The sequence below is a fragment of the Enterococcus sp. NPDC086594 genome, assembly GCF_044746145.1.
Taxonomy (GTDB): Bacteria; Bacillota; Bacilli; order Lactobacillales; family Enterococcaceae; genus Enterococcus_D; species Enterococcus_D entomosocium.
On sequence record NZ_JBIVBP010000004.1, the window covers coordinates 57,672 to 173,014 of the forward strand.

Here is a 115,343-nt window from a genome sequence, read left to right on the forward strand (position 1 = left end):
ACGGGTGCCAAAAATGCCGATGTCACGACGTATCGCATCGCTACTGGCTTTGAATCGCTGATCGGGTATTTGCACCTCACGCAGCAAAAAGAACGCTTAGACGAGCTGGTAGACTGGTGTATAAAGAAAGTAGGAGAAGAAGATGCGAGAAAAACCGCAAAGAAAGCGTCCAAATAAAAAAACAGCTGGCCAATCAGAAGCCAGAAAAGAAAATAGACCGGATCGCCGCAAAGAAGCTGAGGGAGAAGCCATCGAAGATAATTTTGTCTTTGGCTATCATGCGGTTGCTGAAGCCTTGAAAGAAGGGCGAGGCAACAAGCTGTTTCTTTCTGAAGAGGCAAGGGGAGAAAAGATCGATCGTCTGAAAGAAATGGCACGGGAACAGGCAGTTCCTGTCAAATGGGTGCCAAAACAAAAGCTGGATACGATGAGTGACCAAGGGGTCCATCAAGGCATGATCTTGGCGATCACCCCTTACCAGTATTTGACCTTGGATGAATTGTTGGCCCAAACGAAAGAACAGCCGCTGTATCTGATTTTAGATAATCTAGAAGATCCCCATAATTTCGGCTCCATCATGCGAACCGCTGATGCCAGCGGCGTAGACGGGATCATCATTCCGAAACACCGTGCGGTGGGGATCACGCCGATCGTGGTGAAAACATCGACCGGCGCAGTGGAACATATCCCTGTGGCTCGAGTGACCAACTTGACCCAAGCAGTCCAGCAGCTGAAAAAAGCTGGTTTTTGGATCTTCGGTACTGATATGAGTGGCAGTGATTACCGCACATGGAATGCCCAAGGGGCGGTCGGTTTGATCATCGGTAACGAAGGTCGCGGCATGGGGGAAGGTTTGAAAAAAGAAGTGGATCAAATGCTGACGATCCCAATGACCGGGCACGTGCAGAGCTTGAACGCCAGTGTGGCGGCAGGCTTGTTGATGTATCAGGCCTTTACTAGCCGAAATGGGGCATCCCAATGAAAACCCCTTTGCTGATCGTGGATGGCTACAATATGATTGGCGCTTGGCCGGAGCTGGTTCTTTTGAAAAATCAGGACCGTTTAGAAGATGCGAGAGAAGCTTTGCTGAACCGGCTATCGAATTATGCAAAATATGAAGGCTTGAGAATCATCGTTGTTTTTGATGCCCAACTGGTGCCTGGTGTGACACAAAGTTACACCAAATATCAGCTGGAAGTTATTTTTACCGAAGAAGGAGAGACCGCCGACAGCTACATTGAACGAATCGCTGGTGAGTTAAACAATCGATTGACGCAAGTCACCGTCGCTACCAGCGATTTAGCCGAACAGTGGGTGATCTTCTCTCAAGGTGCCTTACGAACTTCGGCACGGGAATTGTACAAAAGCGTGGAAAAAACGGAAAAAGACATCTACGAGCATCAAACCGATTTGCGGTTTGAAAATTTCCGGCGCAATTCCCCTTGGTCACCGGAACAATTAGCTGAACTTGAAAAGAAATTGCACGACCTTAGTTAGGGACAAAGTTGGTCTGTTAAATTAGAAGATGTCCCAGCCATTTATGATACGCTCCTTTTGTAGCAAATGAAGCAAAAACAAAAGGAGTGATATCGATGCGCAGGGAAGAAGGACAAGTATCACACCCTTCTGATAGATTTGAAGAGTTGTTCAGAAAATATCGACCGATCGTTGAGATTTTGCATAAAAAATATTATCTGCGGGATTATGACTTAGATGATTGGCTGCAAGAAGGCCGGATCGTTTTTAATAAGTGTCTAAAGACTTACGATCAGGACAAAGGAACGACGCTGGGTATCTTGTTTAAGCGATCCTTTGAAAATCGTATCTGCAGCTTGTTGCGGGCGCAGCATGCCCAAAAACGCAAAGCCCAAGTCGATGCCTGCTCGCTGGAAGAAAAGCTTTCACAAGAAGGCAATCGGTTTTTGACCGATCATAATCGCTGTGCGGAAACTGCAGAGACCTATTTGTTTGTTAATGAATCGTTGGTAGAGTATCCGAAAAGTTTATCGTCTTTAGAAAGAATGGTTATAATGAATTATTTAAAAGGATTAGAACTTGATCAGATTGCGGCTCAAGAAAAGCTGTCTTACGAAAAAATAAAAAGCGCTTTCAGTCGTGGTAGGACAAAATTGATAGCGCTTATCAAAGACGTTTAACAAAAATCTTATTGAAAGTAGAATTATTTTATGGTAAACTTGAAATTTTCTGCATTTCGTGGTATAATGATGCTCGAGGTGAATGCGATGCCAACAACTTTAGCTACAATCAAGAAAGATTTAGAAGGCCGTATCGGTAGTGAGATTATGCTAGTTGCTCAGACTGGACGTAAGCGTCAAACTGAACGTCGCGGCGTTTTGACAGAAACTTATCCTTCAGTTTTTGTTGTAGATTTGGATCCAAACGAGAATTCATTCGAGCGGGTTTCTTATAGTTATTCAGATATTTTAACCAGAACTGTTGAGATTGAATTTTTATCGGAAGCTGTTTGAAACAAGAAGAGTTGACACTTTGTTGACTCTTTTTTGGTTCAACAAGATAAGGAGTGATGGGATGGCGTTTTTTCTAAAAGAGTTAGGGGAAATGACTGGGGTGGAGTTTTATCAACTTGCCCGTTTGCGCACAGCAGTTTTTGTGGTGGAACAAGCGTGTGCGTATCAGGAGATCGATGCGATCGATGCACAGGCCAAACATTTATGGGCCCTTGATGAGGACGGGCAGGTCGTTTCGTATGCCCGTATTTTCCAGCAGGAACAAACGGTGCATTTTGGTCGGGTCATTGTGGCACCGGCATACCGGGGGCAAAAAGAAGGCCATCGTCTGATCAAAGAAGTTTTGCATCGCATTGAGCAGTGTTATCCGGCTTTGCCTATTGAGATCGAAGCACAAGCCCACTTAGAAAAATTCTACGGCCAGTATGGCTTTAAAACTATTACACCGCCTTTTTATGAAGACGGGATCCTGCATGTCGGGATGAAAAAAGAAGCAAGCACAGCGACTCTCTAGAGAGGTTCGCCGTGCTTGCTTCTTTTAGTGCTATGATTGATGGATCGGATGAATCCGAATTGCTTCTTTTGTCCTTAATGACAAAGAGCCGGTTTCTTATCTGATCGTATCGTCCAATGATGTTGGACGTGGATCAACGGTGTTGGCAGTAGGCGTTTGCGCTTTTAAAAGATCACGAATCTCTTCTAAATAATCCTCTGCAGTGATTTCTGGTACTTCGTCTTCCTCAGGTTGTTGTTTCAGATTGCGTAATTTGTTCACTGCTTTGACAATCAAGAACAAGACAAATGCGGTAATCAAGAACGTAATAATGGCAGTGATGACGCGGCCAAAATCAAAGACTACATTTTTGGCGGGTTCAAAGACCAAGCCAGAAAAGGCATCGGCGTTACCGAAGAGTGATAAGATCCATGAAACCAATGGTGTCAGCAATCCTTCAACTAAACTAGTGACGATTGCGGTGAAGGCACTCCCGATTACGACCCCGATCGCCAAGTCAATGACGTTTCCTCGTAAAATAAATTCTTTAAATTCTTTAATCATCCTGTATCCTCCCTTCTAAATCTTACTGACAGTATAGCGAAAAATGCAAGATTTATAAAAAAAAACGCTCGCTGCAGCAGGTTTGATCAATGAGCCAAGGAGAAAGTTTGTCAGCTATGCTATAATTGAAGAGATAATTTTGCTTCTAGAAGGGGTGTCACATGTCTATTGAATTAAAAAAAGGTGTTCGGTTAACGGTGCTGCCGACCAAAAAGTATAAAACGATCCGTTTTTTCGTTCGGTTCACTGCACCATTGCAGGCCGAAATGACCGCCAAACGGACTTTATTGACTAGTTTATTAGAAACGACTAGTTTGGCTTATCCGACGCAGACCGCATTTAGCAGTCAACTGGCGGAGCTTTACGGTGCCAGCTTCGGAATGAATGTCAACAAACGGGGCAATCTGCATCAAATCAATGCAGCGATGTCCTTTGTCAACGGGAAGTATGTGTCAGATGAAGCAGTCTTGCCGCAAGCAGCCGCTTTTTTAGCAGAAGTTTTGTTCCATCCGAATGCCCACGAGGAGCAATTTGAGGAAAAGAACTTTACCATCGAAAAGCACAACTTGATCGCCTATATGAACAGCGTGGCAGAAGATAAGCAAGCATTGGCTTCTTTAGGGCTGCAAGAGTTGTATTTCGAAAACGATCAGAATCAGAAGTATCCGAGCTTTGGCCGTCCCCAAGACTTAGAAGCTGTGACCGCAAAAGAGCTTTACCAAACCTATCGCTCAATGATGGACAATGACCAAATCGATCTTTTTGTGATCGGCGATGTGGTTGAAGCAGAAGTCGCGGAGATTTTCCAGAACATGGCCTTTACCGATCGGCCAGACCAAGCAATACCGGTCTTTTATCAGCAAGCGGCGGAAAATATCATTCGCGAGAAAATCTTGCGGGAACCAATCATTCAAGCCAAATTGAACTTAGGCTATCATACTGGCGTGTATTATGACCAAGCCGAGCGGATCGCCTTTATGGTCTTCAACGGGTTGTTTGGCGGATTCCCTCATTCAAAACTGTTTATGAATGTCCGAGAGAAAGAAAGTTTGGCTTATTATGCTTCCAGCAGTATCGATACGTTTCGCGGGTACTTGTCGGTCCAAACAGGAATCGACGGCAAAAACCGCAACAAGGTCTTCAAATTGATCGAACAACAGCTGCAAAGCTTGCAGCGTGGCGAAGTCACAGCGGAAGAACTGGCACAAACAAAAGCGATGTTGAAAAACCAGTACTTGCTTTCGTTGGATAACCCACAAGCACTGATCGAAGCAGCCTATCTGAATCAGTGGGTACCGAATACGAAAATGACGGAAGATGAATTTATGCAGAAATTGGCTCAAGTGACCGTAGCAGATGTCCAAGCATTGGCCAAAAACGTGTCCTTGCAAGCTGTATTCTTCCTGGATAAGGAGACGACCCATGAATAAAAAAGTCTATCAGCAAATCAATGAGACCCTTTATGAAGAAGTATTGCCAAACGGCTTGAAAGTTTTTTTGCTGCCAAAAGCCGATTTCCATAAAACTTACGGACTTTTCAGTACGAACTATGGCTCTGTCGACAATCATTTCGGGTTTTCACCCGAAGCATTGCATCAAGTTCCAGATGGCATTGCCCATTTTCTAGAGCACAAACTATTTGAAAAAGAAGACGGCGATGTCTTTCAAACCTTTGGTCAGCAGGGGGCTTCTGCCAATGCCTTTACCAGTTTCACGAAAACCAGCTACCTTTTTTCGGCAACCGATCAAATCAAGCTGAACCTTGAAACGTTGATTGATTTCGTTCAAGCCCCGTATTTCACAGAAGAAACCGTTGAAAAAGAAAAAGGGATCATTGGCCAAGAAATCCAAATGTATGATGACGATCCGAACTGGCAGCAGTTTTTCGGCATCATCAAAAATTTGTATCCGAAGCACCCCCTGCATATCGATATCGCTGGTACGGTGGAAAGCATTGCGCAGATCACCGCAGAAGACTTGTATCTTTGCTACAATACCTTCTATCACCCAAGCAACATGACACTTTTTGTGGTAGGCAATATCGATCCGGAAGAAACGATGGCGTGGATTCGGACCAATCAAGCGGCCAAGACCTTTCCAGAAACGCAAGCGATCATTCGCCAGTTTCCTGAAGAAACCTTTGCCGATATTCAAGCAGAATCAAGTCTTACCATGCCAGTGACACGTGCTAAAGGCGTGTTAGGGATCAAAGGGGACTTGAACAAACTGCCGGAATCAGGAAGAGAGCTCTTACGCTTCAAAAATGCGTTGAACCTTTTCTGCCAATTGGTTTTAGGCAATACTTCCGCCAATTATTTACGTCTGTATGATCAAGGCATCATCGATGACACGTTTGGATTTGAAGTGAACTTGGATCGCGGCTTTTACTTTGCCGATTTCTCGGGGGATTCTGAAGAGCCAAAAGAAATGTTGGCAGAGATCGAAGCGATCTTAATGAATTTCCAGCACGACCCAGAGATTAATGAAGAAAACTTGACGTTATTGAAGAAGAAAATGCTAGGGAAATATTTCCAATCACTGAACTCATTGGAGTTTATTGCAAATCAGTTTACCCAAAGCTTATTCGGTGAAACGACGCTCTTTGATCTACCGGAGGTAATCCAATCGATCACTTTGGAAGATGTTCAGCAAGCGGCTCGTTCCTTTATCGATCCTAAAGCGTTTAGCCGTTTTTACATGTATCCAACGGAAAAAGCCTAAGCGAAGGCTGGTTTTGTCAAACAGCTGTCATTTAAGCGACACTGAATGATTCAAGGAGGAAGGCCCAACAGCTCAAGGGCTGCCCAACTCCTAGATCATTCAGTGTTTTCTTTTTGCGTCAAAGGGTGGTTTTTTCTTGCATTTTGATGCCAATTTGGCGAAAAGTATTAAAATTTGTTTGCGAGTTGTGGTTAGGCTATCCTCAGACTTTTTCTTTTATGGTATTCTTTAATTATTGAAGCAAAATCTTTTTTTGTTTTTTTGCAAAAAATCACGGAAAAAATGTTATATTTAGTAGACGACGCGCCCAGATGGAAATCGGCGTGACGGAGTTTTTTTTATTGACTGATACAGGGAACCCCTGTTTTAAAATGATAGAGCAGCTTTGCTGACCTTACGACAAGCAGCGAAGCGATTTTAGGGCTTTTTTTAAAGATGAATAAAAGACTGGAGTAGATGATCGAGTGGCCAACGAAACAACGATTGGAGCAAAATTACGGCAAGCCCGTTTAGATAAAAACATTTCATTGATTGAATTACAACAAATGACAAAGATCCAAAAACGCTATTTAGAAGCAATTGAAGCGGAGCGTTTTGATCAATTGCCAGGCACTTTTTATGTCCGCGCGTTTATTCGCCAATATGCAGCAGCGGTTGGAGAAGACGGCGACAAATTGGTGGCCGTTTTTGATGGCAAAGATACGTTAGACGCCCCCTTACCAAAAAGACCGCAGCCTGAAACCGTCAGCGGCTCACGAAAAGCACAGCACGTAGAAGAAAAAAGCGGCTCATTTGTCGTCCGCTATTTGCCGATGATTCTATTAGGCCTGGTTGCCATTACGATCGTGAGTATCGTGGGCTACATGGCTTGGCAAGACCGTAATACAACACCGATGATCCAAGGGAGTTCTTCTCTCGTGGTAGAAAATTCGGCGTCTACAGCTTCCACCACGACAAGTACGGAAGAAACCAGTACTTCGAGTGAAGCGACGGAGTCCTCAAGTACGACGGAATCCAGCGAAGCGAAAATGACGATGACTGCCAGTGATTCGACGCAATCGTCGATCACGATCACGATGAAAGATGCAGAAAACCCTATTGAATTGGCATTTACTGGGCTAGATGCTTCTTGTTGGGTCGGTGTACAAGTTGACAATGCTTATGTGTACCAATACACTCTACAAGCAGGGGAAACGCAATCAATGACGCTGCCAGAAGGCGCCACGAATGCGACTTTGACCCTGGGCGCAAGCCAAAATATCTCCATCAAGGCCAATGGACAGGAAGTGGACTTTTCTGATCCACAATTTGAATTGTTACAAAAGACGGTCCGTCTCGTGATTGAATACCAAGACGATGCGGCATAAATCTGACAAATGCGCCTTATTGAGGTATCATTAGCTAAAAGTTATCTGTTGCACCCGACTGGTGAAAAGCAGAAGTAGTGGCATGATTTGCCGTTATTTCGTACAATAGTCGGCAGAGAGGAGTCTATTTCGTGAATTTACCCAATCAATTAACTGTATTACGGATCATTATGATCCCCATCTTTATTTTGGTCTTGGTTTTGCCGATCGATCTTGGCACGATGACCGTTGGTACGACACAATTAGAAAACACCCACCTTATTGCAGCGATCCTTTTTGCGGCAGCCAGCATTACGGACTGGCTAGATGGCAAGATCGCTCGTTCCAGAGGCCTTGTTACCAACTTCGGGAAGTTTGCTGACCCGTTAGCAGATAAAATGCTCGTCATGACGGCTTTTATCATGCTGGTCGAATTAGACAAAGCCCCAGGCTGGGTAGTTTCGATCATCGTTTGCCGTGAGTTGGCAGTGACAGGTTTACGCTTGTTGTTAGTGGAACAAAGTGGCGAAGTCATGGCTGCTGCGTGGCCGGGGAAAATCAAAACCGCGACACAAATGGTTGCGATCATTTTCTTGTTCTTGAACAACATTCCCTTTTCAATGATCGGTTTACCTGTCGATCAAATCATGTTGTATCTATGCTTGATCTTTACGATCTATTCCGGGGTCGATTATTTCATAAAAAATACGAATGTTTTTAAAGATTCTATGTAAAATTTCTAGATTTAGATAAAGAAGCGATAAAAACAAGGATACAAGTCACGAAAGTTCAGAAGTTTTCTGGACTTTTTTTGTCAATATGAAAGACTTTTACGTATCTGATAAATGAAGGAGTAAAAGAATGAAAGCAGAAATTATTGCAGTCGGGACCGAATTACTTTTAGGACAGGTGGTGAATACGAACGCGACCTTCTTGTCAGAAGAACTTGCAAGTCTAGGGATCGATGTTTTTTATCATAGTGTTGTCGGGGACAACCCCAATCGCTTAGAGGAATTGCTGACGATCGCCGACAAACGCAGCGACTTGATCGTGCTGTGCGGCGGCTTAGGGCCCACCGACGATGACTTGACGAAACAAGTCACTGCGCGCCATGTGGGACAGGAATTAGTGCGAGATGAACCAGGTTATCACCAATTGAAAGCCTTCTTTGAAAACAGTCAACGGAGGATGACGGAAAACAATTTGCGGCAGACCTTAGTCTTCAAAGACGGTGTGTCTTTGCCAAATCCCAATGGACTAGCGATCGGGATTTTTTATCAGACAGCCGCTACCAGTTATTTGCTGCTGCCAGGACCGCCAAGTGAACTGCAGGCGATGTTTCTTACCCACGCAAAACCACTTCTGTTAGAGCAGTTTCCCCAAGAAGAAGTCTTGCTTTCTCGCGTTTTGCGCTATTACGGGATCGGGGAATCGGCGTTGGTCACAGAATTGGCCGATTTGATCGAGAACCAAGTCAATCCCACCATCGCCCCTTATGCCAAACCCAATGAGGTCACATTGCGTCTGACGGTCAAAACCGCAGATGAGGCGCAAGGAATCAAACAATTGGATGCATTAGAAGAAACCGTCCAAGCACGGGTCGGTGCGTATTTCTATGGATATGGGGAACAAAATTCGCTGGCAGAAACAGTCGTCGATCTACTAATCGAGAAAAAGAAAACCGTCACCGCAGCGGAAAGTTTGACCGCTGGTTTGTTTCAAGCGACCCTAGGAGGGATTCCTGGCGTCTCTGAGGTGTTTCCCGGTGGGTTCGTGACATATTCTGCTGGAACAAAAAGCAAGCTCTTAGGCATCGATTCAGCGCTTTTAGAAAGCTATGGGACTGTTAGTCAGGAGTGTGCGGAAGCAATGGCCGTCTATGCCCGCAAACAAGCAGAGACCGATTATGCGGTGGCCTTCACCGGTGTTGCTGGTCCAGACGAACTAGAAGGCCAGCCCAAAGGCACTGTTTGGATCGCCTTAGCTTCTGACAAAGGCGTCTCAAGCCAGCTGTATCACTTCAACCGCGACCGCGCCTACATTCGGCATAGTGCTGTCATGGCAGGCTTAAATCAAATACGTAAGGAATTATTAAATTAATGCGAATGTTTGTTCGTTTTTTCTTGCAATTTCCCTTCAGAAGGACTATTATTATCTTATGAACGACACACGAAAGTGATGAATATAAGGAGGATTATCCGTTTGGCAGATGATCGTAAAGCAGCCTTAGATGCTGCACTAAAGAAGATTGAAAAGAACTATGGTAAAGGTGCCATCATGAAGCTTGGCGAAAAAGTTGATCAACAAATTTCAACGATCCCAAGTGGTTCATTGGCCTTGGATGTTGCATTAGGTGTAGGTGGTTACCCACGAGGACGGATCGTAGAAGTTTACGGACCAGAAAGTTCTGGTAAAACGACAGTTGCTTTACATGCCATTGCGGAAGTCCAAAAAAATGGCGGTACAGCAGCATTTATCGATGCCGAACATGCGTTAGATCCTCAGTATGCGCAAAAATTAGGTGTAAATATCGATGATCTTTTGTTATCACAACCAGATACAGGGGAACAAGGATTAGAGATCGCTGACGCCTTAGTTTCAAGTGGTGCGGTTGATATCGTAGTTATTGACTCGGTAGCAGCTTTAGTCCCACGGGCGGAGATCGATGGTGAAATGGGTGATACCCACGTTGGTTTGCAAGCTCGTTTGATGTCACAAGCATTACGGAAACTTTCTGGTTCCATCAACAAAACGAAAACGATCGCGATCTTTATCAACCAAATTCGCGAAAAAGTTGGGATCATGTTTGGGAATCCAGAAACGACACCTGGTGGACGTGCGTTGAAATTCTATTCAACCATCCGTTTGGAAGTACGTCGTGCTGAGCAATTGAAATCCGGTACAGATATCATCGGGAACCGCACGAAGATCAAAGTAGTCAAAAACAAAGTAGCGCCACCATTTAAAGTAGCGGAAGTCGACATGATGTATGGTCTAGGTATTTCCCAAGAAGGTGAATTATTGGATATGGCCGTGGAACAAGACATCGTCGATAAAAGCGGTGCGTGGTATGCCTATAAAGGGGATCGTATCGGTCAAGGTCGTGAAAACGCCAAAAACTATATGCGTGAACACCAAGAAATGATGCTAGAAGTTTCTGCTCGCGTCCGCGATGCTTACGGGATTGGAACAGGAGAGACCGTAACCCTCGAGGAAGCGCAAGAAGAATTACCGTTAGACGAATAAGTCTTGAAAAAGCCAAACAACCTCGTTGTTTGGCTTTTTTGTGGCTTTTTGCTAGATTCATCTATTGTTGAAAAAACATCCGTAAAAAGGAAGGGTTGCGAAAGTTTACTTTATTATTTAAAGTTGACACTCTTGTGTTCAAACATTAGAATAAACGTATGTGGATTTCCACATAAGAAGTAGCGAATTGATAATTTTGTTATCCTTTGTTAATCAAAATTACAAAATATTTAAAAAGATAGTATGGAGGTGGATTCATTGGAACTACTTTACATTCTCCTCGCTATCATCGGTTTAATTGTCGGTCTTGGATTAGGAGTTTATGTGACGAAATCTCGTCATGAGAAAGAAATCAACGGCGCCCAAAATTCTGCAGCTGGAATTATCGAAAGCGCTAAGAAAGAAGCAGAAACTCTTAAAAAAGAAGCATTGTTAGAAGCTAAGGAAGAAAATCAGAAGTATCGGTCAGAGATTGAAAGTGAGTTGAAAGAAAGCAAACTTGATTTAAAATCACAAGAAAATCGTTTACTCCAAAGAGAACAAGTACTTGATCGTAAGGACGATTCTTTGGAAAAACGAGAACGCTCACTTGAAGATAAAGAAGGCAGACTTAGTGAGAAACAACAATTAATTGACGAGCGAGAAAAAGAAGTAGAAAACTTAATCGATGGACAACAGAAAGAATTAGAGCGCATCGCCGCGCTGTCTAGAGATGAAGCAAAAGAGTTGATCATGAAATCAACGGAAGAGGAATTGAACCATGAATTAACGATCATGGTCAAAGAATCTGAACAGCGTGCGAAGGAAGAAGCAGATCGAAAAGCAAAAAATCTCTTGTCCCTAGCAATCCAACGTTGTGCCGCAGACCAAGTGTCTGAAACCACGGTATCGGTCGTATCATTACCAAATGATGAGATGAAAGGTCGAATCATCGGAAGAGAAGGTCGGAACATTCGGACCCTTGAAACCTTGACAGGGATCGATTTGATCATCGATGACACGCCAGAAGCAGTCGTCTTATCAGGATTTGATCCGATTCGCCGTGAAATTGCTCGTATGACCCTTGAAAAACTGATTCAAGACGGCCGGATCCATCCAGCTCGAATTGAAGAAATGGTCGAAAAATCTCGGAAAGAAATGGATGAGCATATTCGTGAATATGGGGAACAAGCAGCCTTTGAAGTCGGTGCTCACACCCTTCATCCAGACTTGATCAAGATTTTAGGTCGTTTGCGTTTCCGTACCAGCTACGGACAAAACGTCTTGAACCACTCGATCGAAGTCGCAAAACTAACCGGTGTTCTTGCCGCAGAATTAGGCGAAGATATTCAGTTAGCCAAACGTGCCGGACTCTTGCATGATATCGGGAAAGCCCTTGACCATGAAATCGAAGGCTCTCACGTTGAGATCGGGGCTGAGTTAGCTGCCAAATACAAAGAAAATGGTGTGGTGATCAATGCGATCGCTTCTCACCATGGAGATGTTGAAGCAACATCGGTTATCTCTGTTTTAGTTGCAGCCGCAGATGCCTTGTCAGCAGCCCGTCCAGGTGCCCGCAGCGAATCATTGGAAAATTATATTCGCCGCTTGCAAAACCTAGAAAATATCGCCAACGGCTTCAAAGGTGTCGATTCCAGTTTTGCAGTCCAAGCCGGACGTGAAGTCCGTGTAATGGTCAAACCAGAAGAGATTTCTGATTTGGATGCTGTACGATTGGTTCGCGACATCCGCAAGAAGATCGAAGACGATTTGGATTACCCAGGTCATATCAAAGTAACCGTTATTCGCGAGACCCGCGCAACGGATTACGCCAAATAGCAAGCAAAAGCAGTATCCTCTCAGAGGGTACTGCTTTTTTTGTGTGGCTGACTGTTAATAAGGACGACTGAGTTGTTCAAAATCAACTGTGCTTCATCAGTCCCATAAATGATCGAGCCTTTTTTGTTCGTCGGCAGTCAAACGCCGGGAAAGCAAAAGGATGAATCGTTAGCGACAGAGGCGAAAAGAGGAAGGATCGATCCAGCATCATCTCGAGAGGGGGGATTGAAACATAAAACAGACCCAGACTTCTCGGTGAAGTCTAGGTCTGTTTTGTCTTTTTCACGTCTATACGTCCATCAAATCTTGCGTCGACGGGCAAAGTCCACAAAGCGGAATTTATCCAGTCGGTGGATCGATTCGGTGTATTCAAAACAGCGCGTGTCTTCTAGATACACGAGGCTGCGAACCGTAACGACATGCTGATCTTCAGGACGCAGATCCATTAGATCCCGCAATTCTTTGTTGACGGGGTCAACAGTGATTTCTTTTTGTGCATAAGCGATCTCAAGGCCAAGATCATTTTCAAAGTAATCAAAAATCGATACTTTCGCTCGGTTTTCTGGCAACTCTTCGATGATAGAAGCATCAAGGTAATCTTTATCCAAAATCACCACTTCTCCATCGATTCTCCGCTGACGGATCAGTTTCCATGCCTCAGAAGCGACAGGCCAACCAGTGGTCTCGTGCAGCTTTGGCGAAACGGCGATCTTACGGATCTCGACAACCTTTGTTTCACTAGGAATGCGTTGGGTATCTTGCAGCTCACGAAAACTCGTCAAGCCGGAAATCGGGAAATCAAAGCGATTCAAGTCTAGGACGATTGAACCTTTCCCTTGTTTCTTTTGGATATAACCAGCATCCCGCAATAAATTCAATGCCTTACGGACAGTCTCGCGGGAGACACCATAAGTTTTGATCAATTGGTTTTCGCTAGGCAGCAAAGAATGCGGAGGGTATTCGTTTGCTAGAATTTTTTGTTCTAAATCTAAAAATATCTCTTTGAACTTGTTCATCGGATTGCCCCCTCTTTGGCTATTATAGCGAGGCCAATTTGGAAATGCAATCGACTATTTCGCCAAAAGTTCGTCAATGTTTAGATCCGTCAATTTTTCAACGATCACATCTGCACCGTGTAGTTCTTCTCCTGAATAAACGCCTACCGCGTACATACCAGCAGCTTTGATGCCGTCGATCCCTGCTTGAGCATCTTCAAACCCAACTGCTTCTGCCGGTTCAATGCCTAGTGCTAGCGCTGCTTGGATAAAGATTTCTGGATCTGGTTTGCCTTTTTTCAAGGTTGCTGGGTCAACGATCGTATCAAAGTCTTGCATGACACCTAGTTTGTCCAAAATAAACGGCGCATTCTTGGATGCCGAAGCGATGGCACAAGGAATATTTTTTGCTTTGGCTTCATCAAGGAACGTCTTTACCGCCGGCAATAGATCATCAGGAGTCAAGCTTTGTAATAATTGTACATAGTGGGTATTTTTCTTTGTCGCTAAGGCTTCTTTTTCGACTTCTGTGTAGGCATCATTTTTGTTGCCTAGTGTTAAGATTCGCTCTAAAGAATCCATGCGGCTAATGCCTTTTAACTGCTCATTGAATTTCAAATCGATCTCGATCCCAATCTCCGCAGCTAATTCTTTCCATGCGATGTAGTGGTATTTAGCTGTATCCGTGATAACGCCGTCTAAATCAAAAACAAATCCTTTTTTCATGTGTAACACTCCTTTTAGTAAGTAATCGTTGCTTCTTTCTTTGCTTCTAGAGAAACTTGCTGCCCATTCACTAAGATCGTGACTGGCTGATCAGCGGTGATCGTCAATGTTTCATGTGTAACATTCAATGCAAAGCGGGTGCCGCGAACTTCTAGCTGAAAGGCTAAGCTGTCCCAAGCTTTTGGCAAGTTTGGTGTGATCTGCAGTTGCTCTTCTCGAATATCAATCCCAGCAAAAGTGGTTAACGGAATAAACAACGTAGCGGCCATGACACCGGCGTGAATGCCTTCTGCCGTGGTCCCGCCTTGGATATCACGATAATCAGAAGAGAGGGCTTCTTGGTATAACGACCAAGCCAATTCCTGATCATCCACCATTGCCGCTAACTGAGCGTGAACGATCCGCGACAAAGTCGAGCCGTGGGAGGTGCGAGCCAAATAATAATGGAGATTTTTTTCAATATAGTCTGTTGGCAGTTGGTAAGAAAGATCCGCCAAAATTTGATTGACTTGCTCTTTTGAGAAATTATAGAAAATCATCAAACTATCGGCTTGTTTCGCGACTTTGTAGCTGTCAGCACTCTTGCCTTCAGCGTTTAGGATGCGATCCATCCGATAAATGTTGCCATATTTCTCTTTATAATGGGCCCAATCCAGATCTTCCAACTGGAAGTACCCTTCAAACTGTGCGATGATGCCTTCGTGATCGATCTCTAAGCCTAATTTGGTACGAATATCTGTCATAGTAGCAATATCCGCTGGGGTTAAAGCCGTTTTCTCCAATACTGCTTGGAAGCTCTCTGCTGATAGTTGTTGTTGGAGGTTCTCGATCTCTTCAAACAACCATACTACCATCATATTGGTATAGGCGTTGTTTTTCAAGCCGCCTTGTTCACTATTTGGGTAGCTTTCATGAAATTCATCTGGTCCCATGACTTTATCGATAAAGTAACGTTGAGCAGTATCATCCCAGGTGGCAGCACTTTGCCAGAAATGGGCGACTTCTAACATCAATTCTAATCCATATTGTTCCATAAAGGGACGGTCTTGTGTGTTGTGCCAATATTGCCAAATGTTATAAGCGATCGCTAAGGAGACGTGGCGCTGCAAGCGACTGTGGTCTTCTTTCCATTCGCCGCTGATAGGATTCAAATGCAGTTCTTGGGATTGCTCACTGCCATCCAAGCCTGATTGCCATGGGAACATGGCGCCTTGGTAACCGGCTTTTTGGGCGTCTTTTTTGGCAGCAGCTAAGCGGCGGTAGCGATACAGCAAAATTTCTTTGGCGGTGTCAGGAAAATGTAGAATGTAAAAGGGTAAGATAAACAGTTCATCCCAGAAAATATGACCGCGATAGGCTTCACCATGTAGGCCACGGGCAGTGATACTGGCATCTAAGGACTCCTGATAAGCATTCGGTGCTGCGGAGACCAGCAGATGATACGTATGCAGATTCAGCATTTTTTGTGACATCAAGTCACCAGTGACTTCGATGGCCGCTTTCGCCCATAATTCAGCCCAGGCTTGTTTTGAGGCGGTATACATCGTCGCAAAATCAGGTAATGCTAAGGAAGAAAACGTAAATGCCGGTTGCGGATCCTCTTGGCGATAAGCGGTAGCAGTGACTGATTTTTCGACCCGATAAGTTTGTCCCTCCGTCACCTCAAGGGCTACTTGCTGACGGACGAGCTGGTCGTTTGTTTCAGCTTGTAGCTCAGCCAATGGCAGGTCCTGTGAAAACAGTTCAGAGGATTGGACAACGGTAATCTGTGATTGGTTAGTGGTGACCACTAAATGCGCTTTGTTTTGTTCAGCTGCTGTCTCTTTCACGGTCAAATGCTGGTTGGTTAAGCTACGGTAACGAGCGACGTTATAGTTATAGACCGATCCGTCGGCTTCACTGACGAAAGTAACGGTGCCGGAAAAGTTCAGCGGGGTAAACTGATAGACCAAGCTGTATTGGTGAACGTCTTGCATATTGGCGATTTTCTTCGTTTCGATTCGCAGACGCTTTTGTTTTTTTGTTTCAATTTCTGCCACTGATTGGAACAAGCCGGTCTTCAGATCTAATGTCCGTTTAAAGGAAAGAAGCTGATTGTTGGCGATGTCGATCACTTCATCATCGATCTTCACGTACATTTTTTGCAGATTCGGTGCATTGACGAAGTCTTCATTGCTGATGGTATGACCAGAAACATCAGATTCCACCGTATTGTAAAGACTTGCTAAATACAGCCCTGGATAGTTCGCTTCACAAATGGTCATCTCAGGCGTCGTGCCTCGCAGCCCTAGATAGCCGTTGCCGACGGTTAAAAGTGACTCCACCGAGTATTCATCTTTACCAGGGGTGTAGCCATAGTATTCGAGGTTCCAAGGAATTTCAGCACTTTTTTCTTCATACTGTTCTTTCGTGGTGCAAATAAAGGGACGATTCAATTTTTCTGTCAACCATTGGTCCAGTGAAAAAGTCCCTTCTTCATTCGTAAACACCAGAGATTCAGAGACGATCCCGCCACCTTCCATTTTCTGCAGCTGCGCGGTCAGTGCAGCAACTCGTTCACTGTCTGTCCCAGAAAACGGATAGGTCGTACCGGTTTGATCCGTTAACAGCCATTCTTCCTTAGACAATATAATCGTATTCACAATAGTTGTCCTCCTTTAAACTTGTCTATACATGCAAGATGATTATAACGTAATTTGTAAGCTATTTCAATTTATCTCACCTGTTTTTTTATTCTTTTTTGTTAAATAAACAGTAAATAAAGTCATTGGCAATATTATTTTATATTAATCAAATATTTTAAAAAACGTTTATTTATTAAGGTTTTAATACGGTACCTTTTCTATTCACTTGTATTGTTTGTAGAAAAAGTGAAAAAAATTGGTTTGAAACGCTTGCAATATCAAAACTATCAAGTTATGATTAGTGCGTAATTAAAACATATATATACAAGTGGATATGAAAGGGGTTTATTAATTATGGGAAAGTATCGTGATGATGCTGAGAAGCTGCTGAAATATGTTGGCGGCAAAGAAAATATCGCCGCAGTAACACATTGCGCGACACGGATGCGTTTTGTTTTGAACGATCAGACAAAAGCAAACGAAAAGGCAATTGAAGAAATTCCAAGTGTCAAAGGGATGTTTACGAATGCGGGACAATTCCAAGTCATTATCGGCAATGATGTCTCAACGTTTTACAATGATTTTACCGATGTATCAGGAATAGAAGGTGTTTCTAAAGAACAAAGCAAAGCGATTGCAAAAAACAATCAAAATATCGTGCAACGAGCGATTGCTACGTTAGCTGAGATCTTTACCCCGTTATTACCAGCGATTATTGTCGGTGGTTTGATGCTAGGGCTGAGAAATTTCTTAGAAGGTGTACCGTTAGAAGCTCTAGGTGGACAAACCATTACGCAAGCTTCTACTTTTTGGAACGGTGTCAACGGCTTTTTATGGCTGCCCTGTGAAGCGATCTTTCACTTTCTACCAGTAGGGATTACCTGGAGTATTACACGTAAGATGGGAACCACGCAAATATTAGGGATTGTTTTAGGGATTACATTGGTTTCACCGCAATTATTAAATGCTTATTCAGTAAGTTCAACTTCTGCTGCAGAAATTGCTCAAAATTATACGTGGGACTTCGGGTTCTTCACTATTGATAAAATTGGGTATCAAGCACAAGTGATCCCAGCAATGCTGGCAGGTTTCTTATTGGTTTATCTTGAAAGATTCTTCCGGAAATGGATTCCAGAAGCGGTTTCAATGATCTTCGTTCCATTGTTCTCATTGCTGCCAACTATTTTAGCAGCTCACATGGTATTAGGTCCAATCGGTTGGCAAATCGGATCAGGCATTTCTTGGGTCGTAAATGCTGGCTTGACCTCACCATTAAACTGGTTATTTGGTTTCATTTTCGGTGGCTTGTATGCGCCTTTGGTTATTACCGGATTGCATCATACAACGCTAGCGATCGACTCTCAATTAGTAGCGGATTTTGGGACAACAAACCTTTGGCCAATGATCATGCTGTCAAATATTGCGCAAGGTACGGCAGTATTGGCGATTTGGTTCCTTCACCGTGGCAATAAAAAAGAAGAACAAGTCTCTGTTCCAGCAACGATTTCTGCTTACATGGGGGTTACTGAACCAGCGATGTTCGGGATCAATTTGAAATATGTTTACCCATTTGTCGCAGCAATGGTAGGTTCTGCCTTCGGTGGAATGCTGATCACTGCAACGAATACCCGTGCATTAGGTATTGGTGTAGGGGGACTGCCTGGCTTCTTATCATTTAAAATTGAAAACTATCCAATGGTCTTCATCTCAATGGCGGTGACGATTGCGATCACTTTTGTTTGCACTATCGTCTTTAGAAAAGTTACCTTCTTAAATAAATTAGAACCGCAATTGGCTGCTGATACAGCTGCAGCAGCGGCTGTTGCACCAACGACTGTTGCACCAACGACTGCTGCACCGACAACTGCAGCCCCAGAAGCAACACAAGTTTCAGAAGAAACCCTTTATGCCCCAGCTGATGGGAAAGTAGTTGCCATCACTGAAGTTTCTGATCCTGTCTTTTCTCAAAAAATGATGGGTGACGGCTTTGCTGTTCAGCCAACGAACGGAACGATTTATGCTCCTGTTGCAGGTACGATCTCTAGCATTTTTGAAACGAAACATGCAATCGGGATTTTAACGCCTGGTGGCGCGGAAGTTCTCGTCCACATGGGCTTGGATACTGTAGAACTAAAAGGTGCGCCATTTGAGGTTCTTGTTTCTGAAGGTGATACGGTCACACCAGAAACGAAGCTTGCAGTGATGGATCTAGATGCCGTTATCGCAGCTGGCAAACAGACAGATGTTTTGACGGTCATCACGAATGCCGAAAAAGTGCGTCAGCTTTCATTGACGACTACAGGCACAGTGACAGCCAAAACAGCGGTTGGTTCAGCTGAATTAAACTAAAAAAATAATCCGTTTCCGAGAGCGCCCTTTGACTAAGAAGGGGAATCGGAAGCGGATTTTTTTATGGGCCGTCCTCAAGGGAGGGCGGCTTTTTTTCGTTGTTTTTCAATTGGCAAAGCCGCAGTTAGCTGACAGCTTTTTTGTCGGTGTTTTTGCGGAAGTAGTTGATCGTTAATAGGAAAGTCAGTAAGACCAGGGCCCACAAAAAGAATAAGGCGATTTGAGAGCCGATGACCGTCCCTTGGGTGTAATCGGTCGTCGCATTTTGTGCCAAATTGATAATGGTCGCCACCACAGCCGTCGCCACTGCACCAGAAAATTGCTGCAGCGTATTAAAGATCGCATTACCGTCCGCGTACAATGCAGGAGTCAGCTTGTTTAAGCCGGTGGTCATCATATTGCTGTAGGCTAAGCCGATCCCGATCATGTAAAAGACATGTCCGGCAACTAGGCTCCAAATGAAAGGCGAACGCAAAACAAGGGCTAAGGCAAGCCAACCAATGGCAATCAAAGTCAAACCAGACAGGATCGGTTTTTTCGGTCCAACTTTATCCAGCAACCGACCAGAGATCGGCGCAAGGACCGCCCCGATGGCCGCCCCAGGAAGCATAACTAATCCTGCAGTAAAGGCATCTTTTCCCAAGACGAGTTGGACAAAGTTCGGCAAGACAAAGGAAATGCCCAGTAAAAGGAACTGACAAACGAGAAAGCCGAAAAGAAACAAACTGAAACTGCGGTTTTTCAAAACAGCCAAACGAATCAAAGGGTTTGGACCTTTTGAACGTTGATAAAACAAGCCAGCACCAATGAAACCGAAAAGCAGCGGCAGTAGACTCGCTAAGGTGCCTACTTGATTCAAGAACAATAAGAAGCCGCTGAACATCAAGACGATTCCTAATACACTCAGTAAATCCAGGGAAGTGTCTTTTGCCCCAGCCGTCTTAGGGATCGAGTAAAGACCGAGTACTAGGGAGATCAGTAAGACTGGGATCAAGAAAAGAAAGATCGCATTCCAAGACCAATGGGCGGTCAATAATCCTCCATATGTCGGTCCGATCGCTGGAGCGATGGAAGTGGTCAAATTCCCTAAGCCGATCGCCGCTCCCCGCTTTTCAAAGGGGGAGTAAGTCAAAATGATGTGGAACATCAAAGGCAGTGCGATCCCTGTGCTGGCACCTTGGAAAAAGCGGCCAATCAGCAAAATGGCAAACGTCGGCGATAAAAAGTCGATCACCAAGCCAACAAGGAAGAAGGCGTTGGCAGCTAGAAACAAGGTTCTCAATGAGAAGCGTTTCAAAAGGTAGGTCGATATTGGGACAATGATGGAGATGACCAGTAAGTAGATGGTCGTCACCCATTGGACATCGGATGTTGAAAGCGTAAATTGATCGATCAATGTCGGAAACGTTACATTCATGGCTGTTTCAATCAGCACGCCTGCAAATGACATCAATCCGGTTGCGAGGATCGCCCCCACGAGTTTTTTGTTGTTTTCCATATTCTCACCTCTAAAAATTCGCAAAAAAAGAGACCGTTTCTATTCTCATAGAAACCGCCTCTCTCTCGACAAGCGAACCCGCTTGTTATCTGTACGATTTAATCTATCGCTATTCTACTGACTTCATAAGAAAGTGTCAAGAGAAGTGGATAAAAAAATAGCAAAAAACTTTTTTGAAAGTTTTCAAACTTTTACTTACACGAAAAATTTTCTTCTGCTAGAATAGTCGAGTACGAAAAAAAGAAAGGAAGTTGTAACATGCCCATCAACAAAAAAGAAAGTTTGATCTATACGACACTTATGTGTATTTTCATGGTGTATTTTATGAGTGTTTACAACCTCATGTTCCAAGTCGGTGTTTCTGCATTGGCATTCCAATTGGCGTGGAATGAATTGCCATTAGCCCTTTGTGTCGCCTTTATTTTGGATTGGTTCATTGTTTCGGGTCCAGCAAAAGGTTTGGCGTTTCGATTTTTGGACCATCAATCAGCTACTTGGAAAAAAATCGGTTTGATTTCTTCATTGATGATCGCCGGCATGGTGATCTGTATGTCACTCTTTGGTGCGTTGATGCATCCAAACCCTGATCACTCGGTGTTCGTCAATTGGCTAAGCAACATTGGGAAAAATGTGATCGTCGCATTGCCGTTGCAATTGTTCATTGCAGGCCCAATCGTTCGCCGGGTGTTTCGCGCCTTGTTTCCTATTGGCACTGTGCAAGAACAGCCAGTACTAGGGGAATAATCGATCAGTAGAAAAAACGTACTGCAGACAGGCTCTACCAAGGTTAGCTAAAAATAGCTGGCTTGGCGATAACTGGACTTGCGGCACGTTTTTTTGCTTTTATAAACAACAAAAAAACCCATAGGATGGTATGGGTTTTTCTGGTTACCCTATGAAATAGGATACAGGATGTACCTATATAGTAATATGGTGAGGTCAAAAAGGAAAGTTCAATTTTTTCATCAATACATGAAATTGATGAAAATCACTTGTTTTTCTGACGAAAAAAACAACTTATAATTGTTTTTGCCGATTAGTCTGTGTAGAAACCAATCAGTTGATACCAACGACGATGCTCAATATGGTAGGCATCAGGTGAGTACCCTGACATTGAAAAACCGATAAAGGTGATGACCAGTCCGAGAATAATAAACAACAGACTGAGAAAAACGAAAAAGCGCTTATTGATTTTGATCATAGGACTGCCTTCTTTCGATAGTTTTGAACAAATGATTTTGGCCAAACGACAAGGGAGTGGGTAAGACGTGAAAAAGGTCGGCTCATACTATAAGTGGCGATCAGACAAAGAAGCCCTAAACCAAATAAGAAAATCCCCACGCCTAACTGACTTAAAAAGAGATAGAAACCATCCGCCATCAGCATGGGACTTAAGACAACGCTAGCAATCCCACCGATAAACGTAGTGACACCAATCATGCCAGTGGTGAAAGGCACACACCAGATGATTATTAAAAAGCTTAGGATCAGCAAAGCGGCACTTAACAAGAGGCTGCCCCACAATGGGAAGCCTAGCACTAAGATCAAGAGCAAAAAGGGATGAAAGCGGCGGGGAATCTCTACCACGACCTCTTCTGTTTCTGTGACTGTTTGGATCAGTTCTTTTGGGGAGCCAAGGCGTGCCACGGCTTCTTCTTCGGTGTATCCTTCTTCCATCAAATCTTCGATCATCTCGTCATAATAGTTGATCAGCTGATGAATCTCGCTAGGTCTGACTTTTTCAGATAATTCTGCAGCCAATGCCTTGATAAAATCAACTCTGTTCATCTAGTGTTCCTCCTTTAATAAATCGCTGGATCAATGTCAATTGGGGCCAGTCGTTGGTTAAAAAATCGTCGATCCGCTGTTTGCCAAGTATGGTCAAGCGGTAATATTTTCGGGTCCGTCCTTGATGACTCTTGTTGTAAGTCTCAACCGCTCGGCTGGCTTCTAAGCGCTTCAAGATAGGGTAGAGGGTGGATTCTGAGATTGGTAGTAAAGGAGAAATATTTTTGACTAATTCATAGCCATAAGAGTCCCCGTGCTGCAAATAGGCTAAAACACAAATTTCCAATAATCCTTTTTTTAATTGGGCATCCAAAGGCTCTCCTCCTGTTCATATCCATACTATACATTACATAGTATCATTTCACAAGTAGTATCAAAAAAATCAGTCTTAAGACTTAGCCGAGGAAAACAGGAAGGTTTTTTAGAAAAATGGTCAAAAATATAAAACAAAATTAAGAAATTCGGCAGAAAGTATATGTTAACGTTCTCTTTTTTGTTAAAGTAGAAGTATGCAGATTACTTTCAGTAAGAAAATTGGGTGTTGGTGGCGTTTCACTGGAAGAAAGCAAGTGAGAGTAGAGGAGCGTTAGCGAGAGCTGATCGCCTCAAGAAAGGAAGGGGTATTATGAGAAAAGCAACGATTACGAAAAAATATTTGATCAACTGTTTAAAAAAATATCTGGTGGAATATCTTTATCGGCCAATCACTGTCCGCGACATTGCTAAATATGCACGAACATCGACCCAACCAATCTATTTGAATTTTTCAAACATGCAAAATTATAAACAGGCAATGGTCGATGATGTCTTCCATGACATTCATGAAGCAAAAAAAGAGACGGTGATGACACTGGATCCTCTATACTGTTTTTGGCATGACTATTACGTGTTCGCCAGTCGCAATCGAGCCCTCTTTTTTGCATTATTTTTAAATGATATTGGTTGTGGTCCCTACATAAAAGAGTGTTCTTTTGCATATTTTCAAGAAGCAATCGCTGAATCAGCTGTTTTTCAATGCGAGCAAGAAAACGATCTGAGGAAATATCATGAAGAAGCCTTGATTTTTTTTAGCGGTTTGGTATTGCTGTTTATTCGTGAAGGGTGTACTGACGGCAACAAGGATTTTATAAAAGATACCATGGAGTATTGGGAACGAATGTTAAAGAAAGCAAAAGGCGTGACGCGAGACCAGGGTCGGCAAGGATTATTAGAGGTCGGTACGTTTGCTGTAGAGGAATAGGTACTTGAAATCAAGCATTAAAATAAATATCTGAATATTTTGACACCAAAAAACCGTTAGTGATTAAACATTCTTCACTGACGGTTTTTATTGAGGAGGTAAGTCTTGCGGTATGAGTAGAACAATTGTGGTGTTTTCACCTTTTACTGATTGAATCGATAAGGAAGCTTGCGTGCCATAGTACAATGCTAGCCGTTGGCGTACATTGTTGATACCATAATGTTGATCAGAAGGTTCCTCCAGTTGTTTTAGCTGTTCAGGATCAATCCCGGGACCATTGTCTTGAATCTCAAACCGTAGCCATTGTCCTTCTTTGAGGCAGCGGATCGTCAATACCCCTCTGCGGTCATCTTCAATATGATCAAGCCCATGAAAGACGGCATTCTCGACAAACGGCTGCAAGAGCAGATGGATCATCGGATACTCATCGATATCTGAGTCAATTTCGAGGACTAAATCAAAGGAATGGTGATGCATTTTTTGCTGGATTTTAGCATAGGTGATTGTTAGATCGAGTTCTTTGGTGATGGATAGCCGGTTGGATCCTTGGTTTAGGCTGAGACGGTAGAATCGAGACAGCAGCTGAGCCATCTCACGGATCTCGTGATTGCCGTTTAGTGTGGCAGTATTGCTGATCAGTGCTAAGGAATTATAAAAGAAATGCGGATTGATCTGGGCTTGCAGAGCCCGCAATTCGTATTCTTTTTGTTTCAATTCGGCTTCATATACTTCATTGATCAGCTCAGCGATTTTATCTAGCATTTTTTGAAAATTGGTGTATAACTGTCCGACTTCATCTTTTGAAGAATATGTGTGCTGGATTTTGAATTGATCCATTGATAAAGAGGCCATTTGCTGGGTCAAAGAGTTGATCGGCTGTACCACGGTTTTAGCCAACCACCAGCTGGATAAAACCAATATCATTAATACAAAACCAAAGATAATAAGTGCCGCACCAACTAGATACAGTAAACTGCTGAAAAATGACTGTGCGGTTTTAACAAAAACGATTTGCCAATGATTATCCAGCAGTACAGGTGCCTCTTCAATAACTGCGTTTCCAACCAGCCACTGTTTTTGAGTACGTTGCTGCTTCGTCAAATAATCAATGCGGTAAAGCGTCTGCCCGGTCTCTGACTGAATCGTCAAATCATAAGGCTCCTCAGTGACTGCATCAAGATTCGTGAACAATGCTGCTCGATCGATGGTTAAAACGATGTAGTTTAAGGAATCTGCGGTATGGCCTTTTAAAAAAAGGTTGGTATAAAAAGAAAGTTCCTCCCGTTCTTTGTCAAAATACGTTCGAATCTCGGTCGAAGGTTTTTCTTTTAGAAAAGGCAGTGCTGTATCAGCCGTGATTTTTTTGACGTATTGCCCATGATCATAAAGATCGATCGTGGTGTATAGCGTGATGCCTTTAATATCTGCTTGCGGAAAACGAACACTGTGAAACAAAGGCACGATCGTATTTTGAAAGAGATTGTATTGATCAAAGTTTGAGAAGCGTTGACTAGAAAGCTCTTGCGTCAAGGCGGTATTGTTGGCTAAAAAGAGCAGGCTGTCCCGATAGGTGTGGATCTTGCTTTCTAACTGATAGCTGATACTTTTGAGATTATCGGAGTAAGCACTTTTTTCCTGCTGTTGGATAAAGGCTCGGATGATAGCTACCCCGACAAAGGTCAAAACGATCAGAGGAACAATGCTTGAAAGAATTGAAATAAGGGCGATCTTTTTTTGAAAACGAAAATTTTTAACACAATCGTGGACTTTTCTTAACAAGAGGGACCTCTCTTTCTATACGCATCCGGCGTCATTCCGACAATTTCTCGGAACGTTTTGCAAAAATAGGAATAATGATTAAAGCCAACTTGTTTGGAGATAGTTCGAATGCTGCAGTTCGAGTTCTTTAAACGCTTCTGAGCCTGTTTGATACGGTAAGACTTGATGTATTTGGTGATACCCATGCCTTCAGAAGTACTGAATAATTCGCTTAGGTAGTTAGGATTGATATTGACTTCCTTTGCTAACCGATCCAAGCTCAACTCTTGGTGAAAATGAGCGAATACATAGGATTTTACTTGGCGCACATAGTCATTTGACTGGCTCCCGTTGATTTGAAGCAATGCATCATGGATATAATGGAAGAGGGCATCAAAAATATCCGCAATTAGTTGCAGACTTGGCGCTTCCAGTATTTTTCCAATCTGATTAGCGCCACACTCCGCATCAAAAGTGATCGTGCACTGATCGAGGATTGTTTGATAAAAGGTCGCAAAATAAAACTTGGCATTGGTTGGTTCCTCACGTCCATTTGTTTCAAAGCAGTCGAAAACTGTTTTCACAAGCGCGTGGGCTTTTTTACTTTCGTATTGATTCACATACGAAACGGTTTTTTCGAAAAGCGCTTTCTTGACGATGTAGTGATCTCCCGGAAGCAGCTGGCAGATTTTCCCTTTGTTTTGCTGATAAAAAGACCGCTGACTGGTTCTCAGTAAGTCATGATAGGTGCCATACACCCCTGAATGGTGGGGAACTGGTCCGCTGTCAAAAAGTGTTATTTTTTGCTGAAACTGTTCGGAAAAATAGGTAGTTAAGTTGTTTTTTCGCTCTTCGATTTCCCTTTTTGGCAAAGGTTCGTTAAAAAAGAGCAGTTGTGCTGGAGCTAAAAACAAACTGAACATTTCAGGAAATGCAGCAGATAGCGAAGGGACAAAATCCGGCGCATTCCAAGAATCCAGCGGCCAAGTAACGAGAAAAAAAGAGGGATGAGTCTTAAAAAAATCTTGTGCAATCGATTGCTCTTCCTTCGGCAGTGAATGCCAAGGATAGCCATAAAAAAGTTTACTCAAAATCTCTTTCAAGTAATGGGTTTGTGCGATTGTTTTTGTGTAAGCGCGCTGCTTTTGTTGATCAATAAAAAGAATGATTTTATTTATTTGTTCATAAAAATCATCAGGGTCGATTGGTTTTAAGAGGTAGTCAACCGCTTGTAACTGTATGGCTTTTTTTACATAATGAAAATCTTCAAAGCCGCTGATAAACATCACAGGAATTTCAGGAACTGCTTCTTTGATTCTCGCTACGAGGGCATGTCCATCCATAAAGGGCATCTTTACGTCGGTAATTATCAAGTCAAAGGGCTGTTTCTGAAAAAGTTGCCAGGCTTCGCGGCCATTTTTGGCTTCTTCGATCAGCCATTCTTTTTCATGCTGACTCAAGAAGTATTTGATCACTTCTCTTTGATCGTAGCTGTCATCAGCAAGCAGCAGTCGGTACATGGTTTTCGCCGTCCTTTCGTATAGAGAAAATTACGCAGTCGCTTCTTCTTTCTATAGTAAGCGATAAACAAAAAAAGCAACAGAGCGAATTTGTAAACGTTTTATTTTTCTGGAAATCGTGCTATGAATCTGAAAAAAGTGCTATATTTTCTGTGGAAGCGATTGCGTATAATAAGGATATCAAAAAAGTTTGAGGAGGAAAACAATGAAATTTAGGCGGGGGACAGCAATGTTAACAGCAGTTGCTTCAGCACTTATTATGACAGGATGCAGTTCAGAAGAAGCAAAGACCAATGAAAATGGGGATACCGTGATTACGATCGGACGCCAGACCGCACCGAACTCGAAACTGCCTGAGGGGGATTCTTACAGCAATAACGCATATACTCGATTGATTCAAGAACGCTTGGGCATCGAGCTGGAGAGTGCCTTTGAAGCCCATGGGGAAGACTATGATCGTCAAGTATCGCTAGCGATCGCTTCAGGGGAACTACCGGATACGATGATCGTCGGATCAAGAGATGAATTGGAAGAATTAGTTAACAATGATTTAGTGGAAGACTTGACCGAAGTATTTGAGGAGCATGCCGACGATTTTCTAAAAGACATCTATGATTCGTTTGATGGGATTCAGTTAGAAGCAGCCACGTTTGATGATCGCTTGATGGCGATCCCATCTACTAGCGATGACTTCGGGCCCAATCTTGTCTGGTTGCGCCAGGACTGGCTAGATGAGCTAGGTATTGAACTGGATAAAGATGGCAATCGCTCAATTACATTGGATGAGTTGAAGGAAACAGCGATTGCTTTTCAAGAAAATGATTTAGCCAATACCGGAAAAGCAGTTGGTTTGCCATTGGCCTTCTGGTTGTCTTCGCCAAATCATGGCGGCACGGCATATACCGGAACAGCCATCATGAATGCGTTTGGAGCCTACCCAAAATCGTATCTCCAAGATGAGAATGGGCAGATGTTTTATGGATCCAATACGCCAGAAATGAAAGAAGCACTAACGTTACTGAAGGACTGGCAAGATGAAGGGTTCATGGATCCGCAATTTGGTACCCGCACGTATGACGATATCCATGCCATGATGGTTAATGGAGAAACGGGCATCGCTTTTGGTCCTTGGCACATGCCTGACTGGGGGTTAGTACAAGCCAAACAAAATGATCCAAATGCTGAATTTGTTCCTTATGCCCTTGAAAATGCTAACGGCGATGGAGGGGTCAATGCCGTGGCTAACCGCGGCACTGGGCAATACATCGTGGTGCGCAAAGGTTTTTCTGAGCCGGAAAAAATCATGGAGATGATCAATCTGATTTATGGTGAAGTTGCCAACTCGGAGGATATTGAAACTGAGTTTCCGGAAATTTATGACTATGCGAAAGTGGATGTCGATGGGACGGTTCGTCCATGGAATGTTGTTTTCTTAAAAGCCTATAGTGAGATTGATGATGCAGTAGAAGCTTCCAAGGCGGCGGTTGGCGAAACATCTATCGAGGATATCTCCAACTTCTTCATCAAAGAAAACGCCGAAAAAATCAAGCAATATCTGGATAGCCCTGAAGAAACTGATCCGGTGGACTGGACCCGCTATGCCTCTCGCTATTTAGCCGTCAATAATGTGATGGGCGGTATCAGAGAGCAAGGACGCTTGAATGAAGTGAAACCACCGCGTTTTGATTCGATCAAAGCCAATGAACGAAACGGCGCACAAGTAGGGAAACTGGAGGAAGAGACCTTCATTAAGTTTATCACTGGAGAAGAACCCCTGGAAAACTTCGACAACTATGTTGAAACCTGGAATAGCCAAGGTGGGACAGCCATACTTGAAGAAATGCAAGAAGTAGTAGATCAGCGAGCAGATAATTAAGCGGCCACTCCAGCGGTTCTGACACTCGTCTTTCGAACAAAGAAAAGCAAGGTTGTATGCAGGAAAACCGACTGCAGGTGCCTTTTCTTTGTTCGAATTTTTTCATCAAGCGGCTGGTGAGGCAAAAAATTTATGGAGGAGTAAGTAAATGGAACTTTCTGTTGAAAAAGAAAGCAAAAAAGAAAAGAAAAAGTGGTTTTCTCGAGATCAGCTTTTCTTTCTAGGGATGATTTTACCAGGCATCATTTTTATTTTGATTTTTTCTTATGGTCCTATGTTTGGGTTGTTGATGGCATTTCAAGATTATGTGCCAGCGAAAGGTGTATTTGGTTCTGAATTTGTGGGATTCGAGCACTTTCGCTATTTGTTCAGTTTACCGGATATTTTCTTAGTAACTAAAAACACGATTTTCATCGCTTTCTGGAAAATTGTCTTTAATACGATCGTACCGATTCTTTTTGCGATTCTATTAAATGAAGTACGTGTAAAGTGGATGAAACGCTCCATTCAGACCATCGTATATTTGCCCCATTTTCTTTCATGGGTCATATTGGCTTCAGTAGTGGTCAATTTATTCAGTCTTGATGGAACGGTGAATCAGATTTTACAAAACTTTGGTGTAGAACCATTAAACTTTTTGGGTAGTAATCAGCTGTTTCCTCGTTTGCTGATCGGGACCGATGTTTGGAAAAGTTTTGGTTACAGTTCAATCGTGTACCTTGCTGCCATTACCTCGATTGATCCGGGATTATATGAAGCAGCAACGATGGATGGTGCTTCTTGGTCAAAAAAAGTCTGGCACGTAACCCTGCCGGGGATGATGCCTTTTATTTTGCTGATGACGATTTTGTCGCTGCCTAATATCTTGAATGCCGGCTTCGACCAAATTTATAACCTGTATTCTCCGGTTGTGTATCAAAGCGGCGATATTATCGATACCTATGTCTACCGAATCGGTCTGATCGGTAGAGACTATAGCTTAGGAACCGCCGTTGGTCTGGTCAAATCGGTGATCGGTCTATTCTTGATTTGGTCTTCCAACAAAATTGCGGAGAAGAAGACTGACAGAGTGATGTTTTAAGGAAAGGAAAAAAGAGATGAAAGAAAAATTTAGTATACGGCATGCAGTAATTTATTTGATCGTCATTGTTTTGGCTCTTTCTTGTTTAGTACCGATGTTGAATGTCGTGGCACTTTCTTTAAGCAGCAGCAGTGCCGTCGCGGCAAATGCTGTGGGGCTATGGCCAGTAGATCTGACCTTAGCGGCTTATGAGCGCATCATGAGCGATCAGCAATTTTGGCGTTCTTTTGGTATTTCAGTCATTCGTGTGGTGATCTCTTTATTGCTGAATTTGGTGATGATCGTAACGATGGCTTACCCGCTATCTAAATCAAAAAAAGTATTTCGAACGAGAAAATTATTCATGAGTGTGATGGTTTTCGCTATGCTCTTCAGTGGCGGCATGATCCCAACGTATTTGGTCGTTCGCAATCTAGGGTTATTGAATACGATTTGGTCCCTGATTTTACCTAGTGCAGTCCCTATCGGCAGTGTGATCTTGGTGATGAATTTCTTTCGGGGAATTCCCAAATCATTGGAAGAATCTGCTCGGATCGATGGGGCCAACCCACTGCAGATTTTGGGACGAATCTATATTCCAATGTCTTTGCCGTGTTTGGCAACCGTTTCTCTATTCAGTATTGTCGGTAGTTGGAATGATTTTTTCAGTGGACTGATCTATATGACCAAGACTGAAAACTATCCTTTAATGACCTATATCCAAACACTATCAGTCAACATTGCTGAAACAATGCAACAAGCTGGGAATTTGACTTCCGAGCAGCTACAAAGTCTGCTAGCGGTCTCTGATCGAAACTTGAATGCAGCGAAGATCGTGGTGGCAGTGGTGCCGTTATTGATTATTTATCCGCTTCTACAAAAATATTTCGTTCAAGGAATCGTTGTCGGATCAGTAAAGGAGTAAACCCACATGATACACTTTTTTCATTCAGAAAACTTCTTCGCACGAATCGCTTGGAAATTCAGCCAGTTGCTCCTATTAAATGTACTACTCTTGTTTTTTAGTTTGCCGCTCTTCACGATCGGTGCAGCCATTACTGCGGGTTCTAAAGTGGCGACTGATCTGATAGAAGGAAAAGCACCGGCTGTTGTTCAGCAGTTTTGGTCGGTCTTTTGCCAAAGCTTTCGAAAGAGCACTCTTATCTGGATCAGTCTACTTTTTTCTTTGTGGCTTTTGACTGCTGATTGGTTGTATTATTTCCAACTAAAAGGGACGCCTGATCTTTTTACCGTAGGCTTAGTAATTTGTACGTTCATGTGGCTTCAATTTTTCCAAGTTTCGTTTTTCTTACTCGCACGTTACGATAGCGGAATCAAAACGATCCTTTTGAACAGCATAAAAGTCGCCGCAAAGCACCCTTTTAAAATACTTAGTCTTCATATTCTGACTGCAGCCCCTATTGTCATCATGCTTCTTTCACCCTATGCGCTGGTTTTCAGCATGTACATTGCCTGCTTTTTTGGTCTTAGCTGTTTTTTGTATGCACGCTGTCAGTTATTGTTGGCAATTTTCAAGAAATATGAGAAGGTAGAAATAGCAGAAAAGTAACTGGCTTTTATAGTTAGAAACGTTGAATGGAGGAATTTTGATGGGACAAAACACGCAGTATGGAGAAAAAAAGATTGCGATCGATCGCAGGATCGGTTTTTTAGAAGAACATACGTATCACGGGAATGATCTTGGTGTGACTTTTCAAGGACAGCAAACCACGTTCAAATGCTGGTCACCAGAGGCAGAGGCCGTTTCAGTATTGCTTTATCAAAGCGGTGTTGCTGGGACTGACGATCGTCTGCTGACGCTGCCGATGGTTCAAGAAGACAACTGTTGGCAAGTCACGACGGAAGAAAACGTCAAGGAGCTGTTTTATACCTTTGAGTTTCAACGAGATGGGCAGAAAATAGAAGCGATGGATCTTTATGCCAAGGCAGTAGGGATCAACGGAAACCGCGGTGCGATCATTGATTTAAAGGAAACAGATCCTGAAGGTTGGCAGGAAAGTCACGGCGTCGGTCAGCAGTCGATCACAGATGCCTATATTTGGGAATTACATGTCGAAGATTTCAGTGGTGCCGAAAACAGCGGTATTTCACCAGAAAATCGCGGAAAATATTTAGCCTTCACTGAAAAAAAGACCCATCTGGTGGGAGATGAAAGTCAACCAACTGGCATGGCCTATTTAAAAGAGCTGGGGATCAATTATGTTCATCTGCTGCCGATCTTCGATTTGGACAATGATGAAACTTCGTCTGCCTACAATTGGGGCTATGATCCGAAAAATTACAATGTACCTGAAGGACGATACGCTTCTGATCCTAGTGATCCCAAGGCGCGGATTCGTGAATGCAAGCAAATGATCCAATCGCTGCACGAAGAAGCCATCGGCGTTGTGATGGATGTGGTCTTTAATCACACTGCGATCACGGAAGAATCATGGTTTAATTTGACGGTGCCTGATTATTACTACCGTCAAGATGATGTAGGGAATTTTGCGGACGGTTCTGCTTGCGGCAATGAAGTGGCTTCTGAACGGAAAATGATGCGTAAATTTATCATTGATTCAGTTTTATATTGGGCGCAAGAATACAAAATCGACGGCTTTCGTTTTGATTTGATGGGCCTGATCGATGTGGAAACCATGAACCAGTTGCGGCAACGCCTAGATGATGCCGGCTTCAGCCATGTGATTTTATACGGCGAGCCATGGGATGCCGGCAGCAATCAAATTATTCAGCCGAATATCCCAGCAAATAAAAGTAATGTTTGGGCACTGTCAGAAGGCGTTGCTGTTTTTAGCAATGATTTAAGAGACAGTATCAAAGGCGATGTCTTTGAAGAAACAGACGGCGCGTTTATTCAAGGAATGAATGGTCAACCGCAAGTCAAGCAAACCTTTTATGCAGCAAATTTGGCAACGGCGATTCAAGGAAATACGAAAGTTGCCGCACAAGAAGGCGCCGAGCGCTGGGCAAAATCGCCCCGCCAAGTGATCGCCTATGCTTCAGTCCATGATAATTTGACCTTATGGGACAAGCTGGTGGCAACCATGCAGGCTTCAGTGAAGGAAAGAAATTATGAGTTTGATCCTGAGCTTTTAGCCCGCAATAAACTAGCAGCAGCCATTTTGTTTACTAGCCAAGGAGCAGTGCTGACTCAAGCTGGGGAAGAATTTGGCCGTACCAAAGAAGGCGATGAAAATTCCTTCCGTTCGCCACTGGCAGTCAATCAGCTGGATTGGTCACGTGCCAAAACCTTCAAAGAGTTGCGCGAGCTGTATCGGGGCTTGTGGGCATTGCGGCAGTCCTATGCACCATTGAGAGATGCCACGACCCAAACGGCTGAAAGCATGGTCTTTTATGAGACAAAGAATGAAAATCGCTTGGCGTATCAAGTACCCAATCGTGACAAACAGCATCCATGGCGTTCCTTGTTCGTTTTACTCAACAGCACGGAAGAAAGCTGGTCCTTTGGCTTACCGACGGCAACAGAAAATGCTTCTTGGCACATCATTGCTGACCCCAAAGGAGCTGGGATCACTTCTCGCGGCGTAGCAGCGCCAAGAATAACCATCGACCCCTTGTCCTTCTGCATTTTGGCGGAACAAAGTAACTAATCAAAGTAGAAGCTAAAACAAACTAAAAATTTTAGTTTGTTTTAGCTTTTTTGGTAGTAAAAAAACAATTCTTTTGCTATACTTTTAACAGAATGAGAAGCAGAAAGCGGTGAGCAAATGAAAGTTGTGATCTCTGATATTGCCCGAAAAGCTGGCGTTTCCAGCGGAACTGTCTCTAATGCAATCAACAATCGTAAGGGGATCAGTGAACAAAAACGGCAAGCGATCTTGAAGATCGCTCGTGAGATGGGGTATTTTGATCAGCGAGAAATTAAAAAAACGGAAAGCCAAAAAATCAAATTTGTCGTAATGAATAAACAAGGAAATGTCGTAGGGGATACGCCTTTCTTTTCTGAATTGATCCGGGGGATCGAAATGGAATGCAGCGCGTTAGGCTATGAATTGGTCATTTCCCATATCACATTGGCGCCAGAGGAAGACCCAATCGAAAAGATCCGCCCAGAATTAGTAGATGGTTTGCTATTGTTAGGAACGGAATTGGACAAACAAGATTTAGCAGTCTTCCGTCATTTGGAAGTACCCTTAGTGATTTTAGATACGATTTTTAATTCGCAGGACTTTGATTTTGTCGCCATCAATAATCGTGACAGCGCCTATGAGATCGTTGAAAAGATGATCGAAAAAGGCCACCGAGACATTGGCATCATCAACTCAACCTTTCAAATCAACAATTTCCGTGAACGCAAGCAAGGGTTTATTCAATCGATCCAAGAGCATGATCTGATCCATTATGAAGAGACGGAAGCCTTAGTAGAACCCACCTTGGAGGGCTCATATCAAGACATGAAAGTCTATTTGGAATCCTTGCGTGCCGATCAGCGGCCGTTACCAAGCGCCTTTTTTGCGGTCAATGACAATATCGCCATCGGTGCCATGAAAGCCATTCGCGAAGTGTTCCCCGATCATCCGTTGGCCATCGTTGGGTTCGATGATATTCCTTTGGCGGAATTTTGCAACCCACCGCTGACCACCGTCAAAGTAGATAAAGTGTACCTTGGTCGCCAAGCTGTGCGACGCTTGATCGAGAAAATCACCAGTGAAGATGAAAACCATCTGAAAATGCTGGTCGCCACGACGATCGTCGAACGCGAAAGCATCAAGTAAGAAAAAAATAAGAAGCAGGACAAAACGTTTAGCAAGCGTTTTGTCTTTTTTTAGTTATTAAACAAAAATATTTATCTAAAACTATTGCAAAATATTTAGCTTATGCTATATTTAAGGTGTAAAAAGTAAGGGATTACATTTTGAGGAAGTGAATAGATGACACAGATCGGTCTCTTTTGTGCAACTGGGCTCTCCAGCGCACTGCTCGTCAAAGCGCTCAAAGAACAACTAGCGGATGATCAGCATTACCAAGTGAATTCCGCGCCTTTTTCAGAAATATTTATGGTGGGAAATGACTATGATTTTTTGATTTTAGCTCCTCAAACCCGCTTCAATCAAGCGAAAGTCGCAGCAGCCTTTCCTAATAAAAAAATCGTTTTACTGACGGATGAGGAATTTCTGAGCAGAAATGTAGTACGAGTCGCCGAAGAAATAAAAATTTAGCTAAATATACTAAAACGCAAAGGGTGGTTTTATGGATAAAGTAACAATCGGGTTCGCCCCGACTAGAAGAAATTTATTTAGTGCAGAAGCAGCCGTTGAGTACGCCAATCTGACACGACAAAAAATGGACGAACTGGCCATTGATTATGTAGATATTTTAGATATCAACGAAGACGGCTTGCTATACGATGATGAAGGGGTTGAAAAAATCGCCGAAAAATTCAAAGCAGCAAAAATCGACGGTCTTTTTCTAGCCAATGAAAACTTTGGTACGGAATATGCCTGTGCTCGTCTAGCCAAAAAACTAGATGTTCCCGTCTTATTATGGGGACCCAAAGACGAGACACCAGCCGCCGACGGTTCACGTTTGCGGGATACGCAATGCGGTCTTTTCGCTATCGGGAAAGTCTTGCGCCGTTTCAAGGTACCTTTCACCTATGTCAAAAATTCTGATATTGATTCACCGGAATTTGCCCGCGGCTTGCAAGACTTTATCAAAGTCTGCAATGTCGTCAAGACCTTCAAACAAACACGAATCTTGCAAGTTGGCCCACGCCCCTTTGATTTTTGGACCGTGATCTGCAACGAAGGCGAACTATTGGAGCGTTTCAATATCTCGCTATCACCAGTACCGATCCAAGAAGTGGTGCAAGAAATCAAGAAAGTCAAAGAACAGCAGCCAGATAAATTGCAAGCAGTCATTGATTATTTCGAAACCAATACGGAAGTCCAAATTTCGGCGAAAGATTTGGAGATGGTGGCAGCCCTTAAAGTGGCCTTGCAAAACTTATGTGAAAGCTACGGCTGCAATGCAGGGGTCATCCAGTGTTGGACGGCTTTACAAGACGAAATCGGTATTTTACCGTATGCCTCCCTGTCGCTTTTACAAGAAGAAGGTCTGCCTTTTGTCTGTGAGACGGATGTTCATGGGGCGATCTCGGAACTGTTGGTCGAAGCCGCTTCGTTGGGGGAACACCGTGCGATCTTTGCGGATGTCAACTGCCGCCATCCAGAAAACGAGAATGGCGAATTGCTGCAGCACTTAGGGGTTTTTGCTTATTCCACCGCGGAGACCAAACCCATTTTGCCGCAACGGCATTTTGTTTTTGACTATCCGGGATCAGTCGCTTTTCGGGCAATCAAAGACGAGTATACGTTGTGTCGCTTTGATGGAGACAACGGCGAGTATTCGTTGCTGATGGGCACCGGCAAAGGGATCGATGGACCATACAATCAAGGGACCTATCTCTATCTAGAATTTGCGAATTTGAATCGCTTGGAATTCAAACTCGTTGAAGGACCTTATATTCATCATGTTGCGGCGGTCAGAAAAAATGTGGTGCCGATCTTGTACGAAGCGTGCAAATATATCGGCGTGCAGCCAGATTTTTATGATCCGATCGAAGAAGACGTCAAAGCATACTTGAGAGGGGATCAATCATGGAAATAAACGAGCTGGAAATGAAGGCTTTAACGATTCGAAAATCCGTGTTAGAGCTGATCTATCAAGCAAAAACGGGTCATACTGGTTCGGATCTTTCTTGTACCGATATTTTAGTGGCCCTGTATTATCAGATAATGAATGTGGATGCGAAAGATCCCCAAAAGCAAGATCGTGACCAGTATATCCAAAGTAAAGGACATGCTGCAGAAGTACTATGGGCCGTTTTAGCGGACAAAGGTTTTTTGCCGAAAGAAGAATTAGCCACCTTTTCGCAATTTGGTTCACGACTGATCGGTCATCCAAACAATAAAGTAGCTGGGGTTGAGATGAATACTGGTTCGCTAGGTCACGGCTTACCCGTCGCAGTAGGGATCGCCTTGGCAGGCAAACTGGATCACCGCACGTATCAAACCTATACGTTGTTGGGAGATGGCGAATTAGCAGAAGGCTCGGTATGGGAAGGAGCCATGGCGGCTGCCAACTACCAGCTGGACAATTTGACCGCCATCATTGATCGCAACGGCTTGCAGATCACTGGATCCTCGGAAGATGTGATGGCAGTGGAGCCGCTAGATGAAAAATGGCGTGCCTTTGGTTGGGATGTGCATATCGTTGATGGCAATGATATGGCTGCCTTGGTGGCTGCATTAGAAAAACCGCATCAGCCCAATCAACCGAAGCTGATCATTGCTAAAACCATCAAAGGCAAAGGCTATTCTGCAGCCGAAAATCAAGCGCAATGGCATCATAAAGTGCCAACGGCAGAAGAGCTTGCACAAGCTATTGCCGAACTTGATCAGCAAATGGAGGTTTTGACTCATGGGAAAAAATAATATTGCCAATCGCCAAGCGATGTGCGACGTATTGATTGAAGAAGGAAAAAAGAATCCTGCGATCACGGTGTTGACCAGTGATTCTCGTGGTTCCGCTTCGTTAGCACCTTTTGCCAAGGAATTACCGACACAATTGGTGGAAGTAGGGATCGCAGAGCAAAACATCGTCAGTATTGCGGCCGGCTTAGCCCATATGGGCAAACGCCCTTTCGTTGCATCCCCTGCTTGTTTTCTCAGCATGCGCAGTATCGAGCAGATCAAAGTCGATGTCGCGTATTCGAATAAAAATGTCAAACTCGTAGGCATCAGCGGCGGTGTCAGCTATGGGGCATTAGGCATGAGTCATCATTCCTTGCAAGACATCGCAGTGGCACGAGCGATCCCTAATTTGCAAGTGCTGTTGCCAGCAGATCGCTTTGAAACGATCCAAATGTTTAAAGCCTTAGCGGCATCAAATGAACCAGCCTATATCCGTCTCGGTCGCAATCCTGTTGAAGATTGTTATGATTCTGCAGATTATCCTTTTGAGATCGGCAAAGCCATTGAGCTGAGAAGCGGTCAAGATGTCGCATTGCTCGCCACTGGCGAAACCGTGCGCCAAGCGTTGGATGCTGCTGAGCTATTGGAAAGACAAGGTATCACTGCTACCGTTTTAAATGTTCATTCCTTGAAGCCCTTTGATTCAGAAACGGTCAAACGAGTGGCGAAAGAAACAGGCACCTTGATCACTGTGGAAGAACACAGCCGATACAACGGCTTAGGAGCTGCCGTGGCGGAAACGCTGGCAGAAGAAACGGACATTCGACAAAAAATCATTGCTTTTCCGGATGAAGCCTTGATTACTGGTTCTTCGTCAGAACTGTTTGCCCATTATGGATTAGACGGTGCCTCCATAGCGAAAACAGCGGTTGCGTTTCTAGGAGCTTAAGATGGACAAGACCTATCAGCTTGTTTTAGATCAGAGTACATCCGGTACCAAGCTCTTACTGTTTCAAGAAGGGAAAATCCTGCAGCGTTACGATAAAAAACATCGCCAAATTTATCCAAAAGTCGGGTGGGTCGAACATGATCCCCTCGAGATTTGGCAAAATGTCCAAGAATTGCTGGCACAAGTGTTTCAAGAACAAGCGATCACTGCAGATCAAATCGTTTCCTTGTCATTGACCAATCAGCGAGAAACGATCGTTGCTTGGGATCGATTGACCGGCAATCCCCTGTACAATGCGATCGTGTGGCAATGCAACCGCAGCGCTACGATTTGTGAAGAATTGACGGCACAAGGCTGGGAAAAGACGATCAATCAAAAGACCGGTTTGCGTTTAGATCCGTATTTTTCCGGCACCAAAGTGAAATGGTTGGCCCAAGAATTATCGGCCATCAAAGAAAAGTCGGGGACTGGCGAATTGGCGATCGGTACGATGGACAGCTGGCTGTTGTGGAATTTAACGCAAGGGACAGTATTTGCGACAGAAGCCAGCAACGCTTGCCGAACATTGTTTTACAATATTGAAGAGGGCCGTTGGGATGCAGAACTCGTCAAACTTTTTGGCATCCATTTAGCAGACTTGCCAGCGATCAAACCTGCTGATACGGTTTTCGGTAGCTATCACGGAATCCCTATCAAAGGGATCTTAGCCGATTCACAAGCGGCATTATTTGGGGAAGGTTGTCAAAGCCTTGGGGATGTAAAAATCACGATGGGCACCGGTTGTTCGATCATGATGCAAGTGCAGCAGGAGCAGACGTTGCGGGATCGCCGCATTTTGACGACGGTCGGCTGGCAAACTAGCCAGGAAACAGCGTTTGCGCTAGAAGGCATCATCCGTTCCTGTGGTGACGCCATCAACTGGTTCAGTGAGCAAGTGGCTCCGCTGCCAGATGTAGCTGAGATCTGTCAAGAAGTGCTGACCAGTGACAGTCAAGAAGACATCTATTTTATCCCAGCATTGCAAGGAATGGGTGCCCCTTTTTGGGATAATACGATGACTGCCAGCTTTGTCGGCATGAAACGCACAACGACGACTCATGAGCTGTTGAAAGCCGTTTTAGAAAGCATCATTTTTCAAATCAAAGCAGTGATCGATGTGATGGAAGAAGTCGCTGAACGACTGATCAATCAGGTAATGATCGATGGCGGTGTTTCGAAAAACCGTGCCTTGATGAGCTTATTGGCGACTTTGATCAATAAACCCGTCATCGTCAGCGAAGTCGAAGAATTTTCAGCCATCGGCACAATGCTTGTTGCCAAACCAACCATGAATGAACCAGCTATTCAGCAAACCACGATCGTTCCGCAAGCCGAACAGGCCGTGATCCGTTTGAAATATGAAAAATGGAAACGGTTCATTGAGAAGTCAGCTGCTTTTAGTGAAGGATAAAGGAGGAACTATATGGAGATTCAACGAATTCAACTGAATCAAACGGCTTACGTGGATACCTATTTATTGCACCAATCCAAAGAGTACAATGTCGGCAAGAAACGACCGCTAGTGATCGTCTGTCCAGGCGGCGGCTACGCCTTTACCAGTGATCGAGAGGCGGAAGTCATTGCCTTGAAATTCAATAGTATCGGGCTAAATAGCGTTGTTTTATGGTACACCACCGGTGATCAGGTGAAAAACGTTCCCCACAATGCCTTGATGGAAGCCGCCCAAACCGTCAAAATCATTCGTGAGCATGCTCAAGAATGGTTGGTGGATGAGGATCAAATCATCGTTTGCGGTTTTTCAGCAGGCGGACATCTAGCATTACAGTTAGCGACGCGCTGGCACGATGCTGAGCTGGCAGAAGTGTTGGGCGTCAGCAGTGACTTACTGAAAGTGAATTTGGCGATCGCTGGCTACCCATTGGTTTATCAAGAGCATGCTTTCCCAATCGATGAGCTAGGCTTTGCCGCTCGTCTAATCGAAACACCTTTAACTGCCAACGAGCGCTTTTTTGGGAGTAAACAACCGACGGAAGAAGCCATTCAATCCATGAACATTTTGCATCATGTCGATCAGTGGACACCTCCGATGTTTCTCTGGCATACGACGGAAGACGTCTTAGTCGATGTGGCGCACTCGTTGAAGTTGGCGGTCAAATTAAGAGAAGCAGAAATTCCATTCGAACTGCATATTTTTGAAAAAGGCGAACACGGACTGGCATTAGCGGATCGAACAACGGCACGCAAGTCAAGTCACCTCAATGCCCATGTCGCCAAATGGTTTGAGCTGTGCGAAGGCTGGCTCAGTAGTTATATTGATTAATAACCGCCAGTGCACAACTTGTGCCGATGAAAGGAGAGCACCACCGTGAAAATCACCGTAAGCCAAAATAACCGCACCTTATTGCGAGACGGACAGCATTTCTTTTATTTAGCCGATACTTGCTGGAGTGCCTTTACTAGTATTCAAGAAAATGACTGGATCACCTACTTAGACAAACGCAAAGAGCAGGGCTTCAATACCCTTCAAATCAATGTGTTACCGCAATGGGATCGCAGCCGTGGTCAATTTGACTGCTTGCCGTTTCCCCTTGATGCGGGCGTCTTTGATTTTACGGTTTGGGAGGATGCCTATTTCGAACGGGCTCAGCGTCTTTGTAAAATTGCCGATGAGAAAGGCTTTACTTTAGCATTGGTTGTCTTGTGGTCAAACTATGTCGCTGGCACTTGGGCTAGCCAGTTGGACAAAGAACGCAACGTGTTGCCGGAGGATTGCCGCCAGGCCTACTATCAAAAAGTGATTAAGACGTTTGATGCCTTCCATCCGATCTACTTTATTGGTGGCGATACGGACTTCCCAACACAGCCAACCATCGATACGTATCTAGAAGCCTTTGTTTTCTTTGAAAAGCATTCGCCCAATACCTTGAAAACGATTCATATCAAGGGACGTTTTGAAGAAATCCCTGAACCTATCGTCGAACATTTGAACTTATTTTTATACCAATCAGGTCATAACAGCGCCTTTTTGAATATGCCTTATTATTTGGCAGAGCGTTTTTATCAACGAGAACCGCAACTGCCGATCATCAACTCGGAACCTTGCTATGAACAAATGGGCTATGCCCGTCACGTATACGGTCGATTTGGTCAAAAAGATGTCCGCAAAGCAGCATGGCAATCATTGTTAGCCGGCGGCTCGGCTGGGATCACGTACGGTGCCCACGGCATCTGGAGTTGGCAAACCCCGACGGCAACCTTTGCGGAAGAAATCGGGGAAGCGTTTGACCGTCCGATGATTTGGCCAGAGGCTTTGTCTTTTCCTGGGGCAGATGATTATGGCTTTATCAAGCAATTATTTGAATTATTAAGTATTCAGGAGCTTGTGCCTTGCCTAGAGCGCTTGATCGATGCAGATGAACAGATTCGTATGGCAGCTATCGCAGGAAGGAAGGATGCCTTGCTTTACTTGCCAAGCAATACAACAGTTCGCCTGCAAGGAGATCTTTCTACAGCGACCGTCACATTGATCGATTTGAACACCAATCGTTTCTTGAAACCAAAACTGACAGTTACTGATGGTATCACTGTTTTCCATCCCCACAATTGTCACGAAGATGTATTGTTCGTCATCCAAATAAAGGAGTGAAAAGAAAATGGATAAATATATGGATAAGGTATTAGTATTTGCAGATAAAATCTCCAACAATCGGTATTTAAAGGCAATTTCGAACGGGTTGATGGCGACGCTGCCGATCAACATTATTGGCTCGATCGCCTTGTTGTTAGCAGTTTTGCCGATTCAAGGGTGGACAGATTTTATCAACTCGATCAATATTGGCGGTTATTTTTCCGTCGGTTACAGTATGACCGTTGGGGTTATCTCAGTGTACGCTTCCTTTCTTGTCGGTCACCGTTTAGCGACAGAATTTAAGCAGTCGGCAGTCCCTGCCGGCATCGTTTCGTTGTTTGCCTTTTTGATGATGACGCCAATGGTCACCTTGGAGGAAACAACGACCCTCGACATGAGCAAACTCGGCGCTCAAGGCTTGTTTACCGCTATGATCTGCGGCTTAGTTTTTGCTCGTTTGTACTGCTTTATTTTAGAAAAAAATATCGCCATCAAAATGCCAGCAGGCGTGCCGCAATTTGTGACGGATACCTTCGCCGGTTTGATTCCAGCAATTATTTCTGGGTTTACCGCGATCGTCATTAGCTGGGCATTCAGTTTTACTTCTTATGGCTCATTTTCAGATTTCATCTATCAAATCTTGGCAATGCCGCTGCAAAGCTTGTCTTCTAGTGTCGGTTCGTTGTTATTTATTGTACTGATCCAAATGGTGCTATGGTTCTTCGGTATCCATGGTTCGTTGGTGGTGGGTAGCTTTGTCACCGCTTTGTACTTACCAATGGATGTGGAAAATATGGATGCTTTAGCTAGCGGTGTTGCTCGTTCCGAGCTGCCAAATATTTTGAGCAAGTCGTTTTATGATTTGTTTGCTGGTATTGGTGGGGCTGGGGGAACATTGTCATTGATTATCGTTATTTTGCTGTTGGCGAAATCAAAACAATCACGGACAGTCGCTAACCTAAGTGCCGTTCCTGGATTGTTCACCATTAATGAGCCGGTGATTTTTGGCTTACCGCTGATTTTGAATCCAATCATGGCGATTCCGTTCATATTAACACCATTGGTTCAAGTGCTTGTGGCGTACCTAGCGATCTGGAGTGGGATCGTTCCACGACTTAGTGGCGTACAAGTTCCCTTTGGCACACCGATTTTTCTAAATGGGTTTCTAGCTGGAGGCTGGCAGGTCGCAGTTCTACAAGTCGTTTGCGTTTTGGCAGGCTGCTTGCTGTACATTCCTTTTGTCAAAATATTAGATAAAGGAAAATTAAAAACGGAAGCAGAAGCAGCGCAAGCGGAGGGTCACCCACAAACTGAAAGTATCGATGCAACGGGGGAAACGGTTTAAAAGAAACCGATTTTATGATGACAAGCCAATGAGTTAGTGCTATAGTTAAAGAAAGAAAACCCACGTGGATTGTTACTGACTCGATCAGGCAAGACCTAAATAAGAAAGCGCTATTCTCGTTTTAGCAGCGGCTCTTATTTAGGTTTTTTGTTTTTTATCGGAGATTTTTCAGTAACCAGCTAGGTAGGTTTATCAAAAGAAAACAAAAGGAGAACGAGCAAATGGCAAAATTTCCAGAAAATTTCTTATGGGGCGGCGCGACCGCAGCGAATCAATTAGAAGGGGCGTTCGATCGCGATGGCAAAGGATTGTCAGTGGCGGATGCAATGCCTGGCGGCAAACAGCGTTTAGCGATTTTAGGTAGTGATACGTTTGATTGGACGATCGATGAGGACAAATACACTTATCCAAATCATCGCGGGATCGACCATTATGACCGTTTCAAAGAAGACATTGCGTTGTTTGCAGAGATGGGCTTCAAGAGCTATCGTTTTTCTATCGCTTGGACACGTATCTTTCCAAAAGGCGATGAAACGACACCAAACGAAGCTGGGCTAGCATTTTACGATGCGCTGATCGATGAATGTTTGAAATACGGGATCGAGCCAGTGGTTACGATCTCCCACTATGAAATGCCTTTGCATTTAGCCAAAGAATACGGTGGCTGGAAAAATCGAGCATTGATCGATTTCTATGAGCGTTTTGCAAAAGTCGTCTTGGAACGGTTCCACAGCAAAGTCAAATACTGGATGACCTTCAATGAGATCAACTCTGCTTTCCATTTCTCTGCATTGAGTCAAGGAATGGTCAACAGCACGGGTGCCAGCGACTTTACAAACGTGATCCAAGCGTGGCACAACCAATTTGTTGCCAGCAGTAAAGCAGTCAAAATCGGCCATGAATTAAACCCAGAGTTACAGATCGGTTGTATGATCATTTATGCAACGACTTACAGCATTGATGCGAACCCAGTCAACCAAGTGGCGACGATGATCCATAATCAAGCCTTCAACTACTACTGTGCCGACGTGCAGGTACGTGGAAAATACCCATCCTTTACGGATCGTTTGTACAAAGAACACGGCGTCAATAAAGAGGATCTTGAGATTACCGAAGAAGACTTAGCCTTGATCGCTGAACATACTGTTGACTATGTTGGCTTCAGCTACTACATGTCTTCTGCCGTGGATATCACCACAGAAGAAGCCGATGAAGTGCAAGGAAACTTGTTAGGCGGCGTCCGCAATCCATTCTTAGAAGCAAGTGAATGGGGCTGGCAAATCGACCCAGAAGGGCTGCGCATCGCGTTGAATGAATTGTATGATCGTTATCAAAAACCGTTGTTTATCGTGGAAAACGGCTTAGGAGCCATTGATACCTTTAACGAAGAAGGTAAGATCGAAGATGACTATCGTATCGATTACTTGCGCCGCCACATTGAAGCAATGGGGGAAGCGATTGCTGATGGCGTAGACTTGATCGGCTACACGCCATGGGGCTGTATCGACCTTGTCAGTGCTTCAACAGGCGAAATGAGCAAACGCTATGGCTTTATCTATGTTGACTTTGATGACGAAGGCAACGGCACGATGGATCGTTCCAAGAAAAAATCCTTCGATTGGTACAAACAAGTTATTGCAACAAACGGAGAAGAGTTGGCCTGAGTGTTTCGTTAGACTCACGGATGACGCAGGATCCGTTATAAAAGAAAACCGATCAACGGTGCTCCTATACAGGCGCATCGTTGATCGGTTTTTTGTGATATTTGGGTTTAACGGGTATGTTCATAGCTGTCTCGTAACAAAGATTGGAGTTGTTTTTCTGATACAGAGCCATCTAGTAATGCGGTGAGCCAATGGTTTTTATTCATGTGATAAGCGGGTAAATAGCCGTGACTTTGATTGATGATCGAAACCATTTCGGGCGCTGCTTTGACATCTAAAATCTCGATCATTCCCGTTCCTTCCAGGCCTAATTTCTGCTTTTCTACAGTCATCAGCAAGCCAAACCATTTGCCGCTTTTACGGTGCCGCAAGACTTGGTACTCGGGAAACTTTGCAAATGGATGGTCGATCTGAACATCATTGAAGGTCTGAGCGAATGCGATCAGACGGTTTTTAAGATCCATGGGTATCCCTGCCTTTTGTAAATTTCAATAAATCCTATTATACCGTATATATTTGCTTAAAGCATTTTGGGCAATTCTTTTAGAAACGCTTTTCTTCTTTCGTCGGTTGTACGATTTACTTCAGAAAAATGTATCCATTTCATATGGTCTTTTGGAATACCCACCATATTGAGCGTGCTATTCATTAGGACTCCTTCAATAGCATCACCATATTTTGTCAATGATTCTTTAGAGTAAGTAGCGGTAGTAACTACTGTCGCTTTTTTTATATGTGTTAATAAGGGTTGCCAATTTCCTGAGTGATCTTCCTGATAAGCAAATTTTGGTAAGAATACTTTATCTAAAAAACCCTTTAAAATAGCGGGAACATCATACCACCAGATTGGAAAAATAAAAATCAACTCCGAAGATGCAGTTAATTTCGCTTGATATTCTTTTACGAGTGGATAGGATGTCTCTCCTTGACCAAACAAGCGTAACTCTTCTGGCGTATAGACTGGATCAAAATTCTCGCCATACAAGTCAATCACTTGAAAGGATTCGTTTCTTTCCTCTAAATGGGTGGTGAGACTTTTTAAAATAGCATGATTAAAACTGCCGTCCCATGGATGCGCATAGACAATCGTCTTCATTTTCATCTTCCTTTCGAGTTATATGAATATCATATGGTATACTATTTTTTGATACAAGTACGGTAAATAAAGTAAGGTACTAACCAAAAGGAGAGTATAATGGATACATGGGAATACCAGAACGTCGATTTAAAAGAAACGGGTTTCGGCTATACGTTAGGATTAGTAGGAGGAAAATATAAAATGATTATTTTATATGCTTTATCTATGAATAGGAAGCCTATTCGGTATAATGAATTAAAACGTAGAATCGGAAATATATCGTTTAAAACACTGACAAACACACTCAAAGAATTAGAGTATGACAATCTCATCATTCGAAAAGAATATCCACAAATCCCCCCAAAAGTTGAGTATCGTTTGTCAGACCTAGGTTTGTCGATTATCCCAGTGCTAGATGCGATCTGTTACTGGGGTGAAGAGCAATTAAGAAAATCTACTTCTGAATAAGTTCCTTCTATGTAATTAGAGGCCATCAGAAACTATTAACGGAGAAGTCCTCGATTAAAAAAAGCGGCAACGACGAAGCAGAAGCTTGATCGTTGCCGCTTTTTTATAAGAGAGTCAGAAAAGGGAGCCGGCGTCATTAGCGTAACCGTTTCTGATAAAGCATTCGTGCCAAGAACCAGCTCACGACTACGATACCGCCGCACCAGCTAAAGGCACTGATCAAGGTGGTATCTTTCAAGTTTAACAAAAGCCCTCGCAAAGAATGGATGATCGGCGACATTGGTTGGTATTCAGCAAAAATGGCTAACGGGCGCGGCATGGTTTCCGTAGGGACGAAACCAGAGCTTAAGTAGGGAAAAAGGGTGATCAAGACAGTAAACAAGGTAGCTGTCTCGGGGCTTTTGGCGATGAGACCAACCAGAACTGAGACCCAAGTAAAAGCGAAGGTGAAGCAAAAGATCAATAGGAAGGCGAGCCCCCAGCCAGCAACTGTGGCTTGAGGGCGAAAACCGATGACCATGGCAACGATCAATACGACCAAGGTACTGATCAAGCTCCGAAGGGTCGCGGCGAAGACATGGCCGTTTAAAAAGGCTGAGTTAGAAATATTCAAGGTCATCAGCCGTTCCACCATGCCGGATTTCAAATCTTCCGTCACCGTTACCCCAACGGAGGAAGCACTTTGGGCGATACATTGGACGAGGACACCGGGAACGACAAAATCGACATAAGAAGTATCGCCGACGTTCATAGCTCCACCAAAAACATAGACGAAGAGGATCATTAAAATCGCTGGGGTCAAAATTCCACTTAGCAGAGTCTCCATACTGCGAATCGATAGCAAGAGATTGCGCTTGAATAAGGTGTTGGTTTCTATAATTGCTTTCATTGGTTTCCTCCTTGGACAAGTGTTAGAAAAATATCCTCTAAAGAAGCATTCTTTTGATTAAAACTGGTGATGGTGATCGGTAGTTGATTGAGTTCCTGCAACAGCGTGAAGGAATGCTGGAAGTCTTGACTGACGGGAAATGCCAGAGAGAGACTGGACTCATTGACTTGCAGCGGAAAATCAGACAGATGCTGACGCACGGTTTGCAAGTGTTCTTTTGTCAATACGCTGATTTCCATCGTTTGCGAAGGGTGCAGTGCTTTGACTTCCGTTGGTGTTCCTTGCAAGATGATTTTCCCTTCATGCAAAATGGCGACTTGGTCTGCTAAAAATTCAGCTTCTTCTAGGTATTGGGTCGTCAGGAAAATCGTTCGTCCTTGAGCGGCGATCTCTTTGATCATGTGCCATGTGGCTAAGCGGTTTTGCGGGTCTAACCCGGTCGTCGGTTCATCTAAAAAGAGCAGGTCAGGTTCGCCGATAAAACTCATGGCGATGTCTAAGCGCCGTCGCATGCCACCAGAATAGTTTTTGACTAGTCTGTTGCTGGCATCCACCAAATCAAAACGCTCTAACAACTGTTGGACGATCAACTGTTTGTTTTTGACATGGCGCAAGGCAGCAATCATCAGCAAGTTTTCTCGTCCGGTTAGTTCTTGATCGACGGCGGAAAATTGCCCCGTCAGACTGATTTTCTCGCGAATCGCTGCTGGATCTTTGGTCAAGTCGATCCCATCGATCAGCGCGGTTCCTTGGTCAAAAGGCAGGATGGTAGACAAAATTTTGACTAGAGTGGTTTTTCCAGCGCCGTTTGATCCTAGTAAGACAAATACTTCGCCAGGAGTGACGTCAAAAGTGACCTCTTTCAAAACGGTTTTGTCTTTGAAACTTTTTTGCAAATGTTTCACGTGAAGCATTTTCTTTTTTACATGGGTATCCATAGCTTTTCCCTCGTTTCTATAAGATAATTCAACTATAAAGGCTCTTCGGGAAAAGCAACTGCTTATTTCAATATATTGAAAAAGAAGGTGAAAAAATGAACAATTATGGTGCGACAGTGAAAGAGCTTCGCAAAAGCAAAGGCTTACTATTGAAGGAATTAGTGGACGAACAATTGTCGATGTCTTTGTTATCGCAATTTGAAAATGGCAAAACGACGATTTCCTGCGAACGATTTCATCGTTTGCTAGATAAACTAGAAGTGAGTTTTGCCGAATTTCAACTGCTGCATACTGGGGAGCATCATTCGGAGGCTCAAAAGCTAATGGTCGACTATGTCCGTTCGATGGGGATCGAATCTATTGATGAAGTACCTAAACTAAAAAAGAAATATCAAAAGCTGACCGCCTACTTTCAACGACATTACTCCTTGGAGCTGGACCACTTCTTACAACTGATCCGTTTTGACTACTTGATGAAAGAGGAGCTTTTTAAAGGGGTGCCCATCCAGGAGGCGTACCCGAAACACAATTATTGTTTGGACTCTGCGAAACATTACTTGCTGAATACCGATACATGGGGTGTTTATGAGCTGCGGCTATTTGCCCGCGTAGCAGTTTCGATGGAGCCAGCTTTGCTTTGGCGCTGTTTGACGATCGCCATCAAAAAGAGTCAGCGCTTTGCAAAAATCCCCGGCAACAAAGATATTCTATACAACACGTTTGAGACGGTGTTTTCCGTCTTTGCTGTTTTTGATGAGGTGGATTATGCGGAAAAGACCTTTCATTTATGGCGAGATCATGTTTATGAAAAAGAACACATTGAGCAAGCGATCTTTATGCCGTTTTTTGAAGGCTGGACATGTCTATTAAAACAAAACAAGCCAAAAGCGGCGGACTTAATGCAACAAACGTTAGATCAATTGGAAAGATTAGGGATGAAGACCACGTTTTCCATGTATCAATCATTAAGCACGTTTGTTTTAAAGGAGGATTTCCCGGGAATTTTATTGAGTGATCCTTTGCTTTCTGAGGGAACTCGTTACGGGTGGGAAGAGCCCTAAAAAGCTATATTCCGCTGATGAAAGCGCCTTATGTTTAAGAATCGGAGAGGAAGTGATTAAAAATCAGTAAATGCAAGCAATTTGCTTCTTTTTTACTGATTAGAGGAGTATATTCGAAGTTGGAATTTTTCTTTCTTTAGAATTATTTTAATGCACTTTTTTATGAAATAGGAGGATGTAGGATGGATATTGTGACACTAGCGCGAATCCAGTTTGCGATGACGACGATTTTTCACTTTTTCTTTGTACCGTTTTCGATCGGAACTGGTGTCGTCGTTGCAATTATGGAGACACTTTATGTGATCAAAAAAGATGAAAAATATCGCCGGATGACGAAGTTTTGGGGAAATATTTTTCTATTAAGTTTTGCTGTCGGGGTCGTGACAGGGATCATTCAAGAATTTCAATTTGGGATGAACTGGTCAGACTATTCTCGTTTTGTCGGGGATATTTTTGGTGCGCCCTTGGCTTTGGAGGCTTTGTTGGCGTTCTTCTTAGAATCGACGTTCTTAGGACTGTGGATCTTTACATGGGATCGGGTCAGTCCGAAGCTGCACGCCACCTTTTTCTGGTTGGTGACGCTTGGTTCGATGCTATCGGCGTTTTGGATCTTAGCTGCCAATAGTTTTATGCAGCATCCAGTGGGGTATACCTTGAACAATGGCCGGGCAGAAATGACTGACTTCGGTGCTTTATTGGCAAATCCACAAGTGTGGTATGAGTTTTTACACGTGATCACCGCAGCCATCACGATGGGCGGAATCATTGTTGCTGGTTTATCAGCCTTTCGTCTATTGAAGAAAGACAAAGACATTGACCGCGATTTCTTCAAAAAATCAATGCGGATCGGTTTTGCGGTGGCATTGTTCGGTTCATTCACCGTCTTGCTAGCCGGGGATGAACAAATGAAATACTTGGTTGAAGAACAACCAATGAAATTTGCCGCAATGGAAGGAACTTATGAAGATACCGGGAGTCCTGCGGCTTGGACTGTCGTTGCTTGGGCGAATGAAGCGGAACATCACCAAGTCTTCGGTATTTCGATTCCATATATGTTGAGTATCTTAGCCTTCAATGAACCCTTCGGCTCAATCGATGGGATGGATACGGTCAATCAGCAATTGATTGAAACCTACGGCGACCGTAATTACTACCCGCCGGTCAACACACTCTTTTGGAGCTTTCGGATCATGGCTGGTTTTGGTGCCTTGATGCTGTTGGTTTCTGGTCTGGGGTTGTATTTTACGCGTAAGAAGAAACCATGGCTCTTTGAAAAACGCTGGTTACTTTGGGTAGTGGCAATCACTTTGTTCACCCCATTTATTGCCAATACAGCTGGTTGGCTGATCACGGAGTTAGGGCGTTACCCATGGACGGTTTACGGCTTGTTTACGATCGAAGATAGTGTGTCACCAAACGTTTCCGTGACCTCTCTCTTGATCTCAAATATCGTTTACTTCCTCTTATTCTCTGGCTTAGGCGGAACAATGGTCTATCTTGTGAAACGGGAAATGGATCATGGACCTGAAAAAGAAGCCTTTGGTGAAATCAGCCAAGGAGACAACCAAGATGGGTACGAAGACCCATTTGATAAGGAGGCGTTTGAAGGATGACCGGTCTGCAATTACTATGGTTCACGTTGATTGGGCTTTTATTTTCCGGATTCTTCTTCTTAGAAGGGTTTGACTTTGGTGTGGGGATGTCTGTGCAGACATTGGCTCACAATGAAGAGGAAAAAGACCAGATCGTTAAAACGATCGGGCCTGTCTGGGATGGCAATGAAGTGTGGCTATTGACCGCCGGCGGAGCGATGTTCGCCTCATTTCCATACTGGTATGCTTCTTTGTTCAGCGGGTTTTATTTGATTTTGCTGTTGATCTTAGTTGGGTTGATCATTCGTGGTGTCTCCTTTGAGTTTCGAGCGAACTTCCCGAAAGAGCACAAAAACATTTGGAACTGGACGTTGACGATCGGCAGTACGATCGTACCGTTTTTCTTCGGTCTGATGTTTGTCAGCATGATCCAAGGAATGCCTTTGGGTGAAGATGGCAACATGACCGCAACCTTTACGGATTACGTCAATCCCTTTTCAATCGTTGGCGGGATCGCGTTGACCTTGTTGTGCTACTTGCACGGATTAAACTATATCGCTTTGAAAACGGAAGGTCCGATTCGGGCACGGGCACGCAACTATGCAAGTATTTTTTATGGCATCCTATATGCAGGCTTAATCGTCTTTGCTGTGATGCTTTACTTCCAAACGGATTTCTTTGAGAATCATTTTGCGACAACGCTTGGTTTGTTGCTTGTGATCGTTGTACTGACACTGATTGCAAATATCGGCGTCTTTAAAGGCAAAGAAATGATGGCTTTCATTGCGAGCGGCTTGACGTTGATCGCTTTGGTGGCATTGATCTTCACAGGGTTATTCCCAAGAGTCTTGATCAGTTCGATCGATTCAAGCTATGACCTGTTGATCGCTGATGCGTCTTCAAGCCGCTACACATTGAAGATCATGAGTTATCTTTCACTGACGATCTTGCCTTTCGTCTTGGCCTATACGGCTTGGAGTTACTATATCTTCCGTAAGCGGATCAGTCATACGGAGGCGTTGGAGGGGTATAAATGATTGATAAACAAATCATGAAGCTCCCAGGAATGAAACAACTTTTAGGGCTGCTTGCGGGACTTTCGTTCCTGCAGGCGCTCTTCATTATTGGGCAGGCGTATGGATTGGCACGTGCCATCACTGGCTTATGGGAAGGACGACCATTAGAGGAACAGTGGGGCTGGATTCTGCTGTTCTTTTGTTCGTTTATCGCCCGGCAAGCCGTTATCTATTTCCGTTCCAAAAGACTCGATGATTACAGTTACCAGCAAGCTGCCGATCTGCGGGATCAATTATTGGAGAAATTGTTTCGTGTCGGTCCTCAGATCGCACAACAGCAAGGGACGGGAAATGTAACAACGATGGTCTTGGAAGGGATCAACCAAGTCGAAAACTACTTGAAATTGATTCTTGCCAAAATCATGAATATGTCGATCATTCCTTGGGTCATTTTGGCACTCGTTTTTTATCTGGATTGGGAATCCGGCTTGGTCTTGCTGTTGGTGTTCCCCTTGATCATCATTTTTATGATCATCTTGGGCTATGCCGCCCAAAGCAAAGCGGAAAAACAATACCGGACGTTTCAATTATTGTCCAATCATTTCATCGATTCTTTGCGAGGGATCGACACGCTGAAATTGTTTGGGGTCAGTAAAAAATATGGCAAAAGTATCTTTGCTTCCAGCGAACGGTTTCGGAAAGCGACGATGGCTTCATTAAAAGTCGGTATTTTATCGACCTTCGCCTTAGACTTTTTCACGACCTTATCGATTGCCGTCGTGGCAGTCTTGCTAGGCTTGCGGCTGATCAATGAAGGGATCTTGCTGTTTCCGGCGTTAACTATCTTGATTTTAGCACCAGAATATTTCTTGCCAATCCGCGACTTTTCCAGTGATTATCATGCAACCTTAGACGGGAAAAATGCGATGACTGCGGTGACGGAGATCTTGCATCAGCCGGAAGCCCAAGTACCGGCAGTAACGGTGCCTCGTTGGCAGGAAGACACCCAGTTAACGATTGATCAGCTGGCTTTTTCCTACGAGGAAAAAGCAGCTTTGAGGGATATCAACTTGAACGTGACTGGCTTCAAAAAGATCGGGATCATCGGTCTGAGCGGTTCTGGCAAGTCTACCTTGATCAATACTTTGAGTGGCTTTCTCGTGCCAGACAGTGGCGAGATCACTCTTGGAGGAGCCCAAACCACGGCCTTTCGCCAAGCAAGCTGGCAAGAACAGCTGATCTATATTCCGCAAAATCCTTATATCTATCGGTTGACCTTGCAGGAAAATGTCGCGTTTTATCAGCCGACAGCTACCAAAGAAGCCGTACTGAAAGCCATTGAAGTGGCAGGCTTGACTGAGCTTTTGGCAGAGCTGCCGCAAGGGTTGGACACGATGTTAGGAGAAGGGGAACGGCATCTAAGTGGTGGACAAGCCCAACGGATCGCTTTAGCCCGTGCCTTCTTAGATCAGCAACGAAAGATTCTTTTGTTTGATGAACCAACGGCACATTTGGATATTGAAACTGAAGTTGCCTTAAAGGAACGGATGCTGCCGCTGATGGAAAACCGGTTAGTCTTTTTTGCAACCCATCGCTTGCACTGGATGGAAGAAATGGATGAAATCATCGTGATGGATCAAGGAAGAATCGTGGAACAAGGCACCTTGACACAACTGCAGCAAAAGCAAGGTGCTTTTACAGAACTAGTCAATGGAATGAGGAGGGAACAGCTTGAATAAAATCGGCTTATTGCGCTCATTGAAAACCGATACCTGGGTCAAGCCTTTCTTGTCAAAATACAAAAACGTTTTGGCGTTGGCCTTATTCCTAGGCTTCTTGACCTTTTTCTGTGGCGGTGCACTGATGTTTAATTCGGGGTACCTGATCAGCCGCTCGGCGTCGATCCCGGAAAACATCTTATTGGTTTATATCCCGATCGTACTGACCCGAGCGTTTGGGATCGGCCGTCCAGTCTTTCGCTATTTGGAACGGTTGACCAGCCATAGCTGGGTCTTGCGCATGACTTCTAATTTACGATTGAAATTGTATAACGTAGTAGAAAAAGATGCGATCTTCTTTAAGCAAGCGCATCGCACGGGGGATATCTTGGGCTTATTGGCAGAAGATATCAACCATATTCAAAACCTGTATTTGCGGACGATCTTTCCTACTGTGATCGCTTGGATCTTGTATGCGTTCTTGATCATTGGACTCGGCTATTTTTCTTGGTGGTTTGCTTTGGTCATGCTGCTGCTATTAGGGATCATCGTCTTTGTCTTGCCTCTTTGGTCGGTGATTATCAACGGCGCGCGGCAAGAAAAGCAAAAACACATGAAAAACAACTTGTATACGACACTGACGGATAATGTATTAGGGGTTTCTGATTGGGTCTTCTCTCAAAGAGGCAGCGAGTACGTGGCTGCCCATAAGGAACTGGAAACGCAGTTGCGGGCGGTGGATGAACAGATGCTGTCCTTTGATCGCCGGCGTGATTTTCTTTTACAAAGCATCTTTGGGGTGATCGCTGTCGCATTGCTGCTTTGGACCAGCATTCGCTTTCCAGGTAACCACGGAGGAGCAGCCAACTGGATCGCTGCCTTTGTCCTGTGTGTCTTTCCTTTAGTTGATGCATTTGCGCCATTACCGTCAGCTGCTCAAGAAACCAATCGCTACAAAGACTCCATCGATCGCTTCAATGCATTGCCAGAAGAAAATCGCCAAGAGGTCTCCATGGAGCAACCGTCAGTACCTGAAGTGACGGGCCTTGTGTCGATCACAGTCAAGGACTTGCATTTTCAATATCCTGAAGGCAAAGAAGTGCTTCATGGGCTGGATCTAACGATTCCTGCGCATCAAAAACTAGCGATCCTTGGCCGCAGCGGTTCTGGGAAAAGTACCTTTGCCTCCTTGTTGCGAGGCGATCTGCAACCGACGCAAGGGGCGATCACCTTAAATGACGTGCCAGTGACGGTATTGAGTGAGTCAATCAGTGACTTGATCGGTGTCATCAATCAAAGTCCCTATCTTTTCCATACGACCGTCTTGAATAATATTCGGCTAGGCAATGAGTCGGCTTCGGAAGAAGAAGTCTGGCGCGTACTGGAGCAAGTCGGGTTGAAAGAAATGGTGGCAGCTTTGCCTAATGGCTTGGCGACGATGGTGGATGAAGCCGGCTTGCGTTTTTCTGGTGGAGAACGGCATCGTTTGGCATTGGCGCGAATCTTGCTAAAAGACACCCCAATCATCTTATTGGATGAGCCAACCGTCGGCTTAGACCCAATCACGGAGCAAGGCGTACTTGAAACCTTTTTCCAAGTGCTGGAGAACAAAACGATCATTTGGATCACCCACCACTTGCAAGGAATTTCGATGATGGATCGTGTGCTTTTTATTGAAGATGGTCAGTTGACCATGAGCGGAACACCTGCCGAATTGGCCGCAGAAAATAAACATTTTCAACACTTATTGGCCATTGACCAAGGACGACGATAAAAAAGAGCGTCCATCAATCAGTGATGGACGCTTTTCTTCTCATTGCGCTATGGCTCAGTAATTGCGCTGCAAGAGCAGTTCAGTTAATGAACGAATTTTGGCCTTGCTAGGTGCTTCTGGCAGCAGATCGATGTCGTCTAAGGCTTTTTGCGTGTAGGTGACCGCGAAAGCGCGCGCTTTTTCGACACCGCCGTAACGGACGACAAGATCCGCAACTTCTTGGGCTTCTGCCAAGGAGAGTGCTGCTTTTTTATTCAAATAAGGAGCGAATGCTGCAGGTGCCTGTTCTTTGGCAAATAGCAGCGGTAAGGTATAGACTCCTTGTACCAAATCTTCTAGAATCGGTTTTTTCAAGGTGCCACTATCAGAGGTGTAGTCGAGAATATCGTCGAATACTTGAAAGGCGATCCCGATGTTGCGACCGATCTCACCCGCCCGCTCTTGGTTTTCTGTGTCGAGGCCGCCAAAATGAGCGCCTTCGAGACAAGCGAGCCAAAACAGTTCAGCGGTTTTGCCGTTGATGCTTTGCAGATAGTCGTCAATCGATTCATGGATGTTGTAGCGAGTGTGCATTTGATCAAGTTCACCTAAAAGGAGTCGTTTCATGGCTTGTGCGTTGGTTTTTAAAAACGGGGAGCCATTCATACTTTCGATCAAAAGCTCAAAAAATTGGGTGAACAAAAGATCACCCGTGTAGACCGCGATATCCTTGCCGTATTTGGCTTGAACAGTGACTTGACTGCGCCGCAGCGGCGAATCGTCAATAATGTCGTCATGGATCAAAGTGGCCATGTGTAAAATTTCTAGAGAAGCAGCAATTTTTGTTAATTGGTCGGTTTTTTTATAATGGGGATCGCCTAAGTCAGCAAACAAAAAAAAGAGCGCTGGCCGCAGCATTTTTCCACCTGAATAAGTAAAGTCGATCAAAACATCTTGTATCTCTTTGTTACGAACAGTAACGTGTTCTTCAATGATGGAACATACGGTTTTCAATCGTTGTTCGATCGTCGGATAATCGATCCAAAAGTCAAACATAGTATAACCCTTTCTAACAGTCATTCAGCCCTTATTCTAGCGTAAAGGGGCGTGATTGACTAGTTTAATGCACTCACTAAAGGAGGTGAAGTTGTGACGCTACCTGTATTTTTAGAACTTGTCGAATTTAAAGCAAAAACCGCCAGTATTTTGCCATTTTTTATTGGTGTCTGCTACAGCTGGTACAATTATCAAACGATTCATCTTGGCTATGTCTTATTGTATTTCATTGCCATGCTGATCTTCAATATGGCGGTGGATATTTTAGATAACTACAACGATTACCATCATGCCACAGAAGGGCATGATTACAAAGAAAAAACCAATATCATTGGGCGGGAACAGTTGTCTGTCAAATTGGTTTTTTGGTTGATGGTCTCCATGATCATCCTTTCCGCTGCCATGGGGATCGCCTTGGCAATGGTGGTTGGCTGGCCGCTCTTTTGGATGGGGCTATATTGTTACCTAGTCGGGATCTTTTATTCCTCTGGTCCACGGCCGCTTTCTAGTTTGCCTTTAGGCGAGTTCTTTTCCGGCTTTACGATGGGCTTTATGATCTCATTGATCTGTGTCTATCTCAATGCCTATCAAACCTTTGAATGGAACGTTGCCACGATTGGTAGTATTTTCTTGATCTCATTACCCAACACATTATGGATCGCCAACTTGATGCTGGCAAACAACATTTGTGATCTGGAAGAGGATGAAAAAAATGAGCGCTATACGCTGGTGCATTACCTTGGTAAAGCCCGTGCGTTGAAATTATTTATCGCGATGAACGTCTTGGCGTTTGTTGCGATCATTGCCTCAGTTGCCCTCAACATTGCGCCTTGGTCACTGGTTCTGACCTTTTTCGCGGCGCCCTTTGTCTGGCAACAGACAAAACGATTTATGCAAAAACAAATCAAAAGAGAGACCTTCATTTGTGCCGTTCGGATCCTTGCGGTCGGAGCATGCGTACAAGTGCTGTGTTTTGCGATTGGTTTGATTTTATAATTTTTACAGCAAAGAAAGGAAGTAAGGAAACATGAAGGAAGTTGTCATTTTAGGAGCAGGGTATGCTGGATTGCGAGCATTGCACGTACTGCAAGGAGCAAAAGAAGCGTTTCACATCACATTGATCGACAAAAACGATTATCATTATGAGGCAACCGATCTTCATGAAGTTGCGGCTGGTACGCAACCAAGAGACCGCATTTGCTATCCCATCAATGATGTCGTTCGTCCCCAAAAGACGAGCTTTGTTCAAAAGGAAGTTGCGTCGATCGATCGTAACCAGCAAGTGATCGTTTTTAAAGATCAATCCACGTGCACGTATGATTATTTGATCGTGGCGTTAGGCTTTGAATCAGAATCATTTGGGATCCCTGGTGTCGAGGAGCATGCGTTGGAAATGGTGGATGTCGACTCCGCAGAAAACATCTATCATCATTTGTTGAAACAAATGAAGGCATACAAAGAAACACAAAATCCTGACTACCTAAAAATCGTTGTCTGCGGTGCTGGTTTTACCGGAATCGAATTGCTAGGTTCATTGGTGGAAAACCGTAAAACCTTTGCGAAAGCAGCAGGCGTCAAGCCAGAAGACATCAAACTGTATTGTGTCGAAGCAGTGACTCGTTTATTACCGATGTTTGATGAAAAACTATCGGATTATGGGATCAAAAATCTCGTTAAATGGGGCGTGAACTTCCTGACTGGTAAACCCATCAAATCAATCAAACCGGGTGTCGTTGTCTATCAAGATGATGCCGATACAGGAGCAACAGCTGAATTATCAGCCAAAACCATCGTTTGGACCACAGGCGTCAGCGGCAGCCATGTGATGGCTGAATCAGACTTTTCTGCTCGTCGTGGTCGCGTGATGGTCAATCAAGACCTAACAGACCCTGATCATAGTAACGTCTATGTTGTCGGTGATGTTTCAGCAGTCATGGACCCAGCGACCAATCGCCCGTATCCAACAACGGCTCAAATCGCTTTGAAGATGGGGCAGCATGCGGGTAAAAATATCTTACGTCAAATGAACGGGGAAAAACCAACAGATTTCCACTTTGAATCATTAGGTTCAGTGGCGTCTATCGGCAATACCCATGCCTTTGGCTTAGTAGGGAAAATGGGCATCAAAGGCTATCCCGCTTCCGTGGTGAAAAAAGCCATTATGGACCGTTCCTTGTACCAAACCGGTGGGGTCAAAGAAGTATTGGCGAAAGGCCGCTTCGACTTTTATCATTGAGCAATAGAGACAGCAGACTGCGAGGGTGACCTCGCAGTTTTTTTTTCAAAAAAAGCAGTGGCGGCATCCCGCAGACTACTTTTTTCTCCCAGAAACTGCTATGATAGCCAAAAGAAGAGGACAAAGGAGCAAGGACAATGGCAGAAGGTCAACGAGTGTTACAGGGAATGGGAACGGTGATCACGATTTGGGTGCAGCATGAAACCCCAGAAGTGATCTTAGAGGAAGCAGCGAAAAGAGCCGTGGCCTTTGAACAGCGTTTTAGTGCCAATGACCCGACGTCTGAGTTGATGCAGATCAATCAGCAGGCAGGACAAGGAGCGATCGCCGCCACACCGGAATTGGTTGAATTGATCGCACTAGGGAAAACCCATAGCTTGCCAAAAGATAGCTACTTAAATATTGCCATCGGTCCTTTAGTGCAGGAATGGCGAATCGGGTTTCAAGATGCCCATCTACCAACGCCTGAGAAAATCGCTGAACTGCTGCCAAAGACTGATCCCGCCAAGATCGTTTTGGATGAAACGCTGCAGACCGTTGGGTTAGCTGCCGGCATGAAGCTTGATCTAGGGGCCGTTGCGAAAGGGTATTTTGCTGATTTGTTGATGGCGTATTTCAAGCAGGTCGGTGTCACAGCCGCTTTGATCGATCTTGGGGGCAATGTGGTGACTTACGGCGATGCCCCGAGCCATGCTGATGGCTATTGGCGGATCGGGATCCAAAATCCTTTCTTGCCAAGAGGGAATTTTGTCGCCGCGTTGAAGGTACACAATCAGTCAGTCGTTACATCAGGGATCTATGAACGAACCTATCAGGTAGCGGGCAAGACCTATCATCATATCTTTGATCGAGAAACGGGCTATCCATTAGAGTCAGCCATTGCCAGTGTCACGATTCTATCCGACAAATCGGTTGATGGAGAGATTTGGACGACCCGCTTATTCGGCAAAGAGCCACCAGCCATCTTGCAGGAGCTGGCGCCGTTAGAAGGGATCACTGGATTAGTCATTACCAAACAAGGTGAATTGATCTATCCGCAAGAATTAGCACGTTTGCTCGAAACGCCAACAGCAGAATGAAAGCAAGCAGCGACTACCTAGGAATATAGGTGATCGCTGCTTGTTTTTTTTGTAAAAAAAGAAAGTTAGACGTGGTGCAAAAAGGTCTCGATCAAGGCGGCTTCGCTGTTTGACAATGCCCGTTCGGCTTGGTGGGCAATAAAATAGGTGAGGGACAAGAGTTCCTCTGGTATTGGATAAAGATTAAAAGGGGTCGCAGTAGCAGCTTGCAGCACGCTTTCTGGTACGATCGCAATCCCAAGGTTGTTTTCTGCCAATGCTGCAGCGGTATAAATATTGCTGCTTTCTATGAGAACGCTCGCCTCTACTTTGTATTTTTGCAGCAATTGATCGATTTGGCGCCGAATCGCCGAGCCGCTGGTGGTCAAAATCAACGGACTTTGCAGCAAGTCTTTGACGGCCAATGAATCAGGCGCTAAATACCGCTTCCCTGGTTGATACAGGGAAGAACAAGGCGGAATGATCGCTAGATACCGTTCTTGATTGGTACTGTGGACCGTTAGATTCGGTGCGATCGTCTCAGGGTTTTGTCCGATAAAAAAGTCCAGCTGCCCATTCAGCAGGCGTTTTTCATTGTGCTTCGGCAGGTCTTCCCGCAAGAAAAAGTGCACGTTGGGATAGTGTTCATAATACGCAGGCAAAAAGAGCGGCAGCAGGTAAGAACCAAGGCTTGGCAAGATGCCTAAGCGCAAAGAACGCTTCTCGGTCGCGGTATACCAAGACAGCCGGCTTTTCAATTTGGCAGATTCTGTTTCCAAGGTTTCTAGATATTGATAATAGATTTTACCAGCTTCCGTCAGTTGAAAATGTCCCGGCTGCCGATTGATGATGGGGGTCCCTAGCTCTTGCTCGGCTCGTTTCACGGTTTGCGTCAAGTAAGGCTGTGAAATGTAGAGATCTTTGGCGGCTTTGGTGTAGTTGCTATGCTTTAACAAGGTATCGAGGTATTGCAGCATCAGATGGGAATCTTTAAGTGCCATCGCGTTGTCCTCCTAGTCATTTTTCTCATTATAACAAATTTGTTATCGATGGATAATTAAATAAATATTTCACAAATAAAGAATTCAGCCGTACACTTAATGGGTACTTGGGGAAGATTTTTTTGTTTAGGAAGAAGCCTTTCATCTCAGTAGGTCGTAAAAAACAACTTGAGAAACGATTGAAAAAAGAAATCAAAGCCAATGGTCAAAAACTTTTTATTTTTTGTTAAATGTTAAATTATTCACAATTAGGAGAGATGATAATGAAATTGATTGGAATCGTAGGAACCAACTCGACGCGTTCGACCAACCGTCGCTTACTGCAATTTATTCAAAGCCATTTTAGTGACCAAGCGGAGATCGAACTTTGCGAAATCAGTGATCTGCCGGCATTTAATGAACCAGAAGATCGGACGGCACCAGCGGCAGTCCAAGCCTTGTCAGAGAAGATCGAAGCAGCAGATGGGGTAATCATCAGTACACCAGAATACGACCACTCGATCCCAGCGGTGTTAAAAAGCATGATCGAATGGCTTTCTTATACGACGCGGCCTTTGATCGATAAACCAGTGATGATCACGGGTGCTTCTCTTGGTGCATTAGGTTCATCGAGAGCCCAAGCCCACTTGCGTCAGATCTTAGATGCGCCTGAAGTAAAAGCCCGAATCATGCCGAGTGCGGAATTTTTGTTAGGGCATTCCATGCAAGCCTTCGATGAACAAGGAAACTTGATCGATAACGAAAAAGTTGCCGAACTAGAAGACTGTTTCAATGAATTTGTCTTGTTCGTCGAAATCACGAACCGTCTGGTCAGTGAATATTCAACGGCTAAAGAACGAGCAAAGAAATTTTCGTGGGAACAAGCATAAGAAAGAGAGGAACTAGTCATGAAATTTGTCGGCCTAATCGGAACGAACGCCAAAAAATCGACCAATCGCCAATTAGTAGCGTTTATGCAGCGAGAATTTGCTGCCCTAGCAGAAATTGAACTGCTGGAAATCAAAGATGTTCCAATGTTCAATGAAACACAAGATCAAACCAATAGCGAAGTGATCCAACAGTTAAATAGCAAGATTTTAGCAGCCGATGGAGTGATTATCGCAACACCAGAGCATAACCATTCGATTCCTTCCGCATTGAAAAGCGTCTTGGAATGGCTCTCCTTCAATCTCCATCCCTTTGATGGCAAACCAGTGATGATCGTCGGCGCATCCTACGATGTGCAAGGCTCCTCCCGAGCACAGCTTCATTTGCGCCAAATCCTTGACGCTCCAGGTGTCAATGCGACAGTCATGCCAGGAAATGAGTTCTTGCTGGGGCGTGCGCATCAAGCCTTTGATGAACAAGGCAATTTAAAAGATCAACGAACGATCGACTTTTTGGAAAGCTGTTTCCGCAAGTTCGTTCGGTTTACGGAAGTCGCTAATTTGTTGAACGTACCAGAAGAAGTCGTTTATGAGCCTGGTGAATACACCGTCACAGCACCAGGACATAACGGGGATCTACCAATGGTCGTCAAATTGAGCGAAGAACGGATCGAAGCCATCGATATCGATACGTCTGGTGAATCAGAAGGGATCGCTGATGTCGTTTTCGTACGGATCCCTCAAGAGATCATTGAAGGGCAAACCTTAAATGTCGATGCGATCTCTGGTGCTTCGGTTACTAGTAACGGTGTCGTCGATGGGGTAGCAAAAGCCGTGAAAATGGCTGGTGCGAACCCAGATGTCTTGCGCAAACGTCCAAAAGCCGCCAGTGCTTTGCAAACAGAAGATGAAACGTATACTACCGACGTCGTTGTCGTAGGTGGCGGCGGCGCAGGTCTGAGTGCAGCTGCCAGTGTGCTGCAAGCCAATAAAGACGTGATCTTAGTAGAAAAATTCCCAGCGATCGGCGGCAATACCGTACGTACTGGCGGACCGATGAATGCTGCGGATCCAAAATGGCAAAACGGCTTCTCCGCATTGCCTGGCGAACGCAGTGCTTTAGAAGAAGTGCTGACGATCGATGAACAAGACATCGATGCAGAATACTTGCCAGACTTCAAAGCTTTGAAGGCACAAATCACTGCGTATCTTTCAGAAACGACGCCAGAAAAAGAATACTTGTTTGATTCTGCTTTGTGGCATCGAATCCAAACTTATCTAGGCGGAAAACGCAAAGATTTGAATGGGCAACCGATCTATGGGAAGTACGAGCTAGTGAAAATCTTGACGGATCAAGCATTGGCCTCAGTGAAATGGTTAGAAGAAATCGGCGTAGAATTTGATATGAACAATGTCGATATGCCAGTAGGAGCGAAATGGCGCCGTGGGCATAAACCAGTCAAAAACGAAGGGTATGCCTTTGTATCGGCTTTGCATCAATTCGTGAAAGAACATGGCGGAACGATCTTAACCGATACGCCTGTCAAAGAATTATTGATCGAAGATGGTAAGGTTACTGGAATTATCGGGGAAGGCCGTAACGGTCAAAAAATCACAATCCATGCCAAAGCAGTGATTTTGGCTTCCGGCGGGTTCGGAGCGAACACCAAAATGTTGAAACAATACAATACCTATTGGACAGAGATCGAAGACGATATCAAAACGTCAAATTCACCAGCGATCACTGGTGACGGGATCAAACTAGGGGAAAGTGCTGGCGCGGACCTTGTTGGCATGGGCTTTTCACAAATGATGCCCGTATCTGATCCGAACACAGGGGCTTTATTCAGTGGGCTGCAAGTGCCGCCAGCTAACTTTGTGATGGTCAATCAAAAGGGTGAGCGCTTTGTTAATGAGTACGAAAGCCGCGATGTATTGACCCAAGCGGCGATCGATAATGGCGGATTGTTCTATTTGATCGCGGATGAAGAGATCAAGAAAACCGCTTATAACACGAGCCAAGAAAAAATCGATAAGCAAGTAGCTGCTGGTACGCTGTTCCGTAGTGAGACCTTGGCTGGCCTGGCAGAGCAGATCAATGTCGATCCAACCGTCTTAGAAGCGACCGTTGCGAAATACAACAGCTATGTGGATGCTGGGAAAGACCCAGAGTTTGGCAAAGATGTTTTCGACTTGAAAGTGGAAAAAGCGCCTTTCTATGCCACACCAAGAAAACCAGCGGTTCACCACACGATGGGAGGATTGAAGATCGATCCGCAAACCCATGTGTTGACGAAGGAAAATCAAATCATTGAAGGACTGTATGCAGCAGGAGAAGTTGCTGGGGGGATCCATGCCGGCAATCGCTTAGGCGGCAATTCGTTGACAGACATCTTCACTTTTGGCCGGATTGCTGGAAAGACAGCAGTCGCAGAACATCTCGAATAAAAAGCCTTGCGCGTTGTGACTCGTCACGCGCGCTAGCTTTTGAAAAAACATGTGAATAAAGTAACATGCTTAAAACAAAGGAGAGAAAAAATGGAAACAAAAATCAATCGCTGGCTGATTCTGATCGCTTCGACCGCAGTGTTACTGTGTACGGGCGCTGTTTACGCCTTTAGTGTTTTTGCAGGACCTCTTAGTCAATTAAAAGGTTGGTCCATGGAAGAAATCATGCTAGCCTTTACCATCAATGCCGCAGTTGGCCCGATTACCATGATTTTGGGTGGTTTGCTGACAGACCGAGGAGCCGCTAGATGGGTCATCGCTGGTGGAGGCGTGTTGTTCGGAGCGGGTTTCTTCCTGACGGGTTTGGTCAACTCACCCGCTATGCTGTACCTGACTTATGGAGTCTTTGCTGGTTTAGGGCAAGGCTTTGCCTATTCGGCTTGTTTAAGCAATACGATTCGGTTATACCCGGATAAACGGGGACTGGCTTCGGGCTTGATCACAGCAGGTATGGGTGGGGCAGCGATTATTGCCGCACCGATTGCGAATCGTTTGATCGAATCACAAGATGTCTTAGCGGCGTTTCGGATTTTAGGAATTGCCTATATCGTGATCGTCTTGGTGGCTAGTCTATTTATTCGTAAAGCACCAGAAAATTACCGTCCAGCAGGTTGGCAACCAGCGGATCAAGGAAAAAATGGTCCTCAAATCAATCTAAATTGGTTGGACATGCTGAAGACACCAACTTTTTACTTGATTATTGTTATGTTAGGGGTAGGGGCTTTCTCAGGTTTGATGATTGCTTCCAACGCCTCAGTGATCGGGCAAAGTATGTTTGGTTTGACGGCCGCTGCCGCTGCCTTTTATGTCAGCTTGTACTCATTGAGCAACTGTTTTGGTCGTGTCCTTTGGGGCACCGTTTCTGATAAAATTGGTCGGACGAATACGTTGATGATTATCTATGGCGTGGTGGCATTGTCCTTATTCTTATTGACACTTGGTCAAACAACTGTGATCTTCACTGTCGGGATCATCGGTTTAGGACTGTGCTTCGGGGGCGTGATGGGGGTTTTCCCATCGATCGTTATGGAAAATTACGGACCGATCAATCAAGGGGTCAACTATGGAATCGTCTTTATTGGTTATTCTACGGCGGCATTCTTTGGCCCCAGAGTGGCAGCAGCAATCGCAGAAAGTAACCAAGGAGATTATACAAAAGCCTTCTATACGGCAATTTTCTTAGCCGTTTTTGGGCTTGTTCTCAACATAGGCTATGCGATGCTAAAAAAAGCCAAAAAGCCCGCACCTGTTATTAAATAACAATTCATCAAAAGTAGTCTTTTTGATAAAGGCTGCTTTTTTGGTGCTAAAACAACTCTTTTTTCTTTTTTTAGAACAGAGTATTGGCTGATGAAGCAAAAGAGAAAACTGTTTCATAGCAAGAATTTATCTCGTTGATTTCACTGTTTTTTCATCTTAACCCCCCATTTTTTAATAAATCGTGTTACAATAAAAAAAGGCTAATACGACGGAGGGATTAAATGACAATTCGTAAAGAACGACGCCGCTTAGAAAAGCGCTTGAAGCGCACGCAATACACCCAAAAAAGTATTACGATGGCTACTACTTTAGTAGCGGGATCAACGTTTATCCCGACCTTAGGGCATGCGGCTGAAACGGCAACGACAGAAACCAGCAATAACCTTAAGGTCGTTGAACAAACAACAAACACTACACCAGAAACCGACAGCACGCCGGTTGAGGAAACGACAGAATCGACGACAGCACCTGTTGTGACCGAAGAAACTTCGGAAATAACGGAGGAGTCAGGAGCTGAAGCAGTTACTGAGGGATCAGAAACAGCGACGACAGAAAGCACAACAGTCGCTAGTGATGAAGTCTTAGAAGCAGATGAAGTACCATCAGCCCTTTCGGATTTGACTAGTCGGGCATTATTTTCACGGGCAACGATCGATCCGGCTGCCTTTATCAGTCAGATTTGCGGCTATGCAACGGAAGTGGCGGCAGCAAACGATCTGTATGCCTCTGTTATGATGGCACAAGCGATTTTGGAATCTGGTTGGGGCGCCTCGACTTTGACGACCACGGCCAACAATATGTTTGGGATCAAAGGCAGCTACAACGGCCAATACGTGACGATGGATACGTATGAAGATGATGGTTCCGGCAATTATTATTTGATCAGCGCTAAGTTTCGGAAATACCCATCATTAAAAGAGTCTTTTGAAGACAATGCATATGTGTTGCGTAACACGAGTTTTTCTAGCGGCAACTACTATTACAGCGGTGCGTGGAAAAGCAATACGACCTCTTACACACAAGCGACCGCTTGGCTACAAGGGCGGTATGCAACCGATACTTCTTATGCCAGCAAATTAAACAATTTGATCAGTACGTATAATTTAACGCAATATGATACCGGCAGCTCAAATGCAGGCGGTGGCAATAGCAATGAAACGATCGTCAGTGATGAAACAGCGATCAATCAGCAGATGAAAACCACGTCATCTATGAATATTCGTTCCGATGCTTCCACCAGTGCCTCTATTACTGGTTCGTTAGCAGCTAATACGACGTTTACGGCAACGGCGACCAAAACCGGCACCAGCGTCAATGGCAACACCACGTGGTATAAGATTTCTGGCAAAGGTTGGGTCAGCGGCGCGTATTTGACGAAGGTTTCGACCGACTCTTCAAACAACAATAGCGGATCAGGCAACACCGGTTCTGACAATAGCAATTCCGGTACGACGATCAACAAGCAAATGAAGACGACGGAAGCGATGAATATTCGTTCTAGCGCGTCCACTAGCGGATCAGTGGTAGGGTCACTTAGCAAAGGCACGACCTTTACTGCCACTTCCATGAAAACCGGCACATCAGTCAATGGCAACAAAAATTGGTATTATGTCTCTGGCAAAGGTTGGGTCAGCGGTGCCTACCTTACTGAAGTGACCAACAATAATGCTTCTGAAGCGGAAAAAGAAGACAATGGTTCAAGTATCAATCAACAAATGAAAACGACGGCCGCATTAAATGTCCGCTCCGATGCTTCTACCAGCAGCCGTGTTGTGACAACGCTTGGTCAAGGGGTGACCGTTACCGTGACAGCGAAAAAGAACGGCACTTCAGTGGAAGGCAATAAAACGTGGTACTACGTTTCTGGCAAAGGTTGGGTCAGTGGTGCCTACTTGACAACAACCAGCAGCTCTTCCAATAATAACGGTTCAACAACCACAAATCAGCAAATGAAAACCACCGAGATTTTAAATGTTCGTTCCGATGCTTCTACTAGCAGTAGTATTACTGGTTCTTTAAGTAAAGGAGCAACCGTCACGGTTACCGCAACAAAAACCGGGACGACCGTCAATGGCACGAACAAATGGTATTATGTTTCTGGCAAAGGCTGGGTCAGTGGTGCCTACTTGACGTCTGCTAGCAGTGGGTCTTCTAATACGAATACCAGCAGCAGTTCAACGAAGACGCACACGGTGAAATCAGGGGACAGCTTATGGTCACTGGCACAAAAATATAACACCAGCATCAGCCAACTCGCATCATGGAACAACATCAACAGCAGCTATACGATCTTTGTCGGTCAAAAACTGATCGTTTCCAAGTAACAAGCAAAAAAACCGCGTGCAAGCCATTGGCTCACGCGGTTTTTTATGATGGATCCGCTTCTTCCGGAGCAGCTAGTTTTTTTTTCAAGAAACCGCTTGTTTTTCGTAAGCGCAATCAAACTATTTGGTCAATCATAGAACCCTGCGTTAGAATGAAAGAAGCAATAGAAATTGCTAGTTTTAAAGGAATTGCTTCAGAACCAGAACGATCGAAGCGTACACAAAATAAGGAGGATTTCACATGCACAACAGAAACCTAACGATTATTGGCAGTTACGACACTCGAACAGAAGTATTACCGGTTATTGAGCAATTGACAAACGAAGGCTATGGCAAAGAGGATATCGTGCTGTTTGCGAATCAAACAGTCATCGATCAATTTGGGTTAGAATCCATCGATGATGTGGAAGTGGAGCAGGCAGCTAGTGAGGATGAAGATCGTTCGCTTTGGGAAAAAATCAAAGATGCTTTTTCTTTCGGCGATTCCGCTCATAGGCATGATGAGCATGATCCGTTATATGGTTATCGTGATGACCTTGAACGAGACAAACTCGTTGTCGGTGTCTACGATTATCAGCCGATGGACAAAATAACCGATCGTGATGCAGATACTGGTCCGATCATCGATCAACCGTTACCAGGTGAAACAGCAATGCCAGATGAGTCCGTCCATCCAACGCCCCGCATGGGAGACAGCGATATTGAAGCACCGATCCATGACCCCAACCATCTGCGTAACTTATAAATAGAAGGGGTTAAACAATAAAGGAATCATTAAAGCCAGAGGAACAAGCGTCCGTCGTATCTGCCAACCCTTAGTGAAGGGATGGGCCCGCAGGTGATCGGCAGTTGTCCTCGGGCTTTTTTTGTGCAACGGACAATTATGTCTTTGTCATTTTTGAAAATAAAACTTAATTTGTTGACGATTGCTTTTTTTTGTATAATATAAGAATGAGATAGAGCGTTGTCGGAAGAGCCAACCACATTTTTGGGGAAAGGATGGGGAGTGCGATGAAATTCAAGTTCAATATGCAGTCGGCATTAGTCAGTTGTTTTGTTGCGGTTTTTTTGAGTGTGGCGATCAATCAAGACGCCAATGCCTTTGTGGCTGCGCCCTTTGTACGAGATTCTTCCAGTAGTTCCTCCGAGCCACCTTACCAGACAGCAAGCAGCAGTATCGAAGAAACCTCTGATTCCAGTCAGATTTTTTATGAAGCCAGTGTTAGTTCTTACACATCGTCTTCAACGACTAGTCGCTCGATCGAAGCGTCGACAAATGAAGGCACGTCTGTTTCCGTAAGTGAAGCAGAGACAGATCCTAGCGTCAGCACTTCTGCAAGTAGCGAAAGCAGTTCGAGTACCGCGCCGAGTGGCGGATCAACCACCAACAGCGATACTTCTAGCAGTAGCGCTAGCAGCAGTTCTTCAAGCTCTTCCAGTACGAGTTCGACCAGTACTACAACAAGCAGCTCCAGCAGTGAAACGACTGAGCCGTCTTCAGAAACCTCCAATAGCGACGACGAAGCCGCGGAAGATACGAGTGAAAATGTTGATCTAACAGTCGAAGGGGCTCACTGAGCCTGACTGTAAAAATCAATCTCATCTAAAGGGACCATTTCAGCTAGGCCTTGTGCCTAGCTTTTTTATTTGCTTATGTTCAGAGCCACGAACACACCAAGTGCACGAAGGATGCGCGATTCCTCACTCTGAGACTTCAAAAAGTAGCAAAGAGGAAGGTTTTTTGGAGGATTGCTGGAACAGAAAAGAGCTGTCTTACGTTTTTATTCACTGCCTCCATAAAAAAAGCTGCACTTGCAAGCATATCATAAAGTGATTCTGAGTAGTTTCGCTATAATAAGTGCGAGGAGGGGTGTTATGGGAAAGTATTTTAAGCACTTCGAAAAATTGATTAGTGTTGTGGTTGATATTATGTTAGGACTGTTGGTTCTGTTGGTTTTGGTGGTGATGGCGGAAGCGATCTACAAAATCGTTGTCCATGTGATCCCACTGCATGAAGTTAGCGATCTTTCTTTATTGATCGAAGAGATCGCGACATTGTTTATTTTACTGGAAATTATTTTGATGTTATTGCGTTACGTAAAAGAAGGTCACCATATTCCGGTGCGTTACTTGATTTTGATCAGTATCACAGCAATTTTAAGAGAGCTGCTTTTAGCGCAAGGAAAAGGGTTAGAAACGCTCTTTTTGGCGTTAGCGATCTTGGTCTTGATCATTGTGCTGCAGGCGTTGGAAAAACTCAAAGCCTTTCATAGTTCCAAAGGACTGTAAAAAAAATCATCCGATTGGTTGACGAATGACTCGTCAAGGGATCGGATGATTTTTTAATTCTTCAAAAAGCACTCGGCTTTCTTGCTGCAGCCGCTTGCCGATATCTGTTTGGCCTACCGTTGTTCTTTCCGTTTGCCGCACGACGATTTTTTTCTGAGTGACGATGTCACGTCGCTGCTGGATGGCTTGCTGGCGATCTGTAAAGGGTTGATGCGCCGCCAAGGTCATGCCGAAGGAATTTGACAACAGCGTGTAACCGGCAATGCCTGTGACTGATTGGTAGGAGCGAGAGAGTCCGCCATCGATCACCAACAAACGACCATTTGCCTTGATGGGCGTCTCGCCTTTACGCACTTTGACAGGGGTATGGCCATTGATGATGTGACCTGTCGACGGCAGACCGAAGGCAGCTAGGACACGGCAGCAGAAGTCTTCGTTTTCCCTTAAAGAATAATAGGCATTTTTTTGTTCCTTATGAGTGTTGTGATCTTCTATAAAGTAGCGCTCAAAGGTTTTCATGGCTTTTTTGCCGAAGAGGGAAGAGCCTTCGCCACACCAAAGATACCAGATCATATCGGTGGCAAGGTCTGTTTGGTTTTCTGGTTGGGCAAAACTTTCCTGCAAACATTGCTGAAAAAAGTCCATCAACGCTTTGCCTGCCAAGGGCTGCTGCTGGAAAGTAAAGGCCAGGAAATCGCCGTTTTCCCGACAAGGCAGGCAGCCGTGATACAGTAGGTTGTCGTTGAAGCGCTGGTACAATGTACCATGCTCGACCAAAAAGCGCATATGCGCAGCTAAGCGGGGCGAGCGTTGAAATTGGCTCAGCAAATCTTGCAGTACTTCATGTTCTTCGGCTGTCAAACGGTAAGGATCATCGGGATCTACTAGTTGAAAACAGCCGTTGATCAAAGGATAGGTCTGGTCTAGCTGGATTTGTTGTCGATCTTGAGACAAGCGATGCAATAAGCAGCGCTCTGCCATCGCAAATGCCGGTCGCCGCTGGATCACGGCTGCTTCGACTTTGAATTGGATGATGGCAAATGCCTGCTGCAAAAGCATGGCGGCTTTTTTTTGCTGGCTTGATAAAGGGTCCACTGTTTTTTGCGGATAAAAGCCGGCATTTTCTGTGTAATATTTTTGGCTAAAAGCCAGTGCTTTTGATAGATCGATCCCATAACCATCTTGTAATAATGCCAAATTGCCGTAGCGAGCAGCGATGCGGATCGTATTGGCCAAACAGGGCAGCGAGCCGCAAAAGCTACCGATCCACAAGATATCATGGTTGCCTAGCTGAATATCCAGTGAAGGCAAAGTCATCAAGCGATCGACGATTTTGTCTGGCGCCGGTCCTCGATCATAGATATCGCCTAAGACATGGAGATGGTCCACTACGAAACGCTGAATCAAGTACGCCAGTTCTTGGCAAAAAAGCGGGGCTGCCTCTAATTCAATGATCTTATCAAAAATCGCCTGATAGTAAGCTTCTTTATTGAAGTCGGCATCATATTGGTACAACAGTTCTTCTAAGATGTAAGCAAAAGAAGTCGGCAATGCTTTGCGTACCTTGGAGCGTGTGTATTTACTGGAAGTAAAGCGGGCAACTTTCACTAGCTGTGCCATCTTCAAGCGCCAATCGGCAGGGGTCCAGGCCTGTTCTTGTAATAGCTCCTCTGGATAATAAATGACAAAACAGAGTTCGGTCTGTTCTTCTTTCGTCAAGACACCGGTAAACAAAGTCTCGACTTTTTCTCGAATACTGCCAGAACCATTCCGCAAAATATGGTCAAAGGCATCGTATTCGCCATGCAGATCGCTGACAAAATGCTCGGTAGCTTTCGGCAGCTGCTGGATGGCTTCCAAGTTGATGATCTCGATCAGGTTTGCCAAGGTGTCTTTATTGAACATGGGCCTGTTCTTTGGCTTGTTCTTCAATCAGCATCGCGCTTTCTTCAATGGAGCGTTTGCTGACATCGATCACCGGAATGTTCAGCTTTTTGAACCATTCATTCGCGTAGGCTAATTCTGCTTCGATTCGTTCACAATTGGTGTAATGGGTTTCTTCTTTCAAGCCCAATGAATGCATCCGGGACCGCCGGATTTCCGTAAGGGATTCTGGATTCGTAGTCAAACCGACCATTTTCCGTGGGTCTACTTGGTGCACTTCGGCTGGCAAAGCGACTTCAGGAATCAAAGGCAGATTCGCCACTTTGTAGCCGCGATTTGCCATGTATAGGCTCAATGGGGTCTTTGAGGTTCGCGAAACCCCTAATAGGACAAAGTCAGCATCGAGAAATCCCCGTGGGTCTTTGCCGTCGTCGTATTTCACCGCAAATTCCATCGCGGCCACCCGGCTGAAATATGCTTGGTTCAAGCGATGCAAGGCACCAGGCTCTTGGACGGCTTCTACACCGAATGTTTTTTCCAGCATCGTGGTCAAGGGCGACATAAAGTCGACATGCTGCAAGCCAGTCCGTTTGGCAAAGGCATCAACAAAAGCGACTAATTCTTTATTGACTAAGGTGGTAACGACGATCGATTTGTCTAGCAAGGCATCTTTGAGGATCTCGCCTAAGCTCTCTTCATCATTAGTAAAGGGAAAGAGCTGGATATCTGAAAGGTCGATCGTGGGAAACTGCGCGGAAACGGCGGCGATCAGCTTTTGTGCCGTTTCGCCTACGGAATCTGAAATCAAATATATTCGAACGTTCTTCATTGTTTTTGCCCCCTAAAAGTGTGTGTTGTCACTGTCATTGCCTGCTTGAATAAAGTAATTCATCAGCCGCGTCTTCGTGATTTTGCCGATGACTTTTTTTGGTTCCTGTGGATCGACCACTGGCAAGGTATCGACTTCATGTCGTCCTAACAACGTACCAGCCGTCAAGATCGTTTCTTCCGGTGTGATGGTCACGATGTTAGGCATGCGAGTCATGATCATCGCTACGGGTGTTTTTTCCGGTGCGGCATTGCTGATCGCAAAGCGCAGCAGATCTTTGCGGGAGAGTACCCCAATCAGTTCGTCTTGGTCATTTTTGACATAGAGGGAACCGACATCGTACATAAACAAAGTCGTGACTGCTTCATAAACGGAGACCGTTTGTGAGATCAGCAACGGTGGGATCATGACTTCTGCAACTTTGGTATGGTAGAGTTTTTCGAAAAGCAAAGGCTCAACGGTTTGTCCTGTGTAGAAATAGCCGACTTTCGGTCGGGCGTCTAATAAACCGGTCATGGTCAAAATCGATAAGTCATTCCGCAAGGTTGCGCGGCTCAAACCCAACTGCTTCGCAATGGTCTCCCCACTGATCGGCTGATGCTCTTTGACGATCTCAATGATTTTCATTTGTCTTTGGCTTAATTCCAATGTGTCACCTTCTTTCTTTTATGTGCTATGCTATTGATTATATGATTTTCCGAATGAAAAGGCAATCCTTCTCTTTTAAAAAGGATAAATCCCTTAAAAGTTTTCTTTTTTTGGCTTGACGATTAAATGTGCCATACTATATACTGCTAATTAATCGAAATAGTATATAACATTTAAAAGGAGGAACATGATGGAAAAAGCAGTCGTATGGTTTTCAGAAGGCACGAAAGAGCAAAAAGCATTATTAGGCGGGAAAGGGGCAAATCTTGCGGAGATGACCAATTTGGGTTTGCCTGTTCCTCAGGGATTTATCGTCCCGGCCACCATTTGCCTGACCTATTTAGAAGAACAGGTTCTTCCTGAGGCGATCATCAAGCAAGTCAAAGCTGCCATCGAAGAATTGGCAGTCCGCAGGAACAAAACATTTGGCGGACTGCACTCGCCGTTATTGGTTTCTGTCCGCAGTGGTGCCAAGTTTTCCATGCCAGGGATGATGGATACGATCTTAAACCTTGGGTTGAATGATGAAACCGTCCAAGGGTTGGCTCAGCAGACGGGGGACCCCGTCTTTGCTTATGATTGTTACCGCCGTTTGATCCAGATGTATGGGGATGTGGTGAAAGGTGTAGAAAAAGAACACTTTGAAGCCTATTTGACAGATTATAAGAAACGGCAGAATTATGTGTCAGACCAAATGATGACCGGCAATGACTGGCAAATGATCTGCCGCGTGTTTCAAAGTATTTATATGGAACATACCCAAGAAGCGTTTCCCCAAAACCCGTTTCAGCAATTATTGGCAGCCATCACGGCAGTTTTTCGCTCATGGAACAACCCACGGGCTAAGACCTACCGTTCCCTCCATCGGATCCCTGACGATCTAGGGACTGCCGTAACGATTCAAGAAATGGTTTTTGGCAACAGCGGGATAAATAGTGGGACGGGTGTCGCCTTCACCCGCAATCCAGCAACCGGGGAACCGGGACTTTTCGGCGAATTTCTAGTGTGTGCTCAAGGGGAAGATGTGGTTGCTGGCATTCGTACACCACAACCGATCCAAGCGTTGGCGCAACAACATCCTGTGATTTATCAGGAACTAAAGCAACTGGCTGAGGGTTTGGAAGATCACTATCAAGACATGCAAGACATTGAATTTACCATCGATGACGGCCAGTTGTTTGTCTTGCAAACAAGAAACGGCAAACGAACCGCCGCTGCGGCAGCGCAAATTGTAACGGATATGGTCGCAGAAGGTCGGATCACCATCAGGCAAGCCTTAGACCGAATCACACCAGAAATGATCGATCAATTGTTGCACCCGTTATTTGCCCCCGAAGCCTTACAGCAAGCCGAAGCCTTTGCGCAGGGCTTGCCGGCTAGTCCAGGGGCAGCTTCAGGACATGTCTATTTCACTGCAGAGGCGGCGGAAAAAGCCAGCCGCACAGGAGAAAAAGTCCTGCTGCTGCGGCAGGAAACCTCACCTGAAGATATTGAAGGCATGGTGGTGAGTGAAGCGATCATTACCGCTCGTGGGGGGATGACTTCTCATGCGGCGGTGGTCGCCCGTGGTCTGGGGGTCTGCTGTGTGGTAGGGTGCGAGGCACTAAATGTCGATGCATTTTTGAAACAGGCCCGCTGCGGCGAGCTGCTGATTGAAGAAGGTGACGTACTTTCCGTAGACGGCAGCACTGGCAAACTGTATCAAGGGCAGCTGCCTATGACCAGTGTACAGGAGCGGGTTTTGCTGGATCAGCTTTTGACGTGGGCACAAGCCCAGGCAGATCTAAAGGTTTACGCAAATGCGGAAACGAAAAATGACATTGAGGCTGCGCTGGCCTTTGGGGCAGCGGGCATCGGTCTGGCACGGACGGAGCATATGTTTTTTGGGGAAGCGCGTTTGTGGAAAATGCGGGAAGTCATTTTGGCAGAAACGAAGGCGGAACGATTGAAGGCGTTGGCTGAGATCAAGGCTTATCAAAAAGCCGATTTCCAAGAAATGCTGCAGGCCGCGCAAGGAAAGAAGTGCACGATTCGTTTATTAGATCCACCACTCCATGAATTCTTGCCCCATGAGCATGAACGCCTTGAGATGGCCCGCCGCAGTAAAAAATCATTGGCAGTAATCGAGCGGCGAATTGACGAACTGCAAGAGGTCAATCCTATGATGGGGCATCGCGGCAGCCGTTTAGGACTCAGCTATCCAGAAATTTATGAAATGCAAACAGCGGCGATTTGTGAAGCGGCTGTGGAGTTGCGGCAGCAAGGAGTCGAGGTAGAGGCGGCGATCTTATTGCCCCTGATCAGTTTGCCCGCAGAGCTGCAGGTGTTGAAAGAGACGTTGACACAGGTGATCACTCAAGCAGAAGCAACCTTGAAGCAACCATTGCACATCGAGATCGGGATGATGATCGAGACGCCTAGAGCGTGCTTGATTGCTGGGGAGTGTGCTGAAGAGGCGGCGTTCTTTAGTTTTGGTACCAATGACTTGACCCAAATGACCTTTGGCTTTTCGCGGGATGATGCCGGCAGCTTTATTCAAGCCTATTTGCAGTCGGGGATCTTACAACAAGATCCTTACCAGCACTTAGATCAGGTAGGTGTTGGCGCGTTGATGCGTCAAGCAATCGCCGGCGTAAGAGATCGGCAGCCAGAGCACTCGATCGGTGTTTGTGGCGAAGTCGGCAGCGATCCCTATTCTATTGCGTTTTTGCGAGAGATCGGCATCGACTATGTTTCTTGTTCCCCATACCGGATCCCTGCTGCTTGGTTAGCGATCGCCCAATCAGCCCCCATTATCGAAGAGGCGTCAGTGAGTACCCGCTAAAATAGGAGAAAAAAATACACCGCAGTCCACTAGCAAGGTTCACTTGCTTGGTGGATTACGGTGTGTACGTACAGTTTTGTCCTTACAGGGGCTGATCCGTTTTTTGGATCGCAGGTTTGCGTCCTTTTAAATACCAAGTGATCCCAATGACATGGGCGAGGTAGATGGCAGCGAGGACGAAACGTACCAGCAGATTGGAGATCAATAGTGCAGGAATTGCAAAGACTACCAGCATCATGGCAAACATCCGGAGCATTCCTTTGGTGCTCAGCTGTTTTTGTACGAGTGGTTTTTCAATGTATTTTTGATAATTTTCTGATTGAACCAAGCGTTGATAATAGGTATCGGAACTCCGCAGCCAGAAATAAGCCGTCAGCAAGTAAAAGACGGTTGTAGGTAAGAAAGGCAAAAATATTCCTAAAGTACCTAAACCGAATGTCAGTGATCCACAAAGAAAAAACAGTGTTTTTTTCAAAAGTAACCCTCCTTATTTGGGTGTTTCGCATCTTACCCTCAGTATAACGGAGGAGGGGCTGCTTGAACATGCGTTTTGTGCTTTTCCCCGTTTTTTAGCGGCAATAAGAGTTTTTCTTCCCCTTACTCCTGCTTTTTTGATAGACTAGAAACAACACAAAGGGGGAAGCAGCATGGAAACGATTGAATTGAATACCGGCATTCAGATTCCAGTGATCGGCAGCGGGACGAATACATTTGGGAAAGAAAACCGAGAATACCAAGGTGCGATCAATGATGATACGACAGAGCTGTTGACTGCCATCAAGCTTGGGTATCGGCATTTTGATACGGCAATTTCTTACCGCAACGAAGCCGTGGTTGGCAAAGCCATCAAGGAAAGCGGGATTGACCGCAGCGAATTTTTCCTGACTTCTAAGATTCCTGGCAAACCAGAGCATACGCAAGATGCAGCTGCCGTGAAAGCGTCTGTCGAAGCGAGTTTAGCAGCCTTGCAGACGGAATCGATCGATCTTTATTTGATCCATCATCCGTGGGACAACTTGGCAGAGATCGCCGCTGTCTGGGCGGTTCTTGAGGCTTATGTCGATAAAGGAGTCTTAAAAGCGATCGGGGTGTCCAATTTCCAAGAAGAAGAACTCAGCTATTTATTGGCAAACAGTCGGATCAAACCAGCGGTCAATCAGATCGAATCGCATCCAGGCAAGTGGAACGATGCGATCATCGCCTATTCCTTAGCCAATCAGGTAGTTCCAGAAGCCTGGGGTCCGCTTTCCCGGATTTCGGAAGCGGCACGGGAAACCTTGACCCAAATCGGTGAAGCGTATGAAAAAACCTGGAGCCAAGTGGTCTTGCGTTACCAAATCGAGCGTGGGGTGATCGTGATTCCGAAATCCCATTCAGAAAAACATCAAGCCGAAAATTTAGCGCTCTTTGATTTCGCTTTGACGGCGGAAGAAAAAGCCGTCATCAAAGAATTATAGGCAATAGAAGCGGTCCTATTAAAGGGACCCTACAGCCAGTGCGGAAACTTCCGTACTGGCTATTTTTATGCAGTCGCAACGCTCCTTGATGACTGAGGAGCTTTTCTATTCGTTACAACAGCAACCGTAAGCCTTAGCAAAAAAGAAAATGCGCTTGCAGCCGTTTCTGACAATGAATCCTCTTAAATATTCAAAGAAATGACCGATTATCCTTACTAAGGGTCGTCTACGGACGAGTCTTCAGTGGATCGTGTGAAATTGGAAATGAAGGAGTGGCACAGTTGTGAAAAAAAGAAAAAAGACGATAGGAATTTATGTGATGATCACCTTGATGCTGGTTGCGGGGATCCCGATCATTGTCATGCTGACAAGTTCCTATTTAACCACCAAGAACTTATTGATTGAACGAAATGATTTGAACAAAGAAAGTGCCGTCAATTTGATCTTGGCGGAAGAAAAGAGTTTGCGCCGATCGACGGAAAGCAAATTGAAATCAATGGCTGAACTGCCAGCGATGAAAACAGAATTCAGCATGGGACGTATCCGTTCAGATCTTTCTTTAGCGATTGCTGGGAGCAACAGCTTCTTAGCAGTAACTTTTGGGACAGAAGATGATGAGTATGTGACCTTCAATCCCTTACCGGATGATTACAAGCCTACAATTCGGCCGTGGTACAAAGGGGCCGTGAAAGCCGAAGGAGAAGTGTATTGGACAGCACCTTATTTAGATACGGTGTCGAATCAATTTGTGACGTCGGCTTCGATCCGGGTCAAAAATTCCCATAATCAAGTGGGGGTTTTAAGCGTCGATGTTTCCTATGAAAGCATTCAAAACATCTTGTCTTCCTTTACCGTAGGGCGGACTGGGAATGTCACCTTAGTTTCAGAATCTGGGGTCATCGTGACCTCAAAAAATACCAAGCAAATCGGTAAGAATATCAAAGAAGAAGAAGTGTTCCAAAAAATCAAAGACGCCAAAGATCCGACAGGCATGGTTGGCTTAGGCGACTCGAATAAAGTCAATGATGTGTTGTATGACAAGTCTGCTGATTCCAATGTTTGGGCGTACTCCGAAGTCAAAGCTAGTGATCTAGACAAAGAGTTAGGGGCGTTAGTCCGCACCACGATTATCGTTACGATCTTGATGCTGCTCTTTGTAGGACTGGTTTCGTATGCCGCGATCAAAGTAGTCGCAGCGATCATCGATTGCTTCAATCGCTACTTTAGAAAAGTCGGTGAAGGCAAACTAGAGAAGATGAGCAAAACCAAAAGAGCCAAAGGCGAAAAATGGACATGGGATCAATGGGCACGCCGAGTTGTTTATCCAGACAAAGCAGGCAATGAGATCCAGCAAATGGCGGACAATTACAATGTGATGATCGAAGGCACGGGTGCATTGATCCAAAAAGTACAAAAAGAAAGCAACAGTGTCGCAGGAATGTCGGATTCTTTATTAGAATTGTCAAAACAAACCAATATTGCGACAGAAGAAGTCTCTCAAACCATTACGGGTATTGCTGAAGTGACCGGTGCTCAAGCCCAAGAAACAGAATACAGCGTGTCCCAAATGCAAAACCTTTCGCAAGTCGTGAAAGAATTACGAGAAAATGTTGGCGGCATGAGCAGCAAGTCGCAAGAATCTACGAAGATCAATCAAGAAAACTTAACGATCATGGATCAAGTCGATGACAGTTGGCGACAAGAGTTGGCACAGATGGAGCGCTTGATGTCGAATATGACGGGAATGAATGATAGTATCCAAAATATCAACTCGATCATTGGGGTCATCAACGATATTTCTTACCAAACCAACTTGCTAGCCTTGAATGCATCGATCGAAGCCGCAAGTGCTGGCGAGTCTGGCAAAGGCTTTGCCGTCGTGGCTGCTGAGATCCGTAAATTGGCGGAACAAAGCAAAGCTTCTACCAAAGAGATCGAAGCGATCATTGAAGAAATTCGTGAGCAGTCTAGTCAAATGGTCAAACAAACGTCGGCGTCTGTCAAAGGCGGCGTTCGCCAAACCAACTTGATCAAAGAAGCGATCTCATCTTCAAAAGAAGTTTTCCAACGCAGCAGCTATATGATCGAAGGCATCCATCATATTGAAGCAGCCAGTGCCCGTATCGAAAACATTCAAAACAGTGTACTGGAAAACTTAGAAAACATTTCCGCATCAACGGAAGAAAATGCCGCTGGCACACAAGAAGTTTCCGCAAATGCAGAAGAAGTCTTGGCAACCATGGATGAATTTACCAACCATGTGGCAGACCTCAGAGACATTGCAGAAGAGTTGAAGCGATTGACCAATCGTTTTGAAGTGGAGAAATAAATCAAGCAAAAAAATCACTCATCAGCTATTCGCAAGAATGGCTGATGAGTGATTTTTGTTTGTTGAGGAGGAGACTACAAAAAAAACCAAGACGAATGTTGCTCATCTTGGCTTTTCATAATGATATTTATAAAACCTTATTATGGGCTATTGTGTCGTTTCGGTCCGCTGGATGATCATCTCCACGCGGCGGTTTTCCGAGCGGCCTTGTGGGGTGTTGTTATCGGCTTTCGGTTCGGTATCGGCAAAGGCTTGGATGGCAGCATTTTTTTCTAAAACGGCGCCTTTGCTGATGAAGTATTCCATAACGGTAATCGCACGAGCGGAACTAAGATCCCAGTTAGATTGGTAGCGGCCATTGCCTTTTTCCGGTACGTTATCGGTATGCCCGGCGATCACGATTTTGTTGGCTTTTAGTTTTTTCAGTGAGTCCGATAGCAGATCCAGTGACTGACGAGTGGTGTCCGTGATCTCGGCGCTGCCAGAGGCAAACAAGATGCTGCTGGCAAGCGTGATATGCAAGCCATCGGATTCCAAGCGGACTTCTGTCTGCTCTTTTAAGCCAGAAGCTGCCAGCTCTTGTGCCAGCTGGTCGCTGATTTTTTCTAGTTGCTGATTTTCTAGTTGGGTCCGAACCGCTGCTTCTTGCGCTTGTGCTTCGGCAGAAGTGGCGGCTTTTTTTCGCGGCGTGGTCTCGCCCATATCGATCACCGACCCAATCACAGATGAATTGCTGTGGTGGCTGGAAAGGATGGTGCCAAATTCGCTTTTGATTTCTTGGAACTTCTCATCATCGACTTTCGCCATGGCAAACATGACGATGAACAAAGCCAGCAGTAAGGTCAACATATCCGAGTAAGGCAAAAGCCACGCTTCGTCTACATGTTCTTCATGTTTCTTTTTTCGCTTCATGTCGCTTCACCCTTTATAATTGTTCTTGCCGTTTTTTCGGATCGATCAAGCTGTATAATTTTTTCTCAATGCTTTTCGGCGATTGTCCGGCTTGGATCGCTAAGACCCCTTCCACGATGATCGACATCATTTGGACCTCTTGCTCCGATTTCAAGGTCAGTCGTGAGCTAAAGGGAATGAACAGGACATAGCCGAAGAAAATACCATAAAGGGTCGCCACGAAGGCCGCCGAGATCATGTGCCCCAGTGCTTCTACATCCTCTAAATTACCTAGCGCCCCAATCAGCCCAATCACGGCTCCTAACACCCCTAAGGTCGGGGAACTCGTGCCGGCGGTTTTAAAAATAGCCGAGCCGATGCGATGCCGTTCTTCGATCCCATAGATCTCATTCTCCATGATTTCTTGGATCTGTTCGGCAGCGATGCCATCAACCACCATTTCCAAGCCCTTTTTTAAAAAAGGATCTTCTAAGTTTTGGATGGCGCCTTCAAGAGATAACAAACCGTCGCGCCGGGCTTGGTTGGCTAATTCAACGATGGTATTGATGGTTGTTTTTAAGTCGTATTCTTTATTTTTCAGCAGAACGCCGAAGATCTTCGGGATTTTTTTGATATCACTGCTGGGAAATGAATTGATAACGGCTGCGATCACACCAACGAAAATGATGATCGCGGCTGCCGGATTGATCAAAACGGCCACATTGGCACCTTTTACAATCATCCCAACCACCACAGATATCAATCCTAAAATAATACCGATCAGCAAGAAAAAATCCATTTGTTGCGTCCTCCTAAATTCTATTTCCAGGTTTTAAACCCTCATTTATTTTATCGGTGAATTAAAATCATTCTTAATAGCAAAAAAAAATAATCCTAAAAATAACTAAAATAAATTTTCAGCTTCTTCTTTTTTTGTTGTTTTTTGGGCAAGTTGCGGCAAATTTTTGAAATGGTACAGCTTGCAATTTTTGTGAATATTTATAGATGGTACCGTTTTTTTTCGTGAAGCGTTTCTCAGGGTTTGTCATGTCAACAGGCACAAATGAAAATTTTTTAATCAATTTTTCGAATAATGCTTGTTTTTTTATCAAAAAACTGATTTTGATCAAAAGGCATAGATATGCTTGTAAAACGCTTTATATCGATCGTTTGCTTTTTATAACTGGGGACGAAATTGCGGTGAAACAGTGTTTAACAAATAACATAACACGTCTGTAACTTAAATGTCATATCCGTAAAGTTGCAAAAATCAAATTGTAAAATAAAAATAATTCTACTATAATGACATCACGTCTTCTTGTTTTTTTAATCTATAACAAAAAAATAAATAAATATATTTGTTTCTGTTCCATCGATGAAAAAAACGTTTGGTACAGAAGGTGGAAGGAGCAATTATTGTTGGATACCTATGATTTATTAAAAACAGCTATGAACGTTTCTGCACAACGCGCAGAATTGATTTCGTCTAATATCGCTAATGTCAACACGGATGGGTACAAAGCAAAACGCATCGTGTTTGAAAGCGAATTAAAGCAGGCACTCGCTTCGTCAGGGACCGACGCTGTAACAGAAGCGTCAGTTTCTCAAGTAAAACCGAAAATCACTGAAAATGCAACTACCAGTATCAAAGACAACGGCAATAACGTGGATCTTGAGGTAGAGATGTTGGATCAAGCAGCCAATGGGTTGTATTACAGTGCATTGACCGCACAAGTCAACGGACGCTTGCAAATGATGAACCTTGTCTTGAGTAATTGATAGAAAGCGCAGGAAAAACAAATGGGTATATTTAACGGACTAACGATCAACGCGAGCGGTCTAGCATTGGAACGGTTAAAACTAGATACGATCTCCAGCAATATCGCAAATGTAAATACAAATCAAACACAAACAACCGCGGCTTATCAAAAAAAGAGTATTCTTTTTTCAGAAAATTTAAAAAATAGTCGTGAAGGAACACCGGCTACATACGGTGTCAAAGTGACGGGGATCGCTGCCGATGAGACGGAAAAACTGACCTATGATCCTACCAATCCCGCTGCCAACGCTGAGGGATATGTCGGTCAATCAAATGTGGATATTGCCGATGAAATGGTGGCAATGTTGCAAGCGGTTCGAACGTACGAAGCCAATGTTTCTGCTTCAGAAATGAATAAAACAATCTTGAAAAAAGCATTAGAAATATCAAAGGGGTAACGAGAAAATGGATGGACTTTTAACGACAGGATTAACAGACTACCAAAACGTTTTGCGGACACTAGGCACGGGGGCTGCTTCAAACGAGACTAGTGTTGTGGGCACCAAGGAAAACCAGTTTTCTTCCTACTTGACCAATGCGGTCGATCAGTTGAATCAAAAAACGGCGGTCATGGATCAAGATACTGTCAATTTGATCACCGGCGATGAAAGCGATCTAGGCAATGTGATGATTCGCATGACGGAGGCGCAATTGGCGCTACAAACAGCCGTTCAAGTACGAAACAAGTGTTTAGAAGCTTACAATGACGTGAAAAATATGCAGTTTTAGCAGTGGGTGAGGGAATAAGAATAAATGATGGATAAAGTGAAAGAATGGACAGAACAACTCAAAGACCGTTGGCAAATGCAAAGCTCTTTAAAGAAAATGATCGTTGTTCTTTCCGTTATCAGCGTTCTCGGAATCACAGCAGCTGTTTATTATTTAAATACGCGAATTGAATACGGTATCTTGTTTACGGATCTAAGCGATGCCGATGCGGGAACGATCAGCAAGGATTTGGATGAACAGCAGATCGCCTACAAATTAGCCGACAATGGGACGACTATTTTGATCGATAAGGACCAAGTCGATGAATACCGCATCAATCTTGCCGTGGACAATAAGTTACCAAATACCAGTACAGGCTTTGAATTATTTGATGATGCCAACATGATGACAACGGATGAAGACCGCAAAATCATGTATCAGCGGGCAGTAACGGGCGAACTACAGCGAGCAATCGAGTCGATCGATGCGGTCAAATCCGCCAAAGTTTTACTCGTGATGCCAGAAGAAAGTGTCTTTTCTTCGGAGGAAAGTGCGCCGACGGCCTCTATCGTGTTGTCCTTGAAAAATCAGCAAATCTCAGACGAGTCCGTGCAAGGGATCGTTACCTTGACTTCCGGCGCAGTGGAAAAGCTGAAGCCTGAAAATGTAAAAGTCGTTGATAGCGCGGGCAATACGTTGACTAGAACCGAAGATGAAGCCAGTCAATTAAGTGGCTTAAACAATAAATACATTGCCATCAAAGATTCCTATGAAAAAACGCTAGAAGAAAAAGTAGCGAAGTTGCTGACACCGATCTATGGTGCAGACAAATTCCAAGTGTCGATCAATTTAGACTTGAATTTTGATTCGATCGAGCGGAAGAAAGTCACTTATGATGACCCAGAGATCAAGAGTGAAACAGTGCAGGCTGCTGGTTCGCAAGGGACCGTCCAAGAAGCCCAAACAGGGACTGTGGATGACAATGTCTCCAATGTGACCGGCACGGACGGAGAGGGGAACAATTCCTACAGTCGCTCCGTTGAAAATGAATTGGATACCGAGACCACTACGACCATTACGGCTCCTGGCATGATCGAACGAATGACCAGCTCAATCGTGATCAATGCGAACCTTTCGCAAGCGGATCAAGCAGAATTGCAGCAGTTGATTGCTAGCGCCGTCGGCTATGACAATGATCGTGGCGATCAAATTGCGATCCAAGGGTTTGACTTTGCCCAAGCAGAGGTTGATCCAGCCACTGATCCTCAAGGGAATGAACAGATTGCAGCTGCCAAAGGTTATGTCAAGTATGCCATCATCGGCGGTATCGTGTTGACCTTGTTCTTGGTGATCTTAATGATCGTTGGCGTGATCCGACGCCGACGCAAAGAAGACGAGTTGGAAGTGGATGTGACGGATGAAACGGTCACTTTTGCACAACCATCCGCTGCTAGCATCGGAGCGAGTAACCCGGTTGCACAAGAAGTCGTTTTTGGCGGTGTCGGTAACCGGTCTGCTGAAACGAAACCAGCGGTGCCAGAAGCATCCACACAAGAAGCCACAGCAGAACATACAGGAGAACCAACATTGGATCAAACGGCTAGAAATTATGCCGAAAGCAATCCTGAAGTAGCGGCGGAATTGATCAAAGCTTGGATGAAAGAAAAATAAGGGGGCAGCCATGGATACAATAGACGGGGTAAAAAAAGCAGCGATTCTTCTGATTTCTCTAGGATCAGATACCTCTGCAAAGATCATGAAGCTGCTGCCAGAATCATTTATACAAAAAGTGAGCTATGAGATCGCCAACATCGACTTTGTCAGTCCCGAAGAGCGGGATCAAGTGTTGGAGGAATTTTCTCATACCGCAACGGCCCGCAAATATGTCTTAGACGGCGGGATCGATTATGCCAAAAATTTGCTGAACCAAGCATTAGGCCCTCAAAAAGCCAAAGAAGTCATTGACGTATTGACTCAGATTCAGCTGCGGGAACGGCCCTTTAATATCGCTCGCAAAGCCGATGTTCAACAGTTGACCAATCTGTTGATCGGCGAACATCCACAAACGGTAGCGTTGATTTTGTGCTACATGCAGCCGGACAAAGCGGCCAGCGTCTTGTCACAGTTTCCCGATCATTTGCAAGTGGAGATCGCTGAACGGATCGGGACGATCTCCAGTACGTCGCCTTTGGTGATCGAACGGATTGAAAAAGTGATCGAGAACAAATTCTCGAATTACATTGAGAACGATACGGAAAATGTCGGTGGTGTGCATACACTGGTAGAAATCTTGAACTCAGTCAGCCGCAGTACTGAAAAGAACATTTTGAACGACTTGGAAAAGCGGCAACCGGAACTATCCAACGAAGTGAAATCAAGCTTGTTTACTTTCGAGGATATCGTGACCCTCGATCGCTTGGATGTTCAAAAAGTCTTGCGAGATGTTAAAAACGATGTCTTAGTCTTAGCGCTTAAAGGCACGACCGACGACATCAAGAACTTTATTTTCTCCAACCTCTCATCACGGGCGGTGGAAAATCTGCAAGAAGAAATTCAATTTATGGGTCCTACCCGCTTGTCTGCTGTAGAAGAAGCCCAACAAAGTGTGGTGGCTGTGATTCGACGGCTAGATGAAACCGGTGAGATCTACATCGGAAGGGGCGACCAAGATGCAGTGGTCAAATAGCAGTTTATTGAAGCAGCAGGCGGTCAAAACGACTGAAGCTGCTCGCAGTATTTTGACGGATACGACCATCAAAGCGCCGATTGAGAAACCGAGCTTAGACCCAGAACTGCAAGCGGCTAGACGTGCACGCCAATTGGAGCAGGAACGGCATCTGCAGCAAATGGAAGCCTTGAAACAGCAAATCTTGACCGATGCACAAGCGCAAGCGACGCAAATTCTAGCAGAAGCGAGAACGGAAGGCTTTCAAGCAGGACAAGCAGACGGCTTTCAACAAGGCTATCAAGAAGGACTCAATGCCAGCAAAGAAGCCGCGCAAGCATTGATGACACAAGCCCAAGCCAATGTCGCTGAAGCCGTTTCTGAAATCAACACCTTTCGCTCAGAGAAAAAGCAAGAAATGATCGCTTACGGCACGGCAATCGCCGAAGCCTTGATAAATCAACGTTTTACAGACGAGCAAGCAGGCTTCCTGCCTTTTGTGGAGTCTGTGCTATGGCAATTTGAACAACCCGATCAATTTGTGACTATTCGCAGCCAAGAGCAGCATCTTGCAGGGTTGCGAGAATTGTTGGAAACCAAAAAACAGACGATCAGCGGGTTTCGCTATTTACTCATGGCAGATGACGGCTTGGCGGAACACGATTTTTGTATCGAATCTGAAAATGCCTTGGTGGTTTTTGAACTGAGGGAAGAAATCGCTCGCTTTTTGAGCCAATTTTTAGAAAGCAGTGTGAAGGAATGACGTTTGAATTACCGATCACAGCGCTGCGCAAAACAGCGCAAGCACAGCCGTTCTTTACCACTTACGGCAAAGTCAGCGAAGTCGTAGGTCTGCTGATCAAAGTCGAAGGGTTGTCGGTTTTCATAGGAGAAATCTGTGAAGTCGCACTGCAAAACAAGACACATACAGCTTTAGCCGAAGTCGTGGGCTTTGTGAAAAAAACCGTGCTCCTGATGCCCCTTGATCAGCTAGAAGGCATCGGACCGGGCTGTTTAGTGCGGCCAACTGGCAAATCGTTGACGGTAAAAATCGATGATACGCTGCTAGGGCACACCTTAGATGGACTAGGGCGACCGTTAGATATGGCGCTGGATCTGGAAACTGCGTCAGAATATCCAGTTAGTCAAGATTCTCCTGACCCCTTTCGTCGTCAAAAAATCGCTGAGATCATGCCGACAGGTGTCCGGGCGATCGATGGTCTTTTGACCGTCGGCCTTGGCCAACGGATCGGCATTTTTGCTGGCAGCGGGGTCGGTAAGAGTACCTTATTGGGGATGCTGGCTCGTTATTGCGAAGCAGATGTCATCGTGATCGGCTTGATCGGCGAGCGAGGACGAGAAGTCAAAGAATTTATTGAAAATGATCTAGGCCCAGAAGGCTACCGCAAGTCGGTCGTTGTCTGTGCTACCTCCGATATGCCACCTCTTGTACGACTAAAAGGGGCTCATGTGGCAACGGCGATCGCTGAGTATTACCGCGATCAAGGCAAGAAAGTCGTATTGATGATGGATTCGGTGACCCGTTTTGCGATGGCGCAGCGGGAGATCGGTTTATCAACAGGTGAACCACCGACGACCAAAGGCTATACCCCTTCTGTGTTTACAGCTTTACCGAAGTTGTTAGAGCGCAGTGGGATGTCTGACAAAGGCTCGATCACTGCCTTTTATACCGTCTTGGTAGAAGGTGATGACATGAATGAACCGATCGCTGATGCGGTGCGGGGGATTCTTGACGGTCATATTCTGTTGTCACGGAAAATCGCCGCTCAAAATCATTATCCTGCCATCGATATTCAAAACAGCCTCAGCCGTTTGATGAAGACCCTCGTTTCTGAGGAACAGCATGAACATGCGGGGGAACTAAAAGAAAACATGGCCGTTTATGCAGAGGCCAAGGATTTGATCGATATCGGTGCTTACAAAAGCGGCAGTAATGCGTTGACCGACCAAGCGATCGCGTTGCATCACCCCATCCTACGGTTTTTACAGCAAAAAGTGGATGAGCGGATCCCATTTGAACAAACGATTTTTGAATTGGCGCATTTGTTCAGTGAAGAAGCGCTGATCGAGCGCCAGCGTTCGACCATGTAAAACAGATCATAAAGGAGCAACCATGCAAGCATTTCACTTTTCCTTAGAAAAAGTATTGGATCACCGAAAAACCATTGAGCAAGAAGCCAAACGAGCGTACGCCCAAAAACAGCAATTGTTGATTCAGCAAGAACAGCACCTGAACACGCTGGCACAGGAAAAAGCCCAGCTTTTTGATGTCAATGAAATGACCATTGGGCGGATGCAAGTGCAGCAACGCTATTTGCTTGCTTTGAATGCCACCATCGATGAGGTTCAGAACAAAATGTTTCACGTGAAGCAAGAATTGGCAGAGTCTTTATCGGTAGTGGTAGAAGCGCAGCAGGAACGCAAGATCGTGGAAAAACTGCGAGAAAAACAATTTGCTGAATACACCTATGAACAGCAATTGGAAGAGCAAAAACAATTGGATGAGTTCGGCAATCGCGCCTTATTTTCTTAAAGAACTAATGTTTTAGTGATGAGATGACCTTGGTTTTAAAGCATCAGCTGAGAGGAGGTGAACAATGAAAGAGATCACAACAAGTGCCGCAACCGCTGTACCTGTCGGTAGCAAATCAAAAAAGATGGAGGCGTCACCAGAGGTCTTCAGTTTGATGATGCGACAGCTGACAGTTCAAGCAGGCAGCAACCTGCCAGCCCCTATCGAAACATCAGGGATGACGGAGCAAATCGCCGCCGCACCAGAAATGGGTACGGCCAGCAGTATGGAACATCTGCCGCAGGAGTCAGAAATCACTTCAGCAGCTGAACAATCTGCAACGACGCAAGCGCCAGAAATGAGCCAGATCAGCCAGACACCTTTTGCAGGCTTGGTTCAGGAAGCGGCACAGGCATCAATGGTAACGACGGAGCAGAACCAAACAAGCGCCACAGCAGCTTTAGCACCAATAGACGTAGCCACCACAGTCATCGACCCCTCCGAGTCTACGCTTGAAGGTCTGGATTTGATGACAAATGACAGAAGTGAAGCCGCAGCACCAACGCTTGAAACGCCTTTGCCAGAAGACTTAGTAGGCGAAGAGCAGTCCACGGCAAAAGGGATCGCGACTTTCAAGGAAATCGATTCAGTAACAAAAGCCGCGATTGCGCAGACGACAGAAGCACAGCTGAAACAGTCCACCGAAGGGACCGCTCAATTGGGCCAAACGGGACCATTGGATCAAGTGTCGCCAGTGACCCACCAAGCGACGGATACGACTAGCACCTTGCAAAGCACGAAGGAAACAGTCGCCAAAAATACGGAAGCTGTTTCTGCACAAGCCATTGCTTTTTCGGCAGTAACCGACAATGAAATGGCGACACCAGCACTGCAACTGCTTGATGTTTCTCCCCTTTTGAGCAAGCAAGGACTAGCGCCAACAAAAGCGAGTATGGAGCAAGCGGCTCTGCCCTTAGCAAAAGCGACTGCCCAACTCGTCCAAACGAGCAGCACGTCAAGCGAGAAAAAAATCACGTTGCAATTCGTTCCCGAGAAATTAGGCACGATCCAGCTTTCTCTAGAAACGAATGCCCAAGGCAGCCGCTTAGAACTGACCGTTCAGCAGCCGCAAGCCAAAGAATTATTGCTGTCCATCAAGCATGAGCTAGAGCAAGTTTTGCAAAAGCAAGAGCAGCCGATCCTAGCAATCAAAGAACCTACGTTAGCTTCTGTCCAGCAGGCTGGTCCGCTGTCAAATCAATCCTTTGCCGGCAGTATGATGGCAAGTGACAGTCAGTTAAACCAACAGCGTTTTTTACAGGCTCAAAAAGGACAAAGCAAAAAGCCATTTCATCAAAGCAATACGGTTGAAGAAGAGCAGCAATTAGCACCGATCGATCATGCGATCAGTATTTTAGTGTAAAGGAGGAGACCTATGGCAGATGAAATTACAGCAGCTGCGGCCGGTATTGCCAATACATCGGCATTAACGCAAACAAAAAAATCTTCAGATATCTCCATGGATGATTTTTTGAAGATCTTAGCAGCATCTATGAGCAACCCATCGATGGGAGGCAGCGATTCTTCTGGTGGTGGTAGCACCGACTATATCTCGCAACTGGTTCAATTTACGACCTTAGAGAGCTTGAATGAATTGAGCGAAACGTTGACGACCTCGGTGATTTTACAGCAACAGCAGCAAGCTTTTAGCTTGATCAATAAACAAGTCACTCTGATGGACGGCACAGAAACATTGTCAGGAACCATCGAAAAGGTCCGCTTTGCCAATGGCTACGCCACGATCGTCGTAAATGGCAAAGAATACAGTATGAGTGCGATCCAAGAGATTGGCGGCGAAGCAAAATGAGTTTGACGATTCAACAGGGGCTGCAAAAAGTTGCCGGGGAGCCTTATCAAAATCCCCGCAAAGCCGTGGACAAACAAGCCTTCTCTTCAATGCTTGAACAAAAACAAAACGACATCAAAGTCTCGCACCATGCGCAAAAGCGTTTGACCGCAAGGGAATTGACCTTACAAGACGATGATTACCAATCCCTTTCAACGGCGCTTAGCGAGCTAGCGGAAAAAGGCAGCAAAGAATCACTGCTTGTTTACAAAGATATGGGCTTGATCGCCGATGTCCATTCACGAACCATCATTACGGCGATGGGGATGAATGAGCTTCACACCGTCACCAATATTGACAGCGCCACATTTATCAAATAGCAGCTGGACTGAAAAGGGGCTGCAAGTATTTTCTGAATGACAGAGGAAAATACGTCAACCATAAGGAGGAAAATAAGCATGTTACGATCATTATATTCAGGTGTCAGTGGAATGAAAAATCTTCAAACGAAAATGGACGTGGTTTCAAATAATATCGCCAACGTCAATACGGTTGGGTTCAAATCAAGTCGAGTCCTTTTCCAAGACATGATGAGCCAAACGATGTCTAACGCAACTGCACCAGGCAACGGCTTAGGCGGGATCAATGCAACGCAGATCGGTTTAGGGGTTCAGACGGGCTCCATCGATACCATCAATACAGTCGGTGCCCCGCAATCGACTGGCCGCAGCATGGATTTTTATATCAGCGGACAAGGCTACTTTATGGTACAAGGACCAGGAGCAAATGGCGAAACCTATTACACACGAGATGGCGCATTTGTTCGCGACAGCAACGGAACCTTGACCAATAGTGATGGGATGCAAGTCTTAGGTCGTTCAGTCAATGGCGGTCAACCAGTTGTCTATGATGACAACTTTGATGAAAACACGGCATTGAGCGGACAAGGTGCGGTATCTCCCTTGTCGATCCCAAGCACACTGACCGTCAATGGGGAAACCTTGACCTATAACTCCATGGCAATCGATGCCAATGGCTTAGTGTTGGCAAAATACGGCAATCAAACCTTTGTGATGGGAAAAGTCGGTGTCGCAACCTTCAATAACCCAGAAGGCTTAGAAAAAGTCGGCGGCAACAACTATATCCAAACCAGCAACTCAGGAAATGCGATCGTTGCAGGCCCCGGCAATAATGGAGCGGGAACGCTGCAAGCAGGTGCCTTGGAAATGTCGAATGTCGATCTTTCGACAGAATTTACCGAAATGATCATTGCGAGCCGTGCCTATCAAGCAAATTCAAGAAGTATTACGACTTCTGATGAAATGCTGCAAGAATTATTGAATCTAAAACGTTAAGAACGTGACGCTTCATCATTGAGAGGAGTTTGACCATGATTCTAGTGACCGCATTGAATGGCAAGCCATTCTATTTAAATCCAACATTGATTTATCGGATCGAAGAAATGCCGGATACATTGATCACACTGATAGACGGCAAAACCTTAGTGGTGACGGAAGCTGCGCAAGAAGTTGCGCAGCGGGTGATCGAGTATCATACGGTGATCCATTCGAACCAAGTGAAAACGTAAGGGTGGGAAAGATGGCAAAAGAAGAAAAAGTACCAAAAGCAGAAAAAGAGAAAAAAGGCTTGAACATGGTTGTTTTACTGCCGATCCTCTTGATCGTGGTAGTCGGCGGCAGTATCGGCGGAACCTTAGTGACGAATCACTTTTTGACGGGGGAAAAAACAGCAGCTGCTGAAACAGCAAAAGACAGCAGCAAAATCTCCTCAGACGAAGCGATCGTGGCATTGGATGAATTTTTAGTCAATCTGGCAAAAGAAGACAACCAAGAGCAGCAATACATGAAGGTCAATTTATCGATTTTAGTGGCGGATGAGGAAAAAAGCGCGGAAGCCACGAAAAATGTGGCTGTCATTCGTGACAGCGTCGTAAACTTATTGCGCCAACAAAAGGCCAGCGGTATTTTGAGCTCCGCCGAAAGTGTACCGAATTTAAAAAAAGCATTGAAAGAAACAATTAATCAGGAATACGGATCAGAAATCGCCAAGGATGTTTATGTGACGGATTTAGTGATCCAATAGAAAGAGGCATGTTGATGGAAACATTTTTATCGCTGGTCAAAATGATTGGGTTTTTGCTGCTTATTCTTTATTTGATCAACATTAGTTTGAAATATTTGAATCGTTACACGAACCAGCACAATCACCAGTTGCGTATTTTGCAAAAAATCGCCGTCAGCAAGTCGTCTTCGATCGGGATCGTCCAAATCATGGACAAATGTTACGTCATGAGCTTTTCTGAACAGCAAAATCAGATCATCAAAGAGTTGACGCAAGAAGAAACGGCCGCTTTTTTACAGCAAAGCCTAGAAAGCACCCAAGTGCAAGCTGGCAAAGATTTTTCTGAATGGCTAAACAAAGCCAAGGCGGAAATTGCTGGAAAACGAGGCAAGCAAAAATGAAGATCAAAGGCAGAGATATCAAGATCATGGCTGCGGTCCTTTTCAGCAGTCTGATGCTTCCGCAGACGGCATTTGCGCTAGACACGGAAGACGTCAGTTCCACCATCAACAATTTATTGTCGAATGGGAATGGCTCAAGTGATACGATCAATACTTTCTTGTTGCTGACGCTGCTTTCCCTTTTACCAGTCTTGCTGATCATGATGACTTCTTTTACTCGTATCATCATGGTTTTGTCCTTTGTGCGCAGTTCGTTAGGTACACAGCAAAACCCGCCCAATCAAGTGTTGATCGGGTTGGCCTTATTCTTGACATTTTTTATTATGAAACCTGTGTATACCGACGTCTATCAGCAAGCGATTGAACCGTTTGATCGACAAGAGATCAGCCAAGCCGAAGCCTTTGACCGCTCAGAAAAACGGATCAAGGCCTTTATGATGGTACAGACACGGGAAAAAGACATTGCCTTGTTTGCGGAAGCTGATGGGGAGACCGAAAAGTATCATTCTTCTGACGATGTTCCTCTGACCGTTATGGTACCGGCGTTTATTATCAGTGAGTTACGAACGGCTTTCAGTATCGGCTTTTTGATTTTTATCCCCTTTTTGATCATTGATCTGGTCGTCTCTAGTATCTTGATGTCGATGGGGATGATGATGCTGTCGCCGATCATGATCTCACTGCCCTTCAAGATCTTACTTTTTGTTTTAGTGGATGGCTGGTATCTGATCGTGGAGTCGCTGATCAAGAGCTTTCAATAGCCGCTAAGAAAGGAGCCAAGAGGAAATGACAGTAGAAATGGTACTTGATGTGCTAAGGGAAGCCTTTCTTCGAATTTTAGCGATATCTGGCCCTGCCTTATTGGTCGGCATGCTCGTTGGATTGGTGATCAGTATTTTTCAAGCCACTACCCAAATCCAAGAACAAACGTTGAGCTTTGTGCCGAAACTATTAGCGATTTTTTTGACCTTGATCTTGGCGGGGAATTTTATGCTGAATCTCTTGTTGAATTTTACCGAAATGATCTTCAAAATGATTGCGGCAATGTAAGGAGGAAACCTGATGGCGACGATTCAAGCGACGGTGTTGATTTTTTGTCGAATATTGGCGTTTGTCATCCTTTGTCCGATCTTCTCACAGCAAAATTTTCCGTCACTGGCAAAAATCGTGATCGGCATGGCGTTGACGGTCCTATGTCTGCCGACGGCACCTGCAATTCCCGAGCTTTCCCTCTTTATGCTGACGGTTTTCGTCATCAAAGAAGTACTGTTTGGGATGGCGATGGGCTATTTGAGCCAGCTGGTCTTTACCGGTGTGGAAATTGCGGGCCAATTGATCGACTTTCAAGTAGGCTTTTCGATGGCGCAAGCCTATGATCCGACGTTGCAAATCGCCTCTTCCCAGTATGGCAAAACGTACTATTGGCTGACGATCGCTGTGTTTTTTGGTCTTGATCTGCATCATCGACTGATCACAGCACTGCTGTTGTCTTTTCGGATCGTGCCCTTAGGCTCTGTGGTGATCCAAGGCACGACGGTTGAAGGCATCGTCAAACTTTTCAGCCAAATGATGGTGATGGCAGTCAATCTTGCGGCACCAATGATCATTGCGCTGCTGTTGGTGGACCTCGTGCTAGGTGTGATCTCTCGTTCGATCCCCCAGATCAATATTTTGATGATGAGTCTCTCGATGAAAACTGCCATCAGTTTTGTGGTGTTTCTCTTGCTATTACCCAATGTCCTTTCGTACTTAGGCAAACACTTGCCAGATACGGTCCGCTACTTGCAGGAGTTTATCGAGTCCTTTCAATAAAGTAACAGGCAGCCAGCAGGAGGTGAGAAGATGGCAGAAAAAGATGGCAAAACCGAGCTACCCAGTGCCAAGCGGCTGCGGGATGCCCGCAAACGCGGGGAGGTACCTAAGACCCAGGAATTAGCAGCTGCTGTTTCGCTGCTGGTCTTCTCATTTTTGATCCTGTCTTTATGGCAGTTTTTCGCCGCTTCTTTTTTGCCTTATTTTTCCCAAAGTTTGGCGCAGCTGGCTGATTATCAAACCAGTTTGGCGGATCTGCCAAAACTGGGGGTGCAGAGTATCTTGCTGCTGCTTTTGTTGTGTGCGCCCGTCTTTCTGGTTGCGCTCGGAGTCGGGCTTATCACGAATTATGCCCAAGTCGGTCTGTTGTTTTCCGGCAAGGCCATCAAACCAGATTTTAAAAAGCTGAACCCCATCAGCGGGATCAAGCAGCAATTCAGTTTGCGCTCGTTGATGAATTTAGGCAAAACATTGGCGAAATTCGGCGTGATCGTCTACTTGTGCTATCAACAATTTTTAGCCGCCGTCCCTGTTTTACTGGGTTTGAGTGAAGTGGGGTTGGAAAAAACGATCCTGTTCATGCTGCTGCGGGCCAAAGAATTGTTTTTACAGATTTCGATTTTCTTGATCATTTTAGCCGTAGTCGACTACGGCTACCAGCGCTATAGCCATCGTAAGAACTTGATGATGAGCAAGCAGGAAGTCAAAGAAGAGTTCAAGCAAATGGAAGGTGATCCGCAAGTCAAAGCACAGCGCAAAGCGAAGTACCGTTCGATGACCCAAAATGCCATCGCCAACGTCAAAGAAGCGACGGTTTTGATCACCAATCCGACCCACTTCGCCATTGCGATTCGTTACGATGCCAGCAGTGAAGGGGTGCCTCGGGTCTTGGCCAAAGGGGCAGATCAGCTGGCGCAGCGGATGAAAGCAGAAGCCCTGAAAGAAAATATCCCACAGATCGAAAACCGTGAAGTGGCACGGGCCCTTTATCGTCAAGTAGAACCCGGGGATCTGATCCCTGTTGAAATGTATGAAGCCATTGCCGAAATCATCGCTTTGGTCTATCAGTTAGAAGAAAGCCAACGCGGCAAGATTTAAGGAAACAGGAGGAACAAAAATGAATGAGGCTGCCTCAAAACCGAAAAAAGGCATTGGTCTGGCGGATATCTTAATCTCGGTGATCGTCCTAGCTATTATTGGTTTGATTATTATTCCATTACCGAGTGCATTATTAGATATTTTGATCATTATCAATTTGACGATTGCGATCAACATTTTACTGATCACCCTGTTTACCAAATCAGTGTTGGAATTCACTACGTTTCCAACCTTGCTGCTGATCACAACGATGTTTCGTTTAGGTTTGAACCTATCTTCCACTCGTTTGATCTTGACCCAAGGAAATGGCGGACACGTGATCGATGCCTTTGCCAATGTCGTTGCCGGCAGCAATTATATCGTGGGGATCATTTTGTTCGTGATCATCATGGTCGTTCAGCTAGTCGTCGTGACCAATGGTGCAGGGCGTGTCTCAGAGGTGACTGCTCGATTCACATTGGATGCGATGCCCGGCAAGCAAATGGCGATCGATTCCGACCTAAATGCCGGTTTGATCACAGAAGCGGATGCCCGCAAACGACGAAAAGATCTGCAGCGAGAAGCTGATTTCTTTGGTTCGATGGATGGTGCCAGCAAGTTTGTCAAAGGAGATGCGATCGCAGGGATCTTGATCACTGTCATCAATTTAGTTGGTGGGGCGATCATTTTCTCCATGGGCGGACAAATGACCGTCATGGAAGCCTTCGCCCAATTCGGGAAACTGGCGATCGGGGATGGCTTGGTCAGCTCGATTCCCTCTTTACTGATTTCGATTGCTTCTGGGGTGATCGTGACTCGTTCCGATAACGATAGTTCCTTTGGTTTGGATATTGCGGCAGATGTGATGCGTAATCCCCAACTGTTTCGGATCGTGGGGGCGATTCTCTTCGTTTTAGCTTTAGTTCCCGGGTTTCCTTTTGTGCCTTTTGTGTTGATTGGCTTAGGCCTTTTCGCAGCCAGCTTTCTGGTGACGCAAAAAGAAGAAAAGCAGCGAGTGGAACAAAAACAATGGGAACAAAAACTGGCACTGGAACGCAAAAAAGAAGCACAGGAAGAAGACGATTCCGTGGCTTCCTTCCAAGTGGAACCAATCTCAGTGGAAATCGGTTATGGTCTGATCCCTATCGTGGATAGTTCGATCGACAACAGCTTGATGAACCGCATCGTGGCGATCCGTAAACAGAGTGCTAGAGAATTAGGGATCTTAGTCAGTCCCGTTCGTATTCGCGACAACCTCTACTTGGATGCCAATGATTACGTGATCAAGATCCGCGGCAACGAAGTCGGCCGCGGCGATATTTACCCGAACAAAGTCATGGTGATCAGCCCGAATGAAGAGCCATTTCCTTTTCAAGGAATCACAACAAAAGAACCAGCCTTTCATCTGGATGCTATGTGGATCGATGAATCCGATAAGGAGATGGCGGATCTGCAAGGGTTTACGATTATCGAGCCGTTGACCGTGATCGCAACACACTTAAAAGAAATCATCTATGCCCATGCACCAGAGCTGTTAGGTCGCCAAGAAGTCAAGAAATTATTGGAGGGCATCAAAGAGCAGTACAATGTCGTGATCGATGAATTGATCCCCGATATTTTGCGGCTCGGCGAGGTCCAAAAAGTTTTACAAAATTTATTGGATGAACAAATTCCCATCAATGACTTAGCAACGATCTTAGAAACCTTAGCCGATTACGGCGTTGTCACGAAAGACGTAGAAGTTTTGACAGAATATGTTCGCCAAGCACTGAAACGGACGATCGCTGCCAAGTATGCCAATGAGAACCACGAGCTGCAAGTGGCGGTGATCCAGCCGAAACTAGAAGAAATCATCGCTCAAAGTATCCAAAAAACCGCAACTGGCTCGTACCCGGTCTTAAAACCAGATACCGTGACCAAGCTGTTGGATTCCATCAGTGGGATCCAACATGCGGCGATCGCTCAAAATATCAATTTCGTGATTCTGGCATCGCCTAAGATCCGGTTAGCATTCAAAAAAATGATCGTTTTTAATTTTCCAGATATCGCCGTTCTTTCTCTGAATGAGATTCCCAATGAAATTGCGATCGAAACGGTGGGCAGTATTGACATTTAAGCAGAATTTTCTTAGGAAGGGGCATCGCCGATGTATGAAGTCGATCGAGAAGCGGAGATCATCAAGTATCTGCCGCTAGTGGAACGGGTGGTTCAGCGCCTGTCTATCAAAACCGCCGATTATGAATCAGGCGATCTCTACAATATTGGGGTGATTGGGCTGATGGATGCCTTGCGGAAATTCGATCCCTCAAAAAAAGTTCCTTTTGAAAGCTATGCAGCGATTCGTATCAAAGGGGCAATTATTGATGAAGTACGCAAGCACGCCAAAATCTCCCGATACAAAATGGCGGCAGTCAATCAGTTTTATCAAGCACGGCAAGAGTTGGAGCAAAGCCTCAAAAGAGAAGCGACCGACACCGAGATCTGCAAACAGCTGGGAATCAACCAAAGTCAATTAGCGGATATTTATGAGAGTCTGCACTACTTAGCCAGCGTCTCTTTGGAAGATACCTTGTTTGCTTACCAAGAAGAAGGCATGACCTTAAAAGATATGGTTCGGGATCCAGCCGAAAATGTCGAAGATACCTTGGTCGCCGAAGAAAAACGCACCGCTTTGGTTGCGTGCATCAAAAAATTAGGGGAACGGGAACAATTGATTTTAAGTTTGTACTATACCGAAGAACTGACGTTAAAAGAAATCGCTGAAATCTTAGAAGTCTCGATTCCGCGAGTTTCACAAATTCATGGCAAAACGATTGCCAAATTGAGCACATTGATTGAGGAGGAACTGGCATGATTCGAGGACTGGATGTCTTATCACGGAACATTTCATTATTACAAAAGCGACAAGAGACGACGAGCGGCAATATTGCCAATGTCAATACAACAGGGTATCAAGCAAAAACCTTATTCCAGTCGACGCTAGACGAAGTGGCATTGCATAATTACCAAAGCGGGCCCAATGCGGATACCCGCCGTGACATCGGTGGATTGTCTTTAGGGACGCAATTAGCAGGCAGTACGATCAGTCAAGACCAAGGTGCTGTCAAACAGACGGGACAAGCCAGTGATTTTGCACTGCTTTCCGAAGGCTACTTTGTCGTTCAAAACAATGCGGGTCAGCGGTTGTATACGAGAAATGGCGACTTTACTGTCAATCAGCAGAATCAATACGTGACACAAGAAGGCTATCTTGTCTTGGGTGCCAATGGACAAGCAGTCAGCGCCTTAGGACCAGCGAACTTTCAGATCCAAACATTCCCCCAAGAAGCATTGACTACAGATGGTCAAAACTACGTGACTAGCAACGCAGCAGGAACCACTGTGAATGCACCAGTGATCCAACAAGGTGCCTTAGAACAAGCCAATGTAGCGGTTGCCGATGAAATGGTGGCGATGATCCAGACTTCTCGGGAATTTGAAGCCAATCAGAAAGTCTTGAGTTCAACGAATCAGACATTGCAAAAAGCGGTCAACGAATTAGGAAAGATTTGAGGATGAGTCAATGAATATCAGTGGATTATTAGGAATCAGCCGTTCTGGGATGAATCATTTGCAGACAAACTTAGACACGACAGCCAACAATATTGCCAACGTCAATACCAATGGTTACCAAGCACAAACGACGCACTTTCAAGCATTGATGGAAAATGCCATCGGTGCAGAAGAAACGCTGTTTAATGGCAACGCCGCCCAATATGGTGCGTCAATGGGGGCGAAGGCAACCACGACCACCAGTTTTGCCCAAGGCAATCTGGCGGGCACTGCTCAGCCATTAGATCTCGCGATCCAAGGCAATGGCTTTTTCGGGGTTCGGGACCAAACCGGTCAATTGCTGCTAAGTCGAGCAGGCAATTTTCATTTAAGTGAGAACAAGCAATTAGTCAATAGTGAAGGATACCCTGTGGCAATGACCACAAACGTACCGACCGCGCAGTGGCCAGATGCGCAGCAAATCGCAATAGATGCCAGCGGTCAGTTGACGACGGAAGAAAATGGTCAGACTCGCGTGTTGGGACAGCTGACCCTTTATCAGCCGACGAATACAGAAAACATCACGTCAGTGGGCAACCAACTGTACAGTGCCGGTGATCAAGCGTTGCTTACTTCGCAAACCAATCCGGCAGCCTTTGGCAGCGTGTTGCAAGGACAGTTAGAACAGTCGACGGTGGATCTAGCGACGTCCATGACAGACTTGTTAACGACCCAGCGTGCGTATGGATTGAATACGAAAGCCATGCAGACAGCTGATGAGATGTGGTCCGTGATCAATCGTTTTACAGATTAGAGGAGAAAGAACATGATTCGCTTAACCAAGGTCAGTAAAAAATTCAGCAATGGTACGTTGGCATTGGCCGATATTTCTGTTGCGATCCCTCAAGGAGAATTTATCTATGTGGTGGGTCCCAGTGGTGCCGGCAAATCGACATTATTCAAATTGCTCTTGAAAGAAGAAGAGCTTTCGGCTGGTTCTATCCAAGTCGGCAATGTCTTGTTGGAACAACTCAAAGACCGTCATCTCTATATGATTCGACGACAAGTCGGTATCGTCGGACAAGAAGACCTTTTGCTTCCTTATCTGACGGTTGCCAAAAACGTTGACTATGCGCTGCAAGTACTAGGCACTCCCCGCAAGCTGCGTCAGGAAAAAACCGCCAAAGCACTGCAACTGGTGGGCATGTTTCCTCAAAAGGATCACTATCCTGAAGAGCTTTCCGTGGGACAGCGCAAAAAAGTAGCGATCGCGCGGGCGATCGTCACAGAGCCAGCAGTCTTGATCGCCGATGAGCCCACCGCCAATCTGGATGCGAAATCAGCCGTTGAAGTCATGAAACTGCTCTTGCGGATCAATCAAGTCGGTGCCACGATCCTCTTGGCGACCCACGACAGCACGATGGTCAATACGGTCCGTAATCGAGTAGTCGAGCTGCAAAACGGTCGTTTGATTCGTGATGAATACCAAGGCGGCTATACGCGCTTTGCTGATCCAAAAGATACATATGTCTGGTGAAGATGCTTAACTTTTCTAGCAAAAGATCCGATTAAAGAACTAGAAGATTGTTTTCATAATCGGATAAAGAAGGAGTGACCCAACGATTATCAAGTGAAGAGCGAATCTTGATAAACAGCACGACTGATCATTTTGCATAGGAAAGGATACTGTTATGAAGAAGAAGGTACAAGCTATCATCAAAAAAATCCGCTTGGCGGCGTTGATTCCGCTAGGATTTACCCTGATCGTATTATTAGGATGCTATTTCTTCGTGATCCGCACCCACGGAGACGGACAAGCAGCAAAAAGTTTCTTTATTTTTTCAGTGATCGTATTGCTGCTAGAAATCGCAGTGTTAGTAGGAATGACCTATTTGGTAAAAAAAGAGACCCACTCGGGCATGGATACGTTATTGACAGAACTAGAAGCAGTCGGTTCTGGCGATCTGTCGCATATCGATGAGATCGGCAGCAGCGACCAGACTTCTCTTTTTGGGCAAGTTCAAAATCGTTTTCAAGGGGTTTTAAACACCTTCAAAGCGGTGATCGTTGGCATGCACGAAGAAAGCAGCCGAATGGAAAAAATGGTAGGCGGCCTAACGACAACCTCAAAAAATGCCAAAAATTCAATTGAAAATGTGCGTCAGACGATGAATGCCATCGCAGATGCCACTAGTTCACAAGCCTCCGAAGCGGAACAAACCTCCTTTGATATGGACGAGCTAGCCTTAAGTATCGAAGAGATCCACAAAGAGATCGAATTGATGAACGGCTATGTCGGTCAATCCCAAAGCAGCAATGTCCACAATTCGGAAATGATGTTCCATGTATTTGAAAGCTGGGAGATCGAACGGCAAAACCAAGCAGAATTAGTAGAAAGCATGAACGACATGAACGAAGATGTCCAAAGCATCGGTAAGATCGTTCAGCTGATCAATGACATTTCTGATCAGACCAACTTACTGGCATTGAATGCATCCATCGAAGCAGCTCGAGCTGGAGAAGCGGGCCGAGGGTTTGCCATCGTTGCGGAAGAAGTCCGCAGCTTGGCGGAACAAAGCAGTCAATCAACGAAAAGCATTCGTTCGATCATTGAAACGATCCGCAAAAAATCGGAAAAAGTGGTCTCTGCAGTGACGGATTCCTTTGAAAGCGGCGAAAAACAAACCAACAATATCAACAAAGCGATCGAATCAGCCAATGAGATCTCTGATATTGTTGAAAAATTGGTTTCAAGTATTCAAGCCGTGGAAGCCCATATTACCGGGATCGTTGAGAAAAAAGACATGGTTCAAGTTTCCGTCAGCAACATTTCGGCTGCTGTTTCGGAAACCTCTGCCGGCACCCAAGAAGTAACGGCAAACTTAGAAGACTTCTACTTAGTCATCGAAGACTTTGAACGGAATGTGCAAGAGATCGAAACGATCGCCACTATCCTTAAATTCCAAGTGGATAGTTTCAAATTCTAAAAAGGAGCAGTGACGCCAATGGAACAATACGTTGTATTTAAAAGTCATCAACAACTCTTTGCCTTGCGTATCGACTATGTGGTACGGGTCATTGAGGCTGCTTCTTTTACCCAGCTGCCAGAAGTGGCGGATTTCGTGCTGGGGATCCAGCCTTTTGAAGAGGCGATGGTGCCGATCATTGACATCCGCAAAAAGCTGTTTGATGAATTTACACCGGAAACTGGGCAAAATGTGGTCTTGTTGTGTCACTGGCAAGAGCAGGCGATCGGCCTTTACGTGGAAGAGATCGTCGGCATTTTACCGCTAGTTGAAAGTCCTAGCAATGCGGAACTAAATACATCAGGACTCAAGCAAAACTATATCGAATCCTTTCTGAAAAAAGACGATGAACTTGTGCTGGCATTGGAGCTGCCGTTTCTCTTCAGCTATGAACAAGCCGCTGAGATGACGGCGGAGTTAGACGCCTATCAGACAGAGGAATTGGCAGCCGCCAATGACCATGACAATGATGACCGTGAATGAGGAACTGCATGTGGGGATCTCGGAGTATAAGATCGCCCAAGCGCCAACGCGTTTGATCACGGTGGGTTTAGGTTCTTGCATCGGCACGATCATTTACGATGAAGCCAGTCATATCGGCGGCTTGAGTCATATTATGCTACCAGATAGTCAGCCTTTTTTGCACAAGCGGGAAATCAAGCCCGAGAAGTTTGCGGATTTGGCATTGCCAGCGATGGTGGCTGAGCTAGAACAAAAGATCCGTCGACCTCGCTTTCAAGCGAAAATCGTTGGCGGCGCCAATATGTTTCAGTTCCAGACGCTTAACGCTGCCAGCAATATTGGCCAGCGCAATATTGAAGCCGTCGAGGAAGTCTTGGCTCGGCTAAACATTCCGATCGTAGCCAAACATGTTGGCGGCAGCGCTGGTCGAACGATGATCGTAGATCTTCAGGATTTCAAGACCATGGTTCGGCAAGTCAAACAAGAAATCGTTTATTTGTAAAAGGAGTACAGGGACATGAAAAAAGTAATGATCGTCGATGATTCGGCATTCATGCGGAAAGTAGTGACAGATTTATTGAATCAGCTGCCTGATATTGAGGTGACCGTCGCTGCCCGCAATGGCAAACAAGCATTGGACTATCTGACCAAAGAAGCGATCGATTTGGTAGTAATGGATGTGGAGATGCCAGTGATGAACGGATTAGAGACCTTGCGGAGGATGAAACAGCAATCAGCCATTCCCGTCATCATGCTTAGTTCATTAACCAATCAAGAAACCACGATTGAGGCTTTGGCGCTTGGCGCCCGAGATTTTGTGGAAAAACCCGTCAGTCTATCGATGATCGAAAAAGAATGGATCGCTGAATTTCATCAAAAGATTTTGGCGATGGATCATGAAGTCGGTACGGTTCACCCGCCAGTACCAACGATTGCCCAGCCCACTAAGCTGACACAAAACAGCTTGCCGGTATCACTTGATGCGCTAGTCATTGGTGCTTCAACAGGCGGACCCCGTGCTTTGCTGGGAATTATTCGCCGTCTGCCTGCACGTTTGCGTTGCCCGATTTTGATCGTTCAGCATATGCCAGCGGGCTTCACGGCTTCCTTTGCAAAACGCTTAGACACAGAGACAACCGTCCGAGTACAAGAAGCAGTCGACGGCATGCGGATCGAAAATCAAGTGTATCTTTGTCCAGGGGATTACCACATGACGGTCCAACAAGGGCACCTGCAGCTGGACCAGCGAGAAAAACGGCATGGGACGCGGCCAACCGTCGATTATCTTTTTTCCTCAGCAGCTGACTACTATGGCCCGCAACTAGCGGCAGTGGTTTTGACGGGGATGGGAAAAGACGGCACCGCTGGCTTACGACAGATCCAAGCGGCTGGGGGCTATACGATCGTTCAAGACAAAGAAACGTGTACAGTCTTTGGGATGCCGCGGTATGCCATTGAACAAGGAGTCGTAGATGAAGTCCTGCCATTGCAGGGCATTGAAGCAAAAATTGCACAGATGGTCAGGTGAAGAAGATGGAAGAAGAATTTGCCTTATTTAATGCGTGGGTGGATCGCCGATTAGGGATTCCCTTAGCCGCATACAAAGAAAATCAAATGCAGCGCCGCATTCTTACGATCATGGAAAACAGCGGGGCAAAAACGTTGAGGGAGTACCAGCAATTGATCGAAGGCGATGACGGGGTGCGGGCGGCTTTTTTAGCCCATATCACCATTAACGTAACGGAATTTTATCGCAACAAAGAACTGTTTGACGCCTTTGAACGCGTCTTGAAAACCATTGTTCTCCCGAAAACCACGCTGCCAAAAATTTGGAGTGCCGCATGTTCGATTGGGGCAGAACCCTATACGATCGCCATGCTGCTAGAAAAAAATCAAATTGCCGCAGCCAATGTCTTGGCCACCGATATCGATACGCAAATTTTGGCAAAAGCCAAGCAAGGACTCTATCGAGACCACGAATTGCGGAATGTCTCAGCGGCAGAACGTACCCGTTTTTTTGATGCAAAAGAAAAGAACCAGTTTCAAATCAAACCAGAAATCAAACGGCGAGTTCATTTTAAGCAACACGATCTTTTGAAAGACCCGTACAATGGGCCTTTTGATGTGATCGTTTGCCGCAATGTGACGATTTATTTCAAAAGTGATGCTCGGGATGCCGTCTATCAAAAATTCAGCGATGCATTGGTCCCAGGGGGCATTTTGTTTACGGGAGCGACAGAAACGATCAATTTTGCGGAACAATTCGGTCTCAAGAAAATCGATTCGTTTATCTATCAAAAAGTATAATTTTGTAAAGGAGGGACCCATTTGGATGACAATAGTGTCTATCGTACCCTTTTCTTTGAAGAAACAGACGATCATTTAGCACAGTTGAATGATCATGTCTTGCAATTGGAAAACGATCCAAAAGATAGCGCCTTGCTGAATGATATTTTCCGTTCTGCCCATACCCTTAAAGGGATGGCGGCAACGATGGGCTATGACGTCATGACGCAGCTGACCCATAAAATGGAAAATATTTTTGAGTTATTTAAAACAGGGACCTTGCAAGTGACCCAGCAATCGATCTCATTGATTTTCAAATGTCTGGATCGCCTGTCAGAACTTGTGGAGGACTTGCGGGAAGAACGCGACCTGCAGCCAGCTCAAATTGCCGATTTATTGGCCGAACTTGACCAAACGGAACATTATGGCGGTATATCAACCGAGACAGAAGCAAACCAAAAACCCACCGCAGTGGGCGCGTTAACCCCACAGCTTCAACAGATCGATCCTTCTGATCTGTATGTGATCGAGCAAGCGGCTGGAGATGGCTATCAAGCGGTCCAAATTGCTGTTCGCTTAGATGCCCAATCCATGTTAAAAGGTGCTCGTGCCTTCTTGATCATGGAAAAGCTTGGCCAAGCAGGGGATGTTCTCTATACAGAACCAGATGCCCAAACACTCGAAGAAGGCACCTTTGAATCAGATTTTTCACTGCTGTATTTGACGCAGCAAACACTGGCTGATGTCGAGCAAAACATCGCCAGCAATAGTGAGATCGAAGCCTTCGTGGTGGCACCGTTTGATCCTTCAGCTGCTGTGTTGGAGGAGGCAGAAGAGCTGCTTCAACCAGTGCCGACCCCAGAGTCAGAGACTTCTGCTCTTCAGCAAGCGACAACAGAAACGAAAGAAAAATCGCCGGCGCCCGCGCATCATGCGTCCGCCCAAAATCAATCGATCCGAGTCGACTTGAATCGCTTAGATTCATTCTTGGATCTCGTGTCCGAATTGGTGGTCTATCGCAATCAATTAGAAGATGTCAGTGAGCGGGAAAACATCGAAGCAGTCAAAGACCCCTTAGAGCAAGTTTCACGATTGACCTCTGAGCTGCAAGATTTGGTCTTACGGATCCGCATGCAGCAAGTCAACGTCGTCTTCAGCCGCTTTCCGCGAATGGTTCGGGACTTATCCAATGAACTGCAAAAAGAAATGGAACTTGTCATTTTTGGGGAAGAAACGGAATTGGATAAAACAGTGGTTTCTGAGTTGAGCGAGCCCCTGGTCCATCTGTTGCGTAATTCTGTCGATCACGGCATCGAAGCACCCGATGTTCGAGAAAAATTGGGCAAACCGCGCAAGGGTACGATTCGTTTGGCGGCCTACCAAGAAGGCAATCGCGTGATCATTACTTTAGAGGATGATGGCAAAGGCCTTGATCCGCAAGTAATCAAAGCAAGTGCTGAAAAGAAAGGCTTAGCAACGGAAGGCCTTTCCGATGAAGCGTTGCAGCAGCTGATTTTCCATCCTGGTTTTTCAACGGCGCAAGAAGTGACCAATATTTCTGGGCGCGGTGTCGGGATGGATGCTGTGCAATCGAAGATCACCCAATTAGGGGGCACGATCGAAATGAAGAGTCAGCCGAATAAAGGCACGCAGTTTGTGATCAAATTGCCATTGACCCTGTCGATCATTCAAGCGTTGATGGTTCGTGTCGGAGCAGAAACCTTTGCGATCCCATTAAATCTCGTCGAACGCGTGGTGATGGTCAAAGAAGAAGAGATCATCCAGACGGTATCGGATGAGGTCTATCGTTTTCAAGAGGAGTTGATTCCCTTGGTTCGGACCGATCAACTCTTAGCGATCGAAAGCGATCCATCTGAGAAAAAATTCGCCATCATCGTCAACAATGACCAGCAATTTCACGGCATTTTGGCAGATGAACTGATCGGCCAGCAAGAAATCGTCATCAAGAAAATCGATCCGCTGCTGCAAAAGCTGAATCGCTATCAAGGAGCAACGATTATGGGTAACGGCTCGATTGCACTGATCTTAGACATTCATGCCATCTGTCAGGAAAAAAAGGATGACCGCTTATGAGTTATACAGCGCTGCAGATCGATGGCCTAAAAGAACTGATCAATATCGGCGGTGGTCACGCTGCGACGAGTTTATCAAAGCTCGTCCAACAACCGATCGATATGCGGGTACCGGAAGTCGAGATTCTAGCTTATGAGGACCTGTATCAGCAGATCATGGCGGAAGACAAAGAAGTTCATGTGGTAATGAGCCAGATCGAAGGGGCGTTTCGAGGGATCTTCTTGTTTGTCTTAACGGATGAATCCGCCGCAAAATTGCGTCAGTTGATGATCCAAGAAAGCGATCCGTCTGAAGAATTGAAGCAATCGGTCATCAACGAGTTGACTAACATTCTTACCAATTCTTTTTTGATCGCGATCGGCCAACTATTGGAAACTCAGCTGAGTGCGTCTTTACCAAGCGCCAGCTATGATTTCTTTGGCGCAGCGATCAGCTCCATCTATTTGGCGATGGCCCAGTATGATGAGCAGGTGATGGTGATCCGTAATGAGTTCGTCTACGCCAAAGAAACATTAGAGGCATCGTTATTTTTGATTCCAGAAATCGGTGTACTAGAAAACATATTTGATTCATTAGGAATTTGAAAGGGGCAAATACAATGTCAAAAAAAGTATTGATTGTGGATGATGCGGTATTTATGCGCATGAAATTAAAGGATATTTTAGAAAAAAACGGCTATGAAGTCGTGGGGGAAGCCCAAAATGGCCAAGAGGCTTTTGAAAAATACCAAGCAACGACACCAGACTTAGTGACTATGGATATCACGATGCCAGAAGTGGACGGCTTAGAGGCATTAAAAATGATCCGCACGTTTGATGCGCAGGCCAAAGTCGTAATGTGCAGTGCCATGGGACAACAAGGAATGGTGATGGATGCGATTCGCGCCGGTGCGGTGGACTTTATCGTGAAGCCCTTTGACACGGACCGCGTAATCACTGCCATCGACAAAGCCTTTGCCTAATGCCTAGGAGGATAGCGACATGCAGATGATTCTTTTCAAAATGGCTCAGCAGTACTATTTGATCTCGGCGGACTCGGTGGACGAGGTCATTGATGCCCCTTCCTTTACGAAGGTGCCCTTAGCACCAGAGTGGGTGGAAGGGTTGATCAATCTGCGGGGGTCTGTCGTAACGGTGATTCGTTTGGCAAAATTGATTCCCATCATGGAACCAGCCTACGAAAAAAACATATTGATCATGAAGAAGCAAGAGGAGACCAAAGGGGTCCTCGTAGAAGAAGTAATTGAAGTACTTGATATCACTGAAGACGATATCCAACTGGGCAATCAAGAGACAGAACATGCCGTTGGGGTCGTGACGATCGGTGAAAAAGTAGCCAGTGTGATTCAAATCGATCACATGATTTTTTAAAAAAATGGGGGATTAGTGTGGATCAGGTATTGACGCAGCAAGAGATTGATTTATTGTTGAATGCGATGAGCAGCGGAGAGATCGATCAAGAAATTATTGAGATAGAAGACAAACAAGCCAAAGTGAAAGCCTACGATTTTCGCCGACCAACAAAGCTGTCGAAAGAATACGTCAATACCCTGCACATGATCTTCGAGGATTTCTCGAAGATGAGCAGCAGCATGCTTTCTACCCAACTGCGGACCAATGTTTCTTTGCAGTTGGCAGCTATCGAACAAGTCAGTTATGACGAATTTATCCATTCGATACCAAAATTTACTTTGTTGGGGCTCTTTCATTCTCAGCCTTTGAGCGGGATCCAAATGATCGAGATGAACCCACAACTGTGTATGATGTTGGTGGAGTTGTTGTGCGGCGGATTGGATGTTTATCAAAACAAGCCGATCGAAATGGATTTTAGCGAGAAAAAAAGTTTTACTGATATTGAAACAGCGATCTTGGAAGAAGTAGTAGCACAATTTGTACGGGTCTACCAAAATGTTTGGAAGGACATCGTTGCCTTGGATTCGGTTTTGGATGGAATCGATACGAATCCGCAATTGATGCAAAACATGTCGCCAAACGAACCCGTCGTGTTAGTGACCTTTACTATCAAAATTTTTGAAGTGAAACATTTTATCAATCTATGTATCCCCTATGTCTTCTTTGAAGGGATCATTGATAAATTAAGTTTCCGCAATTGGTTTGATAGCAATCAGCCCGTCAACCAAGACGATAGCCGCGAGTTGCAAAAAAGTTTGAATGGCGTCGGTTTGAATTTAGAAGTTCTGCTGGGCCATGCTCAAATGAGTCTTTCTGAGTTTCTCCACTTAGAAGAAGGCGATGTCATCAAACTAGACAAAAAAATTACTGAACCATTGGAGACTTTCATCGATGGAAAACCTTACTTCCGAGCAAAACCTGGGAAGCAAGAGGACCGTTTAGCCATTGAATTATTAGACAAGTTAGAAGAGGAGCAAGAACTATGAGTGAACGTTTATCCCAAGCAGAAATCGATGCATTGTTGAATCAAAGTGCCCCAACCCAGCCGCAAGGATTAGAAGAGCAAGTCAAAGTCGACATTATCGGCGAAGTTGGCAATATCTCCATGTCGCAAGCGGCGACGACGTTGTCTTCCATTCTTGATCGTCGGGTCAGCATCACGACTCCCCGGGTGTCTAAAATCAAATTTGGTGAGATCTTAAACGACCTCGTTGCACCAAAAGTAGCAACGACAGTTGAATTTAAAGAAGGCCTTTTAGGCAGTAATTTGATGCTGTTAGAAGTCAAAGATGCCATCGTGATCGCTGATTTGATGATGGGGGGAACCGGTGAAACCAGCAACACCCAATTCACGGAATTAGAGCTAAGTGCTGTGGCAGAAGCCATGAACCAAATGATTGGGACTGCCTCGACTTCGATGGCGACGATGATCAGCCGTAAAGTGGACATCTTACCGCCGATCGTCAAACTATGGGAGACACCAGAAAACATTGAGTATAGCGGGATCGAGGCAGAGGAAGAGATTTATTGTATCTCATTTTCTTTGCGCGTCGAAGGTCTGATCGAAAGCAAAATCATGCAGATCTTTACGGATCCGGTGGTTAACGATATCGCCAGTGCGATGCTGTCCGATGAAGCGACTGTCGTTACTCGAGAAACACCAACACCGCAGCCAACGGCACCCGTTGCTGCGCCTACGCCAGAACCAGCGGCTGCATCAAAGCCCGTGGAAGTCAGCAAACCTGCGTTTCAAACATTAGCCTCCAGCGGTGTGAGCGATGGGGATAATTTGGACTTGATTCTTGATGTGCCATTGGATCTAAGTGTCGTGTTAGGCCGCAGCAAAAAAACTATTAAGGACATTTTATCTTTCAATACGGGGTCCGTCATCGAGCTGGAAAAACTGACGGATGAACCGCTAGAGATTTTGTTGAACGGCAAACTGATCGCCACTGGGGAAGTCGTGGTCATCAATGAAAACTTTGGTGTGCGGATCACCAACATTCTTTCGCAAAAACAACGCATCCACAATTTGCATTAATTTGAAGAAATCGCAAAAAGTTAAACATATGGGTTTAACTTTTTTGTGATTTGACCGATAGTAGAGGGTAGAAGAATGAGAACGGAGGAGAACCTATGAAAATCGAAAGAGGTTACGCAGAATACAGCGACAAGGCCATCAAACGTGAAGCGGTCAAACAAGAAAAGCCAACTGCTGCTCAGACAGAAAAAACCGTCGATGTTCAATTGTCCGAAACAGCTCAAGCCATTCAAAAGAGTGCCAATCAAACAGCCAGTCGCAGTGAACGAGTGGCAGAATTGAAACGAGCGATCAAAGAAGGCACCTACCAAGTATCTGCCGAAACGATCGCCGATAAAATGCTGCAACAAGATGAAAAGCAGGTCGACTAGATGACAGAACGGGAATTTGAGCGTCAGCTACAGCAGTTCTTGCGGTTGCTGCAAAAAGAAAAGACCTGCTTGATCAAAAATCAAGCAGAAAAATTACCAGAACTCGTCGAGAAAAAAACCGCCTTCGTACCCGTTTTTTCCACGTATGAAGGAACTCTTTCAGGGGCGATCAAAGAACTCATCCGCCAGATCCAAGTGCAGCAAGCCGAGAATCTCCTGCTGACGGAACAAGCCATTAGTTTCCAAACCGTTTTGATGGATGCAGTCAAAGAAAATATCAAGACACCGGCAAATACGTATTCGAAATACCAAAAAAAACAAGCTGCCTCAACAGCGATCATCGATCAAAAAATGTAAGGAGTACTTCTATGACAGGACTATTTGGTTCATTAGGCACCGCAACCCGGGGCATGACCGCCAATCAAGCAGCGTTGCAAACCAGCAGCCATAACATTGCAAATACCAATACAGACGGCTACTCAAGACAACGAGTCAACTTGCAAGCCGAAGCGTCTTACCATCTAGCGGGTGTCGGCAGCATCGGTATGGGTGTGAAAGTCGGCAGTGTCGAACGGATCGTCGATGATTTTGTCATTGGACAAGTACGCAATGCCAATTCTACCTATACATATTATGAACAAAAAGCAGACATATTAGGACAGCTGGAAAGTTTAATGAATGAGCCTTCCGACAACGGACTGTCCAAACAGCTGGCAACGATGTTTGATTCTTGGACCGCATTAGCCAACAATCCTGAACTGGATACGTCTAAGACCCTTGTGCTGGAAAACAGCAGTACGTTTGCCGATACCATCAACCAAATGGGCAAACAAATGACGCAGCTGCAAAGCGACACGCTGGATACCATCGAAAAATCCGCGCTGGACTTCAATGAGAAGGTCAAGCAGCTGCAATCCTTGAATGAACAAATCTATGGGTTGACGACAAGTGGTGAAACACCCAATGATCTCTTAGATCGTCGAGACAGTCTGTTGAAAGATCTCTCGGGTCTAGCAGGGATCGAAACCAAGACCGATCAATATGGCCGTGGGTTTGTATCTATGAGCGGACAGACGATTTTAAGTGCGGAGGAACGCAATACCCTTAGTGTGGTGGTGGGACAAAGCGACACAGGCGCCTTAGTTTCCAAAGACGGCAACGCCTTGAATCCTGCCGAAACCATCACGGGGTCTTATCCAGCTGGAACCGTCTTGTTGACGAAAACCACCGACAATGGCGACACCGCCTATACAGAATTGCCGATCAAAGAAGGGGCGATCGGTGGCCTGCAAGCATCATCTAGTGAAATCGGCAGTCGCTTGACGGAATTGAACAACTTTACGACGACGATCGCGCAAGCCATGAACATGGTCTTTACCGGCGGCGCTTCTCGTACAAGCGGACTATTTGAGATCGGCCAAGATGATACCGGCACAGCGACGACGATTCGGGTCAGCCAAGCACTGTTAGATAACCCAAGTCTGGTGACCGGCGGAACGAGCAATGCAGCAGGAGATGGTTCAAGAGCTGCTGCAATGGCCAAACTCAGCAGTGCCAAATTGGATTTCCCGTTGTCAGAAAAGACGATCGCTTCTTTTGATTCTGAGACATTGACGTTTGCTAATGCAGCATCCGGCATGAGTGTCAGCAGTTATTTTAACAGCATCGTCACCAAAAACGGGATCTCAAAACAGCAAGCCGACAATACGGTCAGTGCCCAATTGTCGCTGCTGAATCAACTAGAATACAAAAATCAATCGGTGTCCGGTGTTTCATTAAATGAAGAAATGTCAGATGTGATTCGTTTCCAACAAGGATTTCAGGCCAATGCCCGCATATTATCGGTCGTTTCTGAAATGTTAGACACATTGATCAATCGAACAGGAGTGTAGAACATGCGTATTTCCAATTCAATCACCTACAATGATTTTTTACGAAATCTAGGAACCAACGCCTCCAAAGTCCAATCCACGTTGAATCAGCTATCGAGCTTGAAAGAAGTCAGCGAGTCCTCGGATAATCCACTGCTGGTTTCAAAAATCATGGATCTCAATGTGTCGTTAAATCAAAACAAAACCTACAATAATACGATCAAAGACAGTATTTCTTGGACAAAAGCCCAAGATTCTGCTTTAGAAAGCGTCAGTACCTCGATGCTGCGGATTCGCTCGTTGGTTCAATCTTCTGCCAATGCGACAGCTGGCAGTGAGGAATTAGGGGCAAATCGTTCAGAGATCGAGCAAGAGATCGCAGGCATCGTTGAATCATTAAATACCAATTTTGATGGCCGCTATTTATTTAGCGGAACGAATACGACGACGGCGCCTTTTGAGATCGTCAAAGAAAATGACGCCATCGTCGGTATCAAATACAATGGCACCAGTGAAGACTTGCCCCGAGAAATCGCAAACGGGGTTTCGGTGGATCTGTTAGCCAGCGGTGATCGACTGATGAACGAGACGGGCACCGCTACGGATCCCCAAAATTTAAGCACCTACTTCAATGATTTATTGTCTGCGTTGCGCAGTGATGATAAAGATGCCTTAGGGGGCGAGCTTTTAACCGCTCATGACCAGCATGCCACCAATGTAGTGAATGTACGGGCGCAGATCGGCACCCTCTACAATCGCTTGGAGGCGGCAGCTGATCGAAATGAGACGGAAAAGCTGAACTTGACAGAAACACTGTCCAACAAACAAGACGTCGATATTGCGGAAAAGTATATGGAATATCAAAATCAAATGACTGCCTACCGCTCAACATTAGCAATGGGAACAAAGATCATGCAGATGTCCATTCTAGATTATTTAAATTAACCCAAAAAACTTTTGTTCTTTGACGGGAGCAAAAGTTTTTTATTTTTTTTAGAAAAAAGGCTTAACCCTGAACGGTTTCTTCCGATAAATAGTAGCAGAGGGAAACCTTAGCGAATAAAAATTAGGAGGAACTACACATGAGAATCAATACAAACGTTTCAGCATTGAATACTTATTCACGCCTAACGGCAGCAAATGCTTCTAAAAGCAATTCTTTGTCTAAATTATCTTCAGGCTTACGCATCAACAAAGCTGGGGACGACGCAGCTGGCTTAGCAATTTCTGAAAAAATGAAAGGCCAAATCGGCGGTTTGTCACAAGCAAAAAGCAATGCACAAGATGGTATCTCATTGATCCAAACAGCAGAAGGTGCATTAAATGAAACCCACAGCATCTTAGGCCGTATGCGTGACCTTGCGGTTCAAAGTTCAAACGGTACGTTAAGTGATGACGACCGCAGTGCGATCAACAAAGAATACACTGCATTGTCTGATGAAATCGACCGTATCAGCAATACCACTGAATTCAATACAAAAAGCTTGTTAACTGGTGAAGGCGATGATGCGAAATCATTCACTTTCCAAATCGGTGCCAACGCAAACCAAACAATGAGCGTTTCAATCAACAACATGAGCTCATCTGCCTTGAAAGTAAAAGGCTTAGATTTAACACAAGCCATTGACACAAGCGATGCCAAAGCTGTTGCTGCAGCAAAAGATAAAGCGGTAGCGACTGCCTTCAAAGCAGATGCTACAACAAAATATGCAGCGGACGGCACAGTTGATGCGGCAGCTGGTAAAACAGTTGCTGAATTACAAACAGCCATCGATACAGCTGCGGATGATACAGCAAAAGCAACAGCTCAAAAAACATACGATGATGCTTTAGCAACATTTACCGCTTCTGATGAAGGCAAAGCAGCAGCGGCAACTGTCAGCGTTGAAAACAACCCAATCACGAAAATCGATGAAGCGATCAAAGCAGTTTCTGCACAACGTGCGGATCTTGGTGCGGCGCAAAACCGTCTAGAACACACAATCAACAACTTAGGTACAACACAAGAAAACCTATCTGAAGCAAACTCACGTATCCGTGACGTTGATATGGCCCAAGAAATGATGAGCTTTACGAAGAGCAACATCCTTTCTCAAGCAGCAACTTCAATGTTGGCACAAGCAAACTCAATGCCTAACAGCGTATTGAGCTTGTTACAAGGATAATTTTTGATCAAGTG

112 protein-coding genes (1 of these 112 only partly in view) are annotated in these 115,343 nt (G+C 45.1%); 90 read left to right on the forward strand and 22 right to left on the reverse strand.

Annotated elements, in window-relative coordinates; all coding sequences use genetic code 11:
- The 6 genes from ACIPK1_RS08005 to ACIPK1_RS08030 form a co-directional block, all read left to right on the forward strand.
- Positions 1 to 177: the 3' portion of a Mini-ribonuclease 3 gene (locus ACIPK1_RS08005; protein ID WP_005232904.1), read on the forward strand. It extends 246 nt beyond the left edge of the window; only the last 177 of its 423 coding nucleotides appear in the window; the start codon falls outside the window, past its left edge; its stop codon occupies positions 175 to 177.
- Complete coding sequence (gene rlmB, locus ACIPK1_RS08010; protein WP_005232903.1) at positions 143 to 982, forward strand: 23S rRNA (guanosine(2251)-2'-O)-methyltransferase RlmB; 840 nt, start codon at positions 143 to 145, stop codon at positions 980 to 982. Before ACIPK1_RS08005 ends, rlmB begins: the two co-directional genes overlap by 35 nt.
- Positions 979 to 1,497 carry an NYN domain-containing protein gene (locus tag ACIPK1_RS08015; protein ID WP_301388896.1) on the forward strand — a complete coding sequence of 173 codons (519 nt, stop codon included), beginning with the start codon at positions 979 to 981 and terminating at the stop codon, positions 1,495 to 1,497. The genes rlmB and ACIPK1_RS08015 overlap by 4 nt, the downstream gene beginning before the upstream one ends.
- Before the next feature lie 95 nt (positions 1,498 to 1,592).
- Positions 1,593 to 2,156, forward strand: a complete 564-nt coding sequence (locus ACIPK1_RS08020; RefSeq protein ID WP_005232901.1) for a sigma-70 family RNA polymerase sigma factor — start codon at positions 1,593 to 1,595, stop codon at positions 2,154 to 2,156.
- An 87-nt stretch (positions 2,157 to 2,243) separates the two neighbouring features.
- Positions 2,244 to 2,489, forward strand: a complete 246-nt coding sequence (locus ACIPK1_RS08025) for a Veg family protein (RefSeq protein WP_005226417.1) — start codon at positions 2,244 to 2,246, stop codon at positions 2,487 to 2,489.
- Positions 2,490 to 2,550: 61 nt separating this feature from the next.
- Positions 2,551 to 3,003 (forward strand): GNAT family N-acetyltransferase, encoded by a 453-nt coding sequence (locus tag ACIPK1_RS08030; RefSeq protein ID WP_016611661.1) that lies wholly within the window; start codon positions 2,551 to 2,553, stop codon positions 3,001 to 3,003.
- A 96-nt stretch (positions 3,004 to 3,099) separates the two neighbouring features.
- Here ACIPK1_RS08030 and mscL read toward each other — a convergent pair whose 3' ends face one another.
- Entirely contained in the window at positions 3,100 to 3,546 is a 447-nt protein-coding gene (gene mscL, locus ACIPK1_RS08035) for a large conductance mechanosensitive channel protein MscL (RefSeq protein ID WP_005232898.1), read from the reverse strand.
- Positions 3,547 to 3,707: 161 nt separating this feature from the next.
- On the opposite strand from mscL, the gene yfmF reads away from it, so the two are divergent.
- From yfmF to rny, 7 genes are all read left to right on the forward strand, one after another.
- Complete coding sequence (yfmF, locus tag ACIPK1_RS08040; protein ID WP_301388892.1) at positions 3,708 to 4,976, forward strand: EF-P 5-aminopentanol modification-associated protein YfmF; 1,269 nt, start codon at positions 3,708 to 3,710, stop codon at positions 4,974 to 4,976.
- A complete protein-coding gene (yfmH, locus tag ACIPK1_RS08045) occupies positions 4,969 to 6,267 on the forward strand; it encodes an EF-P 5-aminopentanol modification-associated protein YfmH (RefSeq protein ID WP_196043913.1) in 1,299 nt (432 codons plus the stop codon). The genes yfmF and yfmH overlap by 8 nt, the downstream gene beginning before the upstream one ends.
- A 464-nt stretch (positions 6,268 to 6,731) precedes the next feature.
- On the forward strand, positions 6,732 to 7,634 hold the full coding sequence (locus ACIPK1_RS08050; RefSeq protein ID WP_005232895.1) for a helix-turn-helix domain-containing protein: 903 nt from the start codon (positions 6,732 to 6,734) through the stop codon (positions 7,632 to 7,634).
- 131 nt (positions 7,635 to 7,765) lie between these two features.
- Positions 7,766 to 8,347, forward strand: coding sequence for a CDP-diacylglycerol--glycerol-3-phosphate 3-phosphatidyltransferase (gene pgsA / locus ACIPK1_RS08055; RefSeq protein ID WP_005232894.1), 582 nt, complete (start codon positions 7,766 to 7,768; stop codon positions 8,345 to 8,347).
- Positions 8,348 to 8,474: 127 nt separating this feature from the next.
- Positions 8,475 to 9,713, forward strand: a complete 1,239-nt coding sequence (locus tag ACIPK1_RS08060; RefSeq protein ID WP_005232893.1) for a competence/damage-inducible protein A — start codon at positions 8,475 to 8,477, stop codon at positions 9,711 to 9,713.
- 102 nt (positions 9,714 to 9,815) lie between these two features.
- Positions 9,816 to 10,859 (forward strand): recombinase RecA, encoded by a 1,044-nt coding sequence (gene recA / locus ACIPK1_RS08065; protein WP_008376737.1) that lies wholly within the window; start codon positions 9,816 to 9,818, stop codon positions 10,857 to 10,859.
- Between the two features lie 243 nt (positions 10,860 to 11,102).
- Positions 11,103 to 12,677, forward strand: a complete 1,575-nt coding sequence (gene rny / locus ACIPK1_RS08070; RefSeq protein WP_005232891.1) for a ribonuclease Y — start codon at positions 11,103 to 11,105, stop codon at positions 12,675 to 12,677.
- Between the two features lie 299 nt (positions 12,678 to 12,976).
- Here the strand turns inward: rny and treR are convergent, their stop codons facing one another.
- From treR to ACIPK1_RS08085, 3 genes are read right to left on the reverse strand one after another with little or no spacing between them, the layout of a single operon-like run.
- Positions 12,977 to 13,693, reverse strand: a complete 717-nt coding sequence (gene treR, locus ACIPK1_RS08075; protein ID WP_005226457.1) for a trehalose operon repressor — start codon at positions 13,691 to 13,693, stop codon at positions 12,977 to 12,979.
- A 54-nt stretch (positions 13,694 to 13,747) separates the two neighbouring features.
- On the reverse strand, positions 13,748 to 14,398 hold the full coding sequence (gene pgmB, locus ACIPK1_RS08080) for a beta-phosphoglucomutase (protein ID WP_400450498.1): 651 nt from the start codon (positions 14,396 to 14,398) through the stop codon (positions 13,748 to 13,750).
- A gap of 14 nt (positions 14,399 to 14,412) precedes the next feature.
- Entirely contained in the window at positions 14,413 to 17,040 is a 2,628-nt protein-coding gene (locus ACIPK1_RS08085) for a glycoside hydrolase family 65 protein (RefSeq protein WP_301388884.1), read from the reverse strand.
- 336 nt (positions 17,041 to 17,376) lie between these two features.
- On the opposite strand from ACIPK1_RS08085, the gene treP reads away from it, so the two are divergent.
- The gene (gene treP, locus ACIPK1_RS08090) at positions 17,377 to 19,371 is read left to right on the forward strand and encodes a PTS system trehalose-specific EIIBC component (protein ID WP_301387366.1); all 1,995 of its coding nucleotides are present in this window, start codon (positions 17,377 to 17,379) and stop codon (positions 19,369 to 19,371) included.
- 124 nt (positions 19,372 to 19,495) lie between these two features.
- On the opposite strand, the gene ACIPK1_RS08095 is transcribed toward treP, so the two are convergent.
- The gene (locus ACIPK1_RS08095) at positions 19,496 to 20,869 is read right to left on the reverse strand and encodes an MFS transporter (protein ID WP_016619499.1); all 1,374 of its coding nucleotides are present in this window, start codon (positions 20,867 to 20,869) and stop codon (positions 19,496 to 19,498) included.
- A gap of 258 nt (positions 20,870 to 21,127) precedes the next feature.
- Between ACIPK1_RS08095 and ACIPK1_RS08100 the strand changes: the two genes are divergently transcribed.
- Positions 21,128 to 21,613 (forward strand): hypothetical protein, encoded by a 486-nt coding sequence (locus tag ACIPK1_RS08100; RefSeq protein ID WP_005226468.1) that lies wholly within the window; start codon positions 21,128 to 21,130, stop codon positions 21,611 to 21,613.
- 292 nt (positions 21,614 to 21,905) lie between these two features.
- Here ACIPK1_RS08100 and ACIPK1_RS08105 read toward each other — a convergent pair whose 3' ends face one another.
- From ACIPK1_RS08105 to ACIPK1_RS08115, 3 genes are read right to left on the reverse strand one after another with little or no spacing between them, the layout of a single operon-like run.
- Positions 21,906 to 22,070, reverse strand: coding sequence for a hypothetical protein (locus ACIPK1_RS08105; RefSeq protein WP_005232885.1), 165 nt, complete (start codon positions 22,068 to 22,070; stop codon positions 21,906 to 21,908).
- Positions 22,067 to 22,657 carry a DUF1700 domain-containing protein gene (locus ACIPK1_RS08110; protein WP_005232884.1) on the reverse strand — a complete coding sequence of 197 codons (591 nt, stop codon included), beginning with the start codon at positions 22,655 to 22,657 and terminating at the stop codon, positions 22,067 to 22,069. Before ACIPK1_RS08110 ends, ACIPK1_RS08105 begins: the two co-directional genes overlap by 4 nt.
- Entirely contained in the window at positions 22,644 to 22,970 is a 327-nt protein-coding gene (locus ACIPK1_RS08115; protein WP_301387379.1) for a PadR family transcriptional regulator, read from the reverse strand. Before ACIPK1_RS08115 ends, ACIPK1_RS08110 begins: the two co-directional genes overlap by 14 nt.
- Before the next feature lie 225 nt (positions 22,971 to 23,195).
- On the opposite strand from ACIPK1_RS08115, the gene ACIPK1_RS08120 reads away from it, so the two are divergent.
- Positions 23,196 to 23,897 carry a TetR/AcrR family transcriptional regulator gene (locus ACIPK1_RS08120; RefSeq protein WP_318036245.1) on the forward strand — a complete coding sequence of 234 codons (702 nt, stop codon included), beginning with the start codon at positions 23,196 to 23,198 and terminating at the stop codon, positions 23,895 to 23,897.
- A gap of 87 nt (positions 23,898 to 23,984) precedes the next feature.
- Here ACIPK1_RS08120 and ACIPK1_RS08125 read toward each other — a convergent pair whose 3' ends face one another.
- On the reverse strand, positions 23,985 to 25,676 hold the full coding sequence (locus tag ACIPK1_RS08125; protein WP_301387383.1) for a sensor histidine kinase: 1,692 nt from the start codon (positions 25,674 to 25,676) through the stop codon (positions 23,985 to 23,987).
- Complete coding sequence (locus tag ACIPK1_RS08130; RefSeq protein WP_301387385.1) at positions 25,670 to 27,175, reverse strand: response regulator; 1,506 nt, start codon at positions 27,173 to 27,175, stop codon at positions 25,670 to 25,672. Before ACIPK1_RS08130 ends, ACIPK1_RS08125 begins: the two co-directional genes overlap by 7 nt.
- 205 nt (positions 27,176 to 27,380) lie before the next feature.
- Between ACIPK1_RS08130 and ACIPK1_RS08135 the strand changes: the two genes are divergently transcribed.
- The 15 genes from ACIPK1_RS08135 (at position 27,381) to ACIPK1_RS08205 (ending at position 45,154) form a co-directional block, all read left to right on the forward strand.
- Entirely contained in the window at positions 27,381 to 29,051 is a 1,671-nt protein-coding gene (locus tag ACIPK1_RS08135; RefSeq protein WP_008376717.1) for an extracellular solute-binding protein, read from the forward strand.
- A gap of 148 nt (positions 29,052 to 29,199) precedes the next feature.
- Positions 29,200 to 30,132, forward strand: a complete 933-nt coding sequence (locus ACIPK1_RS08140) for a sugar ABC transporter permease (protein ID WP_008376715.1) — start codon at positions 29,200 to 29,202, stop codon at positions 30,130 to 30,132.
- A 16-nt stretch (positions 30,133 to 30,148) separates the two neighbouring features.
- A complete protein-coding gene (locus ACIPK1_RS08145; RefSeq protein WP_005232877.1) occupies positions 30,149 to 31,036 on the forward strand; it encodes a carbohydrate ABC transporter permease in 888 nt (295 codons plus the stop codon).
- Positions 31,037 to 31,042: 6 nt separating this feature from the next.
- Positions 31,043 to 31,681, forward strand: coding sequence for a DUF624 domain-containing protein (locus tag ACIPK1_RS08150; RefSeq protein WP_005232876.1), 639 nt, complete (start codon positions 31,043 to 31,045; stop codon positions 31,679 to 31,681).
- Between the two features lie 40 nt (positions 31,682 to 31,721).
- On the forward strand, positions 31,722 to 33,743 hold the full coding sequence (gene pulA, locus ACIPK1_RS08155) for a type I pullulanase (protein ID WP_400450503.1): 2,022 nt from the start codon (positions 31,722 to 31,724) through the stop codon (positions 33,741 to 33,743).
- A gap of 117 nt (positions 33,744 to 33,860) precedes the next feature.
- Positions 33,861 to 34,868 (forward strand): LacI family DNA-binding transcriptional regulator, encoded by a 1,008-nt coding sequence (locus tag ACIPK1_RS08160; RefSeq protein ID WP_301387393.1) that lies wholly within the window; start codon positions 33,861 to 33,863, stop codon positions 34,866 to 34,868.
- A gap of 156 nt (positions 34,869 to 35,024) precedes the next feature.
- The gene (locus tag ACIPK1_RS08165; RefSeq protein WP_301387394.1) at positions 35,025 to 35,312 is read left to right on the forward strand and encodes a PTS cellbiose transporter subunit IIB; all 288 of its coding nucleotides are present in this window, start codon (positions 35,025 to 35,027) and stop codon (positions 35,310 to 35,312) included.
- 31 nt (positions 35,313 to 35,343) lie between these two features.
- Positions 35,344 to 36,762, forward strand: a complete 1,419-nt coding sequence (locus tag ACIPK1_RS08170) for an L-fucose/L-arabinose isomerase family protein (RefSeq protein ID WP_087664739.1) — start codon at positions 35,344 to 35,346, stop codon at positions 36,760 to 36,762.
- The gene (locus ACIPK1_RS08175; RefSeq protein WP_301387398.1) at positions 36,753 to 37,589 is read left to right on the forward strand and encodes a transketolase; all 837 of its coding nucleotides are present in this window, start codon (positions 36,753 to 36,755) and stop codon (positions 37,587 to 37,589) included. The genes ACIPK1_RS08170 and ACIPK1_RS08175 overlap by 10 nt, the downstream gene beginning before the upstream one ends.
- A complete protein-coding gene (locus tag ACIPK1_RS08180) occupies positions 37,576 to 38,517 on the forward strand; it encodes a transketolase family protein (protein WP_301387400.1) in 942 nt (313 codons plus the stop codon). Before ACIPK1_RS08175 ends, ACIPK1_RS08180 begins: the two co-directional genes overlap by 14 nt.
- Position 38,518: 1 nt before the next feature.
- Positions 38,519 to 39,967, forward strand: a complete 1,449-nt coding sequence (locus ACIPK1_RS08185) for a glycerol kinase (RefSeq protein ID WP_087664741.1) — start codon at positions 38,519 to 38,521, stop codon at positions 39,965 to 39,967.
- A gap of 12 nt (positions 39,968 to 39,979) precedes the next feature.
- Positions 39,980 to 40,837, forward strand: a complete 858-nt coding sequence (locus ACIPK1_RS08190; RefSeq protein ID WP_061053532.1) for an alpha/beta hydrolase — start codon at positions 39,980 to 39,982, stop codon at positions 40,835 to 40,837.
- 45 nt (positions 40,838 to 40,882) lie between these two features.
- Positions 40,883 to 42,163, forward strand: a complete 1,281-nt coding sequence (locus ACIPK1_RS08195; protein WP_301387405.1) for a DUF4038 domain-containing protein — start codon at positions 40,883 to 40,885, stop codon at positions 42,161 to 42,163.
- A 7-nt stretch (positions 42,164 to 42,170) separates the two neighbouring features.
- Positions 42,171 to 43,490 (forward strand): PTS sugar transporter subunit IIC, encoded by a 1,320-nt coding sequence (locus ACIPK1_RS08200; RefSeq protein WP_008376690.1) that lies wholly within the window; start codon positions 42,171 to 42,173, stop codon positions 43,488 to 43,490.
- A gap of 221 nt (positions 43,491 to 43,711) precedes the next feature.
- Complete coding sequence (locus tag ACIPK1_RS08205; protein ID WP_005226517.1) at positions 43,712 to 45,154, forward strand: glycoside hydrolase family 1 protein; 1,443 nt, start codon at positions 43,712 to 43,714, stop codon at positions 45,152 to 45,154.
- Between the two features lie 107 nt (positions 45,155 to 45,261).
- On the opposite strand, the gene ACIPK1_RS08210 is transcribed toward ACIPK1_RS08205, so the two are convergent.
- Positions 45,262 to 45,618 carry an MmcQ/YjbR family DNA-binding protein gene (locus ACIPK1_RS08210; RefSeq protein WP_005232842.1) on the reverse strand — a complete coding sequence of 119 codons (357 nt, stop codon included), beginning with the start codon at positions 45,616 to 45,618 and terminating at the stop codon, positions 45,262 to 45,264.
- Between the two features lie 56 nt (positions 45,619 to 45,674).
- Positions 45,675 to 46,250: an NAD(P)H-dependent oxidoreductase gene (locus tag ACIPK1_RS08215; protein ID WP_301387411.1), complete on the reverse strand. Its 576-nt coding sequence runs from the start codon at positions 46,248 to 46,250 to the stop codon at positions 45,675 to 45,677.
- Positions 46,251 to 46,349: 99 nt separating this feature from the next.
- On the opposite strand from ACIPK1_RS08215, the gene ACIPK1_RS08220 reads away from it, so the two are divergent.
- Positions 46,350 to 46,700 (forward strand): helix-turn-helix domain-containing protein, encoded by a 351-nt coding sequence (locus tag ACIPK1_RS08220; protein WP_301387413.1) that lies wholly within the window; start codon positions 46,350 to 46,352, stop codon positions 46,698 to 46,700.
- Between the two features lie 136 nt (positions 46,701 to 46,836).
- On the opposite strand, the gene ACIPK1_RS08225 is transcribed toward ACIPK1_RS08220, so the two are convergent.
- Entirely contained in the window at positions 46,837 to 47,589 is a 753-nt protein-coding gene (locus ACIPK1_RS08225; RefSeq protein ID WP_275853403.1) for an ABC transporter permease, read from the reverse strand.
- Positions 47,586 to 48,527 carry an ATP-binding cassette domain-containing protein gene (locus ACIPK1_RS08230; protein WP_061053538.1) on the reverse strand — a complete coding sequence of 314 codons (942 nt, stop codon included), beginning with the start codon at positions 48,525 to 48,527 and terminating at the stop codon, positions 47,586 to 47,588. Before ACIPK1_RS08230 ends, ACIPK1_RS08225 begins: the two co-directional genes overlap by 4 nt.
- Before the next feature lie 95 nt (positions 48,528 to 48,622).
- Between ACIPK1_RS08230 and ACIPK1_RS08235 the strand changes: the two genes are divergently transcribed.
- The 5 genes from ACIPK1_RS08235 (at position 48,623) to cydC (ending at position 55,688) form a co-directional block, all read left to right on the forward strand.
- The gene (locus ACIPK1_RS08235) at positions 48,623 to 49,588 is read left to right on the forward strand and encodes an Rgg/GadR/MutR family transcriptional regulator (RefSeq protein ID WP_061053539.1); all 966 of its coding nucleotides are present in this window, start codon (positions 48,623 to 48,625) and stop codon (positions 49,586 to 49,588) included.
- A 182-nt stretch (positions 49,589 to 49,770) separates the two neighbouring features.
- Positions 49,771 to 51,201: a cytochrome ubiquinol oxidase subunit I gene (locus tag ACIPK1_RS08240; RefSeq protein WP_005232838.1), complete on the forward strand. Its 1,431-nt coding sequence runs from the start codon at positions 49,771 to 49,773 to the stop codon at positions 51,199 to 51,201.
- Complete coding sequence (gene cydB, locus ACIPK1_RS08245) at positions 51,198 to 52,217, forward strand: cytochrome d ubiquinol oxidase subunit II (RefSeq protein ID WP_005232836.1); 1,020 nt, start codon at positions 51,198 to 51,200, stop codon at positions 52,215 to 52,217. Before ACIPK1_RS08240 ends, cydB begins: the two co-directional genes overlap by 4 nt.
- Entirely contained in the window at positions 52,214 to 53,935 is a 1,722-nt protein-coding gene (gene cydD / locus ACIPK1_RS08250) for a thiol reductant ABC exporter subunit CydD (RefSeq protein ID WP_400450509.1), read from the forward strand. Before cydB ends, cydD begins: the two co-directional genes overlap by 4 nt.
- Entirely contained in the window at positions 53,928 to 55,688 is a 1,761-nt protein-coding gene (cydC, locus tag ACIPK1_RS08255) for a thiol reductant ABC exporter subunit CydC (protein ID WP_301387420.1), read from the forward strand. The genes cydD and cydC overlap by 8 nt, the downstream gene beginning before the upstream one ends.
- A gap of 54 nt (positions 55,689 to 55,742) precedes the next feature.
- Here the strand turns inward: cydC and ACIPK1_RS08260 are convergent, their stop codons facing one another.
- Positions 55,743 to 56,723: a polyprenyl synthetase family protein gene (locus tag ACIPK1_RS08260; RefSeq protein ID WP_400450513.1), complete on the reverse strand. Its 981-nt coding sequence runs from the start codon at positions 56,721 to 56,723 to the stop codon at positions 55,743 to 55,745.
- 93 nt (positions 56,724 to 56,816) lie between these two features.
- Between ACIPK1_RS08260 and ACIPK1_RS08265 the strand changes: the two genes are divergently transcribed.
- The 3 genes from ACIPK1_RS08265 to ACIPK1_RS08275 all read left to right on the forward strand — a co-directional run bounded on the left by ACIPK1_RS08265 (position 56,817) and on the right by ACIPK1_RS08275 (position 60,038).
- A complete protein-coding gene (locus ACIPK1_RS08265; RefSeq protein WP_301387423.1) occupies positions 56,817 to 57,719 on the forward strand; it encodes a prenyltransferase in 903 nt (300 codons plus the stop codon).
- A gap of 31 nt (positions 57,720 to 57,750) precedes the next feature.
- Positions 57,751 to 58,959 (forward strand): NAD(P)/FAD-dependent oxidoreductase, encoded by a 1,209-nt coding sequence (locus tag ACIPK1_RS08270; protein ID WP_005232831.1) that lies wholly within the window; start codon positions 57,751 to 57,753, stop codon positions 58,957 to 58,959.
- 137 nt (positions 58,960 to 59,096) lie between these two features.
- Positions 59,097 to 60,038: an FAD:protein FMN transferase gene (locus ACIPK1_RS08275; RefSeq protein ID WP_301387425.1), complete on the forward strand. Its 942-nt coding sequence runs from the start codon at positions 59,097 to 59,099 to the stop codon at positions 60,036 to 60,038.
- A 65-nt stretch (positions 60,039 to 60,103) separates the two neighbouring features.
- Here the strand turns inward: ACIPK1_RS08275 and ACIPK1_RS08280 are convergent, their stop codons facing one another.
- Positions 60,104 to 61,018 (reverse strand): LysR family transcriptional regulator, encoded by a 915-nt coding sequence (locus ACIPK1_RS08280; RefSeq protein ID WP_301387427.1) that lies wholly within the window; start codon positions 61,016 to 61,018, stop codon positions 60,104 to 60,106.
- Between the two features lie 263 nt (positions 61,019 to 61,281).
- On the opposite strand from ACIPK1_RS08280, the gene ACIPK1_RS08285 reads away from it, so the two are divergent.
- From ACIPK1_RS08285 to ACIPK1_RS08315, 7 genes are all read left to right on the forward strand, one after another.
- A complete protein-coding gene (locus ACIPK1_RS08285) occupies positions 61,282 to 61,887 on the forward strand; it encodes an NADPH-dependent FMN reductase (RefSeq protein ID WP_008376652.1) in 606 nt (201 codons plus the stop codon).
- Between the two features lie 18 nt (positions 61,888 to 61,905).
- Complete coding sequence (locus tag ACIPK1_RS08290) at positions 61,906 to 64,332, forward strand: flavocytochrome c (protein ID WP_086372502.1); 2,427 nt, start codon at positions 61,906 to 61,908, stop codon at positions 64,330 to 64,332.
- Positions 64,333 to 64,422: 90 nt separating this feature from the next.
- Positions 64,423 to 65,652 carry an OFA family MFS transporter gene (locus tag ACIPK1_RS08295; RefSeq protein ID WP_086372503.1) on the forward strand — a complete coding sequence of 410 codons (1,230 nt, stop codon included), beginning with the start codon at positions 64,423 to 64,425 and terminating at the stop codon, positions 65,650 to 65,652.
- 221 nt (positions 65,653 to 65,873) lie between these two features.
- On the forward strand, positions 65,874 to 67,976 hold the full coding sequence (locus ACIPK1_RS08300) for an SH3 domain-containing protein (RefSeq protein WP_301387430.1): 2,103 nt from the start codon (positions 65,874 to 65,876) through the stop codon (positions 67,974 to 67,976).
- A 241-nt stretch (positions 67,977 to 68,217) separates the two neighbouring features.
- Positions 68,218 to 68,721 (forward strand): general stress protein, encoded by a 504-nt coding sequence (locus ACIPK1_RS08305; protein ID WP_016619521.1) that lies wholly within the window; start codon positions 68,218 to 68,220, stop codon positions 68,719 to 68,721.
- Positions 68,722 to 68,987: 266 nt separating this feature from the next.
- Positions 68,988 to 69,554 carry a hypothetical protein gene (locus ACIPK1_RS08310; protein WP_301387433.1) on the forward strand — a complete coding sequence of 189 codons (567 nt, stop codon included), beginning with the start codon at positions 68,988 to 68,990 and terminating at the stop codon, positions 69,552 to 69,554.
- Between the two features lie 297 nt (positions 69,555 to 69,851).
- Positions 69,852 to 70,265, forward strand: coding sequence for a phosphate-starvation-inducible PsiE family protein (locus ACIPK1_RS08315; RefSeq protein ID WP_005232820.1), 414 nt, complete (start codon positions 69,852 to 69,854; stop codon positions 70,263 to 70,265).
- A 33-nt stretch (positions 70,266 to 70,298) separates the two neighbouring features.
- Here ACIPK1_RS08315 and ACIPK1_RS08320 read toward each other — a convergent pair whose 3' ends face one another.
- Genes ACIPK1_RS08320 through ACIPK1_RS08330 form a run of 3 tightly spaced genes read right to left on the reverse strand, consistent with a single transcriptional unit; the run spans position 70,299 to position 73,626 of the window.
- Positions 70,299 to 72,170, reverse strand: coding sequence for a fructose-1,6-bisphosphatase (locus ACIPK1_RS08320; RefSeq protein ID WP_301387434.1), 1,872 nt, complete (start codon positions 72,168 to 72,170; stop codon positions 70,299 to 70,301).
- The gene (locus tag ACIPK1_RS08325) at positions 72,160 to 72,978 is read right to left on the reverse strand and encodes a pyruvate, water dikinase regulatory protein (protein ID WP_005232818.1); all 819 of its coding nucleotides are present in this window, start codon (positions 72,976 to 72,978) and stop codon (positions 72,160 to 72,162) included. Before ACIPK1_RS08325 ends, ACIPK1_RS08320 begins: the two co-directional genes overlap by 11 nt.
- Positions 72,979 to 72,990: 12 nt before the next feature.
- Positions 72,991 to 73,626, reverse strand: a complete 636-nt coding sequence (locus ACIPK1_RS08330) for a helix-turn-helix transcriptional regulator (RefSeq protein WP_005232817.1) — start codon at positions 73,624 to 73,626, stop codon at positions 72,991 to 72,993.
- 190 nt (positions 73,627 to 73,816) lie between these two features.
- Between ACIPK1_RS08330 and ppdK the strand changes: the two genes are divergently transcribed.
- Positions 73,817 to 76,450 carry a pyruvate, phosphate dikinase gene (ppdK, locus tag ACIPK1_RS08335; protein ID WP_301387435.1) on the forward strand — a complete coding sequence of 878 codons (2,634 nt, stop codon included), beginning with the start codon at positions 73,817 to 73,819 and terminating at the stop codon, positions 76,448 to 76,450.
- An 82-nt stretch (positions 76,451 to 76,532) separates the two neighbouring features.
- Here ppdK and ACIPK1_RS08340 read toward each other — a convergent pair whose 3' ends face one another.
- Positions 76,533 to 76,925 (reverse strand): YbaN family protein, encoded by a 393-nt coding sequence (locus ACIPK1_RS08340; RefSeq protein WP_144330743.1) that lies wholly within the window; start codon positions 76,923 to 76,925, stop codon positions 76,533 to 76,535.
- 172 nt (positions 76,926 to 77,097) lie between these two features.
- Here ACIPK1_RS08340 and ACIPK1_RS08345 point away from each other — a divergent pair, with 172 nt between their 5' ends.
- Together ACIPK1_RS08345 and ACIPK1_RS08350 are read left to right on the forward strand one after the other, a co-directional pair.
- A complete protein-coding gene (locus tag ACIPK1_RS08345) occupies positions 77,098 to 77,907 on the forward strand; it encodes an aldo/keto reductase (RefSeq protein ID WP_061053548.1) in 810 nt (269 codons plus the stop codon).
- 283 nt (positions 77,908 to 78,190) lie between these two features.
- Positions 78,191 to 80,236, forward strand: coding sequence for a methyl-accepting chemotaxis protein (locus tag ACIPK1_RS08350; protein WP_061053549.1), 2,046 nt, complete (start codon positions 78,191 to 78,193; stop codon positions 80,234 to 80,236).
- A gap of 147 nt (positions 80,237 to 80,383) precedes the next feature.
- On the opposite strand, the gene ACIPK1_RS08355 is transcribed toward ACIPK1_RS08350, so the two are convergent.
- Together ACIPK1_RS08355 and motA are read right to left on the reverse strand one after the other, a co-directional pair.
- Complete coding sequence (locus tag ACIPK1_RS08355) at positions 80,384 to 81,148, reverse strand: flagellar motor protein MotB (RefSeq protein ID WP_061053550.1); 765 nt, start codon at positions 81,146 to 81,148, stop codon at positions 80,384 to 80,386.
- A gap of 13 nt (positions 81,149 to 81,161) precedes the next feature.
- The gene (gene motA / locus ACIPK1_RS08360) at positions 81,162 to 81,926 is read right to left on the reverse strand and encodes a flagellar motor stator protein MotA (protein ID WP_005232810.1); all 765 of its coding nucleotides are present in this window, start codon (positions 81,924 to 81,926) and stop codon (positions 81,162 to 81,164) included.
- 620 nt (positions 81,927 to 82,546) lie between these two features.
- Between motA and flgB the strand changes: the two genes are divergently transcribed.
- The 40 genes from flgB (at position 82,547) to ACIPK1_RS08560 (ending at position 115,329) form a co-directional block, all read left to right on the forward strand.
- On the forward strand, positions 82,547 to 82,906 hold the full coding sequence (flgB, locus tag ACIPK1_RS08365; protein ID WP_034872092.1) for a flagellar basal body rod protein FlgB: 360 nt from the start codon (positions 82,547 to 82,549) through the stop codon (positions 82,904 to 82,906).
- Positions 82,907 to 82,927: 21 nt separating this feature from the next.
- Positions 82,928 to 83,344, forward strand: coding sequence for a flagellar basal body rod protein FlgC (flgC, locus tag ACIPK1_RS08370; protein ID WP_005232807.1), 417 nt, complete (start codon positions 82,928 to 82,930; stop codon positions 83,342 to 83,344).
- 7 nt (positions 83,345 to 83,351) lie between these two features.
- Positions 83,352 to 83,675 carry a flagellar hook-basal body complex protein FliE gene (gene fliE, locus ACIPK1_RS08375; RefSeq protein ID WP_005232801.1) on the forward strand — a complete coding sequence of 108 codons (324 nt, stop codon included), beginning with the start codon at positions 83,352 to 83,354 and terminating at the stop codon, positions 83,673 to 83,675.
- Positions 83,676 to 83,702: 27 nt separating this feature from the next.
- A complete protein-coding gene (gene fliF / locus ACIPK1_RS08380) occupies positions 83,703 to 85,325 on the forward strand; it encodes a flagellar basal-body MS-ring/collar protein FliF (protein ID WP_306425294.1) in 1,623 nt (540 codons plus the stop codon).
- Between the two features lie 10 nt (positions 85,326 to 85,335).
- The gene (gene fliG, locus ACIPK1_RS08385) at positions 85,336 to 86,340 is read left to right on the forward strand and encodes a flagellar motor switch protein FliG (protein ID WP_301387443.1); all 1,005 of its coding nucleotides are present in this window, start codon (positions 85,336 to 85,338) and stop codon (positions 86,338 to 86,340) included.
- Positions 86,324 to 87,082, forward strand: a complete 759-nt coding sequence (locus tag ACIPK1_RS08390) for a hypothetical protein (protein WP_008376626.1) — start codon at positions 86,324 to 86,326, stop codon at positions 87,080 to 87,082. Before fliG ends, ACIPK1_RS08390 begins: the two co-directional genes overlap by 17 nt.
- Complete coding sequence (gene fliI, locus ACIPK1_RS08395; RefSeq protein ID WP_008376625.1) at positions 87,079 to 88,431, forward strand: flagellar protein export ATPase FliI; 1,353 nt, start codon at positions 87,079 to 87,081, stop codon at positions 88,429 to 88,431. Before ACIPK1_RS08390 ends, fliI begins: the two co-directional genes overlap by 4 nt.
- Positions 88,432 to 88,453: 22 nt before the next feature.
- Positions 88,454 to 88,873: a flagellar export protein FliJ gene (gene fliJ / locus ACIPK1_RS08400; RefSeq protein ID WP_005232789.1), complete on the forward strand. Its 420-nt coding sequence runs from the start codon at positions 88,454 to 88,456 to the stop codon at positions 88,871 to 88,873.
- Between the two features lie 64 nt (positions 88,874 to 88,937).
- On the forward strand, positions 88,938 to 90,275 hold the full coding sequence (locus tag ACIPK1_RS08405; RefSeq protein WP_005232788.1) for a flagellar hook-length control protein FliK: 1,338 nt from the start codon (positions 88,938 to 88,940) through the stop codon (positions 90,273 to 90,275).
- Between the two features lie 12 nt (positions 90,276 to 90,287).
- Positions 90,288 to 90,719, forward strand: a complete 432-nt coding sequence (locus ACIPK1_RS08410) for a flagellar hook capping FlgD N-terminal domain-containing protein (protein WP_003129052.1) — start codon at positions 90,288 to 90,290, stop codon at positions 90,717 to 90,719.
- The gene (locus ACIPK1_RS08415; RefSeq protein ID WP_005232787.1) at positions 90,716 to 91,078 is read left to right on the forward strand and encodes a hypothetical protein; all 363 of its coding nucleotides are present in this window, start codon (positions 90,716 to 90,718) and stop codon (positions 91,076 to 91,078) included. The genes ACIPK1_RS08410 and ACIPK1_RS08415 overlap by 4 nt, the downstream gene beginning before the upstream one ends.
- Positions 91,079 to 91,156: 78 nt before the next feature.
- Positions 91,157 to 92,053 (forward strand): flagellar hook-basal body complex protein, encoded by an 897-nt coding sequence (locus ACIPK1_RS08420; RefSeq protein ID WP_005232786.1) that lies wholly within the window; start codon positions 91,157 to 91,159, stop codon positions 92,051 to 92,053.
- 35 nt (positions 92,054 to 92,088) lie between these two features.
- On the forward strand, positions 92,089 to 92,286 hold the full coding sequence (locus ACIPK1_RS08425) for a flagellar FlbD family protein (RefSeq protein WP_301387455.1): 198 nt from the start codon (positions 92,089 to 92,091) through the stop codon (positions 92,284 to 92,286).
- Between the two features lie 11 nt (positions 92,287 to 92,297).
- Complete coding sequence (fliL, locus tag ACIPK1_RS08430; protein WP_008376623.1) at positions 92,298 to 92,801, forward strand: flagellar basal body-associated protein FliL; 504 nt, start codon at positions 92,298 to 92,300, stop codon at positions 92,799 to 92,801.
- Between the two features lie 14 nt (positions 92,802 to 92,815).
- Complete coding sequence (locus ACIPK1_RS08435; protein WP_008376622.1) at positions 92,816 to 93,181, forward strand: flagellar biosynthetic protein FliO; 366 nt, start codon at positions 92,816 to 92,818, stop codon at positions 93,179 to 93,181.
- Complete coding sequence (gene fliP / locus ACIPK1_RS08440; protein ID WP_005232783.1) at positions 93,178 to 93,942, forward strand: flagellar type III secretion system pore protein FliP; 765 nt, start codon at positions 93,178 to 93,180, stop codon at positions 93,940 to 93,942. Before ACIPK1_RS08435 ends, fliP begins: the two co-directional genes overlap by 4 nt.
- A 25-nt stretch (positions 93,943 to 93,967) precedes the next feature.
- Complete coding sequence (gene fliQ / locus ACIPK1_RS08445) at positions 93,968 to 94,231, forward strand: flagellar biosynthesis protein FliQ (RefSeq protein ID WP_005232782.1); 264 nt, start codon at positions 93,968 to 93,970, stop codon at positions 94,229 to 94,231.
- Between the two features lie 12 nt (positions 94,232 to 94,243).
- Positions 94,244 to 94,993, forward strand: a complete 750-nt coding sequence (fliR, locus tag ACIPK1_RS08450) for a flagellar biosynthetic protein FliR (RefSeq protein WP_301387458.1) — start codon at positions 94,244 to 94,246, stop codon at positions 94,991 to 94,993.
- 30 nt (positions 94,994 to 95,023) lie between these two features.
- On the forward strand, positions 95,024 to 96,091 hold the full coding sequence (locus ACIPK1_RS08455; protein WP_400450522.1) for a flagellar biosynthesis protein FlhB: 1,068 nt from the start codon (positions 95,024 to 95,026) through the stop codon (positions 96,089 to 96,091).
- A gap of 19 nt (positions 96,092 to 96,110) precedes the next feature.
- Positions 96,111 to 98,186 carry a flagellar biosynthesis protein FlhA gene (gene flhA, locus ACIPK1_RS08460; protein ID WP_005226622.1) on the forward strand — a complete coding sequence of 692 codons (2,076 nt, stop codon included), beginning with the start codon at positions 96,111 to 96,113 and terminating at the stop codon, positions 98,184 to 98,186.
- Positions 98,187 to 98,216: 30 nt separating this feature from the next.
- Positions 98,217 to 98,924, forward strand: a complete 708-nt coding sequence (locus ACIPK1_RS08465; protein ID WP_301387462.1) for a sigma-70 family RNA polymerase sigma factor — start codon at positions 98,217 to 98,219, stop codon at positions 98,922 to 98,924.
- A complete protein-coding gene (locus tag ACIPK1_RS08470; RefSeq protein ID WP_016611606.1) occupies positions 98,921 to 99,622 on the forward strand; it encodes a flagellar hook-basal body protein in 702 nt (233 codons plus the stop codon). The genes ACIPK1_RS08465 and ACIPK1_RS08470 overlap by 4 nt, the downstream gene beginning before the upstream one ends.
- Positions 99,623 to 99,632: 10 nt before the next feature.
- Positions 99,633 to 100,415: a flagellar hook-basal body protein gene (locus ACIPK1_RS08475; RefSeq protein WP_008376613.1), complete on the forward strand. Its 783-nt coding sequence runs from the start codon at positions 99,633 to 99,635 to the stop codon at positions 100,413 to 100,415.
- A gap of 12 nt (positions 100,416 to 100,427) precedes the next feature.
- Positions 100,428 to 101,138 carry a cell division ATP-binding protein FtsE gene (locus tag ACIPK1_RS08480; protein WP_301387467.1) on the forward strand — a complete coding sequence of 237 codons (711 nt, stop codon included), beginning with the start codon at positions 100,428 to 100,430 and terminating at the stop codon, positions 101,136 to 101,138.
- A gap of 154 nt (positions 101,139 to 101,292) precedes the next feature.
- Positions 101,293 to 102,588 carry a methyl-accepting chemotaxis protein gene (locus ACIPK1_RS08485; protein WP_005226627.1) on the forward strand — a complete coding sequence of 432 codons (1,296 nt, stop codon included), beginning with the start codon at positions 101,293 to 101,295 and terminating at the stop codon, positions 102,586 to 102,588.
- Positions 102,589 to 102,606: 18 nt separating this feature from the next.
- Positions 102,607 to 103,110 carry a chemotaxis protein CheW gene (locus ACIPK1_RS08490; protein ID WP_301387470.1) on the forward strand — a complete coding sequence of 168 codons (504 nt, stop codon included), beginning with the start codon at positions 102,607 to 102,609 and terminating at the stop codon, positions 103,108 to 103,110.
- Positions 103,082 to 103,591 (forward strand): chemotaxis protein CheD, encoded by a 510-nt coding sequence (locus ACIPK1_RS08495; RefSeq protein WP_005226629.1) that lies wholly within the window; start codon positions 103,082 to 103,084, stop codon positions 103,589 to 103,591. Before ACIPK1_RS08490 ends, ACIPK1_RS08495 begins: the two co-directional genes overlap by 29 nt.
- Positions 103,592 to 103,606: 15 nt before the next feature.
- Entirely contained in the window at positions 103,607 to 104,617 is a 1,011-nt protein-coding gene (locus ACIPK1_RS08500) for a chemotaxis response regulator protein-glutamate methylesterase (protein ID WP_016609024.1), read from the forward strand.
- A gap of 5 nt (positions 104,618 to 104,622) precedes the next feature.
- Entirely contained in the window at positions 104,623 to 105,396 is a 774-nt protein-coding gene (locus tag ACIPK1_RS08505) for a protein-glutamate O-methyltransferase CheR (RefSeq protein WP_005226631.1), read from the forward strand.
- Positions 105,397 to 105,417: 21 nt separating this feature from the next.
- The gene (locus ACIPK1_RS08510; protein ID WP_301387475.1) at positions 105,418 to 107,469 is read left to right on the forward strand and encodes a chemotaxis protein CheA; all 2,052 of its coding nucleotides are present in this window, start codon (positions 105,418 to 105,420) and stop codon (positions 107,467 to 107,469) included.
- On the forward strand, positions 107,466 to 108,053 hold the full coding sequence (locus tag ACIPK1_RS08515) for a chemotaxis protein CheC (protein WP_005226634.1): 588 nt from the start codon (positions 107,466 to 107,468) through the stop codon (positions 108,051 to 108,053). The genes ACIPK1_RS08510 and ACIPK1_RS08515 overlap by 4 nt, the downstream gene beginning before the upstream one ends.
- Positions 108,054 to 108,067: 14 nt before the next feature.
- On the forward strand, positions 108,068 to 108,430 hold the full coding sequence (locus ACIPK1_RS08520; RefSeq protein ID WP_003129084.1) for a response regulator: 363 nt from the start codon (positions 108,068 to 108,070) through the stop codon (positions 108,428 to 108,430).
- 19 nt (positions 108,431 to 108,449) lie between these two features.
- Positions 108,450 to 108,839: a chemotaxis protein CheW gene (locus ACIPK1_RS08525; protein WP_005232757.1), complete on the forward strand. Its 390-nt coding sequence runs from the start codon at positions 108,450 to 108,452 to the stop codon at positions 108,837 to 108,839.
- 17 nt (positions 108,840 to 108,856) lie between these two features.
- On the forward strand, positions 108,857 to 109,867 hold the full coding sequence (gene fliM, locus ACIPK1_RS08530) for a flagellar motor switch protein FliM (RefSeq protein ID WP_005232756.1): 1,011 nt from the start codon (positions 108,857 to 108,859) through the stop codon (positions 109,865 to 109,867).
- The gene (fliY, locus tag ACIPK1_RS08535; RefSeq protein WP_081116145.1) at positions 109,864 to 110,922 is read left to right on the forward strand and encodes a flagellar motor switch phosphatase FliY; all 1,059 of its coding nucleotides are present in this window, start codon (positions 109,864 to 109,866) and stop codon (positions 110,920 to 110,922) included. The genes fliM and fliY overlap by 4 nt, the downstream gene beginning before the upstream one ends.
- Before the next feature lie 95 nt (positions 110,923 to 111,017).
- Positions 111,018 to 111,293 (forward strand): flagellar biosynthesis anti-sigma factor FlgM, encoded by a 276-nt coding sequence (gene flgM, locus ACIPK1_RS08540; protein WP_005232754.1) that lies wholly within the window; start codon positions 111,018 to 111,020, stop codon positions 111,291 to 111,293.
- Positions 111,294 to 111,650, forward strand: coding sequence for a hypothetical protein (locus tag ACIPK1_RS08545; protein ID WP_207490432.1), 357 nt, complete (start codon positions 111,294 to 111,296; stop codon positions 111,648 to 111,650).
- 11 nt (positions 111,651 to 111,661) lie between these two features.
- Entirely contained in the window at positions 111,662 to 113,185 is a 1,524-nt protein-coding gene (gene flgK, locus ACIPK1_RS08550) for a flagellar hook-associated protein FlgK (RefSeq protein WP_016619540.1), read from the forward strand.
- 3 nt (positions 113,186 to 113,188) lie between these two features.
- A complete protein-coding gene (flgL, locus tag ACIPK1_RS08555) occupies positions 113,189 to 114,109 on the forward strand; it encodes a flagellar hook-associated protein FlgL (RefSeq protein ID WP_301387481.1) in 921 nt (306 codons plus the stop codon).
- A 137-nt stretch (positions 114,110 to 114,246) separates the two neighbouring features.
- Complete coding sequence (locus tag ACIPK1_RS08560) at positions 114,247 to 115,329, forward strand: flagellin (protein WP_005226642.1); 1,083 nt, start codon at positions 114,247 to 114,249, stop codon at positions 115,327 to 115,329.
- Positions 115,330 to 115,343: the final 14 nt, after the last annotated feature.

Bases quoted from the DNA above. Each gene is read 5' to 3' on its own strand.
- pgmB (WP_400450498.1), bottom strand. From the start codon at position 14,398: ATGAAAAAAGGATTTGTTTTTGATTTAGACGGCGTTATCACGGATACA.
- ACIPK1_RS08095 (WP_016619499.1), bottom strand. From the start codon at position 20,869: ATGGAAAACAACAAAAAACTCGTGGGGGCGATCCTCGCAACCGGATTG.
- ACIPK1_RS08345 (WP_061053548.1), top strand. From the start codon at position 77,098: ATGGAAACGATTGAATTGAATACCGGCATTCAGATTCCAGTGATCGGC.
- ACIPK1_RS08260 (WP_400450513.1), bottom strand. From the start codon at position 56,723: ATGTTTGACTTTTGGATCGATTATCCGACGATCGAACAACGATTGAAA.
- ACIPK1_RS08465 (WP_301387462.1), top strand. From the start codon at position 98,217: ATGTATGAAGTCGATCGAGAAGCGGAGATCATCAAGTATCTGCCGCTA.
- flgK (WP_016619540.1), top strand. From the start codon at position 111,662: ATGACAGGACTATTTGGTTCATTAGGCACCGCAACCCGGGGCATGACC.
- ACIPK1_RS08200 (WP_008376690.1), top strand. From the start codon at position 42,171: ATGGATAAATATATGGATAAGGTATTAGTATTTGCAGATAAAATCTCC.
- ACIPK1_RS08390 (WP_008376626.1), top strand. From the start codon at position 86,324: ATGCAGTGGTCAAATAGCAGTTTATTGAAGCAGCAGGCGGTCAAAACG.
- cydD (WP_400450509.1), top strand. From the start codon at position 52,214: ATGATTGATAAACAAATCATGAAGCTCCCAGGAATGAAACAACTTTTA.
- ACIPK1_RS08480 (WP_301387467.1), top strand. From the start codon at position 100,428: ATGATTCGCTTAACCAAGGTCAGTAAAAAATTCAGCAATGGTACGTTG.
- ACIPK1_RS08060 (WP_005232893.1), top strand. From the start codon at position 8,475: ATGAAAGCAGAAATTATTGCAGTCGGGACCGAATTACTTTTAGGACAG.
- ACIPK1_RS08495 (WP_005226629.1), top strand. From the start codon at position 103,082: ATGACCATGACAATGATGACCGTGAATGAGGAACTGCATGTGGGGATC.
- flhA (WP_005226622.1), top strand. From the start codon at position 96,111: ATGAATGAGGCTGCCTCAAAACCGAAAAAAGGCATTGGTCTGGCGGAT.
- fliP (WP_005232783.1), top strand. From the start codon at position 93,178: ATGAAGATCAAAGGCAGAGATATCAAGATCATGGCTGCGGTCCTTTTC.
- ACIPK1_RS08135 (WP_008376717.1), top strand. From the start codon at position 27,381: ATGAAATTTAGGCGGGGGACAGCAATGTTAACAGCAGTTGCTTCAGCA.
- ACIPK1_RS08420 (WP_005232786.1), top strand. From the start codon at position 91,157: ATGTTACGATCATTATATTCAGGTGTCAGTGGAATGAAAAATCTTCAA.
- ACIPK1_RS08455 (WP_400450522.1), top strand. From the start codon at position 95,024: ATGGCAGAAAAAGATGGCAAAACCGAGCTACCCAGTGCCAAGCGGCTG.
- ACIPK1_RS08225 (WP_275853403.1), bottom strand. From the start codon at position 47,589: ATGAAAGCAATTATAGAAACCAACACCTTATTCAAGCGCAATCTCTTG.
- ACIPK1_RS08485 (WP_005226627.1), top strand. From the start codon at position 101,293: ATGAAGAAGAAGGTACAAGCTATCATCAAAAAAATCCGCTTGGCGGCG.
- mscL (WP_005232898.1), bottom strand. From the start codon at position 3,546: ATGATTAAAGAATTTAAAGAATTTATTTTACGAGGAAACGTCATTGAC.
- ACIPK1_RS08215 (WP_301387411.1), bottom strand. From the start codon at position 46,250: ATGAAGACGATTGTCTATGCGCATCCATGGGACGGCAGTTTTAATCAT.
- ACIPK1_RS08505 (WP_005226631.1), top strand. From the start codon at position 104,623: ATGGAAGAAGAATTTGCCTTATTTAATGCGTGGGTGGATCGCCGATTA.
- ACIPK1_RS08275 (WP_301387425.1), top strand. From the start codon at position 59,097: ATGGCAGAAGGTCAACGAGTGTTACAGGGAATGGGAACGGTGATCACG.
- fliR (WP_301387458.1), top strand. From the start codon at position 94,244: ATGGCGACGATTCAAGCGACGGTGTTGATTTTTTGTCGAATATTGGCG.
- ACIPK1_RS08020 (WP_005232901.1), top strand. From the start codon at position 1,593: ATGCGCAGGGAAGAAGGACAAGTATCACACCCTTCTGATAGATTTGAA.
- ACIPK1_RS08030 (WP_016611661.1), top strand. From the start codon at position 2,551: ATGGCGTTTTTTCTAAAAGAGTTAGGGGAAATGACTGGGGTGGAGTTT.
- ACIPK1_RS08290 (WP_086372502.1), top strand. From the start codon at position 61,906: ATGAAATTTGTCGGCCTAATCGGAACGAACGCCAAAAAATCGACCAAT.
- cydB (WP_005232836.1), top strand. From the start codon at position 51,198: ATGACCGGTCTGCAATTACTATGGTTCACGTTGATTGGGCTTTTATTT.
- ppdK (WP_301387435.1), top strand. From the start codon at position 73,817: ATGGAAAAAGCAGTCGTATGGTTTTCAGAAGGCACGAAAGAGCAAAAA.
- ACIPK1_RS08280 (WP_301387427.1), bottom strand. From the start codon at position 61,018: ATGGCACTTAAAGATTCCCATCTGATGCTGCAATACCTCGATACCTTG.
- ACIPK1_RS08520 (WP_003129084.1), top strand. From the start codon at position 108,068: ATGTCAAAAAAAGTATTGATTGTGGATGATGCGGTATTTATGCGCATG.
- rlmB (WP_005232903.1), top strand. From the start codon at position 143: ATGCGAGAAAAACCGCAAAGAAAGCGTCCAAATAAAAAAACAGCTGGC.
- ACIPK1_RS08515 (WP_005226634.1), top strand. From the start codon at position 107,466: ATGAGTTATACAGCGCTGCAGATCGATGGCCTAAAAGAACTGATCAAT.
- ACIPK1_RS08470 (WP_016611606.1), top strand. From the start codon at position 98,921: ATGATTCGAGGACTGGATGTCTTATCACGGAACATTTCATTATTACAA.
- ACIPK1_RS08130 (WP_301387385.1), bottom strand. From the start codon at position 27,175: ATGTACCGACTGCTGCTTGCTGATGACAGCTACGATCAAAGAGAAGTG.
- ACIPK1_RS08405 (WP_005232788.1), top strand. From the start codon at position 88,938: ATGAAAGAGATCACAACAAGTGCCGCAACCGCTGTACCTGTCGGTAGC.
- ACIPK1_RS08410 (WP_003129052.1), top strand. From the start codon at position 90,288: ATGGCAGATGAAATTACAGCAGCTGCGGCCGGTATTGCCAATACATCG.
- ACIPK1_RS08490 (WP_301387470.1), top strand. From the start codon at position 102,607: ATGGAACAATACGTTGTATTTAAAAGTCATCAACAACTCTTTGCCTTG.
- fliE (WP_005232801.1), top strand. From the start codon at position 83,352: ATGGATGGACTTTTAACGACAGGATTAACAGACTACCAAAACGTTTTG.
- ACIPK1_RS08475 (WP_008376613.1), top strand. From the start codon at position 99,633: ATGAATATCAGTGGATTATTAGGAATCAGCCGTTCTGGGATGAATCAT.
- ACIPK1_RS08165 (WP_301387394.1), top strand. From the start codon at position 35,025: ATGACACAGATCGGTCTCTTTTGTGCAACTGGGCTCTCCAGCGCACTG.
- treR (WP_005226457.1), bottom strand. From the start codon at position 13,693: ATGAACAAGTTCAAAGAGATATTTTTAGATTTAGAACAAAAAATTCTA.
- ACIPK1_RS08235 (WP_061053539.1), top strand. From the start codon at position 48,623: ATGAACAATTATGGTGCGACAGTGAAAGAGCTTCGCAAAAGCAAAGGC.
- pulA (WP_400450503.1), top strand. From the start codon at position 31,722: ATGGGACAAAACACGCAGTATGGAGAAAAAAAGATTGCGATCGATCGC.
- ACIPK1_RS08325 (WP_005232818.1), bottom strand. From the start codon at position 72,978: ATGAAGAACGTTCGAATATATTTGATTTCAGATTCCGTAGGCGAAACG.
- flgC (WP_005232807.1), top strand. From the start codon at position 82,928: ATGGGTATATTTAACGGACTAACGATCAACGCGAGCGGTCTAGCATTG.
- ACIPK1_RS08525 (WP_005232757.1), top strand. From the start codon at position 108,450: ATGCAGATGATTCTTTTCAAAATGGCTCAGCAGTACTATTTGATCTCG.
- ACIPK1_RS08560 (WP_005226642.1), top strand. From the start codon at position 114,247: ATGAGAATCAATACAAACGTTTCAGCATTGAATACTTATTCACGCCTA.
- ACIPK1_RS08105 (WP_005232885.1), bottom strand. From the start codon at position 22,070: ATGATCAAAATCAATAAGCGCTTTTTCGTTTTTCTCAGTCTGTTGTTT.
- ACIPK1_RS08175 (WP_301387398.1), top strand. From the start codon at position 36,753: ATGGAAATAAACGAGCTGGAAATGAAGGCTTTAACGATTCGAAAATCC.
- flgM (WP_005232754.1), top strand. From the start codon at position 111,018: ATGAAAATCGAAAGAGGTTACGCAGAATACAGCGACAAGGCCATCAAA.
- motA (WP_005232810.1), bottom strand. From the start codon at position 81,926: ATGGATTTTTTCTTGCTGATCGGTATTATTTTAGGATTGATATCTGTG.
- ACIPK1_RS08300 (WP_301387430.1), top strand. From the start codon at position 65,874: ATGACAATTCGTAAAGAACGACGCCGCTTAGAAAAGCGCTTGAAGCGC.
- fliY (WP_081116145.1), top strand. From the start codon at position 109,864: ATGAGTGAACGTTTATCCCAAGCAGAAATCGATGCATTGTTGAATCAA.
- fliI (WP_008376625.1), top strand. From the start codon at position 87,079: ATGACGTTTGAATTACCGATCACAGCGCTGCGCAAAACAGCGCAAGCA.
- fliG (WP_301387443.1), top strand. From the start codon at position 85,336: ATGGATACAATAGACGGGGTAAAAAAAGCAGCGATTCTTCTGATTTCT.
- ACIPK1_RS08160 (WP_301387393.1), top strand. From the start codon at position 33,861: ATGAAAGTTGTGATCTCTGATATTGCCCGAAAAGCTGGCGTTTCCAGC.
- ACIPK1_RS08210 (WP_005232842.1), bottom strand. From the start codon at position 45,618: ATGGATCTTAAAAACCGTCTGATCGCATTCGCTCAGACCTTCAATGAT.
- ACIPK1_RS08150 (WP_005232876.1), top strand. From the start codon at position 31,043: ATGATACACTTTTTTCATTCAGAAAACTTCTTCGCACGAATCGCTTGG.
- ACIPK1_RS08295 (WP_086372503.1), top strand. From the start codon at position 64,423: ATGGAAACAAAAATCAATCGCTGGCTGATTCTGATCGCTTCGACCGCA.
- ACIPK1_RS08110 (WP_005232884.1), bottom strand. From the start codon at position 22,657: ATGAACAGAGTTGATTTTATCAAGGCATTGGCTGCAGAATTATCTGAA.
- yfmH (WP_196043913.1), top strand. From the start codon at position 4,969: ATGAATAAAAAAGTCTATCAGCAAATCAATGAGACCCTTTATGAAGAA.
- ACIPK1_RS08315 (WP_005232820.1), top strand. From the start codon at position 69,852: ATGGGAAAGTATTTTAAGCACTTCGAAAAATTGATTAGTGTTGTGGTT.
- ACIPK1_RS08230 (WP_061053538.1), bottom strand. From the start codon at position 48,527: ATGGATACCCATGTAAAAAAGAAAATGCTTCACGTGAAACATTTGCAA.
- fliL (WP_008376623.1), top strand. From the start codon at position 92,298: ATGGCAAAAGAAGAAAAAGTACCAAAAGCAGAAAAAGAGAAAAAAGGC.
- ACIPK1_RS08025 (WP_005226417.1), top strand. From the start codon at position 2,244: ATGCCAACAACTTTAGCTACAATCAAGAAAGATTTAGAAGGCCGTATC.
- ACIPK1_RS08435 (WP_008376622.1), top strand. From the start codon at position 92,816: ATGGAAACATTTTTATCGCTGGTCAAAATGATTGGGTTTTTGCTGCTT.
- ACIPK1_RS08320 (WP_301387434.1), bottom strand. From the start codon at position 72,170: ATGTTCAATAAAGACACCTTGGCAAACCTGATCGAGATCATCAACTTG.
- ACIPK1_RS08500 (WP_016609024.1), top strand. From the start codon at position 103,607: ATGAAAAAAGTAATGATCGTCGATGATTCGGCATTCATGCGGAAAGTA.
- ACIPK1_RS08205 (WP_005226517.1), top strand. From the start codon at position 43,712: ATGGCAAAATTTCCAGAAAATTTCTTATGGGGCGGCGCGACCGCAGCG.
- flgL (WP_301387481.1), top strand. From the start codon at position 113,189: ATGCGTATTTCCAATTCAATCACCTACAATGATTTTTTACGAAATCTA.
- fliF (WP_306425294.1), top strand. From the start codon at position 83,703: ATGGATAAAGTGAAAGAATGGACAGAACAACTCAAAGACCGTTGGCAA.
- ACIPK1_RS08415 (WP_005232787.1), top strand. From the start codon at position 90,716: ATGAGTTTGACGATTCAACAGGGGCTGCAAAAAGTTGCCGGGGAGCCT.
- ACIPK1_RS08285 (WP_008376652.1), top strand. From the start codon at position 61,282: ATGAAATTGATTGGAATCGTAGGAACCAACTCGACGCGTTCGACCAAC.
- ACIPK1_RS08190 (WP_061053532.1), top strand. From the start codon at position 39,980: ATGGAGATTCAACGAATTCAACTGAATCAAACGGCTTACGTGGATACC.
- ACIPK1_RS08170 (WP_087664739.1), top strand. From the start codon at position 35,344: ATGGATAAAGTAACAATCGGGTTCGCCCCGACTAGAAGAAATTTATTT.
- ACIPK1_RS08100 (WP_005226468.1), top strand. From the start codon at position 21,128: ATGCCCATCAACAAAAAAGAAAGTTTGATCTATACGACACTTATGTGT.
- ACIPK1_RS08270 (WP_005232831.1), top strand. From the start codon at position 57,751: ATGAAGGAAGTTGTCATTTTAGGAGCAGGGTATGCTGGATTGCGAGCA.
- fliQ (WP_005232782.1), top strand. From the start codon at position 93,968: ATGACAGTAGAAATGGTACTTGATGTGCTAAGGGAAGCCTTTCTTCGA.
- treP (WP_301387366.1), top strand. From the start codon at position 17,377: ATGGGAAAGTATCGTGATGATGCTGAGAAGCTGCTGAAATATGTTGGC.
- ACIPK1_RS08240 (WP_005232838.1), top strand. From the start codon at position 49,771: ATGGATATTGTGACACTAGCGCGAATCCAGTTTGCGATGACGACGATT.
- ACIPK1_RS08180 (WP_301387400.1), top strand. From the start codon at position 37,576: ATGGGAAAAAATAATATTGCCAATCGCCAAGCGATGTGCGACGTATTG.
- ACIPK1_RS08425 (WP_301387455.1), top strand. From the start codon at position 92,089: ATGATTCTAGTGACCGCATTGAATGGCAAGCCATTCTATTTAAATCCA.
- ACIPK1_RS08185 (WP_087664741.1), top strand. From the start codon at position 38,519: ATGGACAAGACCTATCAGCTTGTTTTAGATCAGAGTACATCCGGTACC.
- ACIPK1_RS08545 (WP_207490432.1), top strand. From the start codon at position 111,294: ATGACAGAACGGGAATTTGAGCGTCAGCTACAGCAGTTCTTGCGGTTG.
- yfmF (WP_301388892.1), top strand. From the start codon at position 3,708: ATGTCTATTGAATTAAAAAAAGGTGTTCGGTTAACGGTGCTGCCGACC.
- fliJ (WP_005232789.1), top strand. From the start codon at position 88,454: ATGCAAGCATTTCACTTTTCCTTAGAAAAAGTATTGGATCACCGAAAA.
- ACIPK1_RS08140 (WP_008376715.1), top strand. From the start codon at position 29,200: ATGGAACTTTCTGTTGAAAAAGAAAGCAAAAAAGAAAAGAAAAAGTGG.
- ACIPK1_RS08355 (WP_061053550.1), bottom strand. From the start codon at position 81,148: ATGAAGCGAAAAAAGAAACATGAAGAACATGTAGACGAAGCGTGGCTT.
- ACIPK1_RS08220 (WP_301387413.1), top strand. From the start codon at position 46,350: ATGGATACATGGGAATACCAGAACGTCGATTTAAAAGAAACGGGTTTC.
- ACIPK1_RS08015 (WP_301388896.1), top strand. From the start codon at position 979: ATGAAAACCCCTTTGCTGATCGTGGATGGCTACAATATGATTGGCGCT.
- ACIPK1_RS08310 (WP_301387433.1), top strand. From the start codon at position 68,988: ATGAAATTCAAGTTCAATATGCAGTCGGCATTAGTCAGTTGTTTTGTT.
- rny (WP_005232891.1), top strand. From the start codon at position 11,103: ATGGAGGTGGATTCATTGGAACTACTTTACATTCTCCTCGCTATCATC.
- ACIPK1_RS08145 (WP_005232877.1), top strand. From the start codon at position 30,149: ATGAAAGAAAAATTTAGTATACGGCATGCAGTAATTTATTTGATCGTC.
- ACIPK1_RS08305 (WP_016619521.1), top strand. From the start codon at position 68,218: ATGCACAACAGAAACCTAACGATTATTGGCAGTTACGACACTCGAACA.